We start from the raw sequence: 115,343 nt of genomic DNA, 5'->3' as shown, positions 1-115,343 counted from the left end.
ATCGTGAACCTCACTTGAGCAGCATGTCATGGTAAAGCGTGAGACGTGTACTGGAAGGCTGGTCGCTGTTAACGACCAATCCAGTCACGTCTTTTCAATGGTCAGGAGTTAAATCATTTATCATATAATTGAGCAGTTCTGCGTACTCGATCGGCGATCTCTGCCCTTATGTGTTCAGGTTCCAATACGAGAACATTCGGCCCAAAACTTAGAATCGTATCATATAGCCAACTATCCTCCAGAAACTCCCCTTTAACTTGAAGCGAGCCGTCAGGTAAATGGGTGATCGATTCCGCTTGGAAGTAGTCCTGTACTCTCGTTCTTACCTGCGGCTGAAAATGTAACTCCAAATGAGTAACCGGACCGCGATCGTTCCATAAATCCTCGAAGTCTTCGATCGTTTTATCTCGGCGAACAAAGCTCTCTAAGGCAATCCGCAGGTTGTTTATTCGGGATAATCGAAAGATTCGATAATTGTTCCGAGTCGTACAATACCCGTACACGTACCAATGATAACCTTTCAATGCTATCGTCATCGGTTCTATTTTGCGAGCATGATATTCGCCAATCGTGTTTGGGTAATCAAATTCAACCATCAGGTTGTCCTTTATGGCTCCGCGCAATTGTTCTATCTTGTCTTGTTCCGATCGTCCGTGCCCCCACGGATTAAAGTCTACGATCATTTTCTGCTTATGCTCCTGCATTTGATCCCGTTCCGCTTTTACGATAAGAGCTTGTACCTTATCCATTAACAGTTGGATCTTCTGATCATCCAGTGAGGAGAGCATCCCGTTCAGGGCTGTCTCAATCACGAACAGTTCTTCAAAAGTCAGCAGTTGACGATCAAGTTTATAATGATCAATCAGTCCGTAACCCCCAGCGTTCCCTGTATAGGATACGATAGGGATACCTGCCTTATTGATTGCGTCGATATCTCGGCAGATCGTCCGGACCGATACCTCAAAACGTTCGGCGAGTTCCTTGCCGCTTATTCTATCGCGCCCCAACAGCAGCGTCACGATAGCAAGAAGCCTGTCGATTTTCAAGGCCCTTGTCCCCCATTTCCGCTTCATTCTTTAGTTCAATACACACTCATTAAAACACAAAACGTTCGCCTAAAAAACCCAAACTGTTCATGACATAATGATGTCGTAAACGGTATAGTACAATGTCACTGCACCTTAAACGAAAGGAGAGGCAAACATTGATGAATCTAATGATTACAGACAACAAGTATTATCACGCTCCGGATCACCCCGAACTGATCGAGCTTGAAAGCAACCTTTATCTTACCATTTCCGATCAGGGTGCCCCTGGTGGATCTGCCCACCTGGCTGCTATACAAGCACTTCACGCCTCTGCATACGGAGTCAAGTCACTGATGATGAAGGAAGGCAAAGATTTTATCGTGCCGGTTCTGGAGGGGCTCTGGTGGGTGGATGGCAATAAGCCTGTTCGGGAAGTGCCAATGGAGCAATGGTATTGGAAACTGCTCATACGAGTTCCCGACTACGTGACAGAGAACCATTGGGAGAGGACCAAAATAAATGCGAGCATGGACAATCCGCTCATTCAGTCTATCGTCCTAGAAACGATCAACGAGGGTAAATGCGTGCAAATGATGCATAACGGCCCCTATGATCGGGAGCAGGAAACCGTGGATTTGATTGAGGCATTTATGAAGGACCATAACCTGGTGCAAAACGGGCTTCATCATGAAATTTATATTTCCGATATCATGAGCACCCCTCCGGAGAAGGCAAGGACCATTTTACGACACCCGGTAAGAAAGGGCACAATCCTATAACCAGAAGGTGAGCCTTGTGATCGGATCACTTCGCTTGCCCGTAATTTGCCAAGGGAGGCGGCAACCGATTGGAAGTCAAAAATGGCGGCGCAGGGATAACCCCCTGCACCGCCATTTTATCAGTTCCATCCGAGCAAACTTACTGCGGGCGCTCAATCGTGAATATGTCCCCGATCCGCGCGTAATGGTTGCCGGCCAGCCGACTTACTGCTGCCAGACGCCGGGCGTCGATTCGGCCGTTCTCATACAGATCCTCCTGGATATGAAACTGAACGATTCGGCCGATAATGAAGTCGCATCCGTCAGAACCCGTTCCGCCCAGCTCAATCGCTTGTTCGAGCACACACTCCATCCGGATCTTGGCTTCGGCGATGCCCGGAACAGAAACTTTGGTGCTTTCGACTGGCGTCAACCCGGCTATTTCGATTTCGCTGTGGTCCGGAGGCAGCTTGGCTGCCGTTTCGTTCACTTGGCGAACATTCTGCTCATCCACAATATGAACGACAAACTCCTGGAGGTCGCGAATGTTTCTGGCCGTATCCTTAGGTTCGCCGCCTGACCGCTGAATGGACAGGGAAATCATCGGCGGGTTACTGGACACGATGTTAAAGTAGCTGAACGGCGCTCCGTTCAATACGCCATCCTGTGATTTCGTCGTTACAAACGCGATCGGCCTGGGAATGATGCTGCCAATCAGCAGCTTGTAGTTATCCCTTTCGCTCTGGGCTTTGGGATCGATGGATATCATGCGGGTTGCCCCTCCCTTCAATTAGTCCAGTGTTCTGACTTCAAACGGAAGCAGAACCCGTTCAAGCTCAGCGCGATGAGGTTCGTATTGCGCCGGCAGCATCAGCTGCTGTCCCATCGTTTCCAAAGACTCGTCGTGGGCAAATCCTGGAGGATCGGTGGCAATTTCAAACAAGATTTCCCCATGCTCTTTAAAGTAGACGGCATTGAAATAGTTGCGGTCACGCACATGCGTCACGTGATAGCCGTTGTCAGCAACATAGCTTTGCCAGTCCAACTGATCCTGATCGTCTTTGGCCCGCCAGGCAATATGGTGTACCGTTCCGACCCCCATCTGACCGCGGCCTGCCGAGGCCAGCTTCAGATCGATGACGTTGCCGATATCCGCAGTAGAGCGATACCGGGCCAAATCCCCTTCTTTGCCGATGAGTTCCAGACCCATCACGTTCTCCAGCAATTCCGCCGTCTGCTCCGGATGCGCAGAATACAGGGTCGCGCCTCCGAATCCTTTGATCGCAACGTCCGCAGTTACGCCGCCAAAGCTCCAGGCGTTAGGCTCGCCTTCCTCCCGCTCAACGATTTCCAGATGGAGTCCGTGCGGATCGTCAAACGTCAAGTACGTTTCGCCAAAGCGCTGCGTTTTTGTAAAAGGAACCTGAAACTGCTCCAGCCGTTTTTCCCAGAAGGACATCGCATCGGCAGGCACAACATAAGAGGTGACTCCAACCTGGCCGTCGCCGATTTTGCCCTGATACGCGTTTGCCCAAGGGAAGAATGTAATGATCGTCCCCGGTTTGCCGCCCTCATTGCCAAAGTACAAATGATAGGTACCCGGATCGTCAAAGTTGACCGTTTTCTTTACCAGACGAAGCCCCAATACGCCGGCATAAAAATCGACGTTTTCCTGCGGATGACCCACAATAGCTGTAATATGGTGAATTCCCATCGTTTTTTTACTCATTTTAAATTCCTCCCGTGATCTTCATTATTTTAGATAGGATGATTAAACCTGTACATGAAGCTGATGTTTGATTTTTCCGAGCAGCTGTACGAAGGTTCCCGACTCCTCTTCAGACAGCGATCCGAACAGCTGCTCCACCCGCTCCTGATGTCTCGGCATGATGGACTGCATGAACGCTTCCCCGTCGGGGGTAAGAACCAGATGGATCACCCGGCGGTCGTCAGGACACGGTACCCGTTTGAGCATGTTCTTGCGCTCCAGCTTATCGATCACATACGTCATGGATCCGCTTGACACCAAAATGCGCTGCGCCACTTCGTGGATCGTCTGCTTACCATGGAAGTAGAGGACTTCCAATACTGAAAATTCTGTAACGTGAAGGTCGGTTTTCGCCAGCTCGGCTCTAATGCATTCCTGGATTTCTTTAGAAGTCTGCATTAACGCCAGGTACGCTTTATTTTTGCATGTCGATTGCATCCGATTCCCACCCTTCAAAAACCTTAAATTCATTTGTCTTTAATTTGAGATATTTGATTATGAGACAATTCTATGCTTAAATGCGGTTGGTGTCAACCCCCTTTTTTTCGTCTTTCTGAATCCCCCCTTCCCTGCCTCCGTTAGCCGCTTCTAGAGGGTTTGTCCAGAGTTGACGATGTTTAAATCGACCTTGCATTTCACGGTAAGATGAGCATACTCTTCATACCAGTCAAGTTTCTTCCAAGACGCATAACTCATACTGTTGCGCACATAAGCACCAATCCCGACGCTGTCCACCTTGTTATCCTGCATAAACTTGATCATCTCATCCGCTCTGCTCTCCAGATGCCTGGCTGCCTGCTGCAATAATGTATTTCGGTCCGCATCACTGTGCAGCTTCAATTTCCCGATATACTCGAGCACCGATCCGGACGCCTTGATATGAATCATCACCACGGGTTTGCCGCTCTTGTCGCGAAGAACATCGATCTTCCGGTCACTCTTCAAATAGTTGAAGGTGATCAGCTCTTTGTGCTGTCCTTCCGAGGCCAGATGGATCGTCATATCCGCATGCCGCAGATTATGTCGTAACAAAGCCAATATGTGCAAATCATCCGGTTTGATTCTGGTAATATATCTGTCCCCTCTAAACAGTCCTACGCCGGAGACCGTAATCGTATCTCCCGCGTCTTTGATGATGGGAGCGATCGGATCGATTCCGTCATCGTAATAATCCCGTATGAATTCGTACAAGGTAGCCTCAGGCACCGTCTGATACGCCGCTTCCTTTTCCAGCAAAGTATAAATGTACCGGTCGGTTCGGGGGTGCTCCTTGTAATTTTTTTTCAGCAAATCATAGGCATCGCCATCAGCCAGAGTAATCTTGACTTTAGGCGGAATCGATGGATCTCGGCTCAGTGTATCCATTTGGTCCAAAAGACCGCCCTCGGCTAAAGGCAGGCTGAAGAGAAGGTTCCGCAGTTGTCCGTTAACCAGCAGCAGACTGGTTTGTCTGACCAATTTCGGTTGTGAGTCCTTGCTGCTGTGGGCGATGGCTTGCAGTACTTCCCTGTCCGTCTTGGAGTTCGGATCTGCCTTGGGTACGCTCAGTCCGATTTTAAAATTATGGTCCGGCAAAAGATCGTAGCTGATCGTGTGGCAAAATCCGGTTCTCTCCAATATGTGCTGATCGTCGCATCCCGTAAGCATGGCAAGGGTCAACAATAATCCGGGCCATCTTTTGTTCATGATTGTAATTCACCTCTGCTTCGTTGAATAAGCAACAACAGGATCAAAGCAATCGGGAAGCCGAAAGCAAGACCGGTTTCGACGTAAGCTGCGTAATTCAGCCACCTCTGGGCCTCCATCAGCACCTTCGGGATAAAGGAGATCACATAACCGAACAGCATGATCAAAAAACTTAATACGACGTTTTTTAATTTGGGGAACATCCTTTTCCCGACCTCAACGGCAGCCCAGCTGTTCATCACCGTCGTGATCATGGTCGTAAACAAGAGAAAACCGTAAAGCAGATTCTCAATGCGTTCAATGAGCGGAAGGTGAACATACGCAAACAAGACCAGAATCGGGTATTGCAGCACCTTCAGATAGCCCAAACCGAAAAAGCCAAAAGAGACGAAGGCAATGAACGCATACACGATGGTCGCCAGCCCACTGCTTATAAATGCCGACCGCATGAGATGCGTTTTTTTGTCCGCATATGGAAAAAGCAGTAGGGTCAGCTCGTATCCGAGAAAAGCTGGATACACATCGAAAAACCCTTTGATTTTGTCCGGATTTCCACCTTGAAAAATGAAAGGCGTGAGCCGGGTCCACTTAAAGTCATGATAGTAAAAAAAGAACAAAAAAAGGATCCACACCGTGATGATATAAAAAACGGTCGAAACTTTGGCAATATTGTAAATTCCCTTATTAATTAATAAATAGGCAAGCATACAAAAAATAAACATAAAGATCATCGGATGGGTCGAAGGAAAAGCGATAATTTGAAAGATAAATAGTACTCCTTCGCGGCCAAACAGCCGATCGTTACCCAGAAACAGCATATACAAAGGTAAATCGGGAACAGAACGATTTTGGGAATCGACCTTTCCAGCGTTTCAAAGACGGATTTCCCTTTGGACAGCCGATAAACAACAGCAATGATCGCGGTGTTTAGAAATACAAAGGCCGCCAAAATGAATATCGCAAGCCAACCGTTCGTTCCAAAATGCTGGGCAAGCATTCGGGGAAGGCTGAAACTGAATACGCCGACTTGGGTCATATAGATTAATATGGTGGCGTGAAACGCAGATAACTTCTCCTTCATGAGCCGTCACCTACCTTCTGGGCTTTTGTCTTATCCGGTTTGGAGTCTTGGTTTGCGTAGGTCTTTCATCCAGGATAAAAAATGGAGCCCGGATAAACGTATCTTTCCAATCCCTAAACTTAAACGGGGCAATGGGAGTTAAATATGACGTACCGAGGCTGAGCACTCCCCCAAGATGAATAATGATCGCGGTGAACCCGATCGCAATCCCAAAGTTCCCCCATATTCCTGCCAATACGATGATTCCGAAACGGATGATTCGAATCGAGCCGCTCATGGCATAACTGGGAATAACAAAGGAGGAGATCGCAGAGATCGCCACGGCGATAATTAAAATATTACTTGTCAGACCGGCCTGAACGGCTGCCTGTCCTATCACAATACCCCCGACGATACCGATGGTTTGCCCGATTTTCGTAGGCAGCCGTGCGCCGGCTTCCCTTAGCAGCTCGATCGTGGTTTCCATCAGCAGCGCTTCGTATAAAGGCGGAAAGGGAACCCTGCTTCTGGATTCTGTTAACGGGATCAGCAGATTTTCAGGAATCATCTCATAATGATACGTCGTGACGGACACGTAAAGGGCCGTGAAGGCTACCGTAATGATAAAGGCAACGAATCTAAGCAGGCGGATCCCGGTACCGACCATCCATCGTTGGTAGTAATCGTCCGAGGAAGAGAAAAATTCGAACACGGATGTAGGGGCGCTAAATGCTGAAGGACTCCCGTCGCAGAGCCCGACCACCCGCCCGGATACCAGCTTGGATGCAATCGCGTCCGGACGTTCCGACGTAATGAATTGGGGAAACACGGATTTCGGGCTGTCCTCTATGCATTGGATGAGCATCGAGGTGTCATACACGGCGTCCATTTCAATGGCTTTAATTCTGCTTATCGCCTCATGAACGTAATCCATGTTTGCAATTCCTTCTATATAAAGGATAAACACATCCGTTTTGGTGACTTCCCCCACAGACAACCGGATTACTTTCAGATGTGAGCTTCGAATTCGGCTGCGAATGAGCGCCAGATTCGTTCCCGCACGTTCTGTAAAAGCATCATGGGGGCCCGTAATGACCGTCTCCGTTTCGGATTGGGTAACAGCGCGCGATTCGGGGCCGAAAACATCCACTAAATAGGCGGATTGCCCGTAAAAGATAGCTGCCTGTCCGGAAAGAATCCCTTTAACGATTTGCTTACTGTCCTCATTTTTGGAAAATTGGCTTTGCTCCAACACGTCGGATACTTCAGCTTCACCCGCTTGCAGCAGCGGGGTTAATACGTCGCGAGTCAGCTTGTCCATATCCATCATGGGACTAAAGTACACGATATCCACTTGAAGTTTGGGGTACGTTCGATGCACCAGATCGGCGCAATTGTCAAATTGCTCCAGCGTATGTTGAAGAGAGGGACTTTCGTTGTTTTCAGGATATGCCTCGACAATGGCTTCCTGCGATTTAGATTCATCCTTGAGCATGGCCTTCCATAGTTGTTTGAAAAATGACATTTGTCGGTCCCCTTGCAGCACGGTTTATGAATCTTTCTCATCATTTTCGCCATTTCGCAGAGTCCATATACTTGAGAATCGTCGTGCATCGTATGCGTCCGAGGATTGCCAAATACGAAAACTCCTCTTCGGGACGTCTGCACAGACGCTGTGCAGCCGCGGGAAGAGGAGCAGATTCTGCCGTTATTTTAGGTCGATCTCAATCGAAATGATGTCCCGGTTCAAACTCGAACCGCTGTGCCGCTTCGTCAAGCTGGCCGTCAAACGGGAAACGTCATCCGCTATCCCTTAACAGATCAGCCTGCAGCGAAGAGTTACCTTTCATATGGTGGTTCGACAACTTGCCGTCACGAACTCAGTTCTTCCTGCCAAAGAAATCTCAATGATGCGGTACCTTCATCAGCCGTATCGGGCCAATCAACCCGGACGGGAAGGACTTGCCGTCGTAGCGGTTGGCCAGGCTGTTCGTGACGGACACACGCAGACGGTTCGTTCCGGGAAGCACCGCCGTTTCAGCAATATCAAAAACGTATGGCTTCCACATCCGGACCCCCGCCTCCCTGCCGTTCACCTCAAGCTGAACGAACTCATGGGCATCGCCAAGATCCAGCAGGAGTTCCGCCCACGCGAACGGGTCTGCGAGTTCAAGGCTCCGCTCGTAAACAACCGTTCCCGAGAAGCGGTCCATCCCTTCCCAATGAGTCCATGACGACAGCGAAGGGAGCTCCCCGGTCCATGGACCATCCACCACCTGCCAGCCTTCCGACAGGTCCTCCACCGATACGTCCCCATCCCTCTTGCTCTTCGCCGGCTCCGATCTGAAGCTCGCCCCCTGTTCATCCGAGGCCGGATCCACGGCAACGATGATGCATTCCCTGCGCTCTATACGTAAGTCAACGACTTGTCCATCCTCTGTTCGAAGCGTCTCTGCTGCTTCGCATTCCCCCGTCCAAGGCCGCCAATATTCCGCGTTACCGGTGTGGTTGATCCGCAAGGCACCTTCGTATCCTGCTTCACCCTCATTGACGATGACATAGAAACAAATGCCGTTTTTCGTAACCCGGCTGATCCGAATGCTTTTCGCAGCGGGTTCGAGCCTATGCTTCCAGCCCAGCCTGCGCTCCAGCGCTTCCGGAACCTCTTCGGCACGGTTTACCGCGATCTGGCCGATAGGTGCGCTATCCTTGCCTTCAGGACTCCATTCGATGATCACGCCACCCTGATCGGCAAACGTCCTTAGGAATGGCAGGCTGGAAGGCGCAAGCCGCAGGGAATCCTCAATCAGGAGTGCTTTATACCGGTAACCGGCGATCGCAATCGTCCCGTCCTCTAACTCGCAGAAAGTGTTCAGCAGCGATTCCTCCAAGTAATTGAACTCGATCTGCTGCTCATACAGCGGCTTGACGATTTGCCAAGGCAGATGCTTGGCCCCCGCCAGTACGGCAACCTCCGCTCCGTTCACGCCGCCTGTCATCATCCAGCTCATCCGCTTGATGTACCTTGCGAACCGGCCGTATTCCGGCCACCATATGTTATGAGGTCCGACATCCGGCGGACGCTCGTCCCTGCGCTCGTCGCGGATGGAATAATAAAAGGCATGCGGGCTGATCAGATTGACACCCCGGACGAACAGCCAGTCCAGGTACCATTTCATATTGTCGGCCGTCAGCGACCAGCCGCCTTCGATTCCGCAGACGCCGAAGCATTCGTTCAGGTTTCTTCGTCTTCCTCGGTGGCGGGCGGCATCCGATGAGCACTTGCCCATGGTGCTGTGCACGCCGGTGAGCGACTTGCCGTCTTCGGGAGCAATGTACCTCCAGACGACATCCTGCCCGGGAATATGAAAATGCTCCAGCAGCCCAATGTCGTCGCTTCCCGCCGGATGACCGGTAAGGCTGATGCCATGCGCTTCGCACCAATCGGCGATCTGCTTATAATACGTGCGGCCCAGCCGGTTCCGGACTGCCGTTTCGTAGGCTTCGCGGACAGAGGCGCCCGATTCTCCCGTCTCGAACCACAGCGCCGGCAAATCCTGCTCCCGAAAGCCCCCTTCGATAAGCTCGTTCAGGAAGCCGTTCGTCCATGGCTTCAGCCCCCTGATATGGCCGCGGCCGAGCAAATCCGGTTCGTCGGTGAAAAAGGCGAATACGGTCGTTCCAAAATAGCGATGCAGCCTTTGATAGTATCTTTCATGCGTTATCGTAATAAAGGTTCTCACCGCATCCGGATTCAGCAAATCGGCCGCTAATGGAGCGTCCGGCTCGCCATCGTCCTGTCCGGGATGAACGCCGCGGATCGTTCCCCGTGATGGAGTCTCGATGAACAATAAGACCGACCAGTTTCCTTCGGCCGGCGGTGTGAACGACACGCCGTCGTTCTCACATTCGAGCACGAGTGCCGTTCCCAATTGGGCCTCACCTGCAGACGGCTTGATAACAGCTTGGACCGACACCAGCGTCTCCCCAGGGGACAGCGAGATGGGAACCCTGACGGGGCCTGATCCTTTATCGCATGGGATCTCCTGAAGCCGCAACCCCCGGCTGGCAAATGCGGGATTCTGCTGCACGACGAGTCCGCAGGCGGAGCCGGAAGGATACATCCCTTCATCATACAGAATGACCCGCATCCCCAGATCGGCGGCTTCCGATACGGCGGTTTCAACCAAGTCCATGTATTTCTCCGACAAATAAGGAATCTCTCTGGGCATTCCCATCCGCGGGTGAATGACGAACCCTGCCACCTCTTTGGCATGAAAATCATGGATTTGGCGGATGATTTCCTCCTCCGTCAGGGCATCGTTCCAGAACCAAAAAGGAATAGGGCTGAATTCAGCAGGCGGATCGGCAAACTGCTGTTTAAGATTTTCGATTTCCGTCATGAACTGCACCTCATTTTCACGTTGATCAGCAATCCATACCTATAGAAATACGCATATGGAATTCTTTTTAGGAAGCGGTTTCAATTCAAACTACAACGATCTTACCGTCATGCAGTGGAAAGGACAATATTAAAATAGTGCGAAATCATATAATAATATGGACTTCAGGGCCGCGCCTCCCCAGAAAAACATAAAGCCGCCGCACCGGGCAGCATGTGCTCCAGTACGGCGGCACCTATGCCAATACCGTATTACTTGATGACCATATCCCCCGGCCCCCAGTATGCCTTCATCGAAGCGATGCTGCCTTGTTCGTCGAAGGTCATCACTTCAATAACCGGTATGGAAATGGTTTTCCCTTCAGCTGAGGTCGTAATTTGCAGCGCCATGGCTCCCGAATTGCTGTGAGATCCTCGTATGGGTCCCTCAAGCCGTATTCGGGTATTTCCATTAACCACCTTTTTGTAAAATTCAGCGATTGCGGATTTCCCTTCTACAGCCGGTGAACCGACCGGATCTTCCACGGTGGCTTCTTCCCCGAAAAGGGAAAGCACGCCTTCCACATCATCCTGATTGAAGCGGTCAATGTACTGTTTCATCACGGTTTTGATCACGTCTTCCTGCGGCATGGTTCCCCTCCTATGAACAGATTTTCATGGGTCATTTGCGATGCTCGTCCAAATGGTATTGTATACCTCCCTTCGTCCGTATGCCAATGGAGTGACCTTATTCATGAAAAGCTGAGATCGGCTCACCTGATAACAGGCGCCCTCTTTCCATCGTTTTTTCTTTTTTCGGACTATTTAGTCAAAATATTATTGACCATTTAGTCCGGAATTGTTATATTAGGTCCATACCTTTGGCGAATTGCTAAACAGGTCCAATCCACCGCAGAAAGCGAGGCATCTCAAATGGGCACGATTTCTTCCGCACAGGCAGAAACGATCATGCAATGGTTCACAGATCGTATTATGAACAAAGATTATGAAGGTTTTCTCGACTTGTTTGATGAGGATATCGTTTTTGAATTCCCTTACGCGCCTGAGGCGCTACCTCAATTTTTGAAGGGTAAAAGGGCTCTGAAGCAGCACCTGGATATGCTCGACACCCTGCTTGAGATTCGCTCTTTTACCAAACCGGTAATCCATGTTTCGGCGGAATCCCCGGTATTTACTACTGGAACCCCTTAGCACTTTGATCATCACTCAAACGATAAAAAAAGGAGCTGTTCTTATGCATACCGATTCATCCAATCGCATTCTAATCACAGGAGGACAAGGAAAAACTTCTTCCCGTCTCGCCCAGCTTTTGATCAACCAAGGCTACTCCATCCGGACAGCCGGACGAAGCCCGTCCAACATGGAGAATGCCCTGGCAGACCATGCACGCTTTGACTGGTACGACGATTCCACCCACGAAGCAGCCCTGCAAGGTGTTGGTGCGATTTATCTCGTCGCCCCGACGGGCATGCACCCGGATAAAGTCATGATCCCTTTGATCCGCAAAGCACTGGACGCCTCCGTCCGCCGCTTCGTCCTGCTCTCCAGCGCGTCGATAACGGAGCATGGGCCCGTCTTCGGCCCCGTCCATCAGTACCTGAAAGAGCACGCGCCCGAATGGGCCGTGCTGCGGCCATCCTATTTCATGCAAAATTTTACGGAAGCCGGACATGGGCATACCATCCGCCAGCAGGGTCAAATGTTCACGGCGACCGGGGATGGCAAAGTCGGCTTCGTGGATGCGGAAGATATTTCAGCCGTCGCCTTCCATGCGCTGACGGACAAGGAACCGCACAATACAGAGCATATCATTACGGGGCCCGAATCACTCAGCTATGATGAAGCCGCAGCGATAATCAGCCGGCTTACAGGCCTGGCCGTCAAGCACAGCCGCATTACGGAAGAGCAGCTGGCGCAGTCGCTTACAGCCGCCGGTATTCCGAATGACTACGCTGAATTCCTGGCTGATCTGGATCGCCGTATTCGGACGGAAGGCGTGGAAGATCAGGTTACGGACACGGTACTGCGAGTAACCGGGCGGAATCCGCGGTCGCTGGATGAATTTATTCGGGACAACCGGTGCTGGCTGGAGAAGACTTACGTCTGAGCAACGATGTATAGTTTCAGGCTGTTGATTAACCAATAAACGCTAGCAAAAGAATAGCTCCTTTATTACGGTCATGGAGCGGGTTTACGGCAAAGAACGATTGGATCATAAGCAGAAGAACAATCCTTTGTCATAAGTCCGTTCCTTTTCCGTAAGGGACCATCTTGTTTATGCAATAAAGATATTCAGAGAAGCAATCTCACCGCAAATAATAAATATAATAGAACGGGTAATCCTATTGCCGATAGTATTGTAATTGCAGTACGTACTTTTATCTTATCCCGTAATATACACATTAAAAACGTATACCCTAAAATACCGACGAATCCACCCAAACCATTTAAAAGGATGTCATCAATGTCTGATGCTCCAATGCCTAAAAGGCCCTGAATGATTTCAATAAATAAACTTGTCATTACTATGAATAGCAGATTGGTTGTTCTTTTATTGTTCTTAATTAACGACAAATAGGTGCCGAGAGGAATAAAGATAACGATATTGCCAACCACATTAGCAAAAGCGAATTTTTTTATCGTGGCAGAGCTGCTAAATATATAGTCCTTTATACTATGAAAAGGAATGAGATTGATCGACCTATCTATAGTCCTTTGACTATTAAACAAATCCACAAGCGAAACTCTTGACAAGAACAATAATTTACATAAAAAAAGGATGTAACAAATGAACACTGCATATAAAAAAGCTGTTTCCATTCTCCCTTGTTTATTCATCGTACTTCCATTTTTCATTGTTTCCCGCCTATTCTCCAGTGTTCAGTTTACAACATTCGCATCGGCTTTGACTTTAAGCCGACCTAAAGTGTAAAACCATTTTACCACGCCTGTAATAGCTTTTTTACTCTTTAAGCAACATGAAGAAAGGCTATCCCATGATCATGACCGATGACCACGGGATAGCCCTTTTTGCGCACCGCTTCTATTCCACATGACTACCACTTGGATTGACGACCGACAGCACGATCTTCATGATCCCCAACAGGTTCTGTTCGTCCATCCCCATCTTTGCCGCAACGACCAAGGATATCCGCTCATGCGCCAGAAACCGGGCCAACTCGCGGGTATTGGTTGCCGGATCGATCTCGCCCCGCTCCTTCCCTCGCTCCAGCATGCTGTAGAAAGCCTGCTCCACCTGTTCGGTGTTGGAGCGGATATAGGCGGCCAGCTCCTCGTCATGAGGCGCTTGCTCAATCGCGCTGCTGATGATAAAACACTCCAGGCGCAGCTCCGGGTCCGCCAGAGCGCTGATCATCGCCGTGAAAGCCAGCTTCACTTTATCAATAACCGCACCCGGCTGGTCCATCAATTCCAGCAAATCGCGATTTTTACGATCCATATAATATTTGACGGCCGTCACGAACAGGTCACGCTTCGTACCGTACGTGTCATACAAACTTTGGCGGGCGATGCCCAGCCCGGTTAACAGGTCCGGCAGCGTAGTGCCTTCATAGCCCCGGCTCCCGAAAACCTTCATCGCTTTATGCAGAACTTCATTCGTATCAAATGCTTTGGTTCTAGCCACGTTCAGCTCCCCTTTTCTCTCTCATCATAGGGCAAATTACGAGGAGCTGCAACGTCAGCGGCTGTTTTTGCTCAACTTAACGTCCCCGTGGTATCAGTATCGTCCGGTTTGGATGGAGCCATCCTGAAGATCGTGAGCCTACAGGATAGCCTTAAGCTCGGAAGGCGCGAGCTCAACCTGCGGATCAAAGTCTTCCGATCGTACATATTCGATCAGGCTGTGCAGGAACTGCTGGCCCTCCGGCGTATCAATCACCGCTTCCGTATTCAGCGGACAGACCAGAAGCCTGCCGGCGCCGACCCGGCACTCGAACAAGAGGCCCAGCTTATGGTTGCGCTCAAAATTGTCAATCGTCTGAACGATCGGCGACAAGGCTTGGGACAGATCGTCCAGAATGATCGGACGCGAGTGGGTCGCGATGCTCCACCAAGGATACGTCGAATGCGAGGCGCTTGGAAAATGCCGCAGTGCCGGATGCAAGTGATCGATCAGCAGTCCCATCGTACCGACAGGCACAGGCTTGTTCATGCTCTCCGATATCGACCGGAACATCGGGTAACACCAGAAATCGGTGCAGTACGTGCCGTCTACGGCGGATTTCAGCCGGTCTGGGTCCGGCGTAAGCAGCAGAGACTCCCCCTGCGCAAGACGCGCCAGGACGCCTGGGTCCAGTGCGGTTACCCATTGCTCGGCTGATACATCGACAGTCACTCCCGCCGGGTAGAGCCAGAGCGGGTAGGTTTTACGGATATCCGTCCCGGTGATCGCAAGTGACAAGGTGACCTGTGTCATACCCGCAGGTTCCGGAACTACGAAGGAGATATCCCCGAAATCGACGTAGTTATCGTCTTTGGATGCTTCTGCAGCCAGCGTTCCTTCGGCCAGGATCGTCCCGCCTTCTGCAACGTTCCAGACGACCTCAGCCGTGTTTAGCGGTATGCCGCGGAAATAAGCCAGTTCGACGTGCGCGCCGAAACGCTCCCCGGCTGTAAAATGATATTTGTCAAAACGAGCCAGCAGCACGGCGTCGGAGCAGAACGTCCGCCACTCCTCCGGAGTCACCAAGCCTTTGCTGTCCATAAAAGCATCCAGCACACCCACAAGCGCCGTCCCTTGGCCGCTGAAATCCTGGAGGTCCAACAGCTGGAACCCTGCCAGCCGGCGGGAGCGGAAAGCAGCTTCCAGTTCCTCCTTATAGCAGTCTACCGCCAGCTGCCCGGAGTTCCAAAAGTAAGCCTCCGCCAAATGGCCGAGCCCCTTATCCTCGAGCCGTTTCCGGAACGTTTCGAAATTGCGGGCTTTGAGGGGACCTGTGTATTTCTCGATCTCGGCAAAATTCGGGAAGGTGGCATACTGTCCGATCTCGTGCGAAACGACCGGAATGCGGGGGATCAATTGTTCTTCTACGGCCGACGCCTGCACGGTCTTCGTACCTGTGCCGTACTGGATCTGGATGCTGTTCCCGGATCCTTCTACCGATCCTTTACCCAAGATGGACGGCTGGATCTGCTCGTCATAATCTTTCCGGGTGCTTGGCATGTCCGTCTGCACGTGGCCCTGCGGCGCGTCGCACATGGCGTAGGAGCCGCGGAAGAGACGATTCCGCGAGAAGCGGACGCCGCAGAAGAAATCCTCCTCCGGGAGAATGTCCGGCACGAACTGGAAGTTGTTCGAGCCTTGCGTATACAAGGGGCGGTCATCGAACGCTTTGTAAGCGGCAAGGATCTCACTGAGGCGCGACTTGCTCCCCCACAACTCGTTCCCGAGCGACATCATGACAAAAGACGGATGATTGCCGAAGCTCTCCAGCATGGAGAACCCTTCCTGGATCAGGTATTCCTGTTCGGCGGCGTTATGATTCGGATCGGATTCGTCGGTGACGGTTCCCCAGAACGGCAGCTCCGGCTCCATATAGATCCCCAGCAGATCGGCCGCGGTAAAAGCAGCTTCCGGCGGACAGCAGGTATGGAAGCGATAATGGTTGATGCCGTACGATTTGGCAATGGTAAGCACCCGCAGCCATTCGTCAACGGTCGTCGGCGCATAGCCTGTCAACGGAAAAATGAGGCCGTCATGCTTCCCGCGCAGAAAAGTCCGGACCCCGTTAATCGTAAACTTATCGCCGTCAGCCTGAAATGCCCGCAGTCCGAATACGATTTCGGTCACGTCCAGCAGCGATCCTTCCTCGTCCACCAGACGAAGGTTCAGCTTGTACAGGTAGGGATCGAACTCGCTCCACAGTCTGGCGTCTTCACCGAGCGGGTATGTGATAACGACCTCGCGATCATCGGAAAGGCTGAACGTTTGCGCCTCCGGCCGGTGCTCGGAATCGCCGTTGAATCCGGATGCTGACACGACCAGCTTGTCTGCAGAAATGCCCACGCGGCGCGCCTTGACGGTGACCGACCGGCTTGCCGCATCCGGATAGACCTGGACATTTTGCAGGTAACGCTGGCCCGTAAATTGCAGCTCGATCCGTCCGGTGATGCCGTTCCAGTTCGTCTGGGTATCCGGGGATGTAAGATGGCCGCCTTTGGTGGGGTAGTTCGTGTTGTCGACGCGAATGAGCATCGTATGCGTCCCTGCCGTCAGTCCTCCGGAGATCTCGTACACGTGGGGGGTGCTCAGACTGTTACGGCTGCCCAATTCCTCACCGTCGATCCAAACGGTTGTCACACGCGTACGCTCCAGGTAAAGGAAGCAGGGTAACCCCACGAGTGATGCGTCCACTTCAAACGTCCGTGAAAACCAGGCATAGCCTTCAAAACGATACTCATCCGTCAGCGAGCCGATCTCTGCGGCTTCGTTCCGCTCCCCTTTTCGGGCATGCGATGTCGTGCCCGGGAGTGCCATCGTATCAGTGAACGGCGTTTGCAATCCGGACTTCTCTCCATCCAATTGGAGTTCCCAAATTCCGGCTAGATTTAATGTAGTAAGCAAATGATAACCTCCTTGAGATCGTTACGCTGCATGCAGCGCATACATAGTCATAGAAACAGAAGCTGTATAAGTTAAAAATTTGAAATGAACGATAGGGGCAAGTACGTAAAATGTCCCTACGATCACTCTTGTTTTCGGATTTCTTGATTTTATGAAATCCATCTGAGGCAGAAATCCGAAAGCCAAATGAGACCGCTTCGCTTCTTCGAAATCATTTTACTCCCTTGCTTGCATCGTTTTCTTTAGGTCAACTTATATCGTCATATGTAAGACAAACTCTCGTTTTCCTGCTCTTTCCGAGCTACGAAAACGTATTCTGAAAAATTGAATAAAGTATACCCCTAGACCTTGACGAAGGTCAATCGGCTTCTCAGTTACAGTACAAAAAAGCCTGAACTCCAAATGGAGTCAGGCTTCGGCATTGCGGGTCATGTGTTCCGCACTTTGGCTGCTTTGAACGTTTCAATCAGGCTGGTAAAGCTGTTCCCGGCATATCCTTGGTCCATTCCCCGCCTGAAAATCTGGAGCACGGCAGCCGGTAAAGCAGCATCAATCCCCGCATCTTCGGCTGTGTGCACGACATGCTGGACGCTCGCCACACCCATGGCCAGTCTGTCCACATCGCCGGGATGCAGCCCTTCGTCAAGGCGAGGCGTATAGAACGCGATGAAGCCCGGCAGCGACGACAGGGTCGCTGAAGCATACGGCAGAAGCTGTTCCGCCGAAATGCCGTTTGCGTCAGCCAGCGCAAGCGCATGCAGATAGCTGAGCATGGATGTCCAGAACATGTCCATTTGGATCTGGTAATACACCATGGAAAGTCCGGGATCCTCTCCCCTGTAATCGGTGCCGGTCAGCACCTCCAGCGTCTCCTTATAAACCTCAAACGCCTCCCTTGGCCCGCTGTAATACGTGTAGGACCCGGATTGGCCGATCCCTGAAGGTGGAACCTGCACGCCGCCTGTGACGAGACGGGCGCCGCGGTCCGCTAGCCACTCCGCCGCCTTACGGGCGTTCGCCGGCGTGTCCGAGCTCAAGTTGACGATCGTTTTGCCTGCCAATTGCTCTGAGGCCGGTTCGAAAATAGTGTACATGGCGCCGTAATCGGTGAGGCTGAGTATCGTGAGCTCATTCGCATCCAAAGCTCCGCCGACCGTCTCGGCCCGGACGGCACCTTGCCGGACAAGCTCTTCCACCTTGCCGGGGGTCCGGTTCCACAAGGTCACGGCATAGCCGCGATCCAGCAGTACGCGCGCCATCGCCTGTCCCATCGGGCCGAGTCCGATGAGGGTGACTGATTTGGAATGGCCGGCCGCATACGAATCGCCAGCTTGACGGTTGTCTTTTGTAAAGCCTGTACTCATAGGTAAAACTCCCTTCATCACGAGATTAAGCCCATCATAAAGGTTTACACTAGTGTCAATGTCAACATAAAAAAACCGGAGCATGCTTCCGGCGCTCCAGTGCTGTTTTGGCTATACGATGTTCTTTTTCCCGTTGGTGAAGGCGATTTGCCTTTCCAGTAATGTTTTCAGCCCGTGCAAGGCTTCGATCTGCTCATTTACCTGCTGCAGCTTTCCCTCATACGTGGCCAGCATCTCCTCGCAATATTCATAACCGTCAGGATCGGCCACTTCCGTTCTGAATAACGCTTTGATCTCTTCAACCGTCAATCCCAGCTTCAAGTACAGCTGGATCGCCTTGACCCGCCCGACGGCCGATTCAGGGAAATCCCGGTAATCGTTATCCAGTCTGTCGGCGATTAGGAGACCTTGATTTTCGTAATGACGGATCGAGCGGGCACTGACATGGGATAATTGCGACAATTCGCTGATTTTCACTCCGGGTCGCCCCTTTCCTAATCATCTTATCTTCATTATACAGTCAGGATGGTTACAGCCACAATCCATTGTCCCCGCCTGCTTACTCTCTGTTCCGGCCGCTTTACGCTCTTGGCGTTATTTATCTGCGCAGGAATACTTTGGATAACCTTGGTTCACAATAAGATGCGACTTTACGCTCAGAACGGAGGCTTCTTATGGATAACGTTATGCTGGCACTCGTCCATGGCGTTTCATATCATCTTTGCGACACTCGGGGTAGGCATCCCCTTCATGATCGTGATCGCGGAAATTTTGTACCAGGTGAAAAAGGACAAGGACTACGCCACGCTCGCCAAACGCTGGACCAAAGGCCTCGCCATTCTCCTTGGCGTCGCCATTCCGTCGGGAACCCTGGTCGGCGTGATGCTGTCCCTCTTGTGGCCCGGCTTTATGGAAATCGTCGGCCAAGTGATCGCGCTTCCCTTCCAGATTGAGATCTGGGCCTTTTTCCTCGAGGCGTTGTTCATGTCCATCTATGTCTACGCAGCGGATCGGCTTCCGGGAACACTGCGGATTCTGAGCGTCATCTTCGTTGCGATCGGATCCAGCATGTCCGCCGTGCTCATTACCGACGCTCACGCCTGGATGAACACGCCCAGCGGCTTCCGGATGGAAAACGGCCGGGTGTTTGACGTCCATCCATGGGCGGCCGTGTTCAACCCGAGCCTGCCGACGACGGCCATGCATGTCCTGCTGTCGGCCTATATGACCGGCGCATTTGCGGTCGCTTCGGTAGCCGCCTATAAGCTGCTAAAGCGCGGATCGTCGGACCGCGAGCGGGCTTATCACCAGAAGAGCCTGTTCCTTGGACTGCTTATCGGCGGCATCATTTCGCTCATGACGGCGCTTAGCGGCCACGAAACCGCACAAATGCTGCATGAGCATCAGCCCGAAAAGCTGGCGGCCGCCGAGGGGCTCTTTGAGACCCAAGCCTATGCGCCGCTCGCGATCGGCGGTGTCACCGATAAAGAAACCCGCAGTATTAAAGGCGCCATCGAAATTCCGTGGGCGCTCAGCTTTCTGGCGGGCAACCGGTTCGACACGGTGGTGAAGGGTCTGAACGATTTTCCGGAGGATCAGTGGCCTCCGCTGATCATTCATACGCTGTTCAACGTCATGGTCGGGATCGGCACGCTGCTGATCCTCGCATCGGCCTTTACGGTCGGTCTGCGGCTGCTGACCAAGCGTCCTTATCCGAGGTGGCTGCTGTCCGCCCTGCTGCTGGCCGGCCCGCTGTCCATGATCGGCATTGAAACGGGCTGGGTGTTCAGCTGTACGGGGCGTCAGCCGTGGACGATCTACCATATGCAGACGACGGCATCGGCCGCGACGAAGGCGCAGCATCTCGGTTCGCTGTTTGTCCTTTTCCTTGGCCTGTATGTTTTTCTGCTCATCGTCACGGCCGTGGTGATGTACTACTATTTCAAACGGCATCCGGTCACCTTCGACGGGGTGGAGGGCGTCAACGGAGAGGGGAGAAGCCTATGAGCGACACGCAGCTTGCGATCACCATTCTCTGGTGCTTTATTTTCATCTATTCCATCGCCGGTTCCATCGACTTCGGCGCCGGCTTCTGGTCTATGGTGTTCAGCAGACGGAATCCGCATGCGGCCGACATCGCGAATCGCTTCCTGTCCCCTTCCTGGGAAGTGACCAACGTCTTCCTCGTCCTGCTCGTGGTCGCGCTGGTCGGCTTTTTTCCCCGGGCCGCTTATGTCCTGGGCACGCTCCTGCTTGTGCCAGTGAGCCTGGTGCTCGTCCTGCTGCTGTTTCGGAGCGCGTTCATCGTCTATTCGTACTCTGTCCAGAAGCATGAACTGGCGCTCCGGATCGTATCCGGCGTCACCGGACTGCTGATCCCCGGTCTGCTCGTCAGCGTGCTGCCGATTTCGCTCGGCGGATTTATTCACATGAGCCAGGGGTTTCCCCAGCTCGAGTTCGGGAAGCTGCTGACCAGCGCCACGCTGTACGCCCACGTCGGCTTCGGCATTCTGACCGAGCTGTTCCTGTCCGCCTTGTTCCTGTCCGACTACGGCCGGGAAGCCGGCGACGAACAGGTCTCGCAGCACTACCGCTCCATTGCGGTCGTTCTGGGGCCGCTGGCGCTGGCGATGGCCGTCCTGGCGACGTTTACGATGGTCCCGGAAGCGTTATGGATCGTAGCCCGGATGCAGGAGCAGTCGATGTGGTTCTTGCTGTCGGTCGTCGCTTTTGCCATCGGGTACGGTGCACTGTGGATCCGCCGGAAAAACGGCAGAAAAGGCTGGCTGCGCCTGTCCGTCGTCGCCGTGATTCTGCAGTTTGCCCTGGCGAGCTACGCCTATGGGCGAGCGCATATGCCCTACATCGTACACCCTGACCTGACCGTGGAAGCCGGTTTTACGAACCACTCGATGTTCGTGTCGCTGCTCTGGGGCTACGGCTTCGGCACCGTCATTCTGCTGCCGGCGTTTATTTTGTTCTGGTGGTTATTCCTGAAGGACAAGCGGTACTTGCGGACAAAATAATACGATCTGAAGAAGCTGACCGTCGCCCATTGCCGGCCGGCTTCTTTTGCATGGCATACTACCGAAACATGGCGGCGTTTGAGCATAGGGAAATTGATGACAACTGTCATATCAAAGTCATGACAACCGTGAATACCGGGAGTTTCGGTCCTTTTGATATGATGAATCCAGTGAAGATCATATCCATTCGGAGGAGTTAACATTATGAAAAAACCATCTGGCACCATCCATAGTTCCGCCATACGCGGAACGGCAAGCGGCGTTTTTTTTATGGCCTTATTCGGTACGCTGTGGGCGTATACCGGCATCATGGGATTGCAGGAGTTCGCAGCTCCTTTGTGGTTAGCCGCAGCTGTCGCCATCGGGGTTGTGCTGTTCATCGGAGGTGCCTCGCTGATCCGCGGGTCGCGGAAGATCAAGGATCAAAGCTCAGTAACTGATGCAAGGCCCGGCAAACGGATCGCCATCCTTTTCAATATCGTCTTTGCGGCAGAAGGTGCCGCAATCGCCATTGCGGTTGCCGTCTGCAATGCCGCCGGCCGCACGGCGTTGATCCCCATCGTGACCGCTCTGATTGTCGGAATTCACTTTTTTCCGCTGGCCTTTTTGTTCCGGGTCAAGTTTTACCATCTAACCGGGGCATTACTGTGTCTGCTCGCGCTCGCAACACTGTTGTTCCTGCCTGTAGAGGCCAGCTTTGGTACGGCTCACATCAATGCTTATATGTCCGTAGTCGGCCTTGGGTCCGCCCTGATCCTGTGGGGCACCGGCACTGTCATATGGTTCATGGGAAAAAGATTGCTGACGGTAAGCAAACTGTAACATCTGTCTTTCATTCCGCCACTCGCCGCATTAGAAAAACGCCGATCGACGAATCTTCAAGGAAAGCAGGCTGCACTTAGCGGAAGCTTTCCTTACGATATCGGAAATCCAAGTCTTTAGATGCACATACTTATCCTTAATTCACGAACCGGCCAAATGCCGGTTCTTTTGTGTTACCGTCCTGCTTGAAACGTAGATAGTAAATATCGGGCGCAATATGGGCATACATAGAATGTATTCCAAAATAGAAACCGCTGCGAGGTTAATGATATGCCGGAAATTCATTTAGGGCCCGTAACCCTCAAACTAATCGTCGGATTTTTTTTATTGTTTGTGATCGTGAGATTTGCCGGAAGAAAAATCATCAAACAAATTACGCCCTTCACCTTTATCGCCTCCATCGTGTTTGGAGAGCTGCTCGGAAATGCCTTGTATGAACCGAAAGTCGGGCTGTCTTATATCATCTATTCCATCTGCCTGTGGGGAGTGCTGCTTGTCATTATCGAATACCTGGGGCAAAAATCGCTGTTTTTCCGGGGGATATTTGAGGGCAAGCCTTCTGCATTGATCAAAAACGGCGTCCTGGATCTTCAGGCGCTGAAGAAAAACCGGATGAACATAAACCAGCTGCAAAGCTTGCTCCGCCAGAGCGAAACCTTCTCGATTCGGGAGGTCGCCTTCTGCTATTTGGAGGCCGACGGCTCCCTCAGCATTTTAAAAAAGTCCCGGTATCAGAAAACGACCGGGGAGGACTTGAATCTGCCGGACAAACCGGTATACGTTCCCGTAACGATCATCCGTGACGGGAAAGTATTGTGGGACGAAATCAAGGATCTCGGATTTGACGAATCCTGGTTGAGAGCACAGCTGGAACCGTATCACATAACCGATTATAAAGACGTTCTGATCGCCGAATGGCAGGAAGGGGACGGTATTTACGTCCAGACCTATGACAAGGACGCTAGCGGCAGATAAGACCTGGGGTTCCATCATTCGATTTACCAACCTTCGGATCCTGTAGAGGATAGCAGAACGAGGAACTGCATAAAAATAGCCAGTCGCTGGATATCCTCCAACCACTGGCTCTGCATATCTGCCAAAGCTCTTGTTCGCTGACAGCTACATTCGTTAAACTGGCTTCGACTTTAGGGATAACAATATTCGCTTCGGTCGTCTTACTTCAATAGACCGTATAAGTTTGTCCGGTCTGGGCACCTTCCACACTTTTCCGGAACGCTAAGGCAGCTCTTCTAGCAGGTATAGGCTCAAAGCCCGGGAAATAAGGACCATAGGTATCCATGGACTCCTCCAGTACGTTCGGGCTGACATTGTTGATCCGGATTCCTCTTGGCATTTCAATGGCTGCCGACTGTACGAAGGCTTTGATGGCGCCGCCCGCCATCGCGGATGAGATTCCGCCCACAATGGGACTGTCCATAATAATACCGGTGGTCAGGGTAAAGCTCCCTTGATCATTTACATGATCCAACCCCAGCAGCACGAGGTTGATTTGTCCTTTCAGCTTCCCTAAGACCGCGATTTCATTACGTTCCGGTGTTAATTCCTCCAGCGGACCGAAGTAAGCTTGTCCAGCGGTGCAGATCACCGCATCGACCTTGCCGACAGCATCATACATGGCGATGATGCTATCAGGTACCGACATATCGACGGTGACGTTAGCCCCTTTGCGTCCGGCCGTAATGATCTCATGGCTCTGCTCCAATTCATGGCGAACCGCCGTTCCAAGCGTACCCGTTGCGCCGACGATCAATATTTTCATGTTCGAACCCTCCTACGCCAGCTTGCTGTTTGGCAAGCTCATATCATTGAACAAACACAAGAAATTTTAACACAATAGGAGAATTCCCATCAATGTGGGCTGATAACACTTCGCGGGAAGCCTGTACACATCGGGACGTGATCTCTTCGGACTATTAATTGATATTGTGATGATCGCTTCTGAGCAGAGACAAAAAAAGATCCGCCTTTGGCGGACCTTTTTGACCTGTTGATTATTTTTTAATCATAACAGGCCGAACCGTTTTCGTTGTCAGGACATCGAGCGCATCCCGAACGTCTCTTGCGAAAGTTAACGGTTTCGCATTTTTTTCGAAGTGAATATACCAAATATTAGGGTTCGTAAACAACCAGTGGTTATGCAGCGCGGTTACTTGATACCATGACTGCGAAGTCGGGAAATAAAAGGATTGATTTCTGCGGTTAAAATAACGGTTTCGCCAAGGCACAAGGCTTTCCCGTCACGGCCAATGTTTTCAAAGGAAAAAGCCTGCGGGATGGCCAGAAATGATTTGGTTCTCTTACCTAAAATCCTTGGCTTAATGTTGTTTCTGACCGATGAAGCCGTACAAACACCGTTAATAACCTGCGGAGTCGCCTTCAAAATGGAAGCGAATTGTTTACAAAGCGGACTAGGACTAACTGCCATCTGTTCATTCCCAATCTTGTAATATACCAACATACTATGAAGAGAAGAGAAAGAGAGGAAAGGCGAATATGAACGATTAAAAGACTATTTTTTAAATGCTGGATTGATTCCCCCTCCCATTGAACTGCTTATATGGGTTAATGCATGAACAGCGGTATGTCCTTGCAAGGACATAATCGGTGTTCACCACACAAAAAAAGCCCCCTAACGGGGGCTTAGCTTATTGGCATATGGGTTGAATATCGTTACCCAATCACATTCACGGGCGAGCCTTTCAGGTACGCATCGATCGCCTCGACGATGCCGCGGAAGTAGGCGCGGTAGGTCGCTTCGGTAACGTAACCGATATGCGGCGTGGCCAGCACGTTCGGCATCGTCCGGAGCGGGTCGTCTATAGGCAGCGGCTCCTGCTCGAATACGTCCAGGCCGGCACCGGCGATCTTACCGCTGCGCAAAGCATCGATCAAAGCCTCACGGTCAACGATCGGTGCCCGCGAGGTGTTGATGAGGTAAGCGGACGGACGCATGAGTCCAAGCTCCCGCGCGCCGATCAACCCTCTCGTGCGGTCACTGAGCACGACATGGATGGAGACGAAATCGCTGCTCTCCAGCAGCTCGTCCTTCGACGATGCGAGCTTCACCCCCGCGGCGGCGGCTTTGTCGGCGGTCAAGTTCTGGCTCCAGGCCATAACCTCCATGCCGAACGCCTGCCCGATGCGCGCGATGTTGCTTCCGATATGGCCGAGGCCGAGCAGCCCTAACCGCTTGCCGAGCAGGTCTACACCGATCGTGCTCTGCCAGGCTCCGCCGCTGCGCAGCGCTTCGTTCTCCTGTACCAGCCTTCTTGCGAGCCCGAGAATGAGCGCCCAGGTCAGCTCCGTCGTCCCCTCGCCGCCTCCTTGCGTCCCGCATACGACGACGCCTCGTTCCGCAGCCGCGGCCAGATCGACCGAGGCGTTGCGCATGCCTGTCGTCACCAGCAGCTTCAGGCGCGGCAGACGCCGGAACAGCGATTCCCGGAACGGCGTCCGCTCCCTCATGATGACGACGATCTCGCAATCTTCGATCGCAGCAGCCAGCTCCTCTTCGTCATCGAAATGATGATCGAATACACGGAGCTCGACGTGCTCCGCGACGGCCGACCAGTCCGTCATCGATAAGGCAACCCGTTGATAATCGTCCAGAATTGCACATTTCATTATCCGTTATTTCCCCTTCCCGATTTTGGTTAGTCCAAGCTCTGCTTACTCCACCCGGACAGCCTGAATATAGACGGATTCTCCGGAAAAGCTGGAAAGCCTGCCGTTTTCATCAGAAAATATCGAGAAAAACCGGCGTACATCTTCTGCAGACTGCAGCATCTTGTTCTCTAAAGCCTCTCTCTCCGCTTGCGGGAGTCCGGCCCGCTCGCACCAATCCTGAAACCGGAACGGTTTCGGGAAGCAGACGGCCATCTCGATACGGAAGCCGGTGCTTTCGAGCAGATGAATCCACTCCGATTTCTTCCATGCCCGGACATGGCTCGGGTCCCGTAACTTTTCGATATCATTATAAAATTGATCCAAAGGGTCCTGCTCGGGAGCTGCGTTGTCTATGAAGAGCAGTTTCCCTCCAGGTTTGGCAACCCGCAGAGCCTCGGCGGCAAACGCCGGTACATCTGTGAAATGATGCGCGGCGATCCGGCAGGTCACCAGATCGAAGGATTCATCTTCAAAAGGCAGCTGCTCCGCGTCTCCCGTTATGTAGCTAACGTTTGTGTGTCCATTTCCGCCGATAAAGCGTTCTGCTGCCGCCAGCATGTCACGGGTTAAATCACAGGTCGTTACATGCCGAACCAGCGGGGCAAGCGCATTGGCCACATGTCCTCCCCCTGTTGCGATATCAAGCACATTCATATTCGCATTGGCTTTGGCACATGACACGAGCCAGGCCAGATCCTCGCCTTTGGCATGGATTGCGCTCGTCACGTACTTATCCGCATTCCGGGAAAACTGCTGCTTTACCTGGTTTTTCCTCGACTCGTCCATCATAGTCCTCCCTTAATCCATCCTCAGTATCCAAATCGATTGTATAAAATAGCCACTAATATGTTTCACAGGATGAAACTAAATATCACTTGTCGATACAAAATTAAATTTAACACAGTACTTCCGTATTGTAAATGAACCAAGAGTCGCGTTTGAGCAGCGGTCACAAATGCCGGCCTTACCTCGTTATATGTGTAAACCCACGAAAGAAGGTTGATCCCATATGATCGCAACGGAGAATAAAAAAGAAGAAATTTTAAAGGCTTTTCAATTCAGACATGCTTGCCATGTATTTGATAGCAGCCAAAAAATCCCGGATGAAGACTTCCGCTTTATTTTGGAGGCAGGTAGATTGTCTCCGAGTTCGGTTGGCCTTGAGCCTTGGAAGTTTGTCGTGATTCAGGATGCGGCGCTCCGCGAAAAGTTAAAACCTGTCACGGGCGGTGCCCTGGGACAGCTGCCTACGGCGAGCCATTTTGTTGTGATTTTGGCCAGACAAGACTTAAGGCATGATTCGGCTCATGTCATTAAAATGCTGAAAGACATCCAGCATATGCCTGAAGAAGTGGTGCAGCGGGTTTCCGGGTTCTATAAAACCTTCATCGAAACGGAGCTCGAAAATAATGACCGTCTCCTGTTTGAATGGGCATGTAAACAAACGTATATTGCTCTGGCAAACATGATGACAGCCGCGGCTCAAATCGGCATTGATTCCAGTCCCATCGAAGGTTTTGATAAAAAGCAGGTGACCTCGATTTTACAAAACGAGGGTATCATCGGAGCTGGCGATTTCGGCGTATCCTGTATGGTTGCTTTCGGATACCGGCAAGAGGACCCCAAACGTCCAAAAGCAAGGCAGCGCCTCGATGAGATCGTCGAGTGGCGGTAAGGGTTGTGTAAAAGTCCTGATTCCTTTAAGGTGAAAATAGAAAATCAGCTGCGGAAGGAGCAAGTCGGATGCAGGATCTTTACAAGCAGTACAAGAAGCTGTTATTCAAGCTTGCTTATCAATTGACGGGTTCGGTTTCCGATGCGGAAGACGCCGTGCAGGATGTTTTTGTTAAGGTACATGATGTCCCACGGGAACGTTTAACGCAGCCCAAGGCTTTTTTGTGCAAAATGGTCACGAACCACTGTAAAGATATGATGAAATCGGCACGAAAACAAAGGGAGGAATATTATGGGGAATGGCTTCCCGAGCCTTTTCTCATGTTAAACGACGATTCAACGGAAGCATTGGAAAGAGATGATCTCCTCTCTTATGGAATGCTTGTTCTGCTGGAAAACCTGACGACCTCCGAGCGTGCCGTGTTCATCCTACGCGAAGCGCTGGGCTTCAATTACAACGAGATCGCCGAGCTTATGGAAAAAAGCGAAGTGAGCTGCCGGAAACTGTTCAGTCGTGCAAGCGCCAAGATGGGACGGATCTCCGATGAGCCCGTTCAGATCCACCCTGAGAGCCAGCAGTGGGTTCATGGATTTATGGGAGCGCTCAAGAAAGGGAACATGGATCAGCTTTTATCGCTGCTGGACCAAGATGTCGTGCTGGTTGCCGACGGTGGCGGCAAAGTGGTTGCAACAGTCCATCCGGTTGTCTCCCGGGAACGGGTCGGCCGCTACCTTCTCGGCGGTATGCGTAAAGCAGCCATGTTTGGAGAAGGAACGACTGTCGAAATGGGGGAAGTCAATGGAGAAGCTGCCATACTGCTGCGTTCGGAAGACAGCGCAGTCAATGGAGTGCTGCTCTTTCACTTCGAAGATGGGAAGATCCACAACATCTATATTGTTCGAAACCCCGACAAGCTGGGGCATATTTTCTAGCGTACGAACTCAGCACCGGTCATCCAAAAAAGTCATAGCCACGATCTGTGGTTATGACTTTTTCGCTTGAGTGAGAACGGGGTATTACTGTCCCTGCAGGCGCACAAATGTAATATAATCCACGTTGATCGGCTCCATGCCGGCTGTGCGAAGCTTCATGTTGATTTGCCCCCTGTGATACTGGCCATGCAGCGCAAGATGAGTCAAAATGTCTTGAACAGATGTCCGATACGACCTCCCGTACTGGTTGATGTAGGAAATCACATCGTCCAGACGTTCGTCGGTTAGCTCAGCGAGATATGCGCTGAAGGCTTCCCGCATCTCTTGCGCAAGACGTTTACAGTCATCCAGACTGTCGTTTGGCCAAAGCGGCAGGTGGTTGCTGTCCTGTCCCTGCAGCCGGGTGAACCACACCTGCTCCGCACGCAGAGTATGACTTAGCAGCCGGACCGCTTCGGCTTCGGATTCCCCATCCCCGCCAGCTTCCAGCGCATCCAGTATGCGCTTGTCGGCCCAATACAGCTGCTCGAACATGTTGCGAATCGTTTTCATTTCCTTAACGCCCCCTTCATACCATAATTTCCTTTATTAAAATTCAGGTTATCTGAGGAGTTCGCCAGCCTGGACCCATTTCCTTCTATGCTCAGTTCGCATGCCATAGTGATGATTATCTTAAGCCGTTCTTCTATGTATGGTAATAGAAACAACATCAGCATGTCTTGATACTTATAGCTAAAAAGCCGTTTATTCATTCGGGCCGGACGACAAGTGAACATCAAAAAACTCCAAGCTAGACAGCTTGGAGTTCCCTACGCTTAAAATACTATTGGCGAGGTACACAGATCGTTAATCTGCCTGAGGTTGTTCCTGAAGAAAAGACAATGTTGACACAACGTCTCCCGTCTTGAGCCGTAAAGAACGAGATGGAAGACGGTCTGGGGAGTCCTAGAATATTGCGGACGGCTTGTGCATTCCGCGTCCGTACGGCCGCTCTGAATGCATCCGTGTTTAAAGAAATGTTTTGGGAATACAACACATAGGCATCGGCAACGATCATCAAGTCGTCCCCTTGCTTTACCCGTGGTTTTTTCGGCATGGATCTCACCTCCTCGAAATCTATGATGTATTCTATTCGTAAAAATGATAGATTTCTTGGATGCTAACATATCCAAAGCAAAATACACTGATACACAAAAAAGACAATGAAATCCCCTCCCTCCAAGCCTTATGAAAATATTGCGAACGCATCAAAAAATGTTGCTTGCCTTGCATACAAGGCCCCATTTACCATCAATCATGCGGAGGGTGTCACCATGACTTACACCTATCAGATCGAATCGCAGTGAGGGGGTGACGGAAAGTTTGATTCGGAGAAAATGCTGACCAAAATTTGAAAGCGGTTTCTTAACTTGAGAAAAGGAGCTGAACTTGATGAGTTGGTATAAAAGATGGGCTGCGGTTGCCATGACTGCAGTCATGATGGTGTCGCTGGTTCCGGCGGCCCAAGCGAGCGAGCTGGTTCCGACGATGCAGGCAAAAGGGATTTCCCCGGCGGATGATCCCGCGTCGCCACCGGATGAGGAGCAGCCAAAGCTCCGTAATCTTGCCCTTGGACTTCCTTATGAATGGTCTGAAGCCCCGGATCCGTCACATCCTGATGCCGGGAATAAGCTTACAGATGGGAAATATGGACAATTAGATATGAATGACCCGGCCTTGGTAGGACATGTTCGGGGCAAAGCGCGCGAAGTCGTGTTCGATTTGGGTGAGGAGAAGTCGATCGGAAAAGTAACCGCCCATTTTTTTCAGGATTACCCTGCCAACTCCATCCTCGTGCCTCTCACGGTATCGATGTATGTCTCGGACGATAAGGAGAATTGGGGCCTTCTCTCCCATAACGCCACTCAACTGCTTTGGGGAGAAGGACCGCCAAGGGAGGAAATGTTTGCGTGGGACGGCAGCCGGGACGGAATCCAAGGCGGGAGTACGGACGGCAAGCTGGCTTATGCCCGCTATGTAAAAGTCATTTTCACGACGCATCCTACCCTATGGGAATACATTGACGAAATTGAAATTATGGGCACGGACGGAAAGATGGACGGAGCGGTAAAGGTTCCCGCTGAGCAGCCTCATTTTTTGGAGCCGGGCGAAGCTACGGGCGGGATCCGGAATCTGAATCTGCTGTATAACGGACAGTATGCGGATGGTTTGGGGGACTGGACCAAGGAACGGATCATCCCGAACATCAGTTACGTGGATCAGAACGGGGAACCTACCGATTGGCTTTTTGACGGTGTTTTATATCTCGGGCTTGCTTCCCCTGCCGGCCGGGATTTCGGTCTGGGGCAAACAAATCTGGGGGACTGGACCTGGTATTTGGACAAAACCTTTGCAGCTGCGGGAGATATGCAGCAGTTGAATGAGGCGACCAAGGAAGTCGGGTCCAAGCTGAACCAACCTGATTATAAAGAGAAGGTTGTGCTCATGATTCCGAATCCAGGGGAATCTTTAAACGATTTTGGCGATGTGGACGGGTCAGGGGAATCGTTAAGCTTTAATGCCTCTGTCGTCGGACAAGAGAAAGCCCTCGAAAACAGAAAAAAAGCGGTTCAGTGGTGGCTGGACCAGGTCCGGCAAAGATGGCAGGCCGCGAATTATTCCAATCTGGAGCTTGTCGGCATGTACTGGCTGGAAGAACAAATCAGCACAAGCGAAACGGGACCGGGCTTGATTAAAGCCGTGAGCGGCAAAATCCATGACATGAATCTGAAATTTTTCTGGATCCCCCACTCTTTGGCTTATAAAAGCTATATGTGGAAAGACGTAGGATTTGATGCCGCGGCCCTTCAACCGAACTATTTCTTTGGCGGCATGGATCAAGACCGGCTGGAAGATGCCGCAAATACTGCAAAGCGGTACGGAATGTCGAATGAAGTCGAATTTGATGACCGGATGCTTCAGGACGGCGTATTCCGTGAGCGTTATATCGATTACTTGAACAGCGGCGCCGCAACCGGCTTGATGCAAAAGGGATTCAGAGCTTATTACCAGGGAAATAATGCGGTTTATAGTTTGGCGGTGAGCAAAGATCCCGGCCTGCGTCTCATGTATGACTGGCTGTATCAATACTTGAACGGAACATACGACATTCATAACAGTACACCACCTGAAGCAGACGTATTTATCAACGGACAAAAGTTAAATGGCGATGTGGTTGTTCCCAATACTGAAACAGTTGCATTCACATGGGAAGTCCAAGACGATGACAGCGGTTTGACCCAGGTTACGGCCACTTTCGACGGCAAACCCTACGCCCCGGGAACGCCGATTGATCTGAAGGGAATGCCGGGTAAGCATCAACTGGCCATTACCGTGGCGGCTGCCAAATCCAAGACGACAGCTTACACGATCCGGGCGGCATCTACCGCTGACACCATGAAAGCTCACGTGAACCTCTTCGCCGAGCAAAAGCAGTTCACGACGCCCGGAGCTCCCCGCTCGTTGAACGCGCAGCTGGACCAGATGAAGCGTTTTGAAGGAAAGAATGCTGCGCAGTTTGATCTATTCCTCAAAGGTTTCAATGCAAAGCTGGATCAACTGTACGCGGATCGTATTGTTTCCGATACGGCTTATGCCTCGTTGAAAGAAGAGGTGTATGATCTTGCCGGTAACCTGGCGGAAAATAAAAGCGTAACCGCCTCTTCCGTCGAAGGCTCCGTTTCGACCTTGGCGCCGAAATATGCCGTCGATGGTTTTTCTTCGACAAGATGGGCGAGCAACTACGTGAATGACAGCTGGTTCCAGGTCGATCTAGGCGAAGCCAAAGCATTCGATACCGTCCGGATCGAGTGGGAATTCGCCCGCGCCAAAACTTACAAAATCCTTGTCTCCGACGACCAGCAGAACTGGAGCAGCGTGATCCAGGACAATGATGGCATCATTACGGCCCATGAAGGCAAAGAAACTGTCCAATTTGCCCCCGTTACAGCCAGGTACGTTAAATTTCAGGGGATTGAAAGAGCCACCGATTATGGATATTCCTTTTATGAGTTTGGGATCTATAACCTCTCGCAGTCAAGAGAGTAAGAACTTTGGTATAAGATAAATCTCCTCTTATCATCTATATAGTCCTTGTGAGAAGAAGACTGCCGTTGAACCGGCAGCCTTCTTTCTTGCTTGCTCGGCATCCGTATAATCCCCCTATTCCATATATCTGGACTTGGCTTTAAGCGAAGATTCTATTCATTTCATTTACATATGAACAAATGATCATGTATTATATAATCAACATTCATTTTACTTGGAGGAATTTCTATGCTGGATGTCTTGATTATTGGTACCGGACAGGCTGGTCTTGCAGCTGCCTACTTCTTAAAGCAAAAAGGAATACCATTGATGTTAATCGATAAAGCCAAAGCCTTAGGCGATTCCTGGCGCAACAGATACGATTCCTTACAATTATTCACACCCAGGAATTACAGCCGTTTACCTGGTCTTGATTTGCCTGGGGATCCGAATGGTCTCCCTACAAAAGATGAGGTTGCCGCATACTTATCGGAATACGCTTTAACCTTTGATTTTCCGATTCAGTTGGATACGGAAGTCAAATCGTTAACCTCCATTCCAAGGGGATTTGAAGTGGGGACTAGCAGAGGAACGATTCAATCCAAAAATGTAATCGTGGCTACAGGGCCTTTTCATAAACCGTATGTTCCAGCCATAAGCCAATCCATTTCAAATGATACGACTCAGCTTCATTCTTCCGTATACCGGAATCCCGGCCAGCTTACACCTGGAAGCGTGTTGGTTGTGGGAGCAGGAAATTCAGGTACACAAATTGCAGTAGAACTGTCAAATGACTTTGATGTCTATTTATCCGCATCAAACCAGCTCCATTTTAAACCTCTGTACATATTGGGAAAGAGCATTTTTTGGTATTACGACAAATTGGGTTTCTTACAGGCCGGAAATCACACCAAACGCGGGAAATGGTTACGCCAACAACCTGAGCAAATCTATGGATACCAATTAAAACAACGATTAAAAGGAGGGAAAATCAAGCTATTTCCGAGGGCAGCCAGCGCGGAGTCACGTACTGTGTTTTTTGCGGACGATCAACATATTGAGGCTGACAATATCATTTGGGCAACCGGGTTCCGCCCGGATTTCTCCTGGATCCAAATCAATCATCTCTTTAATGAACATCAAGAAATTACCCAGTTCAATGGTATTTCTAATATTCCAGGCCTATATTTCATCGGTCTTCCGTGGCTGTCCTGCAGAGGATCTGCACTTTTGGGGTGGGTACAGCATGATGCCAGACGTATCGCCGAATACATAAATAATGATTTAAAGTCAATGCAGCTGTTCTCGCCGGGAATTATCTAGGTTTAGCTCTTCTTTTTTTCGCTCGCAAACAAAAGTCTGAAACCAGCTTCCCGTGTACCGGCCACCCTCGACGTGTCAACCTTGCCTAGAAGTATGCGTAATTATTTCTCAGGAAACGATTTATGATATACTAAAAAAAATGAGTCGAGGAGCCAGCATGAACCATGGATACTGCAGATAAAAGCAAAGCCGCCATTCATGAATTTTTTATTCAGTTTCTTCAGCAAAAAGAAGAATATGAATCCCGAATATCCGCATCCTATCTCGAAGATATCCGGAAGCATATCGGTGCCGAATTCAGTTTGAACATGACAGAACTGCACACCATTGCGTGCATCGGGGAGCAGGAGCCGATCAATGTCACTTCCATCGCGGAAAAGATGAATTTGAGCAAAGGGAACACCTCCAAGATCGCGAGCAAGTTACTTAAAGCCGGTTGGGTTCGGAAAGCCCAGCTAAACGATAACAAAAAGGAAGTGTACTTTCGGCTAACTCCTGCCGGCAAAAAGCTGTTTGCTGCGCATGATGAGCTCCATACGTTGGAAAAGCAGAGAATGTACGAGTTTTTGGGAAGGTACAGCGATGCCGAGCTTGAATTGATCAAGCGCCTGTTTGCAGACATGGTTGACTTCTATCGCTGACACGTATCACCGGCAAACGAACCTCAAATCAAAAAGCAACCGGTAGCCGCCCGGCTGCTTTTTTTGTTACTCGTTGAAGTGAGCACAGCGCCGAGAGCGCTACATTGAAACGATTCATCTCACACGCTACATTTTCAAAGCCCCCTGCGTCATGCCCTGAATGTAATATTTCATGCCGAAAGAGAAAATCAAAATTAACGGAATCGAGGAAATGGCGTATGCCGAAAACTGCGTTCCCATATCGGTGATGCCGAACTGTTTCGTAAAGACGGTAAGGCCGACAGCAACCACCTGAAGACTGCTGTCCCTGATCGTAAGCAGCGGCCAAATGTAATCATTGTACACGCCAACAGCCTGCATGATGAACAAGGTGGCCAGGATCGGCAGCGACAATGGGATGACGATTTGAAAAAATACGCGAATCTCCGATGCCCCATCGATCCGGGCCGCTTCAAACAGCTCGCTGGGGATGCCGGACATAAAACTCCTGCACAAGAAGGTTCCGAAGATTTGCCCGCCGGCTGCACCGGCAATAATGATCACCCAAGGTGTATTCGTTAGTCCCAGATTATTATACAGGACGTACGAAGGAATCAGCGTTAACACGCCCGGAATCATCATCATGGCCAGCATCATCATAAACAGCAGTTCTTTGCCGGGAAAGCTTTTTTTGGCGAATATATATCCTGAAATGGAAGAGAGCAGAATGACACATGCACTGGCTCCGACCGCATACAAGATGGAATTCACCATATATCGCCAAATACTGGTGAACGCAGCGCCGTAATTATTCCATTTGGCCGGAGAAGGCAGGCCCCAGAAATTGCCGAGAATTTGCGCATTGCTTTTTAAGGAGCTGACGATCATGAACAGAATGGGCACCAGCATCAGAATGACCAGCACACACAGCAGCACGATGATGGTGATCTGGGGGAAACTGAGATATTTGATGAGCCCGCCTTCGTTTTTTCTGAGCTTTCTCACGGGGCTGACGCTTTCAGCGGCTGTATCCGTTTCGGTATACATCGATCCCTCTCCTCCTTCCTTAATCTTCTGTTTTAATAAGCTTCATGTTCACAACCGTAATCGCAAGGATCACCAGGAACATGCTTACACCGAGCGCCGAGGCATACCCGAGATCGTTGAACTTGGTGGCGGCATAATACATCTGCAGAGCGGGTACATAAGTCGAGTCCATGGGACCGCCGCCCGTAACGATCATGATGCCGTTAAAGTCCTGAATAATGCCTATGAGGGTTAAAATGATCAGAAACTTGAATTGACCGCCCAGCAGCGGCAAATGAATGGAACGGATAATCCGCCAAAGATTGGCCCCATCGATTTTTGCGGACTCGATCAGCTCGTTCGGAATGGACAGCAGCCCTGCGTAAAATACCAGCAGCTGCAGGATGCCAATAAACGGAAACCCGATAAAAATAATAGCCCACAAGGCGGTATTGGGGTCACCAAGCCAACCATGCGCCCAGGAACCAAGCCCGATCAGTTCTAAGACGTTATTGATCAGACCCACGTTAGGATCATACAGGTTTTGCCAAATCAACAATAGGGCCACACCCGGAATAACCATCGATGCGGTAAATGCCGTCCGAAAGCCGTATTGCAGACGTTTACTGCGTAGATGGAAGATGAGTTCAGCGGTAATGAGTGCAGGGATAATCGCTTTGATCAAACCGGTGATGATCAGAATGACCAGGTTGCCCATCCCCTTAATGACATAAGGATCATGAATCATTCGTTCAAAATTGGCCAAGCCGACAAAGGTGGTCCTGCCCCCTGGCTGCCAGTCATATAAGGAATGGAATAAGCCCGAAAAAGCCGGGTAATAGAGAAAGACGAACACCAGAATAAAGGTCGGTGCCAAGCCCAGGTAAATATATTTGCTTTTCCATATCTGGCGGAAAATAACCAGCCGGTTGCGCTTCTTCAAATAATTCAAGTACAGCATAACAAGGACGACCGCCAAGACACCGGCTGCAGCCCATAGCATAGCGTTTATTCGTGCCTTGCTTGCCGCTTTATCGATGACACTGCCTACATCGTACTTAAAAATCCTTCCGTCGTTGGTGCCCGAATACAGCGTCTTGCCCTCCCGGTCAAATTGAACGCCCCGGCCTTCCCCCGTGATCTTTGACTCCCACAGCTGCTTTCCGCGCCCGTCGAAAATATAGTAGTTACCGGATAAATCCGAAACGCCGATCCGTTCCCCATCGCTTGAAAAGGCGACATCGGTCACGATGTCCCGCGTGTTAATCGAACCGTTAACGTTCCCTTTCTGATCAAACAATTCCACCTTATTGGAAGCCGTACCCACTGCAGCCAGGCCATTGTCTGAAACGGCCACCGCCTGGATTTGATTATCCGCGCTGAATTTATACAGCAGGCTGCCATCCTTGTCCAGAAGATAGGCGAATTGGTCGCTTGTCGCGGCAACGATCCACTGTCCGCCGCCCGATACGCTCACTTCCTTCAACAGGGAACCGATGGGGATACTGCCTGTCTGTTCTCCTTTATTTTGATCCACAACGATGAGATCTTTGCTGCGCTGGGTAACAAGAACGATGGTGGACCCGTCCTGAGATGCGGCCAAGCTTTTGACCTGGCGCTTCAGATCCGAATCCCACAGCTGACCTCCTGTCTCGTCATATGCATACAGATGCCTGTCATCCGATGAAACCAGAAGCGTGCCGTTACTCAGAAGCGCTACCCCTGTAACGACATTTCCAGCCCCAACCTCATAGATGGGGTTGCCTTCGGAATCGTAGAGAAATGCCTTCGCATTATGACCCCCAACGGCCACACGGCTCCCATCCTCTGATACGGAGAGGGAGGTGATACTCCCCGCTCCTTCAATGGACCAATGGTCTTTGGCAAATGCTGCGCCCGGGACAAGCCCTAGAAGCAGGATCAGTGCAAGAAATATCCATGGGGCTTTCCTCATGATGAACCTCCCTTTTTATCCGTCATCCTTACGAATTGCCTGCTTCCCTCGGGTAATCATACGGGTCCGCACATGCAAATGCATGTGCAGACCCGTGTGAAAAAGTGATTAACGCTGCGGCGGACGCCGCTCGGGGTGATCCAAGTCGGAGAGTTCTTTCTTAGCTTCTTTCATGGCAGGTTCCATATATTTATCGATATTCGCCTGCAGCTGATCCAAATATTGATCCGTTGTCAGCTTACCGCTGAAGTACCGCTGTACGAGCCCTACCCAATCCTGCACAGACGGCTGGTAATCCCACATTCCACGAGCCAGATTGTTCGCGGCGCTGGTGTAGCCTTCGGTATTGCCAATCGGCTTGAAATCGGCGAATGCCGCCGCCATTTCATCCGGGAGCGTAATGCCTTTAATGGCCGGTGCGCCTGAGAGGGAGGCGTCGTCACTCTTCTGGATCGCATCCAAATATACGGCGTAACCTTCCGGACTCGTCAGGTACATCATGAAATCCACATTCAGCTCATTTTGCTTCGCATCTTTATTAACGAAACCATAGAATCCGATCGGAATCTGGATCGTTCGGGCCGGTGCCATCACCTCAGGTCCTTCCATGGAAGGCATGTTGAAGAATCCGTATTCGAAAGGCTTCACGCCGCCTGTGGCACCCGTTTTTTCCTCATCCGCGAAATCTTTAGGGAGCTGCCAGTAGGAGGCCGGCGTGCCTAACATTGTCGCCGCCTTTCCCGTCAGGAACAGATTGTAAGCCTGGTCCTCTTTCACTCCGAAAAATCCGTCAGGCACATAATCGAACAGTTTTTTCAGATTTTCCGAGTAAGCCTTCCACTGGGGATTGCCGGCAATTTTGAAGGGACCTTCTTTGTCTTTAACAGCTTTCCACAGCCGCATTTCGTTTTTGGTCACTTTACTGTTGGAATCGTTATACGGATCCGTCAGATCATATTTCCACTGCTCGTCGAGCTCTGGAACGTAAGTATAATCCTGTTCTTGGGACCGGATGATGTTAATATAATCGCGCATGTACTGATCGGCATAGATCCGCACCAGCCATCCCGCCTGGCCGCTCCACATCGATTTGGAGTCTCCGCCGAGCGCCAGCGGTGTATATCCGGCCTTTTTTATTTTATTGAAAGCGTCGATCATCTCGTTAAACGTTTTGGGAGCTTCGGTAATACCGACTTTCTGGAAAATCTCCTTGTTGTACACCCATACGATCTGCACGGATTCAAAGTTCAGGTTGTACAAATGATCTTCGGCTCCAATGCCTTCGAGGTTAATGCCCATCGCCTTCAGATCCAGGGTGTCCTGCCAAGGCTGGTTCGTATAAGGATTGACTTTATCGAAATAAGGGTAAAAGTCCATAAATTTTTTACTGTTAACTAGGCCACCGACTTCGTTATTCGTAACCAGGTCAACATCCGGCACACCTGCTGCAAATTGAGCCGTCAGCCATTCCTTGTAGCCTTCCGCCGGCTTGTTGTCGACTTTGACCTTCACTCCCGGATTTTTCTTCATATACGCTTCGGCAACCGCATTCCATACTGACGCCGATGCATTCGGCAAGGAAATGTTAATATTTCCTGTCAGCTGCGACGCGGCCGGATCCTTCCCTGCGTCTTCCTTACCCTGATCCTCACCCGTTGGATTGGATGCTGCGGTGCCTGGATTGTCTGGTGGTGTGGGAGCTGCTTTGGTGCATGCTGACAATAAAGCCAAGAGCATCACAATACTCAAGAGAACGATGAATCCCTTCCTTTTGTTCACATTGATCTCCCCTATTTTCGAATGGTCATGATCTAAAGCGCTTTCAATTGCAACAAACTTGAGCGAATACGCTTCAGCTGTAAGTATACGTTATAAATTTCGTATACTTTGATAAACAAAGTATACTGTAGGAGTTTGCCTATTGCAATAGTTTTTATTGCGAAACACGCTGAGGCTGCCGCGGATCGATGGGATAATTCGATTAAAGAAGAACATTCTCATGTTTTTCTTTATATATTTTGATATTGTCGACTTAGAGGGAAATTGACTTTTATCCCCCCCTATATGTAGATCATATTACCGCAAGGAGGCGTTTGTAATGAGAACGGCTTTTACTCCCGGGCAAACTATGGAGGGGCAGGACGCATAATTGCCCTTAAACTGCGGGCTCCCCTATTTGAAACGGGGAACAAAGTTGAAAAAATATGCTTTGCAGCAATTTGATTATCATGTATGGGCAAACCGGCAGGTTTGCGAGCATCTTCAGAAACTTTCTGATGAGGTATATCGAAAGCAAATCGTTAGCGTTTTTCCAACCATCTACGACACTATCGTCCATATTTATGTTATCGATCGAGGTTGGTTAACTTTCTTAACTGAAGGCGGCGTCTCCGAGTTGTCGGAGGAATACTTTGAGAACTTGAAGAACACTATAGAAATTATAGCGGCAGAAACCAACGGCAAACGTATTGAAGAACTGGGTCAAATGCAAGATGAACTGGCGGCTAGCTTCCGGTCATTCATCGAGCAACATGAGGATATCGAAGCAGTTTATCCGTCAGGAACATTTAATGCCATATGCGTAGACTATATCCAACATATGGTGAACCACGGAACTTATCATCGTGGTAACGTGACTGCGATGCTCAGGCAACTAGGGCATCCCGGAATACCAACAGACTATGCCTTTTATTTGTACAATTTAAGCCATTTGTAGGCAAAAAACAGCCTGGAACAGTGAATGTTCCAGGCTGTTTTTTAGTGCGCGCGAACGGGAACTGGCAAACGCCTACCGTTAGCCAAGAGCAAGAGCGTCTGCCGCTAGACGGAGTCTGGAGGAAGCTGGATGCAACCGCTCGGACTGAGGTAGAAAATATCCCTCCGTTAAGGAATAACCTGTGCCTGTTGTGCCTATAGTAGGCAAGCCTGCTTCGCTGAGTACCTGAATGTCACGATAGATGGTCCTTACACTGGTTTCAATCACCTATATCGAACAGTTTCTACTCGAATTCCTAAATCCGGAACACGTGCATTTATTTTTGTAGACTCTTTCCATACGCTTACGAATATTACTCGGATATTATGAAATAAAAATTCTTTTAGTGCAGCAGCGAACTCCTTCTGAACTTCTTGTTTCAAATCATGAAAGTTATCAAGTACAATGAAATTATTTGAACAATGAGACAGAAAGGACTGAACAGCAATGCCGTTTCAGACCTATTCCCCCCCGCCTCCTTTGTCTTCCTTCATCGCATACTTCTGGTCCTATACCGGAAAGAATCCGCCGCACTCGAGAAGACTTACCCTGCCGGACGGCTCGATCGATCTCGTCATTGATCTGTATGATCGTAAAACTCGTATACACAATCGATATGACAGCGAGATGACACTAGCGCCTTCCGTGATTAGTGGGCCTCACACTGATTATTATATAACGGATTCTTCAAGCGAGCGGTCCATGATTGGCGTACATATCAAGCCCGGCTGCGCTGGTCCCCTTCTAAAGCTGCCTTCTATTGCGTTAAAAGATACGCATGTCTCGTTGGATGATTTATGGGGGATAGCGGCTACTGATCTGCGCGATGAGCTGCTTTATTCCAACACGGTAGAAGATCGATTTCGTATCCTTGAAAAATACTTTCTGTTACGAAGTGATTGGTCAAGGCCATCGCATTCAGCCGTTCAGTTTGCGATTGCCTCGTTTCAGCAGTCGCATCACCCCGAATCCATTGCGAACATGGTTGAACAGGTTAACATGAGCGCCAAACGATTCATTCAAATTTTCAAGGATGAAGTAGGACTAACACCCAAGAGGTTTAGTCGTTTAATGCGCTTTCAAAAGGCGATACGTCTAATCAGAAAGAGCAATGATATTGATTGGGCCGATCTTGCCATGTCTTGCGAATATTATGATCAGTCCCATTTCATTAAAGAATTTCAGTCCTTTTCCGGCCTCACTCCGACCGAGTATCGCGCTATAGAAAGCCTGCACCCCAATCACATCCCTCTCACGAACTAGATCTCGGGAAAAAATATACAATACAGTGTCTTGTTGGCTCCCTTACAATGCAGAAAGCAGCTATTACATTCTGTATTGAAGGGGGAGATCAGTTATCGTTGCTCCATTCAAAATCAATGTTCCGCAATCGGATCTTGAAGACTTGAAAATGCGGCTGGATCATACGCGGTGGCCCGACGAAGCGGCTGGCGAAGGCTGGAATATGGGTGCAGATCTCGGTTATATGAAAGAATTAATCGATTATTGGCGAACGCAGTATGACTGGCGTATTCATGAAGCCAAATTAAATGCCTTACCGCAATACAAGACTGTTATAGAGGATACGCCCCTTCATTTCGTGCAGGTTAGAAGCGAAAATCCAAATGCGGTGCCGCTTTTGCTCGTTCATGGTTGGCCCGACAGCTTCTACCGATTTCACAAGATGATCCCTCTGTTATCCGACTCCTTCGATCTTGTCATGCCTTCGATTCCCGGTTTTGGATTTTCGGATCGAAAAACCACAACACCGAAACGAGTCGCCCACCTGTTTGCCAAACTGATGACAGAAACACTTGGATACGAGGGCTTCGCGACTTGCGGCGGGGATGTCGGCACTGAAATCGTGACCATGCTATCCACACATCACTCCGACGTTGTGAAAGCGATCTTGTTGACGGACGCTGGTTATCCAACCGGAAGTGAAGATATTACGGAGATGTCCCCTGCCGATCGGCAGTTTATGTTAGATACGCAGACCTGGGTTCAATCAGAAGGGGCCTATCTGAAGCTGCAAGCGACCAAACCGCAAACGCTTGCCTATTCACTTAACGATTCGCCGGTTGGCTTGGCATCTTGGATCGTCGGCATGATCCGTTCGGGAGCTGGCGACGAGACCGTAGATGATGCATTCGGCGGAAGGGACGAACTGCTCACGAATATCATGATCTATTGGCTGACCGGGACGGCCGGATCCGCCGCACGCATGTATCGGCTCATTGTAATGGCCAACCAAGCGAATGTAGATAGTGCTTCGCCGGTCAGAGCGACACGTAGAGTACCGGCAAGTATCGTGCTCTTCCCGCGCGAAATCCAGTTCCCCTCAAGTTGGGCTGAACGTTCGGTACATGTGTGCAGCTACAACAAAATGCCCTGTGGCGGTCATTTTGCAGCGCTGGAAAAACCCGAACTTCTGGCCAATGAACTGATACGATTTATCCCTTTACATTATTTCGGCTCGGGAGGAAGTTCATAATGGAAACCATGAGGGAACGAAGTCACTTTGGCACAGATCGGCGACAACATCTTTTCAACGGATAGAATCATGGATGAACAAGGAGGAACTGATGAAATACGCTTATGTTTATGTACTGGATACGATGGCGGACTGGGAACTTGGCTTTGTTACTGCAGAGCTCAACTCCGGTCAATATTTCAAAAACCGCGGGAGTCGCCTTCCCGTTCGAACCGTCGGAGCTTCCAAACGTCCTATCACGACGAAGGGCGGATTAACAATCGTGCCGGAACTGACAGTAGATGAGATCACGTATGAAACATCGGCTATATTGCTTTTGCCGGGTGCTGACAACTGGAAAGATCCAACGAATGGGCCAATCATCGAAAAAGCAAAACAACTGCTGAACGTCGGTGGCTATGTTGCAGCCATATGCGGGGCGACACTTGCGCTTGCGGATGCCGGGTTGCTGGATGAGCGTCAGCATACGAGCAATAGTCTGGAGTATTTAAGTTTATTTAGCCCCTCATACAAAGGCGCAGCTCGATATAAAAACGAGAAAGTCGTGGCCGATGGCAATCTGATCACAACCGGTTCGGCCGGCGCACTAGAATTAGCGCGCGAGGTTATTGCGCTGTTGGACCTGTTTGCGGAAGAGACTTTAGAAGCTTGGTATAACTACTTCACTTCAAGCGACCCTAAATATTTTTATGCGATGATGGAGACGCTCCAAGAGAGTAATTCATAACTTGCGAGGGTGACTAAGACGTTGGTCTTGGGTCACCCTATTTCTATTCTCGTAATGAGCTTACCGCGACGCATCGCGAGACGATAAAAAACTAAAAGCGCTGCGACAGGCTGCTTATGGCTAACCTGTCACAGCGCTCTGACCCCAGGCAGTTAACCTGAATCATCCCTTCGATGGAAGAGGCAAGCATACTTGCCGGGTTAGATTAATTCGGCACCCTGCAAATTAACTATTCCTGATGCGTTGCTTCGCCGATAAGGGGGCGGTGCTGTCGCGCAAGATCAGCGTCGGAACGATCTCGTCTTTTACCAGGGACGAATGATCCTCCTCCAGTTCAAACAGCAAAATTTCCGCCGCCCGCTGTCCCATCTTGCGAGTATTCTGATTCACCGTGGTGAGCCTCGGATAGGAATACTCGCCGAGTTTCACATCATCGTAACCGATAATGCTTATATCTTCGGGGATGTTCATCCCGGATTCTCTCGCCGCGTTCATTGCACCGAAAGCCTTATAGTCGCTTGTGGCGAATATCGCCGTTGGCGGTTCCGGCAGCTTCATCAGCCTTTTGAACCCTTCCTCCCCCATCTCCGCCCGTTCGTCTTCACCGTCGACAACGGTGATCAGGTCCGGATGGAAAGGAATATTATGCTGGGTCAGCGCCAGCTTGTAGCCTTGGAGGCGAAGGGAGAAATCCTGATTTAATTCCAAGAGCGAACTGCCTGTCAGGATAATCCCTATTCGCTGATGCCCCTGAGAGATCAGATGCTGGGTGGCCAGATATCCCCCTGTCAGATTATCCGCGATAACATAGGGAATGCCCAAATGCGGATAATAGAAATGCACCGTCACAATGCGCCGATTCTCTTCCTGCCAAGCCGTTAAACGTGAAAAGTCAAAATGCCCTTTCACCGTCAGGAGGATGATGCCGGCGCCGGGATCCTCGGGCAGCTCGTAGTTTTCCCCGATATCCCAAATGTGGAACGCGACGCCGTTATCATCACACACCTCTTTAATGCCTTCAAACATATCCGTAAAAAACGGGTGGTTCAGGATGCTAACTTCATGATTCTGATGGGCAAAATACAAGGTGCGCAGCCCTTTGGAATCGGCTTGAGCCGGATTCTCATGGACGAAGCTCCCCTTCCCCCGGATCCTGTACACGAATCCTTCCTGAACCAGATCCGACAGTGCCCGCCTGGACGTAATTTCACTGGTGTTATACTCTTTTGCCAGCTCAATCTGAGTGGGGAGCGGATCATGCGGCTTGAGTTCTCCGGAGGCGATCTTTCGTTTAATATCGTTCATTATATATTGATACATCGGAGTCTTGTCCGACTTTTCCATATCCATGAAGCCATCACTCCTTACCAAATTGAGTTAAGTATACTTTAAACACAGTCACTCCTGCAAGCAAAAGGGCAGTCTCTGATCCTGGCGGAAAGAGAGACTGCCTGTAGGCGGCGGAACAGTAAATATCATGTTGGACAGCGTCCGGAGACCGGATTCCTCCCGGCAACCCATGTTCCTGATCCGGCCATCCTTGCGATTGCCGATCGTCAATTAAGCAAAGTGTTAGCGGAGAGTAATGCGGCTCCTCCCCCTTTGGTGTCTCAGAGTATGCCGATTATTTATCATCATAAAGGAAATCTATCCGTTACGGATTTAGCCGAGCAGGCCCACTGCAGTGAACGGCATCTCAGAAGGGCCTTCAAACAGGAATTGGGTTTAAGCCCTAAGGAGATGCTGGGAATCATCCGATAACGGACCCGGACGGCAATTTGGTTAGTCGCGTCGCTTGATTCCTGATGGAGTGGAAAGGACTGGCCGAATAGTGCTTATTTGAGCTTGATGGAATTAGTAAAGGGCTGAAAAATTTCAGCCCTTTTCATCATGCTGCAGCTGCGCAGCTTTTCAAGTTGAATGGTGTTGTCTTCGTTACCCGCTGCAATCGACCAATGGTGTCCGCTTTGGTGCTGCCTCATGAACCGGAACCGTTCCTCGAACGTGGACACGATCCTGATCCGTAGACACGGATATGTCGCACAATCCTGGCGCCTTCCATGTCATTTGTGCGGGCAGGCGAGCCTCAAAGCGGTACATTCCGTCCACATCCCTTTTCCACTGGGCACTGATTTTTCCGTAACGGGTGACCACCGAACCTTCCGCCCACTCCACTTCCGCCTCTGCGCTGGGACGGAGCGTAACTTGCCCATGACCCGCCTTAGAAATATCAATCCCAAGCAGTTCCCTGTTCAATAAATACGTCGGTGATGCTCCCCAGCCATGGCATAGACTTACAGGGACAGCGTCCTCCAAATAGGTTGGCGTATGCCCAAGGTAGGGGCTTGGCGTAGTCGAAAAGGGGAGATTCGGATCAAAGGTTTCCCACCAGGTTGTCGCGCCCCGATCCAGCATATTGCCCCAATAATTTCGGATGATGCGTACGGCATCCGCTGCATAACCGTAACGGAAAAGAGTCTCAAGCACGATATGATAAAAGAACGCTCCACGAATTTGCGGAAGCCGTCCCTTCAAGTAATACTCCTGCAAGAACACGGATATTTCCTCCTCATCCATGATTCCCGACCAGGCGGCCGCAAAATTGGTCTGTGCCGTGATACTGGAGGAAAGACCATCTCCGTTCAAACAGTCTGCATAAATCGCCGTATTCGGTATCCGGAGCAGGTTCCGGACGGACTTGCGAAGCTCCGCCGCTTGATGCGTAAAGGAGTTCCCGCTCTCCTCTTCCCCCAGCTCAAACGCCAGCGTGGCGGCCGTATGCAAAAATTTATAATAAAAGCAAGAGACGGCGGTTACGCGATCCTCCCGGTGGATTTCGTCCGACCAGTCAATAAAGCACCACATGCCGTCCCGATCTGCGTTGGCAAACAATCCGGCGTCATCTTCTTGCTCCGTAAACCACGCGGCAAGCTTCACGATATGCGGCCATAATTCCTCTAAAAAAGCCCGATCCTTCGTATAATCGTAATATTCGGCTGCACCAAACAGCCAATGCGCGCAAAAATCGGGCAGCAAATAGGCGTTCCGCTGCGGTCCGGTGCCGGGTATGGAACCGTCGTCGTTTTGTATTTTTGCCGCCTGAAGCAATGACTTCCGGACGAGCCGGGGATCGTTGAACGTTTGATAGACCACTTTGGCCATGACAACCGAGTCGGCCACCCACAGCGCACCTTCGCGATAAGGGCAATCCTCAAAATGGTTCTGGCTGTTGACCATGGTTGTGTACCGGCCGACTTCCCAAATCCGGTTCAGCTTATCATCGCTGCTGCGGAAATGTCCCCCGTCCTTGTACGGATAATGAACAAAACGGACTCGAAGGTCACAAATACGCAACGGAACAGGCGTCGCCATGACCCCAACCTTAAGGTAGCGAAATGCACGCCTTCCGAACGGAGTGATCTTGTTTACGCCTTTGCGGAGGAGGTACGTATCCCTCAAATCCAATTCCAGCGACTCCCCATAAAACAGCTGTAGCACCCCGCCTTCACCGGCGATAACTTCAAGCTCCGGATAGCCGACGATCTCAGCACCGAAGTCATAGGTAATCTGGGGAAAAGAGCCGGGAATCGAAGCGTCCATGACCACCGGTCCCCTTCCTTCCGCCGTGTCAGCAGCTAATTGCGCTTCCGGGTTTTGGATGGACCCAAGTAACGATTCAGCCGATACCACCGTTACCGGGGATACCAAGTTCTCCTGCAGGTACGGGATGTCCCGCGCGACCAGGCGGGGCCAAGGGGAATTCTCCTGCTCAGCTGCTGCGATCACTTCCGCGGTCGGCCAGGAGGAATCGTCATAATCTTCGCATTCCCAGCCGTCTTCCCGGGACACATCCATCAATTCACGGTATCCACCCCACATATGGAGGCGGCTTACTCCTGTTTTCCACCGGGGGGACCGCCTGCATTTCCATTCGGAGCTGCTGGCAACCGTCAGCAGGTTTGCCCCTTGGTCGTCAGCGCTGTAAACGTCGAGCTGGCATATCAATCCGCCGGGCCCCTGCAGCTGCTCGGTAACGATTTTGTCTTTACCAAAATTGTGTGCGGCCACCGCAATGCAGTTCCGGCCGTTCCGGAGCAGTGCGGCAACGTCGTGCGTATCGAAAGACATCCATAACAAATCGGATGGCGCGGGGCCTCTGCCCGCTTCGATGCCGTTAATGTACAGCTTGTAGGATTGGTTGGCGGAAATCCGTACGAGCGCTTTTGTAAAGGGTACCGTCAGTTCAAAGGATTGGCGCGCTTCCACATATACGTTATTCTCATTCCCCGTTCCCTCTGCCCAAATCCATTCCGCTTTCCAGCTATCTCTATTCATCGCTTTACCTCCAGCTTATGCTGATCTCGAGTATCCAGAAAATGACTGCTTATGAATTATGATTCGTCGACCGCTCTGTACACAAAGTTCAATCGTCCTTCCGGCGCCGTGTCGCCGTGCAAATAAAAGTCTGCGATGTCCCCTTCGTTCTGCATATGGTCCACCCACTTGAACTCGATCCATATTCCTTTCGCCCGGTCTTTCGGAGCTTCATCGCCCCTTAGCAGTGCGAGCGGGATTTCAACATACATTTCATTCCCCGAAACGAAATAACGGATCTCTGCCGACGCTTTCCAGTTCCAACCCCCAGTGCTGTGTTCCAACAGCGCCTTGGAACGGTCTATGACTGTCCTGTTCACAATGTAATGGTACCCCTCCCATCCCGGGCTATCTCCCAACGGATCCGTGTCACACATAGGCGGCTCAACCTCCATTAACGAATATCACAAGCATTTATTTCTAGAATTAAGTATTCTTATTAATTATATAATATACTTTGTTTGAGTATTTTACAACTGAATATACATTGTTTGATTTGATCGCCAATAGGACAACTAAAAAAGACTGCGGCACTCCCTACCGAGCACCACAGTCATTTCTATATAAGTTGAGAAGCTTGAATGGATGATAGTCGCAAGTACGTAAAATGTCCCTACGATCGCTCCCACGCCAAAGGAAAAGTGAATTTACGGGAATCATAATCCAACGTCAATGCCAGATCCTGTTCATTCAACGGAGCATATCGGGTGATCTCCAAGGTGATGTTCTTGCTCATCCCTGTTCCAACGTCGCCAAGATCAATACTTTCCTGGGATGCCTGAACTCCTTGGGGGAACTCCACCCTCACCTTCTTGTTCAGCTTCTGGGATCCGAGATTGGTGACCGTGACGCTGAGCTTCGCCCCAACCTCAAGCTTGGGCGTCAGCTGCTGTACCGAAATCTTCAGGTTGGACGAATGAGGATCATATTTCACTTTTTCGGCAAAACGGGCTTCATCCACACGGAGTTCTCCTGTCAAAGGAGCTCCTCCCTCGGAGCGCACCCAGATTTTCACCCGGTCAACGGACTTTGCTCCCTTCCATTCCCCAAGCGGAAGCGAGACCAGCTGCCATTCCTTCGCTGCATCCAGCATGGCAGTTCCTTCGATCCGGTCAAATCCGCTGTACACAATAATCTTCGCCTCATATGCCTTTTCCGGATTCACATCGGCCAGCCGAAGCGCGGCTGTGAAATAGGGTGTTTTTCTGGCATCGACCGGCTCCGTGAACTGTTTCTGCACGCCGGCCCAATTTTTCGCGTACGGGCTGTTGAATCTGGCTGCCAGGTAGCCCGTTCCGATGAAGGCATCGCCGGAAGCTTTGCTCACTTCCTGCACCTCATCCGATGCGGCATAGCCGTCGGTGCCGGATTCAAAACCGCTTCCTTCCCTTGGTTTCTGCACGTCACGAATGTAATCAAGGCCGCCGATCGAGGGAATCGTCCGGTCCTGAAGCTGGCCGGGATCAAAATTCGGAATCACCTCCTGCCAATCCGAAATTCCGATGATCGGCTTGGCAAACTCAGTTACTTCCAGCGAGCGGGCCGTATCGATATATTTAAAGACATCATAAATATATTTCGGTTGATCCGGCGTCACGACGCTGTCCGGGGTATGGGTCCACAAGCCGAGATTAAGCCCGCCCTCCTGTCCATGGTCAACATGCCGGTGGAGGATGAAAGCGTCAATGCCGTCCAAAAACTTCACTTTATAATAAGCATAGGCATAAGCGGCCGCCTGAAGCTTCTGATGCTCTTCCGAATTGGTCAAGCTGTGGAAGCCTTGCTCCGACAGGATGATTCGCCGCATCTGCCCGTTATGGAGAAGCTCCGGCTGCTTCATATAATCCACAAGAACGCCCAGGTTTTTAAACGTAATGCGCTGGGTGTCAAACGAATCCGTTGCCGTGGCATCATTCCAGAAGCGCGGGTTGAACAAATCTTCCGGGTAAGGATGCGCAGCAATGTTCCAGGCGAAATCGCCTTCTTTACGCGATAATTCCGCCATTTTATCGACAATGACCTTGTTATCGTATTTCCAAAGAGAAGCATCGTCCAGCTTTTCATTCCAGAAATGGTCCAAAGATACATACGTTCTGGCGTTGGCGTACTCGCTTTTGACGATGGTGTCGATCAGCCGGAAGGTCTGGACATACTCCCGGACGTAGGCATCCACCTTTTTGGGCCCCATATTGTTCCAAACTTTGTTCTGGCCGACTTCATTGCCGACGATATAATTCACGGCTCTCCCGTATTGTTCGCTTGGCATCGAATAACGCTGCGCCATGAACCTGGTAGCCGCCTTCACGTATTTTACGCCCATGTCATTACTCGTATTGAGCGCATATACGGTCCCTCCGGGCTCGGAGTCCGGATGGATCAGGAACTCATTAGGTGAATCGGGATCCTTGATATCATACATGATCAAGATCAGGGAGACGATAATGCCGTTGTCGGACAAGCTTTTGATAGCGTTATCCATACGTTCGATCCGGTCTTTGCGGAAATAGAAGGTTTCTCCCTCGAGGTCGTAAGCTATCGTGTTCTCCGGATGGTTATCGGATTTGTACATCAGTTCGTTGTAGCTTACATTCAGAGCGGCATGGCTGATTCCAAGCTCCTGGGCATCACCTGTCATTTGTACCTGAAGCCCCTTGATGCTTTGCGCCTCCGGATAGGGCTCGGTATTGCGCGCAGTGGCTTCCGGATTGATGATATACTGTGGAGCGTCCATTGGAGTGTATGTGCCGTCTTCCGCACGATATGCAACGGCGAATTTGGAGTAGAGACGGCTCCGCTGCCCGTCATTCACAGCCGTTTCGAACCGGAACGACTCGCTCAGACCGGTCTTGGCAAGAGGCGTCTTGGCTGAGAGCACATCCTTCGCATCCTCGTAGGTTGCCAATTCAAACAGCTCCAGCTGGCCTTCGGGATGAGAAGCCACAAAATCGGGCCCAACCGTTCCTTCAACGATGATCCTGCCGTCCTGATCGATTCTCGCTTCCGCTTTGCCTGCATAAGGCTGCTCCATTTCCGGCAGCTGCCTGAAGCGAATCTGGTCCACCTTGATCGTACCGGCCGCTGCTTCCGGAATGATGCGGAATGCGGTGACGACGCCCTGCCATCCGGGATGATCCGAGAAGTTAAAATCCTGCGAGAAGGTGCCGCTGGCCGGAACGGTGAACGATTTCACCTGATCGTCAGACCACTCTCCCCCTTCGGTCCGCCACTGGATTTTCAGTTCCTGAGCGCCCGTGTCGTTCGTCATGTCGATCGTCATGCCGTTCCTCTGAGTCGTATCGATCTTGATTTCCGGTGATTCGATGTACCCGCCTTCGGCCTCCATGCGGTATACCAATGCCCCGTCTTGTGCCTGGACCGAGCCGTTCATGGCGGTGAAGGCTTCAGTTTCCCCTTCCTGATTAAACCCGAGATCAATCACGTTCGTCGCACAGATGTAATCGATCTGAAAGCGCCCATCCCAGGAATCGTATCCCGGCTGCCCCGGCTGCACATTTTCCAAATCGAAATTTTGCATAAAGGATATTTCCATCTTGGTGACGGCATGTTTGCCTCCCCAATCCCCCAGACGGATAAAGACCCGTTTCCATTGGTCCGGGCGGATATGGGCGATGCTCTCAAACTCGTCGTCTCCACTGAACAATTTCACCTTCAGCACATAGTCTGCAGAGACCTGCCAACCCCAGCTGTCTGCCGCAAAAGCCAGGAAACGGTAGGCAGACAAGTCCTTCGGCTGCTCGTATTCCGTATAGATCGTGCGCCATTCATACACTTTGACCGGGTTCGGGACCTGTTCCAGAGCACCGCTTCCTTCATACGGCGAGTTCGGGCCGTTTAGCATACTTGTCACATACTTGACCTCTTTGGTGTTGGTTCCCGCTTTCCAGGACGCTACATCTTCAGGTGTGTTGAAATCGTGGAGGACGAGGGCAGGAATCAAATCCTGGCCTGTGAGGACATGATCGGACTGCGGAAGATCCGGTATATACGGACCTGCGTGCACCTTGAATACCGGAACAAGCTGAATGAGCATGACCACGGACAAAATACCTGATAACAGTCGCAGACGCACTTTGTGAACCTCCTTTATCATTATATTCGGTATGTATTTTATATTTTAAGTATTCTTAATACAATCATTATTTTTCAATGTATACTTAAATAATTCTCCAGGCCTATTCGTTTCGATCCTTTTGACAGGATTCGCTTTATTCAAGCAATTCTCTGCGTTTTTTGCGAAAGTTTGCGATGTGAAATCAGTCATTAGAAAAATAAAAAAAGCTCACCACTGAAAAATCACAGTGATAAGCAATCCGTAAACCATTCTTCAATCCGGCTTAACATGTCGTCTTCCGTATCATGATCACAACGTATTAAGAAATTCTCTGGCTTGCTGCGGAGTCTTTAAATTGGCACTATGAAGATGAGCCACTTTTTGTCCGTTCCTGAAAACCAGCAGGCTTGGAATACCTCGTACGTCCTGCCCTTCGGCTACATCCACAAGTTCCTCCACGTTAACATCATAGAAATTAAAAGTCGGATATTCACTTATGATCTGTCCGAAGTGCTGGTCCAAGCGTTTGCAGTCCGGGCACCAATCCGCATAAAACTTGACAACCGCTGTTTGATCTCCCTGAATCTCACGTTCAAATTCCGAAGCAGAACTTAATTTTTTCATTTCCCTTCATCTCCCGTTATATATTTCAATGATTTTCTATCCCCGTTCCCTGCTACCAGCTAACTATATGGAAATGAACATTCTAAATATTCCGCAAACTTACCAAGGCAGCGAATCGTTCAAGTGAAAGAAGCCCCCAGTCGGCCCGTCTTCTTGGAGCGAAGCCAACAATACACTCGTCTCGCTGCCGCCTGCTTCATCCAGATCTGCATGTTCCCCGCCAAGCTGCGTACGGACCCACCCCGGATGTACAGAGTTCACTTTGATCGAAGTATCCTTGAGCTCATGTGCCAGATGAATGGTAAAAGCGTTCAGCGCCGCTTTCGAGGCATTATAACCAAAGGTTTTGATAGAATAAATCGGCGAGCCTGGATCTGCCTGCAGGGTTAATGAGCCTAAGATGCTGGACACGTTGACGATCCGGCCTGCTTCCGATTTGCGGATCAATGGAAGCAAAGTTTGGGTTAACTCAACTTGAGCAAAAAAGTTCACATCGAACGTATCGCGCAGCTCTTTTAATGGTATAGCACTCGTCTGGTTTTGCGTCGCGGCAGAAATGCTGGACTGCTCGAGGAGGACGCCGGCATTGTTCACCAAAATATCCAGCCTGCCATACGTTTCTTCAAGGTACTGATAGACAGCGGCATGATCTTGTTGATCGGTCACGTCAATTTGAATGCTTACAGCCTTTAGCCCTTCTTGATGTAATTGATACGCTGCTTCATTTCCTTTACGGATATCACGCGAGCCGAGAATGACCGTTGCCCCCAATCGGGCCAAGCCGCGGGCGGTTTCCAGTCCGATTCCTCGTGTTGCACCTGTGATCAATGCGATTTTTCCTTCTAAATTTGGTTTTGTCATACTTGTCGTCTCCTTTTATTTGAGAATGAACATTCTAAAATGATGAAAATAATGTTGTAAATCCCTGTTAGCTGATCGCGCTCAGCAACGGTGACGGATTTGTCAACCAGCGTACCGCCTCATCCCACTCGGTGAAGCTTTCCTGGCGATAAGGCAGCGTTCCGAGCCCCTCGACCGTTCTGTTCAGACTCAGCTTAGCAACGACGCTGTGCGGCTGCAGCAGAGCCAGGTATTGAAGTCCGCTTTCAAACGCCCGCCGGATGAAAAACTCCCCAATCCATACCTTGTCTTCAGCCTTAATCGCCGAGCCATTGCGGGTATCCATCAGGACTTTGCTGCCGTTCATTTGTTTCAACAGTTTGGCTCCCTCCATCAGGATCGTTTGAAACTCCTGTCCGTATGCAAATCCTTTCCATTCGATGACCACGCTCTGCAACTCATCATTCCAAGTGACCACGCCGTTTTTAGATTGAAAATGTGTCAAGTCGTCCAACTCCTTTATTCTATTTCCTGTTTGTGGTTTTATCCTAACATATTGAGAACGATTGGTAAAGAATTATTTTTACTGATCGTTCTCAAATTTTATTTTCTATAACTTTTTTAATCGAGCTCGATCAAAAAAAAGCAACGAATCATGTTTGATTCGTTGCTCTCCATCACGTTCTGTTACATGAACCTCATTCTATTCATCTCACAAAGCATCCACCGACTTGTGATCCACTCTCGCTTCATTTTTCTTGAGCTCCTCAATCACCGATGTCAGAAACGCGAGCGCCAGTCCTTGCCCCCAGCCCTGGGCCCATTTCCTGTCGATGCCGAGGTATCCGGAGATGTCATTCATGACAGCAGTGCCGCCCGATACGTTCAGCACGCGGCCGTTGCCGGCAATGTTCGCCAGCAGGCCGTCGAGCGCCTTCTGCACATATTTTGCATGCAAAGGATTGCCTTGGGTTACCATGGCCGCTCCGATGCCCGCTGTGGCCGATACCTCGCCGTAAGCTTCCGGGTAGTCCAGAACCGTTCCCCACAGACCGTCTTCCTGCTGGAGCTTCTTAATCGCGGCTAGCTGATCGCGCAATGAGCTCCAAATATGCATCATTGGGGGATACAGATACCCTTCCGGCAGAATACGTGCCGCGCGGGCCATCGTATAGGCAGCCCAAGCGTTCGCACGCGCCCAGTAAATGCCTGACATATGATCCTGTTTAATATGGTTGTAGCCGTGATACCACAGGGCGTCGTTGTCGTCCTGCAAGTAGTTGATATGCCAGAAAAATTGATGCAGGGCGTCGTTAATGAGGTGTTTTTTATCGAACAGAATGCCTGCACGCAGCATGAAGTATGCCGCCATGAACAGCGTATCCGCCCAACATTGCTCCGGAAAATCGTTCCCCGACGATACCGTATGCTGAAGCACCCGATCGCCGAAACGCAGCGCATCATTCTCCAGGTAATCGAGTTTGCTGTGAATAATCTCCGCGTACTTCTCATCTTTTGTCTGCTCGTATAGCGTGAGCAGCATGTGACCCATGGCGCACGTATTCACCGTCCAGTCCGGCAGGCCGGCTTCGATATATTCTTCCACCCATTCCTTCATCCGTTCAAGGTAGGCCTGCTCACCCGTTACTTCAAATGCTCTGCTGACGCCATAATAAGCGACGCCTCCCGGCCAATCCCAAGTCAGGTCCATGTCGAACGTGTAAGACGCCACTCGTCCGGCGATTTGCTCCAAGTCGCTTCGGTTTGCGTTTATTTTCATCTCGGTTCATCCCCTATTCTCGTAATAGAGCCACGCGGTAACCAGGAACCCTTGAGGTGTAACTCTGCCAACCTGATGAGCTAGCTTCCATGAGACGTTATGCTACCGATCGAGCTTGACAATCCATACATCATGTCCCATCAGTTCCGCCCTTCCGCCCAGGCAAACACATTGAGCGTCACGACGTTTATACCAGCCAACTTGAACATACGTAAATCTTCGTCCCAGACCGGCTTCTCCCATTGATCCGGGTTGTAATCTCCGCCATACCAAATTTTCGCCTTTTTCGTATTGATCAACTTGTCACACCTCAATGTATATGATAAAACTGCAATGGATAACCCTATCTTAATGGCTTATGATATCTGTAAAAAATATAAAATTCGGGATTTTATATATAAGAATATGGAGGTTTTTATAAGATGCGCCGAGTCGTTCCCGCATTCCCTTCGGAGCTGCTGCCCCTGCAGCTGGAGACCATTGGGATCAAACCCGACCAGGAGACCATAGCAAGGCCCTCGGGCTATCCCTATTTCCATTGGCTTCAGACATTACATGGAGAGGGAGAACTATCAATTAACGGGTACACGTGGAAAATGACGGAACGATCGGGCGTTCTTCTCGCCCCGGGGACGCCTCATCGATATGAGCCCAAAGGCGGCGGCTGGCAGACCGGTTATATCACTTTTCATGGAAGTATCGCCGCCAGTTTCGTCCGTTCCCTCGGCTGGAGTGCCGCCGAATGGTTTCAATGGGAAGCCGGCCATGATCCGATAACCGACCAGCTAAAAAGCATGCTGGCGTTCGCCGAGTCGGGCGGCGATCCGTCGGGATGGCGGTATTCCGCGGATTTATACCGATTTCTTACGCTGCTTCGTACGGACGCCCGCACGGACAAGCGGCCGTCCATCTCGAAGCGGCTGGACCGGGTTCAAGGCCTGCTGAACTGGCTGGAACACGAATTCGCCAACCCGGAGATCGGCTTGGCGGAGATGGCTGCGCAGCTCGGCATCGGTGAACGGCAGCTGAATGAAAGATTTCGCGATCTGTTCGGGATGACGGCTTATGCCTATCTCATTCAGCTAAGGCTCCGCAAGGCGAAGGAATGGCTGCCTTACCGGCCCGATTGGACCGTGCGCCGCATCGGAGAAGCGGTGGGGTTTCGCGACGCGAGTCACTTCGTGGCTACGTTTCGGCAGAAGGAAGGGATGACGCCGGAGACCTACCGAAAGCTGTACGGCCCGGGGTCTGATCTGGAACGTCGACTGGACAACTAGCCGTAGGCGGATCAAAGGTAGATACAAACCAAAAGAGCTCAGCGTTCAGCTGAGCTCTTAACCCTTCCCTCTACTGCAGATTCTAGCTGGAAACCCGCTGCTCCCGGCGGTACCACGGAAGCCTGGACAGAGGAGCATCAACTTCAATTTCACACGGGCCAGTTACACGCGACCCGTCATCCCCATACCAAGTCCCTGAAGGGAATGCGATTGTTCTGATCGCCGCCCCTTTCTGGAGAACCGGGGCGACCAGCATTTCATCACCAAGCATAAATTGATCGGTGATTTGCTCGAAGCCCCCTTCCGGGAAAACGTATGCCATATGACGCATGATCGGCTCACCCGTTTCGGCGGCATGACGGGCTAACGCAGCGATTTCGTCTCCCATCCGGCAGTGCAGCGCTGCAGCTTCGATACATAAGTTCAAATGCGCTTCATCCAGCACCCGCCATGGTGCTGTAGAAAATTGCATCATGGGAAACAAAGCGGAGCACTGCGCGTACCGGACAAAAAGCTCCGCATCCACCTTGAAATCCGGGCGAATTAAGTCCTCGTATTGGCCGCCTCCAACCATATCGGGGCAGTTGAAGGCATATCCGATCAGTCCTTGAGCAAGTCCATTCGGAATCAGACTGGCTAATCCATCGTTGCCCCAGCTGTGGTTCTTATCGCTCAACCGCTGAACCAGCGGCTGGCCGGCCAGCTTCCAGCATGCCCGGTATTCGTTAAAGGCATAGCGGAGTCCGAGACGCGCCCAAGCTTCGGTCTGCTCATTCGGCGTCACCCGCCGATAGCTGATGTCCTCCGGCTTGTAATACTGAGGATCTCCCGCGTCCAGCTTAAAGCCATCGATCCCGTACGTTTCAACCAACCGGTCCAGCTCACCCGTAAACCAGCTTACCGCCTCCGGATTTGTGCCGTCGAGAACGGCGCTGAACCCGTTCCACCATTCGCGAACAACCGGTTTCCCATCCGGATTTTTCAGCAAATATCCCCGCCTCTTCAAGTCGCGGTATACCTCGCCGTCCGGACTGAAGAACGGACATACCCACAGGAGCACGCGGAACCCAAGCTCGTGAAGCCGGTTCACCATCCCCTGGGGATCGGGAAACCGTTCCGCATGAAACTTGAGCGTACCGTAGTCTTCATGCCAATTGTCGTCAATCATGAGGATGCCTGGCGGCAGCCCATGGGACAATATGTTTTCAGCGTAGGCGATCACCTTGTCCTGCGTTGGATGGTAGCTCATCTCCATCCACGTATTGTATTGGGGCACGGTAAAAAACTGCAAATCCGGAGCACGGCCGGCAGGAGGAAAATACTTCTGTGAAGCAAGGCGGTACGCATCACGCAGGGTGCTACCGCCTTCCTCGACCTTTATGTTTTCATCCCTTCCATCAATAACAAGTACTCGACCGTCAAAAGAAAACCGGTACGGTTCCTCCGACCAAACCAGTCTCCCCTTATTGGAGAGAAGCAGCGGCGCTGCTTGGTTATAGGCTGCATCGCCATATAGATCACGTGAATAGGGCTCGCTGCCAAACGGCATGAAGGTTCCATCTTGGACAGCTCCACCCCACCAATATTCATCTTCCCTCAAATCTATCCTCAGCGTTGCGTTATACTTCTTGTCCTCCATAGGTTCACCCACTTTGTTCTTGATACCTCGATCTTATGCGTGATCAATGACGAAGACAATCTAAAAGTATTGCGCTATACTATAACAAAATTGACTTCATGAATTTGGAGGTCACGACATGGTAACCCCTTCATCCTATGCTTTTCGAAGCGACGATCATTCAATATTGACATTAGATTCGGTCGGTTGGCAGATCATCCAGAGCGCGGAGTACAGCTTTGCAGGCGAGGATCGTCCGGATTGCGGGCACGTCATTTTTCAATATACGCTTAGCGGCCAAGGCATCCTGGAGTATGAGCAGCAGCGCTTCACACTGGACCAGGGAACAGGATTTCTGGTCAAAGTTCCAAGCAGACACCGGTACTATTATGTGGACAATGGAACGCCCTGGGAGATTCTATGGCTTAACTTGAGAGGGGAGGAAGCAAACCGGATTTGGGATCTTGTTATTGGACAAGAAGGGCCCGTCATTCACAGAGATGCTGACTCTCCCTTAATTCTAGATCTGTGGAAGCTTCTAAGCATGATAGCTGAGGAGAACGTTATTGATAAATATCAGCTGTCCCGTACTGTCTATGAGTGGATGCTTACTCTAGTCAAGACGAGCAGAGAAATAAACAAAGACATCAACGAGAACTCCATCTCCATTATTCTGAAGGCTAAACGTTTCATGAAGGAGCATTATGCTTCCCCAATAACGCTGGACATGCTCTCCGAACACTGCGGAGTTAACAAGCACTACTTATGCAGGCTATTCCAGAAGTCGGAGCAGTCCCCACCCCTTTCTTATTTGCGAGACCGGAGGGTTGAAGCCGCAGTCACCTTACTTCGAACCACAGATCTGCCGATCCAGGATGTTGGCAAACAATGCGCCTTTGAGAGCCCCAGCTACTTCGGCAAGGTGTTTCGTGAATATATGTCCATGACACCCAGGGAATATCGAATGAAGAAGTTCGAGTTTCCTTATGATGCAATCTATTACCATGAATAGCAAAAGCCGCGGAGCAAATGCTCTCCGAGGCTTTCAGTTCCCCTTGGTATTGGCTTTATTGTTGGCTGGCCAGGTAGTTTGCAAGTTGCTCGAAGGTACCTTCGAACCCTTGTGCAACCATTGGCGCCATCGAGTCGAATGCTTCCTGCTCCTCCTTAGAGGCATTGAGCGGTCCACCTTGCAGCGTCAGCACCGTCTTCCCCTCATTTTCCTCAAGTGTCAGAATATTCAGAATTTCCAGCGGCCAGTTCGGATTGAACGGAGCGCGAACGGTGTTACCTTCTTCATCGGAAAAGGACTGAACCCATACCAGCTTCTCCGGCGCCTGCACTTCCTGGTAAACGAATTTGCCCCACATCGCCTGCTGTCCATCCGGCGACTTCTGGCAGCCGAGAAACATTCCGCCTGGCCGAACGTCCATCTTAGCCACTTCAAGCGAAAACCCCTTTGGTCCCCACCAGTTGCCAAAGTGCGCCGGATTGGTCCAGACCTCAAATACCAGCTCCCGGGGGGCGTCAAACTCACGTTTCAATAAAAGTCCTTGAGTATTCATTAGTTCTCCTCCTTGGAATTTAGGGATAATCTGATTTTTTTAATTGATTAAGATAATCGGATAAACGGTCAAAACGGTCTTCCCACATACTGCGAAACGTATGGAGCCATACATCCATTTCCATGAATGGCTCAGCGCGAAGCCGGTAGATTCGCCGGTTGGCGTCCGCCCGAACTTCGACAAGGTCGGCTTCACTCAAAACTTTTAAATGTTTTGACGCTTGGGGTTGCCGGAGGTGCAGCCGATCCGCAATTTCCCCGACCGTAAGCGGACCTTCGCGCAACAGTTCAATGATCTGCAATCGGTTGGGTTCCGCGAGCGCGTTCAAAGTTGTCGTTTTCATTGTCCCCCCCGATTTCCTGTTACAACGTGCTGGAAGCTTGCTTCAGCAGACCTGACAGCAGAGCCAGATCCGGCGTGTCGCCTTCCCGCAATTTGATCCACTTCCGTTCAGCAGGCCCGTCGAATCCCTTTGGAAAATCGATGCTGTCTGCGTTCATGATCATGAACGCAATAGAGTCCTTTGCTGGCGAGATCACCGCTGCATAATGGCCGTTTTTCAAAAAATGCGGTTTCTTGTACTGAATGCGTTCTTCGACTTCCGAAATCGTCTCATGAACCATATTCCGCAGGGTTGAACACATCTCTCCCTGCCATTTCGGCAAATTTTCGATGTAGGCTGTAACCTCCTGATTCATCCCATTTTTCCCTCCCATTTGAATAGTTCTAAGCTTATGGGAAAAATATACCACCATAGGAATATTCCCGTCAAGGAATATTTAAATTATTTTGTTTATTATCAAAAACATTAAAGCGTTATACCTAGACAGATGTTCATTACATTATGAAACGTCATTCTTAAGCCAGCGTAAAAGTAAGTATCTTTAATTCTATTGTAGAGATAAGACCGAACGCAGGATGCCCAAGTTGCATCAAGCCGGGGAGTTTATACAAAATGGAGGGAAATCATTTGTTCACCACAAACAAAGCATTGCGCTTTGGCATGCTTATCGTATTGCTGTTTTTGATTATTTTCTTAGGATCCAAAGTGAGTTTTGTATTTCGTCCGATCATTGCCTTAATCGAGGTGGTCGCCATTCCGCTGCTTCTCTCCGTATTTTTTTACTATTTGCTCAGGCCGCTGGTAAAGTTAATGGAAAAATATAAAGTTAACCGGACCTTGGCCATTTTGATTATTTACGTCATTTTCGCGCTTGCCATCGTTTGGTTCATTACTAGCAAATGGCCTGTGCTCTACGGGCAGTTGATAAGCTTTCTAGATAATATCCCAAGTCTCTTGAGTTCCGTAGGGGAACAGATCAATGAGCTTGAGAAGAACGGATTCCTCGCTTCCTTATTTCCGGCCAATGAAAGCAATGGACTCTCATCCATCACCAATTACTTAAACAAAGGCTTTTCTTTCATGTCGAATTATTTAGGCGGTTTGTTTTCGTTTGTGTCTAATTTTACGATTATCCTGTTCACCTTCCCTATCCTCCTGTTTTTCATGCTAAAAGAAGGAGAGAAGTTCGGAAATATACTTGTGCGCGCAACGCCAAATCGTTATCAAAACGATTCCCGTGAGATTGTCACAGGAATCGACCATATGTTAAGCGGATTTATCGTTGGAAGAGTGATCGTCAATCTTTCGCTGGGTGTCTTAATGTATATCGGCTTCCTGATTATTGGCTTACCCTATGCCTTCTTGCTTACGGTCATATCCGTCATTGCAAACTTTATTCCGTTTGTCGGAGCCATCCTGTCTGCGATTCCGATTGTCATCGTAGGGCTGACGCAATCGCCGGCGACGGCTATATGGTCGCTTGTCATCATACTGGTCGCTCAGCAAGTTCAAGATAACTTGATCGCTCCCTATGTATTCGGTAAAAAGCTGGATATTCACCCCCTTACAACCGTAATCCTTGTCCTGGCTGCCGGCAATATCGGGGGAATCATCGCGATGATTGTTATCATTCCTGTTTATATGATGCTGAAAATCATTGCGGTTCGCGTATTCTCTCTATTTTTCAAAGAGAAATGGATGAAACTGTAACATCAACCCAGTGATCTCAGCGGGCTTCTTTTTTGTTTGCTTCTAATCACCCAGAATCTAACAGAAAATAAATTGAAAAAAACTTTGAGCGCCGTCATAATGAAAAAAGAACCGGTAAATTTCAGCTACATATCATTCAAGTAAATTTATTGCATTTTTCTTGGTAAAGTAGGGGGATTGATTTGACGAAGTTATCCTTGATCTCGGAGTCTAAAAAGAGATGTGAAAAGCTAGGTATTGATCCACAGGGGATTCCCTCCTTTACTAACTTTTTCTCAGAAGGCGATTTGAATCTAAAACGGGCAGAATACGAGGAAATACTGTCCGTCATTGATTTCTTTGTTCATAAGTTGTTGGAGCTCATGAAAGGGCTCCCGCTGCTCATCCTGATTACCGATGAGAACGGCTGCATACTGGAAATGGCCGGGGATGAAGCGATCAAGACTGTGATTCAGCAATCGGGCATTAAAGTTGGCCTCGTGTTCAATGAACACGAAGCGGGAACCAACAGCATTAATTTGGTTTTGGATCATCGTGAGCCGATTCAACTTGTCGGGGACGAGCATTATTATGAATTTTTATGGTCCTCGGCCTGTTATACCGTACCCTTTCAATATACAGATATCTCCAATTTGCTCGGAACCATTACGATCATGACGACGATCGACCAGCACAACCCCTTTTTACTGGCAATGCTATGCACGGTTGTCGATTCGATCGAAAGAGAACTGCTATTGAAGAAGCAAAACAGACGATTGCACATACTGAATCAGGTGGTCATCGAAACGACAAGAAACGGCATTATTATTACGGATCGGGATGGAAACATTACGGAGTTCAACAAGTTTGCTGAAATTTTAACCGGTGCCAAAAAGCAGGATGTCATCAATAAACCTATTCCGAATGCCAAAACAAACGACTTCATTAAAGAGGTCCTTCAAACGGGGAAAGAGTATGAAGATATGGAATTCATGCTGCGTCCTAAGATGGGACAAGACGAGCGGGTCTGCCTGTTTGACGCCTTCCCTATTCGCGATGAGAATATGCAGATCATGGGCGCATTCGCACAGTTTCGGGACATCACGGAGCGTTATCATACGCAAAAGCAAATCAATTATTTAGCCTACCATGACGATTTAACCGGTTTGCCGAATCGAAGGTTTTTCACCGGCCATATTGGTGAATTGCTGAGACAAGGGGTGAACGAAAACCGCATCTTTGCCGTCATGTTCCTCGATCTGGACAGCTTCAAGAAGATTAACGATACGCTGGGCCATAACAACGGCGACGTGCTGTTGAAGATGGTGGCCGAGCGTCTGAAAGCTTGCTGCCATGCTTCGGACCAACTGGTATCCAGAATGGGCGGGGATGAATTCACGATCCTCTTGGAAGAGATTAAGGATCAGACGGAAGCCATTCAGGTTGCGGAAGAGATTATTAGAGCGTTCGAGAAACCATTTGCAGTGGACGGCTATGAATTATATATCACAGCCAGTATCGGTATTGCCTTCTATCCTCAAGATGGCAGGGATGTCGAGATGCTGATGAAGAACGCCGACATTGCCCTTTACCAGATGAAAGACGATGGAAAGAACAACTATAACATTTTCAAATCTATCCCGAGCGGCGGCGGTATTGAACGGCTTACGCTGGAGAATTCGATCCGTAAAGCGCTGCAGCTAGAGGAATTCGTGTTATATTACCAGCCCCAGATCGATTCAAAGACAGGGGAAATCATCGGTACCGAGGCGCTTGTTCGCTGGAATCACCCGACTCTTGGCTTGATCCCCCCGGCTAAGTTCATCCCGATCGCCGAAGAAACAGGACTTATTGTCCCCCTCGGAAAATGGGTGCTCAAAACCGCCTGCCTTCAGCATCAAAAGTGGAAGGAAAAAGGGTTTCCCCCTATGCGCGTGTCGGTGAATCTCTCTTCTCGCCAATTTTCAAAGCATGATTTGGTAGAGACCATCAAAGAGATTTTACTCGAAACCCACATCGATCCCTCTTATCTGGAGCTCGAAATCACAGAGTCGATGACGATGAATGTTGAAGTTGCTATCGAGATACTCGGAAAGCTGAAGGAACTAGGTATACTGATCTGCATCGACGACTTTGGGACAGGCTACAGCAATCTCTCCTATCTGAAACAGTTTGCGATTGACCGGCTGAAGATTGATCAATCCTTTGTCAGGGATATCATGACGGATTCGAATGACGCGGACATTGTAGCTACGGTAATCGCGATGGCCCATAAGCTTGGAATCGATGTGATCGCAGAAGGCGTAGAAACGAAGGATCAGTTGAATTTCCTGCGCAGTCAGAACTGCCATGAAGTACAAGGCTTTTATTATTACCCACCTATACCAGCAGAACAAATCGAACAGTTGTTGATGCAAACGACGACCATAAAAACCAATTTGCAGGGGTGATAAGATGAAACAAAGAGTGTATACAATATTAGTCGAGCATTTTAAAAAATGGGGAATTACCCACGTGTTCGGCATTCCCGGAAAGTCCATCTCTCCGCTGATGCTGGAACTCGAAAACTATGATATTCAATATGTGCTGGGTCGTCACGAAGCCGGCTGTGGGTTTGAAGCATCCGGTTATGCCCTGGCAGCAAAAACGATGGGGATCGCGATTGGCACTTCCGGGCCGGGAGGAACAAACCTGATTACAGCCGCAGCGCAGGCCAAAGAATTCCAGCTGCCTGTATTGTTCATTACCGGACAGCCTTCGATGCAAGAGACTGGGCGCGCTTTAAGCCAGGATTCAAGCCAGTTCGGGGCAGATTTGGTTAAAATGTTCGAACCTGTCACCTTGTTCAGTGCTCGCATCGAACGTGGGGACACGCTCTATCTCTACCTTAAACATGCCTTGGAAAAAGCCTACACCGGCGAAAAGGGACCCGTTCATCTGTGCATCCCATTTGATGTGCTGATGGAGGAAGTGGAGACCTTCTACCTGCCATTGCCGGATCATATTTCACCCGTTGTATCTCCCGACGTTGATAAGGCCATCACGTTGCTGGATGAGGCCAAGAAACCTGTCCTCTTCGTGGGCAAAGGGGCCGTCATGTCGGATACCTATGACCAATTGCAGACGATTGCAGAACATTGGGGAATTCCTGTAATGACCACCCCTGGCGGGAAAGGAGCCTTTCCTACCAATCATCCCTTATACTTGGGCGGGTATGGCCTCGGCGGTTCCAAGTATGCAACCGATTATATGAAATCCGGCGTTGACCTGATGATCGTCGTCGGCAGCAAATTGTGCGACATGTCTTTGTCCGGATTTACGGCCGATATGGAGCCGGACAAGGTCTTGCAATTTGAGTATGACATTACGTTTGCAGGCAAAACCATTCAGGCGCCGACGCAATTGATCCTTGGCGATATCCGCTCCAACTTGACTCAGCTCATTTTGCGGAGCGGGGCAACGTCCAAAGAGCATGAGATGCTGACACCGCGGGCACAAGCGGCAGCAGCTGCATCCTCCCAGTTGGAATCCACCACGTTGTCGGCGGGAGCGGCGTTCAGGAGCTTGCGGGCCGTGCTTCCGAAAGAGGCGGTACTCTTCGGAGACGCAGGAAGTCACTCCTTTCATGCCGTACAGCATTTCGAAATCATCGAGCCCGGTACGTTCTTTTTCGATGAGGTGTTCATCGCGATGGGGGCGGCGATCGGCTATTCGATCGGAGCGAAAATAGCTATGCAAGATCGCCCTGTCGTCTGTGTGACCGGCGACGGCTGCATCATGATGCACGGCACCGAGATATCGACAGCAGTGAACCACGGGATTCCGGTTATCTTCTTTGTGCTGAATAACGGTCGCTTAGATATGGTGGAAAAGGGAATGTCCTATAACACGGGACGCTCCGTCGGTGCTGTCTATGAGCGGCCGCTGGATATTAGCTTGTTTGCCCAATCCATGGGCGCAACGGCATTTCGCTGTGAGAATGAAACCGACATTAAGCAGGCGGTTCAGACAGCTTTGCAGTCGAATACAGTAGCGGTCATCGAGGTCATGGTGGACCCTCAAGAAATCCCGCCAATCCTCACAAGACTGCTTAGCTTAGATTAAAACTTACGGAGGACGTATATGGAATCGAATCGGTATGATAAAGGAATAGAAGTGTTACAACGGATGGTCAGTGAAGAAACACTGAACGCGACGGTTAAAAAAATGGAGAAATTCAGTCCTGACATGGCCAAGCTGATTGTCGAGTTCCCTTATGGCTCGCTGTATTCCCGTCCAGGTCTGGATTTAAAGCAGCGGAGCCTGCTTACCATAGGGGCTATGATTGCTTCAGGAGCGGCCGCTCAACTCGATTTCCATATTCAAGGGGCTCTGAATGCCGGGCTTACGCCCAATGAGATTGTAGAGGCGGTCATGCACTGTGTATCTTATGCGGGCTTTCCCAAGACGCTGGATGCGATGTTTGTCGTTATGAAGGTGTTTGATGAACAGGGAATTACATACGAAGAAGCATGACACTTAGCTGTCATGCTTTTTTTCTGCGCGCTTGATCGAACGAGGGAAAGAACGGCCCGTTATCCAATGAGAATGTGACCGGACTGAGGATCACTGTGGTTTGTTTCACGTTCGGAAGGACGAACGGTACCCGGATGGTAATGTCGCTTTGAGTCGTTACCGCGGGTTCCTCTACGGTTTCCCCAAGTTTAAGCCTCTCTAGGCTTTGACATAGTCGGGCTCCTCCTGCAGTGACCATTTTGTCGGTATGGGAAAATAAAAACTCGTCGAGGATTGACATGGGCGTATGAAGCGACGATGCAAACGACAGCCTTATGTCGGCATATCCGATAAATCTCATCCATAACGGCCTCCAGATCATCGACGTATTGCAGACTGTGGGAAGCCATTACAAAATCAACGGAGTTATCGGAGGGCAGACAAGATATGTTCGATCAACTCGGCTCCTTTGCGGATTAACGGAATGCTTTCGTTATAGGTCGGGAAGATTGCCTGATTTGGTTCCTACCCGGTATGACGTCGTAATGCCTTCGTAATTCAACATCATGCTCATACCCATCGAGGCGTGCTTGAGGTTGTGGCAATGTATCATCCAGAGCCCGGGATTGTCAGCTTCCAGGTACAGCTCATAGGTCTCGCCCTTCTTCGTCAGAAGTGTATCGAGATACACCGGGCTGCCTTGCAAGGCTTCGCCGTTCTTTCTCAAGACTCGGAACACGTGCCCATGAAGGTGGAAAGGATGATCGCCTCCGCCTTCGCTAGAGACAGTAATGATAACATGGTCGCCCTCTTTCACAGTCATCGGAGGAATATCATGAAAGGATTTTCCGTTAATTGACTTGGTAAAAAGGGTTTGGCCGAGCTTAAGCTCAAAATGCCGATCGGGCTTGGCTTGTAAGACGGGGTCGTCAGGCAATGGGGTACCGTAATCGAGAAACGAGAACAGCTGCCCCTCTTCATTATGCTATGGCTGGTTTCCGCTGCCTATCGTAATCGGTAACCCCTTAGCCGAGGGGCTGCTGACGACAACTTTACCCGCCCCCGGAACTTGGATAAGCAGATCATAACGCTGGCCCGCCCCTATCGGCACTATCGTCCTTTCCAGCAGGCCGGGCTCATGCAAATCGTGGCCATCCATTGCCAGAACCCGGAAGGGAGCCCCGTCGACGCCAAATTCCATCGTTTCATTGCCTGAATTGATCAGCCTTAGTCTGACCTGTTCGCCTGGCTTGGCAGGGATCGTCCGTCCTCTCTCGCTTCCGTTCACCAGCATGGAAGAACCTAGCTGTTGATAAAGAGCCGTTGCCTCTGATGTTGAAGTACCGGATTCAGAACCGTTTTTCGGCTCGATAATGAGCGCACCTAGAAGTCCTTTGCTTACCTGTATCGAGCTCATCTGATGAGAGTGATACCAATACGTGCCCGGAGTCGTCGCGATGAACGTGTATGTGAACTGTTCCCCAGGCGGAACGGCGTCCTGCGTTACTCCCGCAATCCCGTCCTGCGAGCACGGAACCGTAATTCCATGCCAATGAATCGTAACACCGTCCTCAATATCTTTGTTATGCAGAGTAACAACAATCTGGTCGCCCTCCGTGACGCGAAGTTCCGGTCCCGGAGATATGCCGTTGAAGGTCCAAGCATCGACGGTCTTACCGTTGTCCAACTTTAATGTCGTCCGGGCGGCCGTCAGATCGAACTTGCGAATCGGAGCCGATGACTCCGGTGTCGTGATTGAGGAACAAGACACCGCGCCTTCCTCGGAGGAGGGATTTCCCATGCCCCCCATATGCTCCATGTCACCCATATGCTCCTTGCCATCCATATCGGTCATGTTTATCATACTAGACATGCCAGCTGTCATCTGATGGTAAGCCATGTTGATCTCTTCCGGCTTCTGAAGCCGCATTTGCCAAAAATATGTGACGATCACCGCTCCGACCAAAACCACCAAAGTCAAAGGAAGGCCAAAGTAAATCAGACGTTTAACGATTTTTCTTTTATTCAAGATTATTTTCACCCCATCATATGATTGATTAAATCAATTACTCCTTCGCAGATGTCCGCTGCAAGCTCTCGGCCGTTGATTTGAGGGCGGCGAGCCAAGCATTCAGCGAAGCCGTGAGTGCAGCACGCATGCCATCGGGGTCAGCTGCTACGGGCGGACCGTCCCAGGACTCTGTGGTATGCACTAGGACTCCTTTAGGTGTGGGGGTGATGCTCCATACATGAACGCCGTCGATACCATGTGCTGGACCTCCCCATACAATACGTTTCATGGGGTCAATTTCAAGAATGGTAGAGACAATTTCTAACCCATGGGTCTCCCACCAAAACGTACTTCCTTTCGCGATTGGACCGGATAATTGTACTTGCGTGATATCCTTCTGCCAATTCGGCCACTGTTCGACGCCAGTCTGTATCCGCCATACGATCTCCTGCGAAGCTTCAATCTCGATGGACAGGTCGACGACAACCTGTGCATTTCGGTCAATATCGGCCATTCCTTCCCGTGTAAACCATTCTTTCGTGTTCTCCACTCCCGTCATGTTGGCTACCCCATTTACCATCGGCTTTTTCATTTTATTGACCTCATTTCATTGGATTTGAATTGATTGATTACTCAATTACATTTCATGTCACGCTTAATAAGAATTATTCAATAGCCACTATTGTGCTTTGCCATCAAGCTTTTTATCGTAGAGGCTATACCCTCTTTATAAGATGTTGGCGATACGCCGCTATACTCGGTGCCATATGTTCCAATATCCTCGCCGAGCCACTCATAACAATCCAACATATTCTTTGCCGTTGGCTCATACCACTGAAGTAGGCGCTGCTGCCACCCTCCGATCGGCTCAAACCGCGGCGCAGCTTGAACGACTGAACCCGTTAGGTCAAGAAGTTCCGCTTGCGAAATTAGGCCACTGCCGCGAAGGCGCCAATCGCTTCTGAACGCGGTCTCCATCGAAACCAGCTCGAGAACATAACGGGTAGCGTCGTCCACATATAGATAGTCTCTTCTAACGGATGGATCGATGAGCTGCTTAACGGGTTTCGCTTGAACGATTTTGCGAAGTGCGTAATGAATGATCGTGTTGGAAGCGCCCTCTCCGTACAACTCCGGACTAAAGATTCGCATGGAAGTTGCGCCAGGAACGTTCAAGTTAACCTGCTCCCTCCTATCGACGGGGAGATAAACCCCTTCGAGGGTAACCATCTTGGCTCCACTCACCACCGCGATGCTTCGAACGGCTTCTAGCATCCGCCGCACCTTCTCAGGGTTGTCATCGTAGGTTAAATCCCGCAGAAAATCACGTCAACGCCTTCTGCTGCTGCCAGCAGATCAGTCCGATTCCCGGCATCTCCTCTGACCGTTCGAAGAAGCGATGAGCATTCATTTTGTGATTGATTAGTCACTTACTTTGAAAGTCGGGGATGCCTTACAACCGCGAGGACCACAAATGCTCCGATAACCGCGAACGCGGCAGCTCCAAGGAACACCCAGGAAAATCCTCCGGTCAATGCTTGTGCTTCGGATACGCCGCGGTCCAACAAGCGATCGCTTCGGGCCGATGCCGCCGTTGTCAGCACTGCAAGTCCAATGGCTCCGCCGATCTGTTGGCTCGTATTGACCAAACCGCTGGCAAGCCCCGCTTCTTCGTCCGTTACACCGTGAACCGCAAGCTCTGTTCCTGAGACAAAGGCGCCCCCCAGACCGATTCCGATCAAAATGGACGGTCCTAACAAATTGGCAGCGAACGTAGCGTCACTAGGCGATAGAGATAACCAAATTAGCCCTGAGGCAAGAAGGATCAGCGATGTCGCCAGCGTCCTGCTTGGGCCGATTGCCTTAACCACCGCGGGAACAACTCCGGCAATGGCGACCAGCGCGCCGGCTAGCGGGAGCTGGGTGAGCCCTGCTTTTAACGCATCGTAATGTAGCACTTGCTGCATGTAAACCGAGAGTGCGAAGAACAGTCCCGTTGTCGCCCCTCCGATGAGGAACATCGCCAGATTGCCACCCGTAACCGATTTGTTACGGAAGATACCCAGCGGCATAAGCGGATTCGCAGTACGCTTCTCGAGGAAGATGAACGATGCGAGCAGCGCAACCGCCAAACCTGCCAGAATCAGCGTCTGTGGAGACGTCCAGCCGACCCGCTCTGTTCCGGAAAGCGCGGCCACAAGCGCTACGATGCCACCCGTTACCGCAACCGAGCCTGTCATATCCAGAGTTATGCGTTCGCCTAGAGAATCTTTGGCGATGAGGAAGGGAACCGCCGCCAGGACCAATGCCGCTACGGGAACATTTACATAGAACACTGCCGACCAGCCAAGCGAAGCCGTCAGAACGCCTCCCAGCAAAACGCCCGCCGCGCTGCCGATACCTACAACTGCACCCCAAATGCCGAGCGCCTTGGCCCTATCCTGAGGATCTGCGAACAGCTTGGTGACAAGAGCCAGCGCGGCCGGGGCGAGCATAGCGGCAGATGCGCCCTGAATCGCTCTGGCCGTGAGCAGCCAGGCTCCTGAGGCTGCCAGTCCGGCTGCGGCCGAAGCAAGCGCAAATCCCGCAACGCCGGTCATGAACAATCTTCGATGTCCGAATCGATCCGACAATCTTCCACCGAGAAGCAGCAAGCCCCCAAAGGGCAATACATAAGCCGTAATGACCCAACTCAGTGTATTTGTGCCTAAGTGAAGTTCTGAGCCGAGAGAGGGAAGCGCGATATTGACGATGGATGCATCGAGAACGACCAGGAATTGAGCTAAAGCCAGCGCGATTAGCGCCCACCACCGAAGTGGCATATGCCGAGAATTTGCGATTGCCGGTTGAACCATTGAACTCATACAATTTCCTCCTGTTATTGATTAATCAATTACATTTCATCAAAAAAATATTCGGCTTGCCAAGCCGCTTCAAAGTATTCGTTACAGCCCCTTTAACCCACTGTCGCCTAAGTCAGTGCCAATAGGTGGAGCATTCTTCGCCACCTCGCTTTTGTGAGTGATTGATCAATTACTAATTTGGTGATTTCACTATATCAAATCGTGATTCGTTGGTCAATAACAATTTTGGAACAAATTTCAGCGCCTCATTTACTCGAACCCACCTACGATATGTAAATCGGGAATGCATGCAGCTTTCGGGTTTTACTAATTTTAAAACCAGTATGAATAAGAACCAGTTGAAAAAATCCTGGCGTCTGTGATAATATCCTCATAATATCATTTGAAAAGCGATGAAGAGGAAAAAGTACCAAGGGCTCTTATGTCCAGAGAGCGAAGGGAATGCTGAAACCTTTGCCTTAACCCCTTGTATGATAGTCACCTCAGAGCTGTTGATCGAAAACCAAATTGGAGCGTTGATTTGGCGAGTAGTTCCAAACGGATGGGCACACGTTATCGTGCTGAAGTAAGGGATTCCTTACTTCATGAGGCCGGAATCGTGAGATTTCAGGCAAACCAGGGTGGTACCGCGAAAATAACCCCTTTTCGTCCCTATCGTTCGGCAGATCGCTGCCGAGCTTGGGAGGAGAGGGGTTTTTATGTATATAACAAACAAGCGATGAAGAGAAAAAAGTGTCAAGGGCTCTTATGTCCAGAGAGCGAAGGAAATGCTGAAACCTTTGCCTTAACCCCTAGCATGATGTCATCTCCGAGCTGTTGATCGAAAACCGGATCAAGCGCTTGATTCAGTGAGTAGTCTCAACCGGATGGGCACACGTTACCGTGCCGGAAGTAAGGAAACACTTTACTTCGTGAGGCCCAAAATCGTGAGATTTTAGGCAAACCAGGGTGGTACCGCGAAAATCAACCCCTTTCGCCCCTTTAGTACGGCAGTATGCTGCCGGCTTTTGGGATGAGAGGGGATTTTTTTATTGGAGGGATATCACATGGAAACGAAGAGAGACGAAGCTGAACTCATCACAGGATCCGAATGCCTTTTGCGCTGTTTATTGCTCGAGGGGGTTGAACATGTTTTTGGTTATCCCGGAGGCAACGCGCTGTACATTTATGACGCTATGGTCGACAATCCGGAGTTCAAACACATTCTGGCCCGGCACGAGCAGGGAGCGATACACGCAGCAGACGGTTATGCCCGGTCGACAGGGAAAGTCGGCGTCTGCATCGCCACATCTGGTCCGGGAGCGACAAATTTGATTACCGGGATTGCGACGGCTTATATGGATTCCACACCTCTCGTCATCATTACGGGCAACGTGTCGACTACGGTTATGGGCACGGATGCTTTTCAGGAAGCGGATATCGTCAGCATGACCCTGTCCATAACGAAACATAGTTACTCCGTTCGTCATGTGCAAGACCTGCCGCGCATCGTGCACGAAGCCTTCCATATTGCGAATACGGGCAGGAAAGGTCCTGTATTAATCGACATTCCTAAGGATGTATCCAATCACAAGCTGTATTACCAACCCGCGGGGGCAATTCATCTTCGAGGGTACGATTCCGATCCGAATTTGGATACAGACCCGATCGATACCTTGATTCAAGCGATTACCGAATCCGAAAGACCGGTCATAATCGCCGGAGGAGGAGTGGTATATTCAGGCGCATCCAATGAGCTGCTGGAGTTCGTGAATAAAACCAACATTCCGGTGGCGACCTCATTGCTTGGTTTGGGAGGTTTTCCAAGTGCTCACGACCTGTGGCTGGGCATGGCGGGCCATCATGGCGCATATGCAGCGAATATGGCCATCCAGCATGCCGATCTGATTATTTCCATGGGTTCGCGGTTTGATGACCGGGTGACCATGAGGGTGGATGGTTTCGCCCCCCATGCCAAACGGATTGCCCATATCGATATTGATCCGGCTGAAATTGGCAAAAACATCAAGGCGGATATTGCGTGCATCGGTGATATCAAAGCTGTACTGGACTATGCGAATACGAAAGCTGCCGCCTCCCCATCCGCTCGTTGGATCCAAGAAATTCAGGAATACAAACGGAATTTTCCTTTTCGGTATAAAGATTCGGATACGGAGCTTAAGCCCCAATTTGTCATTGAAATGATCCATGAAACCACACAAGGCGAGGCGATCATAACCACGGACGTTGGCCAGCACCAGATGTGGGCAGCTCAATTTTACAAGTTTAACCATCCCCGCTCGCTGATCACCTCAGGAGGTCTTGGAACGATGGGGTTCGGGTTACCGGCCGCCATTGGCGCACAGATCGGGAATCCAAATCGTCTTGTGGTTTCCGTAAACGGTGACGGTGGCATGCAAATGTGCGCGCAGGAGATGGCTATTTGTTCCATTCATCGGATTCCTGTCAAAATTGTCGTGATTAACAACCAAGTGTTGGGGATGGTTAAGCAGCAGCAGGAACTCAGTTATGCCAAGCGTTACAGCCAGATCGACCTTGCCGGCAGCCCCGATTTCGTAAAGCTGGCTGAAGCCTACGGCATCAAAGGGTTGAGAGCGAGTAATAAAGCAGATGCTATCCGTGTTTGGCAAGAGGCTCTAAATACACCTGGTCCCGTACTTGTGGAGTTTGTCGTACCGAAAGAAGAGAATGTATATCCTATGGTCCTTACAGGAACGGCGTTACATGAAATGATTCTGGGGGATATCGAATGATTTGTACGTTCCAACCCCGTGAGTAGGCTACTGCGTCGGACCGGTAGTCTGCAGCCGGCCGTTGGAAGGCAACACTGCATTTTACCGGATATCCGCCGCGATTTCGCATTTCATGTCCAGTCATCCCTAAATCTCGTCATATTCTATATAGTGAATATGACGAGTACCCATTTCACATATCCAAGCGGCTGATTACAGAAAAAGAACCTTGGTATCAAAGTCCAAAGAGTTTGGATCAAGGAGAATGAATGGACTAAAGTGAAAACATAACATCGTGTGCAACTTTATTCCCCGCTACCAATACTACCAACGCCCCGTTAAAGACAGACCGTTCATGGTACAGTCCCAAGCGGATTCATGATAGAGCTCATCGAGGGGAACCTGCAGCGTAGCGATGCCGTCTTGTCCCCAATCAATCTCTTGAATCGACTGCAACCCGGATACGGTCTGCATGAATAGTATTCTGCAGTTGCCCGGAGTCAACGAGGATACGACAGCATGAAGCTTGACGGCTTCCGCTTCCCCGATTTCTCCCCACCTGATGAACAGAACAGAACGACTGTGATCGAGCACATGTAAAAACCTTTGAATTCGACGAATAAGTCTCTCACTGTATGCGCCGTAGGTGGCCGTCCAATCCTGGTAGGGGATAACGGGGAAATCATGGACGGAAATAACATTATAGCGTGTATCTAGAATAAAATGAGCGTTATGATATGTCCCGTCTCCTTTCGGTACTGCGATTCCGTCTTCTAAATAGTCAGAAGTGCCTTCTATCTTCCGGAGCTGCCCGAGATCCATAAAACCTTCGAACCGATTCTCTAACAACCGGGTCACGTCCGTGACCGATTTCGAGATCATCCAGTCTAACGGCAAGGAGAAACGCCGCAGCTGACGTCGCCACAAAAAGATGGATGGCCCGCACCAGCTTCCCAAGCCGATTATAATGTCATAAGCACCTTTCACATTCTCTATCTTCATACTTGTCACCACTTTCAAGATGCTAGATTTGATATATTCTATGCACTCTAATGACAAGCCGTATAGACGTATGGAAGCGTAGATACATCAAGGCGTGTTTTCATATTTAATGAGAGGAGTTCCTTTAGTAAGCGCCGGATATAGCATACCTGGATTGAATATATTAATTCACCTATATACATCAATTTCGACTAGAACCAATAAATAGAAATGTTCCATCCACTTGCTCACTTACGGGCTAGTTACGTTGCATGTATGGAATTAAAATGATATAAGAATAGATAAGGGGGGTATACTATCCTAAAAGAAAGGTGAGTATTTAGTATGTCTCAATGGAAAAGATCATGGTATGCGAGTCAAACCCAATTTGATGATCGGTTTTTTGGTCATGCTTTCTCCCATGCTTCATTCGAGAACCAGACTGTACGCATGGTGATACATCCTCATGATTACGGATCGATATGGCGTATTAAATTTTCTAATCGTTACGGAGTTTACCCCTTAACACTTGACAGTGTCACGCTATCAAGCCACCGCAATAATGTAAATTTTGATGATCAAGATGTTGGCAATGTTACATTTAAAGGGTCATCCAAGGTTGTCATACCGGTTGGGAAAGAATTGTATAGTGATCCTGTCTCGTATCATGCTGATCCAAGCGCTGATTTAACCATTAGTCTCTATTTGCCCGTTTATACAAAGGTTTCAACTTGGCACTTTTCCCCTGCTCGTTCCACGTACATCGCGCAAGGAAACCAAACTAAGGTGAACGATGCCGATATATTTGATACTACGACACATTCGTATTATTGGTTAACCGCATTAGATGTAGAAATGATGTCTTCAGGGGTTGATCCTGGGGTTTTTGTTGTGATGGGAGACTCCATTACAGAAGGCTATGCTTCCAGTCTAAATGCTAACCAACGCTGGCCAGACTTATTGCTGAATCGAATCCGTCAAGTGAGTGATCAGCCGTTGCCCTCGATTCTAAACGCGGGACTAACCGGCAACATGATTTTAAGAGATGCAAGAGATGTTGAAGAAGGGGCAGCTCTTGGTTTAGCAAATGCCGGTGAACGAATGCTTGATCGTTTAGAGCGGGAAGGTTTTACCCAGCCAGGTCTAAAGGGAATCATATTTAATTGCGGCATCAATGATATTTTCGGTGATGCTACCTCGGAACAATTGATAAGAGGGTTGAATGAAATGATCGACCGAACAAAGAAACAACATCTCAAGGTAGTAATATGTACCGTGACCCCCTTTGGGAAATCACATTTTTTTACTGATGAGCGGGAAAAAGTACGTCAAGAAGTGAATCAATGGATCCGTTCTAACGCTCAAACTGATCTAATCATCGACTTGGATCGGACATTGGCGGATCCACGAGAGCCGACTGAGATGCTCCATATTTACGATTCAGGCGACAAAACCCACCCCAATGACGATGGGAATAAGGCTATAGCGGAAGCAGTACCATTATCATTTTTTTACGAGTCAAGCCAAAATTAGCAACCCATTTGGTCTAATATCCGTTGTACATTTTAGCAGATGCTCATCCCGCCTCTTGGCTGGCTCGAACTTGTTCCAGAAATACCAACCTCCAGCAAGTTGCAACGTAAAAGGGCTCTAACTTGAAATTCTGCAAGTTAGAGCCCTTTGAACCCTCCAAATCCTATTCATGCCAGTAATGCACTTATTTCTTTGAAATTTTCTGCAAACCCAATGAACACTTTATCGTCAATAAGGATGGTCGGAACAATTTGTTTACCCGTAAGATTTTTAACTTCTACTGCATATTCAGGGTTTTCTTCGCAGTTATATTCCATATAAGGAACGTTTTGCTCTTTGAAGTATCGCTTCGCATGATTGCAATCACTGCAGGTGGGGATCGTGTAGATTTTTACGTTGGCGGACATACTCTCACTTCCTTTTCCTGATATTAATTAGCGACCTCATACCCTTTACTCCGGATAACATCCTTAATATCTCCCAGGGTAAATTTTGATTCGTCGTACTTGACCTCAACGGTACCTTGATCAAAATGAACCTTTCCCTCCACACCGATGGAATTCAATGTTCCTTCAATTTTACTAATGCATGAACGGCAGCTCATTCCATGTACTTTGACGTTTGCATCTTGCATCCTATTCACCTCCTTTCGCTTGCTGTTGGCAATTTTATCGTTTCTGCTGCAATCGTTAGCTGCGTACTTTTACACGCTGCAGCCGAAGTGCGTTCAGTACAACGGATACGGAGCTCAGAGCCATCGCTGCTCCTGCTACCCAAGGTGCCAGCAGACCGATGGCTGCGATCGGAATGCCTAGAGTGTTATAACCAAGCGCCCAGAATAAATTCTGGCGAATATTACTCATCGTTTTACGGCTCATATAGATGGCGTCCGGGATACTCGTCAGATCGCCACGCATCAAGGTCACATCGGCCGCCTCCATGGCAACATCCGTTCCTGTCCCAATAGCCATTCCTATATCGGCTGTGGCTAATGCCGGAGCATCGTTAATGCCATCACCCACCATGGCTACGGTTTTTCCTTGGGCCTGCAGGGCTTTAACTTCTTCTGCTTTCCCTTCGGGCAACACTTCTGCACGTACATGATCAATGCCAACCTGGGCAGCGATCGCTTTGGCTGTACGCTCATTATCACCCGTGATCATGATCACCTGAATGCCCATTCCTTTTAAGCGCTGGACAGCTTCTTTAGAAGTCTCTTTAATGGTATCCGCCACCGCAACCATGCCGGCATATTGCTTATCGATCACTACGAGCATAGCTGTTTTTCCTGTTTCTTCGAGTCTGGACATCGTTTCGTAGGCATGCATAGCGTCTACATCGTACTTTTCCATCAATCTTCTAGTACCGATCAGCAGTTCTTTTCCTTCGACGACAGCCTGGATTCCGTAGCCTGGAATAGCTTCAAAAGCTTCTGTTCCAGGAAGGGAAATATTGCGCTCCTGAATGCCGGTCACAATCGCTTCGGCCAAAGGGTGTTCCGAATTTTTCTCCGCAGCGCCGACAAATCTAAGGAAGTCTACTTCGTCCATCTCTGTAAGCACATCCGTAAGTTCAGGTTTACCTTTCGTTACCGTTCCTGTTTTATCCAGAATTATGGCGTCAATCTTATGAGTCTGTTCAAGGTGTTCTCCGCCTTTGAACAAGATCCCGAGCTCTGCAGCACGACCCGACCCGGCCATAATCGATGTTGGAGTTGCCAACCCCAGCGCACATGGGCAGGCAATAACCAGGATGGCGATTGCTTTTTCCAAAGCCTCTGCAAACTCGCCAGGTGTGACCAAGAAATACCAGACCAGGAAAGCGACCACCGCAATACCTACCACAATGGGAACAAAAATACCGGAGATCACGTCTGCCACCCGCTGAATCGGGGCTTTGGAACCTTGGGCTTCTTCAACCACTTTAATAATCTGTGCCAGCGCAGTTTCCTTGCCGACTTTGGTTGCTTTAATACGGAGCATGCCATTTTTGTTGATGGTCGCTCCTATGACGGCATCACCGGCATTCTTTTCAACGGGTAAGCTTTCCCCGGTTAGCATGGATTCATCCACGGAGGATGTTCCTTCGAGCACCACACCATCAACCGGAACTTTGTCTCCGGGCCGTACAAGAACCATATCCCCGACAATCACTTCATCGACCGGAATCGTCATTTCCTGACCATCGCGTACAACCAATGCCGTCTTCGCCTGGAGTCCCATCAGGGACTTGATGGCTTCGGAAGTCCGGCCCTTGGCCAGCGATTCGAACAGCTTACCCATGATGACTAAAGTGATCAGGATCGCACTTGTTTCATAGTACAATGATGGACCGTGGTGGGCGTTCGCTCCGGCAGTGAACCAGTCAATCGTGAGGTACAGACTGTAGAAATAAGCAGCTGAAGTCCCTAGCGATACCAACACGTCCATATTGGCGCTGCCGTTTCGGAGTGCCTTATAGGCCCCCACATAGAATTGTTTTCCGACATAAAATTGGACCGGTGTTGCTAAAATGAGCTGAAACCACGGGTTCATCAAAATTTCTGGCATGTAGATCCATGATGTGAACGAAAAGTGTGCCACCATACTCCACAGCAGCGGAAGGGACAAGATTGCCGATAAAAGCAGCAATCGTTTCTGATGCTTAATTTCTTGTTTCCGGTGGTCGACCGTTTTCTTGTTCTCTTGCTTCGTTACCGCTTTATAACCGAGCTGCTTGACTTTATTCTGCATATCAGAAACGGTAATATCAGCTGGCGAATACTCAACTCTTGCCGTTTCCATCGCAAAGTTGACGGATGCGTTAGTAACCCCGGGAAGTTTGCTCAAGCCTTTTTCAATACGGTTAGCACACGCAGCACAGGTCATTCCTTCGAGGTTAAAATCAACGACTTCTTTCGCCGTATCATACCCCAGTTTTTTGATCGTTTCCTCCAACTTATCGACGCCTACCTTACCTGGATCATACGTTACACTTGCTTTTTCCAAGGCAAAGTTCACGTTGGCTGATGAAACACCTTCCAGTTTATTCAGTCCTTTTTCAATACGGTTGGCGCATGCAGCACAAGTCATTCCTGTAATTTGCAGCGTTGTCTGTTTGCTCTCTTTTCCGGCTACGGCTTCCATGTTCATCACTCCTAAAGGATAATGGCAAATGCATTCTCACAGTTTAAAACCTGCATGATATTACTTTTTTTCATGGGTTGTTATATTAAGGTGTTTATTTTGCCTTCCAACAACTTCCTTGAAATTAGTATACCCCCCTACCCTATAATTAGTCAACACTTTTACTAAATTTTTTTGTGTACCCCAGTACCCTATATGATGATTCAAAATAAAAAGCAGCGTGATCGCTGCCTTTTATTAAGGTCTTTATTTCATTAACTTATTCATGGTTTTCAATAGCTCATCTAAAACCTCAGTGTCACCTTCTTGGATCCGATCGATAACACAGCTCTTCATGTGATGCTCAAGTAATAGCTTACCTACCCCATTTAAGGCCGATTGCACCGAAGCAATCTGGTTTAAAACATCATCGCAGTAAGTGTCTTTTTCGATCAATCCTTTGATCCCCCGGATCTGCCCCTCTATTCGGTTCAACCTGGATATCATATTGGTTTTTTCTTTTTCGGAATGATGGCTCTTCCGACCCGGTTCCTCACTTGAGCAGCACCCTGCATTTTCTGCTAAAGTACTTTCTACCGTTTCCAGTTCAACACTCATTGTCCCTGCCTCCATTCCTGTATAAAGATCCTTACTAACGTATCGGTTTACTTCATATATCACGGCATGATTAATCTCTTGCACTCAATATATACCCCCCGCCCCTATAAAGTCAAGATGGTAACACCCATTAATGTCTCTGCCGCCAAATCACCTAAAATTAGCCGGAGTCAAAAAACTTCAGCCACAAGGTGACTGAAGTTAAAAAGATTACATCGATTTAGAGATGTCGGAGCCAACCTTTTTTGGTGAACGAATGAAGATCAATGCCAATAATGCGCCAATAAATGCAACGATACCCGACCACAAGAATGCAGCTTGAAATCCACTGTTCAGAGCTGCCGTTGGATCACCACCTGCTTGTGCCGAGTTCGTTGTTGCAGCAATGGCAACCATAATCGCCAAGCTGATCGCTGAACCAATCTGGTAGCTGGTATTGGCAAGCCCTGATGCAAGCCCTGCTTCCTCAGGTTTAGCTCCGTTCATGGCAGACATCATGGAAGGAATATAAGCCAGAGACATCCCGAGCGCACCTAAAAGTGAAGCCGGCAGCACATTCGCTAAGAAGGTTCCGTCTACAGGGGTGTTCGTGGAGAACAGGATCATCGAACCTCCTAAGGCAGTCAAACCTATTACGATATTCGCTTTTACGCCGATCTTGGCGATGAGCTTGCCCGTTATCGCAATCATGAAAATGGCGATGACAATGGTCATCGGCAGCAGCGCAACACCGCCGGTAAAAGCTGAAAATTTCAAAACCTGCTGCATGTATAGATTCAGGAAGTACCAAAGCGGGATCCATCCCCCTGATAACATTAACAGTGCGATATTACCTGCTGCTAGATTAGGTGCCTTAAAAATTCGAAGAGGTACAAGGGGTTCCTTTTTGACCGCCTGAACAATGAGGAAGAGGATAAATAGAGCTAAACCTAAGATCAGTGTCCATATCGTTGTAGGTGCTCCCCATCCGTTATGTTCTGCGGTGACAATCCCATACACTATTAAAACTAATGCAGCCGTAACAAATACGGATCCTACGATATCAATGCCGCCTTTTCTGCGTGTTCCTTTTGCTAAAAGCCCGGGAGACAATAGTAGGGCAAGAATTCCGACAGGGACGTTGATCAGAAATGTCCATTCCCAGCTTAACCATTCGGTAATGACACCGCCAAGAAACACCCCCGCGGAACCTCCTGCAGCAGCGGATGCCCCCCAGAATCCCAACGCCTTCCCTAATTCCTTGGGATTTCCGCTAAATAACATCATAACGATCGTTAACGCGGACGGTGCAATGAGTGCAGACCCAAAGCCTTGGAGCGCTCGGCCGATGTTGAGTACGGTGTCGTTCCATGCTAGCCCTGCAAGTAACGAAGCTGCAGTTAGAATAAGAAAACCCCACATGAACATGCGTTTTTGTCCAAACAGATCAGACAACCGGCCCCCCAGCAATAAAAAGCCGCCAAAGAAAATAACGTATGCATTAAACACCCACTGTAAGCTTTCCTGGGAATACCCCAGCGCTTCTTTAATGGCGGGCAAAGCTACCCCGATAATTGATGTATCCATAATCACCATAAAATTCGCAAGGCATAACAATGCGAGTGCCATCCAGCGCCTCGGATCAGCCTGGGAAAGACCTTGAGACTGAGTTGTCATTTCTATCATCCTCCTTTAGAGAAATAAAACCGGTCCTTCATCCCTTTCACGCTCGTGACGGCCGTCAGATGAACGAGGTGAAATACCATAAATTACCGGGCTTGATGTGAATATAGTATAGCCCCCTACCCTATATTGTCAAGCGATTTATTTTTTTGAAATAAACAGCGAATGTTGGGTTATTAGTTGGCTCCTATCAAAATAAAAAACGCCCCCGTAGGAGCGTCAGGATTGCAGCCATTATAATCCTCACCTTTGTATCGGTAATTGTACGTAAAATTGTGCACCATGATCACTTTCAGCCCATATCTGCCCACCGTGGCGCTCTACCAACGTTTTGGTAATGGCTAATCCAAGCCCACCGCCACCCATTTTACGGCTGCGTGATTTATCTACCCGATAAAAACGCTCAAAGATATGTGGAAGATCCGCTGATGGAATTCCTATGCCATTATCTGAGACGGTAATTTGGACCACACCTAACCGGACGGTACCCTTGACTTCAACGGTACCGCCTTCAGGTGTATATTTCAATGCATTAGACAACAGGTTTGTCCAGATTTGAATAAGCCGGCTTTCATCGGCAATTACGCAAACATTGGGTATATCTTTTTTCTCCAGGTTAACTCCCTTTTGTTGAAATGAAGGACGCATGAGGTCCATGACTTGATCCATAGACTTCTTTAAGGAGACTTGCTCAAGCATGAATTGAAAATCGATGGAATTAACGATTTGAAGCTCTTCCAAATCATGAACCAGCTGAATCAAACGGTGAATTTCTTCACGGCTGGACTGGATCCGTTCCGGAGTAGGCTCCCATATTCCGTCTTGAATAGCCGCGAGGTAACTATTCAATGTGGTTAAGGGTGTCCGCAACTCATGTGCAATATTTTCGGTCATAGCGATTCTCAATTTTTCTTGCTGCTCCAGCTGTTCAGCTAAGTGATTGATGGAAGCGGCCAGCTCCTCCAGTTCATCTCTGGGCAAACTCTTCAACGGGAGACGCACATCCCGTTTTCCTCGGGCCATGATTAATGTAAGATTTTTCATGCTGATTAATGGCGACGAAATCCGTTTGGCGATATACACACTTAACACAAATGAGACGATTAAAGCTCCCCCAATCGTTAAGCCAATGGATTGTATAATCGCTTGCTCCAAGTGAGAATTCAGTGAATCAGCTGAATGCTGCGCTTCGGACATTTCGCGTCCATACATTTGAAAATGGTAGTGGGTTGCATTGATCATAGCAATCGAAGCGATCACCAAAATAAAGCCGGTATATAAAATCAGAACCGTGCTTAAGCGAAAGGATAATGTACGTTTCATAAACTCCCCCCATTAAAGCGGTATCCTGCACCAAAAACAGTCCGGATGAATAAGGGGTTCTTGGGGTCCTCCTCTATTTTTTGACGCAAATTTTTGACATGCTGATCAATAATGCGCGAGTCTCCATCAAATTCAAAGCCCATAACGAGTTCAATCAATTCTTCCCGGGAAAACGTACGCTCCGAGTTTCTCGCCATAACTAGAAGCAATTTATATTCGGATGGGGTTAAACTGATGGGTTTATGTTGAACGAAAACCTGTTTGGCATGGCTATCAATCATCAGACGTCCTTCGCCATATTCTAATCGATCGGCCAGAAGTTCTTGCTGATTGGTTCGCCGCAGTACAGTGCGAATTCTGGCTATGAGTTCTTGAGGATCGAAAGGCTTCACCATATAATCGTCTGCCCCAACAGACAACCCATGAATACGATGTGAAACGGACGATTTAGCTGTCAGCATAATAATTGGTGTGGGATAAGCTGTTCGAATCTTCTGGCATAATTCCTCTCCGTTCATATCGGGAAGCATAAGATCCAATAAAACCAAATCAAAAGGTTGATTGGCTAATTCACTCCATGCACTCTCCCCTCCAGCCGCTTCGTGCGCTTCAAACCCTTCCTTTTTTAAATAAGCGACGATGACTTCCCTGATTTTCTCCTCGTCTTCAACAACTAAAATTCTACGCATGAATTCCCTCCAAACGTATAGGCGGATTTTTTTTCCTACGCCTCAACTTCCGTTCTCTGCAAGACTATATAATCAAACAGGTCATTTCTCACAACGAAATGACCTGTTATGCTTCTTCCCGATTTTTTTCATTTTGACGACATCAATGTCTTATATTAAGGGTTCACTCTTAAACAACATCATAACCCTGGTCCTCGATAGTCTCTTTAATTTTGCTTTCCGTAAGTTTGGTCTCATCGAATTGAACTTCAACAGAAGCATTGGACAAGTTAACCTTCCCCCCGGCCCCTATTTGCTTAAGAGCTCCTTCAATGGAATTCACGCAGTGTTGACAGCTCATTCCGTTTACGTTTAAAGTAATGGTTTTCAATTTCGACTCCTCCTCTCGATTTGTTATTAGTATACCCCCCTATAGTATAATATTCAAGCCTAAAGTTATACTACCCCAGCCATCTTCATCATTTCTATACATGTTTATTTTATGATGAATGAGACTTACATCAAAAGAATTAGAAAGGGGTTCTTCAAATGAAAGCAGCGATATTAAGAACAATAATCCTCGCTAGCTCGGTGGCCGTTTTTGCGGCTGGCTGCTCGAAAGTAAGCAATATGAACGGCATGGATCATTCAAAAATGAGTATGGGTTCAACCCCCACTTCCAACTCCAGTGAATCCGCTACATCCGCAAAACTGACAACAGCAACACCTGTTGTGGATGGTAAAGAGTTCACCATAACCGCACAGGAAAGTAATCTCGAAGTGGAGAAGGGAAAAACCATTCCCGTATGGACATTTAATAACTCGGTTCCCGGTCCACAAATCCGGGTTAAGGTTGGAGATACAGTCAAAGTAAACTTGAAAAATCAACTCAAGCAGCCTGTTTCCATCCATTGGCACGGCTATCCGGTTCCAAACAACATGGACGGAATTCCTGGAGTCACACAAGATGCTGTTGAACCCGGAAAGACCTTCACCTATGAATTTAAAGCTACCGTACCGGGTACTTATTGGTACCATTCACATCAAGACAGTGTGAATCAAGTGGACAAAGGCTTGTATGGTTCTCTTGTAGTCGAAGATCCCCAAGATACCGCTGACCGCGATTACACACTTGTGCTCGATGAATGGATGAGTTCTGGAGATATGGACATGGATAACGATGGGATGAATATGGCAGGACATGATATGAGTATGTATGACCTTTATACGATCAACGGAAAAACAGGTGATGCGATCGATAAGCTTACCGTTAAAGAGGGTGAAAAAGTAAAACTTCGGTTGATTAACGCCGGCTACATCACGCACCGGATGCATTTACACGGTCATTCCTTTAAGGTTGTTGCATCCGACGGGCAGCCCGTGAATGACCCGGCTGTGATCAAGGATCAATTCGTCTCGATTGCTCCCGGAGAACGATATGACATTGAATTTACCGCAGATCATCCCGGAAATTGGTTGCTGGAAGAACACGCAAAGGATAATCGAGCACAAAATATGAAAGCCATGATTCAATACGAAGGTTCTAATGCGAAGCCCGACCCTTCCGATGCCTTCGAAGAACTCCCCGATTTTGATTTGGAGAAGTACGGAACCATGTCTGCAACCGCATTTTCTTTGGATCAAAGCTTTGATGAAGACGTGACGATGAATCTGAATACCGAGATGAGAAATGGAGATATGGTTTACACGATCAATGGAAAGGTTTTTCCGGACACGGATACAATCAAAGTAAAAAAAGGAGATAAGGTAAAGGTGACCTTTGTAAATCAATCCAGAATGGACGATCACCCGATGCACCTGCACGGCCATTTCTTCCAAGTCTTGAGCAAGAATGGCAAGCCAGTTCAAGGATCTCCGATCATGAAAGACACGCTGAACGTCAAACCTGGCGAAACGTATGAAGTTGCTTTTGAAGCTGACAACCCTGGTGAATGGATGTTCCATTGCCACGATTTACACCACGCCTCCGCTGGAATGGTAACTGATGTGATGTATGATGATTATCAAAATAATTATACGCCTGATCCCAATGTGAACAACGTCCCTGAATAAACAACAAAACGCACCGGCTGACTTCAGCCGGTGCTTTCATTTTTGATTTAGGTAGATTATCCCGACTAGATCAAATTTCACTGATCATTTTCAGGTAACTTTGTTGACTCACGACGCGGCGTGCTGTAACATACCGATTTTTATAATATGAATCCGATAATTTGCTAATGGTAACGCCTTTACTGCTTGAAGAGTGTGCAAACTCATTATTGCCGATATAAATACCCGCGTGGGATATTCCCGTACCGTCCGTATTAAAGAATACCAGGTCTCCTGCTCTAAGGTTTTCACGATCTACTGGAGTTCCGACTTGAGCCTGTGTTTTAGATGTGCGGGGTAAATCTAAATTGAATTTATCGAATATGTATAAAATAAAACCGGAACAGTCAAAACCAGCCACTGATGTGCCGCCCCACTGATAAGGAGTGCCTACGACCTTATCCACCTCACTTTCGAGTTTAACGGAGCTGGCAAAGGAACTGGTTGCACTTGCTGAAAAAACAATGGCCGCACCTAACATTGACAGTATTACTTTCTTCACGATGTAGTTCTCCTTCCGATGCCTACGGAGTTAGCTAAGGGTTCGGTAGAAGGTTCCCTCTATTCTTCAATGAGAATATTTCACCCAAAAATGGTTCCCCCGTTTTCAGTATCAAGAAATTCGGCAATAATGATTAAAAAAATGTAACCCTACATAATGTAGTATACAATCAGTTTTTTTGTCAATGGCTAATTAATAGATTCCCGTTAATCGTAACTATTTTACTGATATTTGTTGAATTTTATGGAAGTTTCAGCGAAGCTGAGTAAAGTTTGTCGATTACTATTCCCGAAATCGAGGTACTTATCTTGGTAACGGAACATGTTAAGCAAGAAAAAATAACAATTTTGTAAAGGATTGATTCCGAGCAACAAAAAAACTAAGGCAAATCATCATATAGACGCCAAACAAAAAACCGATCTGGCATTGCCAGATCGGTTAATTTATCCGTCAGTACACAGTCGAACCATGATCTTCATTGAGCTTGTCGATAACACGTCATAACGCTGCCCATATCCAATATTTACAGTATCAGTCATATAACATACATAAGGAGAAAGGAACTCGCCGTCTTGTGCCACGCAGCATCACTCACCTGCTAAAAAATACTCTATTTAGAAAGCTCACTTTCGACTACCCATTGATGATTCTTAACGGGGTTTCCTCCTGTAGTTGGCGTGTAGTCAACCATGTACACCGTTGTTTTTTCAGCTGAGTCAATGGTGCCCTCTGCGCCTTTCATACCTTCCATGTGATCAGCCTCCATGGTCACCTTAGTTCCAGGTTGCAAGGGCTCACTACCCGCATCCTTTATTTCCTCCTGGATAATCCACTTGTGATTGGGGACGGGTTCACCTCCAGTGGTTGGAGTATACGTTACAGCATAAGCCACCGTGTCGTAGGCACCGACCACTTTAGCCTTAGCTCCATCCATGCCCTCCATATGCTTGGCATGGATCACAACCTCATCTCCAACTTTATATGTGGGATTTTGAGCTTCTTTTAACCCTGCAGGAACCTCACCAGAACCGGAATGATTCATGCTGCCCATATCCCCCATATTTGAATGGTCGCTGCCCATGTCCATGTTCGTATTATTGTTTGCGTTATCCTTGTTCCCACACGCACTTAGCACCAGGATTGCTGCAAGGCTAATAAAAATGAATACTTTTTTCACAGTTTGTCACACACCTTTGCATATTTCTATTTGGATTGAATCCTCATCTCCCAAACATTCTACCCAAAACTTATGAAGAACTTGTGAAGGTTTCCCTTCGTAAACGTGAGCTTATACCCCCCGATTATTGCTGTCATCCCCCTATGGGGGTTATAATTTGCAGAAGGGGGTTGGGACATGACTGAACATGATCATGGTAATGGTGGGGAGCACACTCACATTGTTACGCATACACATTCTCATACGCATAAAAATATGAAGGCCGTCGTTAATCGGCTTGCTCGGATCGAGGGACATGTTCGATCCATCAAAGAAATGGCTTCAAATGAACGTGATTGTTCCGAGATTTTACTGCAAATCGCAGCTGTTCGAAAAGCATTGGAAAGCACAGCAAAGGTGGTTTTGAAAGATCACTTAGAAACCTGCGTGATTGAAGCCGCATACCATGGAAATGAAGAGGAAGTTCTGCGCGACCTCAATAAAGCGCTGGATCACTTTATTAGATAATACACGAATAGCAAGAAGGGATTGTCCGGACTATCATTCTATCCCCAAGACAATTTAGAATAATGTTTACTCTAATTGTGGCCACCATGGTATACCGCTTCATCAAATCAGGAATAACGCTTAGACTTACTCCCCCCATCGCGAATAAGTAAGACAAATGAACATAAAACAAAAGGCAGACACTAAATGAATTTCATCTTATAAAAGGAAGTTAATACTCCCCTGAGATTGCCAATATCCACTGAAAAAATTATTCCCGTAAAAATTCCCTGTAGATAATCTACAGGGAATTTACGCTTGATCGCATCCCCCCTAGGGGGATATAATCAAGCGTAGATCATACCACCGGGTGCCTCACGAAAGCATTCATTAGTTTCCATAAAGAGGGGGTAGATAATTGTGTCCAAAGGAATTGAAATTAAAGACACGAGCAATAGGGAGAAAATTAAGATCATCTTGTCCTTAGGTTTACCTGCAATGATTGAAAATCTATTGCAAACGATCGTTGGTTTTGTTGATACACTATTTGTATCGAAACTGGGATTAAACGAGGTTACTGCGGTTGGCGTAACCAATGCTATTTTAGCTGTCTATCTTGCTGTATTTTTAGCCATGGGTATCGGCACCTCATCACTGATCGCCAAAAGTGTTGGTGCAGGTGATTTAGATAAAGCAAAGGCCATTGCTAGACAGTCGAGCCTTATTTCCGCCATACTGGGTATTATTTTTGGGGTCATTACGTTTTTCTTTGCCCAACCTTTACTGCAGATCATGGGTGCCGAGCCGAATGTGTTGGCCAGTGGAGTTGTTTACTTCCGCATCGTCGCTGTTCCTTCCATTTTCATATCCCTTATGACCATTTTTGGAAGTATCTTAAGAGCTGCAGGCGATACGAAAACGCCAATGAAAGTTGGACTATGGATTAACCTGCTCCATGTAATACTCGATTACATTTTAATTTTTGGTTTGGCAGGGTTGCCAGGGATGGGGATTGCTGGGGCTGCATGGGCTACCGTTCTGGTTCGTTTAGTTGGCTCCGTTGTATTGTTTATGTATATCCGTAAATCCAAGCTTTCTTTTCCTCTAAAAATGAGTGCTGGTCATCATACACTTCCTTTGTTACAGCTTTCTGCACCGGCAGTTGCAGAACGATTAATTATGCGCTTTGGACAAGTGCTATATTTCGGACTCATCGTTCGTGTAGGAACTGAAGTGTATGCAGCACATACGATTGCTGGAAATATTGAAATCTTCTCTTACATGCCCGGATATGGCTTGGCTGTTGCGGCCACTACCTTGGTAGGGCAATATTTGGGGGCAAATCGACGAAAGGATGCTTACCAATTCGGGCTTTTAACAACAGGTATTGCCGTTATATTTATGTCCTTCGTGGGTATTCTCCTTTTTGTTTTCTCTCCTGTGGCGGCGACTTGGTTTACCGATGAAACCAATGCAATACGTATGGTAACAACCGCTCTACGCATCGATGCCTTTGCGCAGCCCTTTTTGGCTATAGGTTTGGTACTAGCCGGCGCATTGCAAGGAGCGGGAGATACCAAGAGTCCCATGTACAGCACAGCTATCGGAATGTGGCTAATCAGGGTTGTTGGGGTATATGTCTTGAGTATACATTTCAATTTAGGAATTGCCGGAGTTTGGCTTTCAATCGCTATTGATCTCTTTGTTCGTGCTATTTATCTGTTTATTCAATTTAGAAGTAAGTTAACGAAAGGCTCTATGGAGCAAAAGAATAAGCACATTGCCTCATTGTAAATTTTAACTTGCCCATCGTTTCGTTGTAAGGATCTATATTAATGGTTCGAGACCTTATAATTCGTCCTTCTCCAATTTATCGATTAAGGTGGGAAAATCAATTCCAAGGAAGATTATTTCTTCTGGCTCACGAACAACCTCGATAGCTGGTTTATTAAACATCGGGAAGTTTTCCTCCCGTTGATAGTAGCTACCAATCCGCCTCTGGTACTTTGGTTTGCATTGCTTTCTAAGTCCCTCTGTAAAGAGTATCTTGGCGCTTAGGGCCTCAAAAGAGTATCCCCTTCTTAAACGATTAATGACTCGAATAAGGCTAATTAGAGATTCCGTATAAGCATCTGGAATGCGAATGCGATGGTCGAAATAAGCGAATATTTCTTCTTCCCAGTTCTTCATAGCGTTTGTCAGTGGTTCAAAAGCGGATTGCAGTTCGGTTGGTACTTTAGCTTTCCATTCGTTGTATTTTAGAAATGCCGTTTGTCTGTTATCACATTCCCAAATATCCAAATATGATTCCTTTAAGTCATAAGCAGTGACGAGAGACGGATGATTCTTTCTCCAAAGGTCTAGCGTAATCCGATCCTTCTCTGTAAGCTCTATATCCCGTTTTAAGAGGATAAAACGGCCTGGCATCAGCCCGCGGCGTTCTTTTGGCGATAATCCTTCAAGGATCTGCTTACGAATGGTTTCTAACGCATGGTTTGCCATACGGACAACGTGAAATTTATCTACGATGATAAGAGCTTTTGGCAATAAATCCCTTACAGCGTCCTTATACGGTTGCCACATATTCATAGTGACGTATCGGATTTGTCCTCTATTTGGAAGGCGTAAGAGGTAATCTGCAACGGTTTCCTTATTACGATTTGGCAAAACATCCAACAAAGTACATTCCTCAATGTTGGTTAAAACGCATCTTGGTTTAATGATGTGAATTTCATCAATCCCAAGCCAATTGGGAGTTTCATATCGATGCGTTTCTCTAAGACGGTTGATGTAATCTCGAAAGATGTTGCGTATTGTTTTTTCATGCAATCCAACATCCTCGGATATGCTAACAAACGTACGTTCAATGCTTTGCGTCTCTATATAAGACAATAATCGTTTGGTGCAGTTTCGCTTTTTGTCTATGGTGTGGTCTAAGTGTTCCCAAAAGGTTCGATTGCAGTCTCTACAGCAATATCTCTGACGCTTTATGAGAAGGCTTACACGCTTGCCGTGAAGAGGCAAGTCCATACAAATCTGTTCCCTGCTATCGTGTTTGTAGAGGTTGGCTATACATCCACAATGAGGGCAAGCCAAAGGTGGAGAGTTCGTCACCATTTGAATTAGAAATTCAAACTCATTCTCACATATACTCAGGATGTTAAATTTCGGAAAATTTAGAATATCCATATGAGTTTCTTGCATTTATGATGCAATCTCCTTCTTTGTTTTCGCTTGGCTGGTCAAAATACCGCTGAGTATGAAAGATAACAAGGAACCGGCAAAGCATATAGCCGCAAACATGCCAACGGCGGAAAAACCGTTAAAAGTCGCGTAAATGAGGCCAGCGATCCAAGACCCGAGCGTTGTCGCAGCATACATGATTGAATTGGCCAAGCTGGAAGTCGTGCCGCGGATGGTTGGATTTAATGAATTCAACATTCCCAATATGAGGGGAAAAGCGATCCCCATGTTAACGAATATGAAAAAGTAAACACTTTCGAAAGCCGCAACCGATGACAAGTGAGGCAAAACAATAAAACATACGATAGAGACAAGAAAGCCCACAACTAGCGTATTGAAACGGTTAAACGTTTTGATCACATAGGCACCGCCGAAGCTTCCGACTATATTCCCGAGACCAAGAAAAAACATCACGTACCCCGCTTGATCAATTGAAAGATAAAAGCGATCTGTCACCCATTTTCCAATGAAAGAAAAGGCGGCAAAGAATCCACACTGAAATAAGAAGTGAGCGAGGAAAGCCCTTCTCGCCATTCGGCTGTTCAATAAGGGGATGTATCTACTGAAAATCGGGGTCTTGGTTTGTTGGCCATGATTTGGTTTCATTTCGGGCAAAGCATAGAAGATGAATACCGCCACCAATAGTGCACATGCACCGATTGTAAAGAAAGGATAATACCAATGGGTTGAGGCAAGCAGACTTCCAATAGGGATGCCGAACGCTTGGGAAGCAGCTAAGCCTGCCATGACGATTCCTGATACTTTGGCTATTTTTGGTGTTGGAAACAGAGCAGGAATCGATGCCCAGACTTGAGGCGCCGTAAATGCTGCGCTGACTCCAGCTAAAAAACGGAATACGAACATCGACCAAAAACTTGTGGCAAAGCCGCATAATATGGTTGAAACCGAGAAGCAGACCATGCCAAAAAGCATTACTTTTTTGCGATCCCATCCATCGGAAAGCGGTCCAGCGATTAATGCGAAAATGGCATAACCTAAAGCATAAGCCCCAACCATCCAACCGGAATATTCCGTTGGGATATGAAATAAGTTCTGAAGCGTGGGGATGAGCGGAGAAATCAAAAACGTATCTGTACCGATAACAAACATGATGAGGAAAAATAAAGTAGTTAATTGGATCATTCTATTCACCCTCTATAGTTAGTTCTATTGTTCAATGATCATTGAACTAATAAATAAAAAAAGAGAATTTCTTTCTACAACGTATCCAGAAATCCGGGTAAGTAAGTTTGAAATGTCTCCAAATCGATGCTCATATACTTCGCTTGAGCTTCTTTTCGTACCTTGATCAATTTCGCCTCCTTTAAAGTACGCAAGTGATACGACGTATTTGATTTCGTAGTATCGCGAATGTGGCCGACCTCTCCACAATTCATCTCATTCTTGCTGATGTATAAAGCTCGAATGATGTCCAATCTTGTTTCATCAGCTAACGCCTTAAATATTTTGACTCTGAGCTCATCATTTATCACTTTTTGAGTTGTCATAAAACCATTGTACTAATTTACCGCTGCAAATCAAGTCTTTAGATAATTACCACCATATTCTCCGATTTTAAGAAATGTTGTTTTTGGAATCCTGATATTTGCGAAGGAGAACCGCCTAATGGCGGTTTTTTCGATTACCTTTGTATGCATATTTATATATACTCATGCACTTTCTCACTAATCGTGAAAATATTACTAATCGATTATGAAAAAATGTTGATGCATCAAGGTGTGTTTTCATAATTAATGAGAGGAGCTCCTTTAGTAAACGCCGGATATAATGCATATTTCAGTATTAGTGAGAATTAGCGCAAAACCGGGCATATTTATCAGGCCCCAGCTCGACTAGACCAATTGGGTCTCTTTTCGACAATAAGCCCTCGCGTTGTTTCAGCAACGATAGAAATCAGGTGGTTTGGGTTCAAATTGACAATATTCCGCTCCCTTGTCGAATCCAGGCCAAGAATGGTCCTACAGAAAAGAATGGCGTCCACAGAACGAACCTCCCGTGCCCATAATATTATTCTAATACTGAGGAGCGCCCCTTTTCTTAAGATTTGGATTAACTTAACATTAGACAGTCTTTGAAAATTTTCTTTATAATGGTTGAGCTTGTATGGCCATACATAGTTAAAAGGGATAATTGCGGAGGATGTTAAAGTGAATAAAATTAAAGGGATTGCCATAGTAATTTGCAGTCTAGTAGCAATTTTACTATTTGGGTTTTCACCTGATTCATCAAAAGATTTAAGTATGGAGATGGAAAAAAACAAAAATTTCCAAATGGAAAAAATGCCGACAAAACCCGAAGTAGTCAAAGAAAAATTTAATGTAGCTTCAAAGAATCTTGACTCAAGCAAATTGAAACTAAATCTTCATATAAAAAAGACTAAAGATGGTAAGGGACTGATCGTGGACGGTAATGGTGTCCTTAAGATCGATAATGATACTTATCCCTTTATAATTGAAGAGAACGGAGAAGGTGTATCATCTAGTATCGGGCAGGCTGAGGTTAACGGTCAGACTTACTATAAAGGAATCCTTCAGGGGCATATAAAAAATAAAAAAAGTAACGATATAATTTCAATCGTTTCCTATTTCACTGGAGATATGAAGCAACAAGTAAGTAATGTAATAGTTGGTACGATGGGGAACGATGTATACATGTCTTTTGGTGATAATTCTTTTCTTACAAAGCAATTAAATGAAGAAATCGAAAAGAAATTCCAGGAGGCAAATCAATGAAGAGAATAGGTAAGATCTTTTTTTCCACAATCACAGCTCTTTTTGTCATATACGGAATGAGTGCAACTGGGTATGCCGCAAACGAAAGTTCTACTACTAAAATGGTAACAAAAGGTTGGAATAAAACGACAGTCTCAAGTAGTGGAACTTCTTATGGGAATGATATTGCTGACGTAACTGTTAGTGCTCAATACGATTCAACATCTCAAATGGGTACAGTACGGGTTCGCGGTTTTTCTCATGTTGCTCCAGTAAAAGAATATTTTGAGCCACGTAATCCAGGCTATTTGGTTGTTGGTGGTGTTCGTAAAGTTGAACTTACGACGGGTGATGATACAGTTAATCACGATTCCTACTTTAATGTATACAATACTGACCCTGGACCATCTTCGACTTCAGGGGGAGCTTCTCAATGGTGGACGATAGCTTACGATATCATTAGTATGGCTGGTGTGCCAGATAATGTAATTTCTGCGATAGTTAATACTTTAAATGAAAATGGTCCGGGGGTAACAGTAAACCAATCCTCAGCATATTGGAGAAATGTAACCCAAAGTTCAGGGAATTTTTCAACAGACCATTTTCCGGATTCAAGGGTAGATCTTGGAGTTGAAAATCCCACAAAAAACCCCGACTACTATACGGAGAATTCTGTAAAGGGGATGCAAGCAAAATTTTGGTTCAACTTAGGGCGCAGTTCAACTTATTATCCGATGAGATCTTCTGCTTATATTACTTATCACGTTGCTACCGCGGATGAATACAACTATTACCAATGGGCACCTGTCGCTCAAGTAACGCAAAAGTGGCAAATAAATGCTCAATAGTTTTACTATGGATTAATATCAACTACTTTTAAGAAAGGAGAGAAATTTTGAGAAAATATATTAGTGCGATCCTCCTTATTTTATTAATTGTGTCAATTTTCTTTAATGTTTCAATGTTGTATCAAGATTACAAATCCACTCCAAATAATGGTGAAATTAAAGGTTCCTACGAGTTGTTTATGGTTGACATTCGTGCTGCGCAAACAAGTATAAATACCTATTTCGAGGAAACGGATGAAAAAAAGAAACAACTGGCGCTATACGACTTGTTAAGTTCCACTTACAAGATGGATTCGGATTTAAAACTACTAGATGTTAAAAGTAAATTGTTATACAAAAGGGGGTTATCCCCTCTTCCCAGCTTTACTTCAGATTTTGTAATAACTTCCTCACGATTATTTACTAGTTATACAATGGAAGGTAAAGATATAACTGATGATGCCAAAAAGTACAAATCCTACATTGATGATTTAAATAATGTGTTAAAGGATACAACCATGCAAGACAAGAAGTCCACCAAAGAAGTTTTCGACAAAGTAGATCATTACGCCAAAGAACATTTTCCAATGTATTAAATCTAAAATAGATATCATTTAAATCATGCCTCTTCTGCTATGGAAGTCTCACCCTTCCTTACAGAAGAGGTTTTTATAGGTCAAGTTGCTTACTCCTATACATAGTATGTTCGTCTTTTACTTTGACTAGAATACTTTAAACGTAATTCTTCATCCCTTTAACCAATTATATTATCAGGAGATCCGAATCAGGCAAAAGTACGCACTAACGATACCACCAACACCCTATTGACCTCTCCCCAATTCACGTCTATAATTAGTACCAGATACTAATACTTGATATCAACAAATTGGCCTTATTTTTTTAATTTCTTAATATACACCCCATCCCTTATACCCTAAAGAACTCATCTTTTACTAAAAGGAGCGATTGATCATGAACCTTACGGTTTCGACAGCCCGCATTACGGCTATTGGCAGCTATGTTCCAGAAAAAAAATTGACGAACGCGGATCTGGAGCAAATGGTGGATACGAGCGACGAGTGGATCGTCCAGCGGACCGGTATGCGTGAGCGGCGGATTGCCGGTGAGAACGAATACTCCTCCACAATGGCTTATAAAGCCGTGGAAGACTTGGTCAGCCGTTACGGTCAGGACTTGACCGACGTGGACTGCATCATCGTGTCGACGACGACGCCGGATTACGCTTTTCCGAGCGTGGCCTGCCAAATTCAAGGGTACTTTCACATCCCCAGCACTGCGGCATTTGACCTGAACGCCACCTGCGCTGGCTTCACCTATGCGCTGCATATGGCCAACGGCCTGATTACATCCGGTCTGCACCGGAAGGTCCTGGTAGTCGCGGCCGAGACTCTGTCCCGCGTAACGGATTATACGGATCGGTCGACCTGCATCCTGTTCGGCGATGGAGCCGCGGCCGTTCTGGTCGAGAAGGATGAGCAGCGCCCAAGCTTTATCGCGGCCCATCTGGGCACGAACGGCGAAGGCGGCATCCACGTCTATCGCACGAACCTTTCCAAAACGATGAATGGTGAGGATCTGCTAACGAGCGAGAAAATGGTCCAAAACGGACGGGAAGTCTACAAATGGGCGACGCGCACCGTGCCTCAGGGCGTAGAAACTTTGCTGGAGCAGGCGGGAATGACGGCCGGCGACGTGAATTGGTTCGTTCCGCACAGCGCCAATTTCCGCATGGTCGAATCCATCTGCGAAAAAGCCGGCATCCCCGTGGAAAAGACACTGACCAGCATGGAGTATTACGGCAACACGTCTTCGGTTTCGATCCCGTTGGCTCTCCAGCTGGGACTGAACGAAGGCAAGCTGCAGAACGGAGATACACTGCTGCTGTACGGATTCGGCGGCGGCTTGACCCACGCCGGACTGATCCTGAAATGGGATTTGGATGACCGCGGTTGATCAGCGGCAAAGCGTATGACGTAAATGTTTAAAGGGCTTCCGACCATGTCGGAGGCCCTTTTTTCCATAAATTCTTTAATGTTTTGAGCCTCACTCCTGCGACCTTTACGGCCAGCATTTTGCAAAGTACAATAAGAACAACTCATTGATCTGATGGATGCAACATTTCGACGCATCAAAAAAATCGATGATTAGGTCATAAACAGGTATACAACTACACTTAAATGCAATTTGAATACAATCCAACGACAAAGGTGGGAAAAGGATGAATCTGCACGCATTGCGCGTATTCGCGGAGGTGGCTAGTACGGGAAGCGTGACCCGGGCCGCCGGCAAGCTGCTGCTCAGCCAGCCTGCAGCCACCGCCCAGCTGCGGAATCTGGAGCAGGAGCTCGGGATGAAGCTGGTAACCTCCAAGGGGCGCTCCATCCAATTGACGCCAGCCGGCGAGCGGCTGGCTGCCCGGGCACGGCAGCTGTTTTCGCTGGAATACGAGATGGAGCGGGAAATGAACGCACTCAAAATCGGGCTCGAAGGCAGCCTCCGGATCTGCGCCACAGATCTGCCTGGCCGGACGGTGCTTCCCGCTTGGATCGTCCGCTTCAAGCAGCAGTATCCGAAGGTGCATGTCCAGTTGACCCGGGGCAGCTCCCGTATCGCAATGGAGCGGCTGCTCGACCATTCGGTGGACATCGCGCTCATCTGCGGTGAGGGTCATAAGAATTCCGGTTTGGAATACATCACACTCATGGAAGATGAGCTGATCTTCATCGCCCACCCGGACCACCCCTTAGCGGGTGCCGCCACTACGCTCCAAGAGCTGATGGCAACCGCCTTTATCCTCCGGGAAGAAGGCAGCTATACCCGCAGGAAGCTCTTCTCCCTCTGCGATGCCTACGAAGTACCGAAGCCGCGAACCGGGATCTGCATTGAAGGGATGCATGAAACGATTGAAGCCGTCAAATCGGGATACGGCGTTTCTTTTGTGCCCTCCCTTGCGGTAGCCCGGGAGCTCAGATCCGGCTAGCTGGCGGAGGTGCGCGTTCCCGGGATGCGCGTCAAGGACCCGATCCGGCTGTACACCCGGATTGGCGAAGAGCCTCTGGCGCCGGCGGCTAACTTTATGGCCATGGTTGCACCGCCGCTATCCCAGGTCGGATCATAAATCATCAATTATTTTGATGATACTGCTTGATATATATATTGGATTTATACTCAAAATCTCATTATGCTGAAAGCACAGCACGGTCATGAAACCGCTGTGGAGAAGGCATGGATGAGATTTTTGTTTTTCAGACCGATATCCCAAAGGAGGCACAACCTATGACATCAACACTGTTCACAACATATCAAAGCGCGGTCAAAACCCGACTGGAAGAAATGAAACGCACGGCCGAAGCTGCCATCGGGCAGCTCGAGGATTCTGCCCTTGCTTGGGCCCCGGAACCCGGTTCCAACAGCATCACCGTGATCGTCAAGCACATGAGCGGGAATATGATTTCCCGATGGACCGAACCGTTTACCACCGACGGGGAAAAACCGGACCGAAACCGCGATGCGGAGTTCATTCATGAAGAGCTCGACCGCGCAGCCCTGCTGGATCGCTGGGAACATGGCTGGAGCCTGTTCCTGGGACAAATCGCCGCGCTCCGGGAGGAGCAGCTGCTGACGGAAATCACGATCAAAGGCCGGTCCGTCACCGTCATCGAGGCCATTGAAAAAAGCCTGTACCATAACGCATACCACATCGGCCAAATCATTTATATCGCCAAGCAGTACCGCAAGGATCAATGGGTCAGTTTGTCGTGATCCGTGGGCGGCGGTGTCTTTCAAAACAGGGGCATGCTGGCATGCCTCCCTGTTCCTTTCCATACCGCACGAATTAAAGCAGCACATTCACTAGGTGGGCATACCCGAAACACTTACGGTTACGGCGGCGCTTCCCGCGCTGTTTGGCAATTTTTGCACCCTCAAAGTTCATGACAATAATTGTCACTATTAAGCGATACAATAGCAGCAAGAACACCCTCTCTAAAACCACGAAGAAGGAAAGGAGAAGTAAATATGAAACTTACTGCGTTGTTTTTTCTGATCATGTTTATGATAGGGACGGATACCTTCCTCATCTCCCCGATGATTCCAACGCTTCAGGACCTGTACAGCGTCCCCACGGGAATGTCCGGCTGGATGATGGGCTCCTACACGCTAGGCGCCGCGGTCTTCGCCTTGATTGCCGGCCCGCTCTCGGACGGTCTGGATCGGAAAAAGGTCATGCTGCTCGGACTGCTGGGCTTTGCGGTATCCACCGCGCTGTGCGGAATCGCCGCAGACTTCTGGATGATGTGCCTATTCCGGCTGCTCGCCGGGATCAGCGCAGCTTTTGCCGCACCGCAGGTGTGGGCATCCATCCAAACGCTGCTGCCCGCAGAGAAAAAGGGCAAGGCGATGGGGCTTGCCTATGCAGGTCTCGCGGTATCCCAAGCGTTCGGCGTTCCGATCGGCAGCTGGCTGGCCGCAGCCCGCTGGTCCCTCCCCTTTTTCGCGATCGGAGCCCTGTCCCTGCTGCTTGCCGGCGCCGCCTTTTTCATCCTGCCTTCCATGAAGCCGCAATCGAATGCCGTTTCATCGCGGCAGGCCTTCTGGCGCAGATATGCACCGCTTCTCGGAAGCGGCAGGGCTAGAGGCGCCTTCCTGGCTTATTTCCTGATCCATCTGGGCAGCAATGCCGCGTTTGCGTTTTTGGGCAAATGGTCCGCGGAACGCTTTCACCTTCCCGTTGACCAGATCGGGACGATCATGATTTTCCTCGGCGTGGGCAATTTGGCCGGCAGTCTCGTCAGCGGATATGTCAACAACTTGTGGACGCCGTCCAGGATTGTGGCCGCTGCGGTGCCGCTCCTGATGATCGGCTATGCCGCGCTCCCGCACCTGCCGTCTTTCATGGCTGCGTCGGTCATGTATTTCGCCATCTTTTTCATCCTGGGCATTCTTTTCCCGATGATTATGGGCGTCCTGAACAGCCTGAATCCGTCGCTGCGGGGGACGATTTCAAGCACGGCTACGGCGACGATGAACGCCGCCACGACGGTCGGCGCCTCCCTTGCGGGCCTGCTGTACGCCGGATCGGGCGGGTATGCGGCCGTCGGCCTGTTCTCGGCCTGCTGCTTCGCCGCATCCCTGCTTATCTTTGGCACGAGCCGCGTGCTGGCGAAAGAGCCGGTACCGCAGGTGTAAAAAGCTATCCACGCACATTCTAAACATCCATGCCCCTTTCAACGGAAGTTTTTCTTAAGTGACATAAGAAAATCCTTGTCTCTGAAGCTTATGCTCCCTTATATCTAAAAAAGCCCCGCCGACCCTGTCGGCGAGGCTTGCTTTCTTTTACAACGAAACCTAACAGCAAGGGTAAGAACAGGAAGAAGCAAGGGCATAAATGAACCAATCCGGTCGTCCTAAGCTCGATGCTATAGATCAACCCATACTACGCCCTAGCCTCACGCCCCGGACAATGCTGGACTCGGCTGCTGGACGGTCACCCGGTATATGCCGGATCCCAGCTCCAACTTCAGCGTTCCAGCGTCGTCTTCCTTGGCGCTCAGCACACCCGATGCCTGATCCGCCGGCTGCCCATTGACCTGCGTTGTAGCGATCGAGGCGCCCGGCAGTTCGGCCTCAGCGGTCGTGTTCGGCGGAATTTCGAATTCGTAGGACGCCAGCGGGCTGTCCCCGTCCCCGTCCACGTCCGTCAAGCTCCATTCGCTCCGGATCGTGCCGTACATCGAATCCAGCGCAGCTTTGGCATAAGACAGCGCCGAGTCCGTCCGCGGACGAAGCCGGATCCGCTTGTAACCCGGTCCTTCAGCTTCATTCAAATCCAGCCCCGCCACGGCCCGGTACAGCCAGTCGCCGATGGCGCCGAAGGCGTAGTGGTTATACGAGTTCATGTCATCGCTCCAGAACGAGCCGTCCGGCTTGATCCCGTCCCAATGCTCCCAGATCGTGGTCGCTCCCTGCTTGACCGAATACAGCCAGGACGGGTAATCCTCCTGCATCGCCAGCTTTACGGCCAGGTCGTGGTAGCCGTTCTCCGTCAGCACATGGCACAGATACGGCGTACCGACGAATCCGGTGGTCAAATGGTGGTTCTGTTCCTTGACGTACTCCGCCAGCGTAGCGGCCATCCGGCGCTGAACCTCCCCTTCCACCAGCCCGAACATCAGCGGAAGGATCATGGCGGTCTGCGTATGCGCGGCCAGCCTTCCGCCCGGTGTGACGAACTCGATCAGGAACGCCTCGGCCACCTTTTCGTACAGCTGGCGGTAAGCGGCGGCATCCTCGGTACGCCCGAGAACTTCGGCGGTCTTTACGAACAGGGAGGTCGAATATGCATAGAAGCAGGTGGCGATCAAATCCCTCGGCGTCGCCCCGACGTAGCTGCCTTCCTTCGCGTCAAGCGCCAGCCAGTCGCCGAAATGAAACCCGGTATTCCACAAATATTCGTTGTCTCCTTGGGCGCGGATATGGTCGACCCATGCCTTCATGCTGTCATATTGTTCCTCCAGAATCCGCTTGTCGCCATAACAAAGATAGATCGTCCAAGGGCAAATGACGGCGGCATCTCCCCACGCTGCGGACGAGCAGGCGTTATCGTCGAGAACCTGCGGTATGACATGCGGCACGCCGCCATCCTCCCGCTGGTCGGCCTTCAGGTCGTGCAGCCACTTGGAGAAAAACGGTGCCACGCCGAAATTAAACGCGGCGGTCCGCACAAACACCTGAGCGTCCCCGGTCCATCCCAGCCGCTCATCGCGCTGCGGGCAATCGGTCGGAATGTCCAGGAAGTTGCCCCGCTGGCCCCACTCGATGTTATGCTGCAGCTGGTTCAACAGCTCATGCGAGCACTCGAACCGCCCTGTCTGCGGCATATCCGTGTGCATGACACGGCCTGTAAACCGGTCCGGATTCAGCGGTTCGGCATCCGGCCAGCCCTCGACCTTCACATAACGGAAGCCCTGGAAGGAGAAATGAGGCTCATACGTTTCCTCACCGCCGCCTTTGCAGATATACGTTACGGACTGCTTGGCCTTGCGGAGATTGCCCGTGTAAAAATTCCCGCGGCTGTCCAGCACCTCTGCGTGCTTTAGCGTAATCGCCGTGCCGGCCGGCAGGTTCAGGCGCATATGCATGCAGCCCACCATGTTCTGTCCCATATCGAGTACGGTATCCCCTTCAGGCGTCCGCAGAACTGTAACCGGTTTCAAATCTTGGATGACCCGCACCGGTTCATTTTCCTGCATGACGAGGATGTCCTTGGCGTGATCCAGCTTCACCATCCCTGTCCAGTCTGCATCATCAAACCCGGGCTGGCTCCAGCCGCCCGCCTCCAGCCGCGCATCATACGTTTCGCCGTGGTAAATTTCCGACATGCGTACCGGACCGGTCGACGCTTTCCAGGAAGGATCGCTTCCGATGATTTCTGTACTGCCGTCCGCATATTCAAGATGCAGCTGAAGCAGCAGCGCCCGCTGGTCACCATACAGGTTGCGATGGTTCTCCCAAGCCAAATTGCCCTTATACCATCCGTTGGCCAGCGCCGCACCGACGGCATTGTCAGCCCGGGATCGGATCAGGTCGGTGACGTCATAGGCCTGAACCTGCAGCCGGTGCCGGTAGCTGGTCCAGCCCGGTGTGAATGCCCAGTCGCCCACCCGCTCGCCGTTCAGCTCCAGCTCATAGAAGCCAAGGCTTGTCGCGTATATTCGTGCCTTCCGGACGTCCTTACTCACATGGAACGCTTTGCGAAGAAGGAACTCTTCCTCTGCCTGGGGATCGATCATTCCCGGTTCGGGCGTAATCCAGTCCGCACTCCAGTCCGACGTCCGCAACAGCCCCATTTCAAAATAGGACGTGTCGCTCCATTCCGACTCCTGCCCCTGCTGGTCCCACACTTTGACGCGCCAGCTGCAGCGTTGTCCAGACTGAAGCGCGGCACCCGCATATTCGACAAGCACCGATTGGTCAGAGTCCACGACGCCCGTGTCCCAGATCAGATGATCCCCGGCAAAATCCCCTTCCTCTCCCGCCACCTGAAGATGATAAGCCGACTGCAGCACATGCATCCGGCCGGACGTGAGCTGCCAGCTGAAGCGGGGACGCTCCGTGCCGAGCCCAAGCGGCTCGCTGCGGTATTCGCAGGTCAATTTCGTAATGCCTAGCGTTGACATAGACTTCCCTCCCGTTTTTTGCGTTGGATGCTAACCAGGGTCTTTGGCCATGTGTTTCAAGAAAAACGTCAATCGACGTACCTTCACAGAAGACAGACCGCGTTTAAAGGTAATTTTTCTTGCAATATCAGGATGCAATGCCTCTGGCGTTTATACTTGCTGATATTATAAAAAAGGCTGCTTGGCGATACAGGCGGTGATCTGGACGAAAATATAGGCTGATCTGGACTTATCGCGAATGATCAACTAGGATAGGAGCAAAGGTTGATTTTCAGAAAATCCACCATCGAGGGGAGAAGGCAAGTGAGCATAAAACGAAGCCAGGCCTTGCTGCGGATGGACGCTTTTTTCGAGCCGGGGGTGCCCTTCTACGTCAACCGCGTGTCCGAATCGTTCGATATGCTGGAACACTCTCACGAGTTTGTGGAGCTGACCTATGTCAGTGAAGGGTCGGGTGTCCATTATATCGGCGGGGAAGCCTGGCCGGCCGAGCAGGGCAGCCTGTTTCTCATCCCGGTCGGACTCTCGCATGTATTCCGGCCGAAAACCCCGCGGAAGGACCGGCAGCTGGTCGTGTACAACTGCATCTTTCCGGCCGATTATCTCCGGGAGCTTGAAGCTGCTTTTCCGCGCGATCGGGAGGTGTTCGCCGCCTTTCTGGAACCCGATATGCCGTGGCTGGAAATCAAGGATCAGAGCGGCGAGTATCATGCCTTATTCCGTGAGCTTTACCGGGAATATGCCGGCCGAAGCCCCGGCTGGCTGCTGCTGCTGACCTCGCTGCTGGTCCGCGTGCTGACCGGCCTGTACCGGCACCGGCTGCAGCTGGATCCGCCAGCCGTCAGGCGCCAAGGCTCGTTGACGATCAACGAATCGATCGCTTATATGGAGCGTCACTTCGCCTCCGATTTGCGGCTGGGCGAGCTGGCGGCGCAGGCCAGCCTCAGCCCGAGGCATTTCAGCCGGCTGTTCACCCGCCAGACGGGAATGAGCTTCACCGCCTATTTGCAGGGCATCCGCATGGACGCCGCCTGCCGTATGCTGATCGAAAGCGACGGCAGCGTGAGCGAAATCGCCGCCCGGGCCGGGTACAGCGATTTGAAGTTTTTTCATCGGCTGTTCAAGCAAAAGACCGGTCTCACGCCCAGGCAGTACCGACAGCGGTGGAAGGGCTGAGAGACGGGTGTCAACTGGAATTCATTGAATAGTTAGCAGAGGCCCCGTACCTCCCTTTTCAAAGCGTTATTACCGTAACATTCCAGGGTACAAAAAAGCCTCCTCAAGAGAGGGGGCTGAAGTACTTCATTAACCTTTTACTTTTATTTTCCTCCGGTAACCCGAATCAATTCGCCGTTAATATTCCCGTTTGCCTCAGACCCGAGAAAGACGACCAGGTTCGCGATATCCTCAGGTGCGCTATGTTTGCGCGTAGGCACGTTCTCCCGCTCTTTCTCGATCATCTCCGCCGGAAAAATCGCTAGGGCTTTCTCCGTCATCGTCCAGCCCGGCATCACCACATTCGTCAGGATTCCGGCGGGTCCCAGCTCTTTGGACAACGTCGCCGTCAAACCGTGCAGACCGGCCTTGGCCGCTGTATACGCCCCGCCTCCAGCCATGCCGTCCTCAGCCAGCTCCGAAGAGATATTGATGATCCTTCCCCAGCCGGATGTCCGCATCAATGGCAGCACTTTCTGAATGGTATAGTAGTATCCCTCAAGATTTGCGCGTATGGTTTGTCTCCAACCGCTTGCATCCGTGTCTTCAAAGGCCAGGCCCATGACGCCGCGGTCTCCCCACAGAACAGCATTGTTAACGAGTACCTGAATACCTCCCCACGTCTCGGCAATCTGATGTACGGCTTGATCCATGGAACGATCGTCCGTTAAATCATAATGAACTGCAATGGCCTCTGCGCCATGGCTTCTGATTTTCTCTGCCGTACGTTCCGCCGCTTCCCGCCCGCTCGCATACGTAACGGCAACCTTGGCCCCTTCCAAACCGAATTTTTCAGCCGTCGCCGCTCCGATTCCGCTTGAGCTTCCAGTGATGACTACAACCTTGTCTCTAAGTCCCAGATCCATCCCGATCTCTCCTTTATAAATGAAAATGAATCATAAATTGAGCTCTATTTTATTTAGTTACTTAAATCTTTAGTTATCCTAAATATATATCCAAAAGAAAAACGTCACGAATCTCGATGCGTGCTTGCATCCCCGATTCTCCGACGCTTCCTGCCGGCTGTCCTTGATGGCAACCGCCAGGATACCTCTGATGCCTCCGCTGCTCTGCTACCTCTGTTATCCCCGCTACCTTCGCTCTCCGCTACCTCTGTTATCCCTGCTACCTTCGCTGCTCTGCTACCACTGTTATCCCTGCTACCTCCGCTATCTTCGATACCTTCGCTTATTCCGAATCATTCTCAATAAATAATGAATGCAAGTCTTTCCCTCGATCCTCTCCTCCTTCCATCACGCCGTTGTGGATCTTTCTCAGCCAAACAAGCATCAATGCGCTCTCCTCCGGGGTCAGCTGCTGTTGGATTCGTTCTTCGATGTCCTCCACGATACCGCCGCAAACCTGTTCTAACGACCGGCCGGCGTCCGTAAGAAATATACGCTTCACCCTGGCATCCTCTGCATCCTGTTTACGGATAACCCAGCCTCCCTTGACCAGCGGATCCAGCAGGTTGGTCAGCGAAGCTGGCCGAATGCGAAGCCGCTCATGCAGCTCTTTCTGGGTCAGCCCATCCCCGACGTTCCACAGTTGGACAAGGACCCCAACCTGCGAAGTGGTAATGCCATACTGGGCCAACCGCTGATCGTAAAGCCTGCTGGTCTCCCGGAAAATTAGTTTGATCCAGTACCCGATATTGTTTTGATATGAGTGCGACATTTATTTAGTCTCCCTAAAAATATATTAAACTCATCGTCGTCTGTCAATATTTCTTTAATACACCAACAGTTTAGCACAAACAGGCGGTTCAGACACAACCATGCAGGTCTCATTTCGCAGTGACGATCCTGCGCCTTTTTAAATGCCTCCCCAAACAATCCGATCCAGTTTCCTTAAAATGATATTACCGTTCATTCGCCCCGGACCCGCAAAAAACGACCTGGTTTCACGTGGCCATCTCCCTTCATTTCTCCCCTAACACCCGACTGTATTTTGGAAACGGAATGGTCTAGAATGGCATGTAGACTTACATTTCCGTGAACTATCGCTTATGGCTGTTCCACCCGCAGCTTAACACAGCATCTTCAGAGTTCACCCATCATTCCAAAGGAGAAACGCCTGCCATGACGATCCAATCCGTTTTCCGCCGGGCCAACCAAATCTGTAACCGCGAACTGACCCGGCTGGAGGAAGCCGGCCTGTCCATCGCCATTATGTACTGGGGGTTTATGCCCACGCACTATGACAATTCCATGCACCGCCACTCCTTCTTTGAAGCCTGTTACGTTGTGGACGGCGAAGGCGCATACATCGAACAAGGCAAAGAATACCCGCTGAAGAAAGGCACCGCATTCCTGTCGCTGCCAGGCGTCTGGCACCAGATCCAAAGCGAGACGGGTCTTACGCTCGTCTATGCCGCTTTTGAGGTGGATGAAAAGCATACCGGGAGCCCATACCTGGAGGCTTACCGGCACTTGGCCGAGCATGGGCAGCCGGTGGTGGACGGTGCGGACGAGCAGCCCGCCGGGCATTTGTGGGATGCGCTCATTTCTATGTTTTTGACTCCAAAACCGGCCCTCCAACCGGTACTCAGCCACGTCTCGATGTCGCTGATGCTGTCCATCCTCTCCCTGCACGGAACACAGCAGCAGGATACGCCGGACGCCGGTTCGGATGTGGCAGCCGCCGAAGAGAACTCACTGTTCCGGCAGGTCAAGCTGTTCATTGACGACAACCTGGGCGAAGAGCTCACACTCGCCTTGGTTGCCGGGCACCTGCATATTTCGTCACGCCATTTAACGAGGTTGTTTCAGGCCAACCTGAGCCAATCGTTCGTCCATTATATTCAGGAACGCCGGGTACGCCGGGCTTCCCAGCTGCTGCTTCAGAGCGACCTGCCCGTCAAGGACATCGCATCGCAGTGCGGCTTTCAGTCGGTCCATTATTTCACACGAATATTTACCCGCCGGCTCGGTGTATCCCCCGCGAAATTCAGACGTTCCCAGTTCACCGAAGGGCGTTCGGGCAAAGAACATTTCCCTCCGAACATGTCCTGATTGTACAAAAGCTGTTCTGGATCGTTTAAAGACGCTTCCTCTCCCTCGTCTTACAATGTTACACATAACGACAGACAAGAGGGAGGAAGCACCCATGACTGCATCAGTACCCCCATCCTTTAATCCGTTCCCCGTCAATTCCATTCCCGTTCACAGCCTCGAGGAACCTTCTCTTATTCTGGACGGCTTCTCTAAAGATTACGATACCTTAATGGGCCGGCTGACCGCCATGTACAAAAATCACGGCGGAGAGGCTTTTGTCGTCGCGATCGATGCGGCGAACGGAGCCCAGTATGGCCGCTGGGTGAACCGGCTCCGCACTTACTGCGAGGAAGATGACATTCCCTGGATCGGAATCGATACTGCCCGTTATATGAAGAAACCGGATGATCTTCTGCGGCAGTTTCATCCCTATCTGACCGATAACCGCGCGTTTGGCAGAATCGCCGCCGACGTTTCGGAAGACAGCTATTTTCAGGAAGGAGCCGGGAAAAAGTGGCTCCATGACGTTCAGCAGAAGCTGAGAATCTGCAGCGAAGCGGTCAAAGCCGGCGAAACTCCGATTCCGATGGTCGTGACCGCCGGTCCCGGGGCGCTCTTCCTCTGCCCCTCTCCGGATGTTTCCGTCTACTGCGACCTGTCCAGGGAATATCAGCAGAAGCTCCACCGGATGGGCATGGGCAGTCTCGGCCTAGGCGAAAGCGCCGATCCGGTGGAGACATACAAACAGGCCCTGTTCCTGGAATGGCCCGTGTGGGAGAACTATCGGAATCGGCATCTGTATGATTTCGATGTGTATATCGATATGAATCAGCCGGAATCTCCGGCCTGGGCTACCCTCCCGGCGCTCAGGGAGCTGCTGGCCGCCGCCGCCCGACGCCCGTTTCGGGTCAAGCCGTTCTTCGCGCCGGGCATATGGGGCGGGCAGTACCTGAAGGAGCTGTGCGGACTGCCTGAAGATTGGCGCAACTGCGCTTGGGCATTCGAGCCGATCGCCCCGGAGAATACGCTGTTGATCGAAGCAAACGGCTGCGTCATCGAAGTGCCGTTTCCGCTCCTGCTTACCTCCCACCCGGAGGAAATCATAGGAGGGCGCAACGTGGAGCTGTTCGGGGATTATTTTCCGATCCGCTTCGATTACCTGGATACGATCGACGGCGACAACCTGTCGCTGCAGGTCCATCCGCAGCAGGCATACATCGAGCGGACGTTCAACGAAACGATGACGCAGCAGGAATCCTATTACATTATGGAGCAAAAGCCGGGGTCCTCCCCCATCGTCGCCTTGGGCTTCCGGGAGGGAACGGGCGGCAGCGACCTGCTTCAGGCGGTGGATCAGGCCCATGAGACGCGGCAGCCGCTGGACATCGGTCAGTATGTTAACGTATGGGAATCCCGCAAAGGGGATCTTTTTCTGATCCCGCCGGGCGCCGTCCATTTTTCCGGCAGGGACAATCTCGTGCTCGAAATATCGTCCACCACCTGGTGGTTTACCTTTAAAATTTACGATCACCTCCGCCTTGACCAGGACGGCCTGCCCCGCCCGATCAACCGGGACCATGCGGAGCAGAACATGATCGACGCTTTCGACACCACGTATGTCCGTGAGCATCTGATCGCACAGCCGAAGATCAGCCGCGTGCAGGGAAACAGCACCGAGGAGCTGCTCGGCGAGCGGGACGACCTGCTGTTCCAGGTCAAGCGGCTGCGTCTGGACGGGCCGTGGGAGGATCATACCGAAGGCGGTTTTGTCATGTACAACCTGGTCGAGGGGCAGCGCGTCCGTCTGATTCCGGAACGCGACGAGGAAGCCGCCGTGGAATGGGGGTATGCAGAAGCCTACATCGTTCCCGCCTCGATCGGCGGCTACCGGCTCGAGCCGGTTGGCCCCGGGCCCTGCACCTTGATCCGCGCCCAGGTTTCGCCGGGCTGGAATACGCCGCTCCTTCCGCACCACTGGAAGCCCGGTGAGCGGGCATGAGCGGGACCCCCGGCAAAACGCCGGCTGGGACGGTCGTCACACTGGCCATCGACGCCGGCGGAACCTTCATGAAAGGCGGCGTGCTGGAGAACGGGATCCTTCTGGCCGAGCCGTATCTGGAGCAGCCTTCACGCTCCGAAGCGGATGCCGCAAGCTTCATCGCCCATTTCGCCAGCCTGATCATCCGGCTTGCCGGAGCATACATGAAGGGAAGCGGCACCCCGGAGCACGATGTGACGTTTCGCATCGGGACGGCTTTTCCGGGCCCCTTCGATTATGATCGCGGCATCAGCCGCATCCGGGGGCTTGGCAAATACGAGCAGCTGTACGGCGTGCCCGTAGGTGAGCTGCTCAAGAAGGAGCTTCGCCGCCGCGCCGGGCTGCCGGGCAGCGCCTTATGGATGCGGACACTCGCGGAAGCAGACATTGCCTTCGGCAACGATGCCGTCCTGTTCGGCATGGGCGCCGCCAAGCGCTACCCCGGCGAGCGGCTGCTCTGCCTGACCTTGGGCACCGGTCTCGGCTCGGTCTTCATGGACCGGGGACTGACGGTCAGCGGCTCAGACGGCGTGCCCGAGAGCGGCATGCTGTATGCCGAGACGTTCGAGGGCGCGCCGGTCGACGGCCAGTTTGGCAGGCGCGGCGTGCTGGCGCTGGCGGACGCGCTCCAGGCCCGGCGGCAAGGCGATGATGTCATCGACCTTGCCGCCGCGGCCGCCCGGGGCGAGGCTGCCGCCCTCCGGGTCTGGCGCACCTACGGCGAGCGGCTCGGACGGATGCTGCGCCCGTATGCCGCCAGCTTTAGGCCGGACCGCCTGATCCTGGGCGGCCAGATTGCCAAAAGCCTGCCGCTCTTCGGCGCTTCCCTTACGGACGCGCTGCTCCCGGTACGGCTGCCAGTGCTGTATGAAGACGATCTGCTGCGGCTGGTCTTTTACGGAGCCGACATGCTTTTTGACTAATACGGATCCTTTTTCCCTACATCGGCTTTCGCTGGAAGGCCAATACAACTCTCCCCTTAAGGAGGATATACGATGACACTAGAACAACAGTTAAAACAGGCCGACGCGCCGCTGCCCGCCCGTAAATGGACGATTTACGCCATTCACCATTCCCACACCGACCTCGGCTATACCGATCGTCAAGAGAAGATCGAGCAGTACCATGTCGATTTCATCCGCCAGGCGCTGCGGATCGCCAATGCCGCTCATACAGGTGCCAAACCCGAATGGAAAGGCTTCTGCTGGACGTGCGAAACGTTCTGGGCGGTGGAGCAGTTTCTGAAGGCGGCTTCGCCCGAGGAGCAAAAATCGTTTGCCGAAGCCGTCCTCCGCGGCGACCTCGAGCTGTCCGGCACCTATCTGAACATGACGGAGCTGCCGGACGAACAGCTGCTCAGCAGCCTTCACAGCAAAGCCCAAGCCTACGCCGCCTCCATTGGCAGCCGTGTGGACAGCGCCATGACCGCAGATATCAACGGGTACGGCTGGGGGTATGCCGACAGCCTGCTGAATCATGAAATCGAGCATTTGTTCAGCTGTATCCATACGCATCACGGCATGTACGCCCTTGGCCGCAAGCAGGCTCCTTTCTGGTGGGAAACGCGCGACGGCCGCCGCCTTCTCGTCTGGAACGGGGAGCATTATATGATCGGCAACGAGCTGGGCCTGTGCCCTGGAGCGCTCGGTAAATACATGATCCGCGACGAGTTCAATCACCAGCTGGTGGAACCGGAAGCGATCCATGACGGCATCGCCACGGTCCGCATCCGCCGGTACTTGGCGCAGCTGGAAGCCGAGCAGTACCCGTATGCGTTCGTGCCCGTCATGCTCTCGGGACTCGGTACCGACAACGGCGCGCCGAACAGCCGGATCATCGAATGGATCCAGGCCTGGAACGAGCAGCACGGCGATCGGATTACGATCGAAATGACCAGCCTCAGCGGCTTTTTTGCCCGCCTGAAGCAGGAAGAGCTGGACGAACTGCCTGTCCACCGGGGAGACTGGCCGGACTGGTGGACGGACGGCGTCAGCTCTACACCGATGCATACCCAGGTCTTCCGGGATGCCCAGCGGACGCTCCGCAAGGCGGTCAAGCTGGACCCTGAAGCAAGCGTATTGAGCCGGGCCGAGATCGATGAGACTGAGGAAGCGCTGGCGCTGTATGCCGAGCATACGTGGGGCTACCATTCCTCCATTTATGAACCGTGGCATAAAAACGTCCAGCTGCTGGAGGTCCGCAAGCTGGCGCACGCCGCCGAAGCAAGCCGCCGGGCCTACCGCGCCTTGGACAAGGTGCTGCTGCAGCAGGGCAGTGCCACGCTGTACCCGGATCGGCCGTACCGGTTCCGGGTCAGCAATCTGGCCGGGCGCGAAGTGACGGAGCTCGTCACCCTCCAGCTGGACGGCTGGGAGCCCGGCGCCCTGCGCGAAGGCGTCGAAGTCGTGCGGGAGGATACCGGCGAAGTGCTGCCGCAGCAGTCCGTCCATCCGCACACCATCGTCACCGAGCTCAAGCTGCAGGCGCAGGAAACCTGCTTCCTGCTTCTGCGCCCGCTGGCTCAGGGACGGCAGCAGGGCACGACGACGACCAACACCCGCCTGATCGGAGCAGACCAGGTATACGACATGGACGACATGTTCCAGGGGGCTTCCGGCGCTGCCGGCCATCCGCCGATCCGCATGACCCGGAACGGCCTGGAATCCCCGTTCGTCCGTCTGGCCTGGTCCGACAGCGGCATTCATTCCTGGTTCAACAAGGAACTGGACACCGAGATGCTGCGCAGCGGCAATCCGTACGGTGCGTTCACACCGATCTACGAAGTTACCCGGCCGGCGGATGAGACGGACGCCTCCCAGGTATGGAGCACCCGGGCACGGATGGGCCGCAACCGCAAGGGGCTCCACGCCGAGCGCTCCGCCGGGCGCATTACATCGGTGCGCACCGTGGAGAACGGACCGCTTTATGCAACGGTAGAAATCAAGTACCAGTTGAACGGCTTGTCCTACTTCGCCTTGTTCCTGCGGGTCCATGCCAACCGGAACCGGGTCGACGTGTCGGCCCGCTTCCATAAAGACAGCGTCTGGAGCCCGGAGAACGTCTACCTCTCGCTTCCTTTTACAAGCGGGGACACCTTGCGGGATACGCTGTATGCGGATAAACCGGGAGGCTTGGTGCGTCCGTGGAAGGACCAGATTCCGGGGACCTGCCTCGATTATGCCTGCGTCCAGGAAGGCATTGCATGGCAGGATGACCGAAGCTCGCTGCTGCTGGCTTCGCCGGATACGCCGCTCATGCAATGGGGCCCGCTGGAGTACGGCACAAGACGCCTCCACACCCAGCAAGCGGAGGACGAGAAGCCGGAATCGTACGCCTGGCTGATGACCAACTATTGGGAGACCAATTTTAAAGCGACGCTCGGCGGCTTTTACGAATTTCAATACCATGTCAGCTCGGAGCCGGCGCTGCCGGAGGATGAGCTTGCGGCAGCCCTCCGGGCGCTGCATGAGCCGTTTGTCGTGTGCCGGATGCGTCCGGAAGGCGTGTAAGCGCCCATATTTGAAGGACGTCCATCGACGCCAGATTCAAAGAAGACAGACCGTAATTAGCGGAGGTTTTTCTTCCATATAAGAAAGATCACTTTCTGGAGCTTATACCTTCTTATATCTACAAAAGGAGCTGTCCCTCATGGGACGGCTCCTTTCTTGTTTGTTCTTCTGCTCATGCCAAAATGTACACACCGCTCCGGCGGAACTGCGGCGAACCAGCGCTGCAACTTCGCCCTTCTTCTTCGCTCTTTAAGTCCGCGCCATCCCCTTCTTCCCTTTCTCTATGCACTTTAGCTCGTCACGAACAATCCCCTTTCTCCCCCACACTTATACAGCAAAATAATGCTATTCCCCGCCAACTCTCTTTAGCAGTATTTTCTTCTTTCTCCTTCAATATTTAATTTGTTATTATTTTGTTATATAAATAACACTAATTTTTATTGTGATTAGTATAATAGAAGACAATAAATAACAAATGAGTACATTTAAAAAACGCATTCAAAAAGCTATAATAGCAATGCAAACGCTAACATATTCGAAATGGGGAGAGTAGAAATGAAAAAGAAATCTGTTACGTTGTTAGGATTTGTTATGATCCTGATGCTTTCCATGTCCCTGTCCGCCTGCGGATCAAGCGGCGGCAGTGATGATTCGGCCAGCAGTGGAGGAGGCACGGATAGCACCGGCACTTCGTCCGGCGGATCTGCCGGAAGCGGAACCGAGCTGTCGGGCAAAATCACGTTTTTGACTAACCGCACCGACATGATCGGCAAAGAGTATGACGATTATGTAAAGCGCTTTAACGAGAAATACCCGAATATCAAAGTGGAATTCGAGGGTTCGCAAACCGATTATAACCAGCAGGCCAAAGTGAGAATGGCCGGCGATGAGCTTCCGGACGTCATGTTTATCCCGACGATTCCGAACTCCGACCTGCCGAAGTATTTTGCTCCGCTTGACGATCTCGGGCTGGATGACAAGATTACGTTTAAAGACTTCAGATCTTATGAAGGCAATGTATACGGGATCACAACAGGCAACTCCACTTCCGGTATCGTGTACAACAAAAAAGCGTTCGCCGATGCAGGCATTACGGAAATCCCGAAAACTTGGGACGAATTCCTGGCAGCTTGTGAAAAGCTGAAGCAAAAGGGCATCGTTCCGCTGGCTTCCAACTTTAAGGATAAGTGGCCGCTGAACAACTGGGTGTATGACCTGCCGCGGCTGATCGAGAACAATGCGGACTTCCCGAACGCGAAGCTGAACACGGACACGCCGTTTACGATGGACAACGGTTACGGCAAGGCGTTCAGCCTCATCCGTGAACTGAATGAAAAAGGCTACCTGGAGAAGGACATCAACTCCACCAACTGGGAGCAGTCCAAGAAAGATGTGGCGTCCGGCAAGTTCGCCATGTACTTCCTTGGCAACTGGGTCATCAATCAAGTCGTCGGTGCAGGAACGACTTCGGACAACATCGGCTTCTTCCCGCTGCCGTATGACAACTCCGGCACGCTGCGCGCCGCCCTTAGCCCTGACTTCTTCTACGCCGTATCTAAGAACAGCAAAAACGTTGATGCTGCCAAAGCTTTCGTAAAATGGATGATCGAAGATTCCGGTTACGAAGATTTCGCTGGATTCATCCCGCCGCTGAAAGACAAAGAGTCCAAGCTGGCCCAGCTGAAGGAATTCCAGGCTACCGGCGTGGAGCTTCAGGAAGGCACACCGGACGACGCGACGGTTACCGACATCCTCAATAAAGCCCAGATCGATTTGCCGGCCATGGTTCAGGAATTCGTCCTTGCCAAGGATCCGCAAAGCGTCCTGGATAAATGGAACAAGGCGTGGGCCAAAGCCAAGAAAGACCTCGGCAAGTAACGCCTGCTTACAGAAATAGCCCGGCAAAGTGGATTATCCGCCTTAGGAGGTAATCCGCTTTGCTGTCGGCTTGCATCCAAGAAACGCCTATAAGCTTGCAGAAAGAAGGTATAGCATGTTCGGAACGCTCTCGTACCGCAAACAGAAGACGATCATTATCGTCTCTTTTTTACTGATTCCATTAATTCTACTAGCCACCTTCACCTACTACCCGGCGATCAAGCTGATCTATTACAGCTTTACGAACTGGGACGGCTACAGCCCGGAGAAGCCTTGGGTCGGCCTGGACAATTACCGGGAAGTGTTCTCCAATTCGGATATTTTCAAAGTGTTTGAGCACAATTTCGCTTACTTTGCGATGGGGATCGTCCAGAATATCATCGCCATTTACTTTGCTGTCGTCCTGAACAGCCGGCTGCGCGGCCGGAACGTGTTCCGGATTCTGCTGTTTCTGCCTTACATCATGAACGGCGTGGCGGTCGCTTTTATGTTCGGATACG

General features: G+C 50.0%; 101 protein-coding genes, 3 pseudogenes and 1 riboswitch (2 of these 105 running past the window's edge). Of the genes and pseudogenes, 43 read left to right on the top strand and 61 right to left on the bottom strand.

Annotated features, from left to right (window positions below; all coding sequences use genetic code 11):
- A protein-coding gene (locus KI379_RS05950; RefSeq protein WP_212983050.1) for an acrylyl-CoA reductase family protein crosses the window boundary here: on the top strand, positions 1-18 show its 3' portion. The gene continues 978 nt to the left of window position 1, outside the view; only the last 18 of its 996 coding nucleotides appear in the window; its start codon lies off the left edge, out of view; the stop codon is at positions 16-18.
- 95 nt (positions 19-113) lie between these two features.
- On the opposite strand, the gene KI379_RS05945 is transcribed toward KI379_RS05950, so the two are convergent.
- Positions 114-1,046 carry a helix-turn-helix transcriptional regulator gene (locus KI379_RS05945; RefSeq protein ID WP_212983049.1) on the bottom strand — a complete coding sequence of 311 codons (933 nt, stop codon included), beginning with the start codon at positions 1,044-1,046 and terminating at the stop codon, positions 114-116.
- A 161-nt stretch (positions 1,047-1,207) separates the two neighbouring features.
- Between KI379_RS05945 and KI379_RS05940 the strand changes: the two genes are divergently transcribed.
- Positions 1,208-1,807 carry a GyrI-like domain-containing protein gene (locus KI379_RS05940; RefSeq protein ID WP_212983048.1) on the top strand — a complete coding sequence of 200 codons (600 nt, stop codon included), beginning with the start codon at positions 1,208-1,210 and terminating at the stop codon, positions 1,805-1,807.
- Between the two features lie 139 nt (positions 1,808-1,946).
- On the opposite strand, the gene KI379_RS05935 is transcribed toward KI379_RS05940, so the two are convergent.
- The 9 genes from KI379_RS05935 to KI379_RS05895 all read right to left on the bottom strand — a co-directional run bounded on the left by KI379_RS05935 (position 1,947) and on the right by KI379_RS05895 (position 11,332).
- A complete protein-coding gene (locus tag KI379_RS05935; protein ID WP_212983047.1) occupies positions 1,947-2,555 on the bottom strand; it encodes a flavin reductase family protein in 609 nt (202 codons plus the stop codon).
- A 21-nt stretch (positions 2,556-2,576) separates the two neighbouring features.
- The gene (locus KI379_RS05930; protein WP_076168904.1) at positions 2,577-3,515 is read right to left on the bottom strand and encodes a ring-cleaving dioxygenase; all 939 of its coding nucleotides are present in this window, start codon (positions 3,513-3,515) and stop codon (positions 2,577-2,579) included.
- 42 nt (positions 3,516-3,557) lie between these two features.
- Positions 3,558-3,992 (bottom strand): MarR family winged helix-turn-helix transcriptional regulator, encoded by a 435-nt coding sequence (locus KI379_RS05925; protein ID WP_089546314.1) that lies wholly within the window; start codon positions 3,990-3,992, stop codon positions 3,558-3,560.
- A 150-nt stretch (positions 3,993-4,142) separates the two neighbouring features.
- Positions 4,143-5,240 (bottom strand): Ger(x)C family spore germination protein, encoded by a 1,098-nt coding sequence (locus KI379_RS05920; RefSeq protein ID WP_212983046.1) that lies wholly within the window; start codon positions 5,238-5,240, stop codon positions 4,143-4,145.
- Complete coding sequence (locus KI379_RS05915; protein ID WP_280518773.1) at positions 5,237-5,947, bottom strand: GerAB/ArcD/ProY family transporter; 711 nt, start codon at positions 5,945-5,947, stop codon at positions 5,237-5,239. Before KI379_RS05915 ends, KI379_RS05920 begins: the two co-directional genes overlap by 4 nt.
- A 20-nt stretch (positions 5,948-5,967) precedes the next feature.
- Positions 5,968-6,276, bottom strand: a complete 309-nt coding sequence (locus KI379_RS34340; RefSeq protein ID WP_373309583.1) for a hypothetical protein — start codon at positions 6,274-6,276, stop codon at positions 5,968-5,970.
- Between the two features lie 55 nt (positions 6,277-6,331).
- Entirely contained in the window at positions 6,332-7,825 is a 1,494-nt protein-coding gene (locus KI379_RS05905; protein ID WP_244879204.1) for a spore germination protein, read from the bottom strand.
- Between the two features lie 379 nt (positions 7,826-8,204).
- Entirely contained in the window at positions 8,205-10,703 is a 2,499-nt protein-coding gene (locus KI379_RS05900; RefSeq protein ID WP_212983043.1) for a glycosylhydrolase-like jelly roll fold domain-containing protein, read from the bottom strand.
- A 251-nt stretch (positions 10,704-10,954) separates the two neighbouring features.
- Positions 10,955-11,332: a nuclear transport factor 2 family protein gene (locus tag KI379_RS05895; protein ID WP_089546311.1), complete on the bottom strand. Its 378-nt coding sequence runs from the start codon at positions 11,330-11,332 to the stop codon at positions 10,955-10,957.
- Between the two features lie 282 nt (positions 11,333-11,614).
- Here KI379_RS05895 and KI379_RS05890 point away from each other — a divergent pair, with 282 nt between their 5' ends.
- Positions 11,615-11,893, top strand: coding sequence for a nuclear transport factor 2 family protein (locus tag KI379_RS05890; protein ID WP_212983042.1), 279 nt, complete (start codon positions 11,615-11,617; stop codon positions 11,891-11,893).
- Between the two features lie 43 nt (positions 11,894-11,936).
- Entirely contained in the window at positions 11,937-12,809 is an 873-nt protein-coding gene (locus tag KI379_RS05885; protein WP_212983041.1) for an NmrA family NAD(P)-binding protein, read from the top strand.
- Between the two features lie 185 nt (positions 12,810-12,994).
- Here the strand turns inward: KI379_RS05885 and KI379_RS05880 are convergent, their stop codons facing one another.
- The 5 genes from KI379_RS05880 to KI379_RS05860 form a co-directional block, all read right to left on the bottom strand.
- Positions 12,995-13,558, bottom strand: a complete 564-nt coding sequence (locus KI379_RS05880; protein WP_212983040.1) for a VanZ family protein — start codon at positions 13,556-13,558, stop codon at positions 12,995-12,997.
- Between the two features lie 187 nt (positions 13,559-13,745).
- Entirely contained in the window at positions 13,746-14,348 is a 603-nt protein-coding gene (locus tag KI379_RS05875; RefSeq protein ID WP_212983039.1) for a TetR/AcrR family transcriptional regulator, read from the bottom strand.
- Positions 14,349-14,486: 138 nt separating this feature from the next.
- The gene (locus tag KI379_RS05870) at positions 14,487-17,288 is read right to left on the bottom strand and encodes a glycoside hydrolase family 2 TIM barrel-domain containing protein (RefSeq protein ID WP_244879203.1); all 2,802 of its coding nucleotides are present in this window, start codon (positions 17,286-17,288) and stop codon (positions 14,487-14,489) included.
- A 428-nt stretch (positions 17,289-17,716) separates the two neighbouring features.
- Positions 17,717-18,652 (bottom strand): NAD(P)-dependent oxidoreductase, encoded by a 936-nt coding sequence (locus tag KI379_RS05865; RefSeq protein ID WP_212983038.1) that lies wholly within the window; start codon positions 18,650-18,652, stop codon positions 17,717-17,719.
- Positions 18,653-18,763: 111 nt separating this feature from the next.
- The gene (locus tag KI379_RS05860) at positions 18,764-19,129 is read right to left on the bottom strand and encodes a MerR family transcriptional regulator (RefSeq protein ID WP_212983037.1); all 366 of its coding nucleotides are present in this window, start codon (positions 19,127-19,129) and stop codon (positions 18,764-18,766) included.
- A gap of 225 nt (positions 19,130-19,354) precedes the next feature.
- Between KI379_RS05860 and KI379_RS05855 the strand changes: the two genes are divergently transcribed.
- The 4 genes from KI379_RS05855 to KI379_RS05840 all read left to right on the top strand — a co-directional run bounded on the left by KI379_RS05855 (position 19,355) and on the right by KI379_RS05840 (position 23,475).
- On the top strand, positions 19,355-20,659 hold the full coding sequence (locus tag KI379_RS05855; RefSeq protein ID WP_280518748.1) for a cytochrome ubiquinol oxidase subunit I: 1,305 nt from the start codon (positions 19,355-19,357) through the stop codon (positions 20,657-20,659).
- The gene (locus KI379_RS05850; protein ID WP_192714949.1) at positions 20,656-21,678 is read left to right on the top strand and encodes a cytochrome d ubiquinol oxidase subunit II; all 1,023 of its coding nucleotides are present in this window, start codon (positions 20,656-20,658) and stop codon (positions 21,676-21,678) included. The genes KI379_RS05855 and KI379_RS05850 overlap by 4 nt, the downstream gene beginning before the upstream one ends.
- A 204-nt stretch (positions 21,679-21,882) precedes the next feature.
- On the top strand, positions 21,883-22,500 hold the full coding sequence (locus tag KI379_RS05845; RefSeq protein WP_212983035.1) for a hypothetical protein: 618 nt from the start codon (positions 21,883-21,885) through the stop codon (positions 22,498-22,500).
- Positions 22,501-22,770: 270 nt separating this feature from the next.
- Complete coding sequence (locus KI379_RS05840) at positions 22,771-23,475, top strand: DUF421 domain-containing protein (protein ID WP_076168942.1); 705 nt, start codon at positions 22,771-22,773, stop codon at positions 23,473-23,475.
- A gap of 205 nt (positions 23,476-23,680) precedes the next feature.
- Here the strand turns inward: KI379_RS05840 and KI379_RS05835 are convergent, their stop codons facing one another.
- The 4 genes and pseudogenes from KI379_RS05835 to KI379_RS05820 form a co-directional block, all read right to left on the bottom strand.
- The gene (locus KI379_RS05835) at positions 23,681-24,280 is read right to left on the bottom strand and encodes a short chain dehydrogenase (RefSeq protein ID WP_212983034.1); all 600 of its coding nucleotides are present in this window, start codon (positions 24,278-24,280) and stop codon (positions 23,681-23,683) included.
- Between the two features lie 232 nt (positions 24,281-24,512).
- A pseudogene (locus tag KI379_RS05830) lies at positions 24,513-24,946 on the bottom strand (DUF1259 domain-containing protein).
- Between the two features lie 245 nt (positions 24,947-25,191).
- Positions 25,192-26,145, bottom strand: a complete 954-nt coding sequence (locus tag KI379_RS05825; RefSeq protein WP_212983033.1) for a D-2-hydroxyacid dehydrogenase family protein — start codon at positions 26,143-26,145, stop codon at positions 25,192-25,194.
- A gap of 45 nt (positions 26,146-26,190) precedes the next feature.
- Positions 26,191-26,973, bottom strand: coding sequence for a class I SAM-dependent methyltransferase (locus tag KI379_RS05820; RefSeq protein ID WP_212984618.1), 783 nt, complete (start codon positions 26,971-26,973; stop codon positions 26,191-26,193).
- 223 nt (positions 26,974-27,196) lie between these two features.
- Here KI379_RS05820 and KI379_RS05815 point away from each other — a divergent pair, with 223 nt between their 5' ends.
- On the top strand, positions 27,197-27,862 hold the full coding sequence (locus KI379_RS05815) for an NAD(P)H-dependent oxidoreductase (RefSeq protein WP_212983032.1): 666 nt from the start codon (positions 27,197-27,199) through the stop codon (positions 27,860-27,862).
- Positions 27,863-27,930: 68 nt separating this feature from the next.
- A complete protein-coding gene (sigJ, locus tag KI379_RS05810) occupies positions 27,931-28,794 on the top strand; it encodes an RNA polymerase sigma factor SigJ (protein WP_212983031.1) in 864 nt (287 codons plus the stop codon).
- An 84-nt stretch (positions 28,795-28,878) separates the two neighbouring features.
- Here sigJ and KI379_RS05805 read toward each other — a convergent pair whose 3' ends face one another.
- Complete coding sequence (locus tag KI379_RS05805; RefSeq protein ID WP_212983030.1) at positions 28,879-29,346, bottom strand: DinB family protein; 468 nt, start codon at positions 29,344-29,346, stop codon at positions 28,879-28,881.
- A 271-nt stretch (positions 29,347-29,617) separates the two neighbouring features.
- Positions 29,618-29,890 (bottom strand): hypothetical protein, encoded by a 273-nt coding sequence (locus KI379_RS05800; protein WP_145022703.1) that lies wholly within the window; start codon positions 29,888-29,890, stop codon positions 29,618-29,620.
- A 335-nt stretch (positions 29,891-30,225) separates the two neighbouring features.
- Here KI379_RS05800 and KI379_RS05795 point away from each other — a divergent pair, with 335 nt between their 5' ends.
- The 3 genes from KI379_RS05795 to KI379_RS05785 all read left to right on the top strand — a co-directional run bounded on the left by KI379_RS05795 (position 30,226) and on the right by KI379_RS05785 (position 34,823).
- On the top strand, positions 30,226-32,880 hold the full coding sequence (locus tag KI379_RS05795) for a DUF4855 domain-containing protein (RefSeq protein ID WP_212983029.1): 2,655 nt from the start codon (positions 30,226-30,228) through the stop codon (positions 32,878-32,880).
- Positions 32,881-33,108: 228 nt separating this feature from the next.
- Entirely contained in the window at positions 33,109-34,182 is a 1,074-nt protein-coding gene (locus tag KI379_RS05790) for a flavin-containing monooxygenase (protein WP_212983028.1), read from the top strand.
- Positions 34,183-34,346: 164 nt separating this feature from the next.
- Entirely contained in the window at positions 34,347-34,823 is a 477-nt protein-coding gene (locus KI379_RS05785) for a MarR family transcriptional regulator (RefSeq protein ID WP_089546294.1), read from the top strand.
- Between the two features lie 126 nt (positions 34,824-34,949).
- Here KI379_RS05785 and KI379_RS05780 read toward each other — a convergent pair whose 3' ends face one another.
- The 3 genes from KI379_RS05780 to KI379_RS05770 form a co-directional block, all read right to left on the bottom strand.
- A complete protein-coding gene (locus tag KI379_RS05780; RefSeq protein WP_145135403.1) occupies positions 34,950-35,849 on the bottom strand; it encodes a carbohydrate ABC transporter permease in 900 nt (299 codons plus the stop codon).
- A gap of 19 nt (positions 35,850-35,868) precedes the next feature.
- The gene (locus KI379_RS05775; RefSeq protein ID WP_212983027.1) at positions 35,869-37,782 is read right to left on the bottom strand and encodes a DUF5711 family protein; all 1,914 of its coding nucleotides are present in this window, start codon (positions 37,780-37,782) and stop codon (positions 35,869-35,871) included.
- A 108-nt stretch (positions 37,783-37,890) separates the two neighbouring features.
- Positions 37,891-39,561, bottom strand: a complete 1,671-nt coding sequence (locus tag KI379_RS05770; protein WP_244879202.1) for an ABC transporter substrate-binding protein — start codon at positions 39,559-39,561, stop codon at positions 37,891-37,893.
- A gap of 415 nt (positions 39,562-39,976) precedes the next feature.
- Here KI379_RS05770 and KI379_RS05765 point away from each other — a divergent pair, with 415 nt between their 5' ends.
- Positions 39,977-40,498 carry a DinB family protein gene (locus tag KI379_RS05765; RefSeq protein WP_212983026.1) on the top strand — a complete coding sequence of 174 codons (522 nt, stop codon included), beginning with the start codon at positions 39,977-39,979 and terminating at the stop codon, positions 40,496-40,498.
- 147 nt (positions 40,499-40,645) lie between these two features.
- On the opposite strand, the pseudogene KI379_RS05760 reads toward KI379_RS05765, so the two are convergent.
- Positions 40,646-40,765, bottom strand: a pseudogene (locus KI379_RS05760) (HTH domain-containing protein); the annotation flags it as partial.
- Between the two features lie 219 nt (positions 40,766-40,984).
- Here KI379_RS05760 and KI379_RS05755 point away from each other — a divergent pair.
- From KI379_RS05755 to KI379_RS05745, 3 genes are all read left to right on the top strand, one after another.
- Positions 40,985-41,800 (top strand): helix-turn-helix domain-containing protein, encoded by an 816-nt coding sequence (locus KI379_RS05755; RefSeq protein WP_212983025.1) that lies wholly within the window; start codon positions 40,985-40,987, stop codon positions 41,798-41,800.
- A 94-nt stretch (positions 41,801-41,894) separates the two neighbouring features.
- On the top strand, positions 41,895-43,031 hold the full coding sequence (locus KI379_RS05750) for an epoxide hydrolase family protein (protein WP_306433685.1): 1,137 nt from the start codon (positions 41,895-41,897) through the stop codon (positions 43,029-43,031).
- Positions 43,032-43,122: 91 nt separating this feature from the next.
- Positions 43,123-43,758, top strand: coding sequence for a DJ-1/PfpI family protein (locus KI379_RS05745; protein WP_212983023.1), 636 nt, complete (start codon positions 43,123-43,125; stop codon positions 43,756-43,758).
- 225 nt (positions 43,759-43,983) lie between these two features.
- On the opposite strand, the gene KI379_RS05740 is transcribed toward KI379_RS05745, so the two are convergent.
- A complete protein-coding gene (locus KI379_RS05740; protein ID WP_145135413.1) occupies positions 43,984-45,108 on the bottom strand; it encodes a GntR family transcriptional regulator in 1,125 nt (374 codons plus the stop codon).
- Between the two features lie 267 nt (positions 45,109-45,375).
- Here KI379_RS05740 and KI379_RS34230 point away from each other — a divergent pair, with 267 nt between their 5' ends.
- Positions 45,376-45,519: an AraC family transcriptional regulator gene (locus KI379_RS34230; RefSeq protein ID WP_212983022.1), complete on the top strand. Its 144-nt coding sequence runs from the start codon at positions 45,376-45,378 to the stop codon at positions 45,517-45,519.
- A 174-nt stretch (positions 45,520-45,693) separates the two neighbouring features.
- Here the strand turns inward: KI379_RS34230 and KI379_RS05730 are convergent, their stop codons facing one another.
- From KI379_RS05730 to KI379_RS05695, 8 genes and pseudogenes are all read right to left on the bottom strand, one after another.
- On the bottom strand, positions 45,694-48,093 hold the full coding sequence (locus KI379_RS05730) for an alpha-L-rhamnosidase-related protein (protein WP_212983021.1): 2,400 nt from the start codon (positions 48,091-48,093) through the stop codon (positions 45,694-45,696).
- 56 nt (positions 48,094-48,149) lie between these two features.
- Positions 48,150-48,452: a hypothetical protein gene (locus KI379_RS05725; protein WP_212983020.1), complete on the bottom strand. Its 303-nt coding sequence runs from the start codon at positions 48,450-48,452 to the stop codon at positions 48,150-48,152.
- Positions 48,453-48,745: 293 nt separating this feature from the next.
- Positions 48,746-52,222: a DUF5722 domain-containing protein gene (locus KI379_RS05720; protein ID WP_212983019.1), complete on the bottom strand. Its 3,477-nt coding sequence runs from the start codon at positions 52,220-52,222 to the stop codon at positions 48,746-48,748.
- A 291-nt stretch (positions 52,223-52,513) separates the two neighbouring features.
- Positions 52,514-52,828 carry a thioredoxin family protein gene (locus KI379_RS05715; RefSeq protein WP_089546286.1) on the bottom strand — a complete coding sequence of 105 codons (315 nt, stop codon included), beginning with the start codon at positions 52,826-52,828 and terminating at the stop codon, positions 52,514-52,516.
- Positions 52,829-52,927: 99 nt separating this feature from the next.
- Positions 52,928-53,689 (bottom strand): SDR family oxidoreductase, encoded by a 762-nt coding sequence (locus tag KI379_RS05710; protein ID WP_212983018.1) that lies wholly within the window; start codon positions 53,687-53,689, stop codon positions 52,928-52,930.
- Between the two features lie 67 nt (positions 53,690-53,756).
- The gene (locus KI379_RS05705) at positions 53,757-54,173 is read right to left on the bottom strand and encodes a hypothetical protein (protein WP_212983017.1); all 417 of its coding nucleotides are present in this window, start codon (positions 54,171-54,173) and stop codon (positions 53,757-53,759) included.
- 207 nt (positions 54,174-54,380) lie between these two features.
- Positions 54,381-55,448 carry a glycoside hydrolase family 88/105 protein gene (locus tag KI379_RS05700; RefSeq protein ID WP_212983016.1) on the bottom strand — a complete coding sequence of 356 codons (1,068 nt, stop codon included), beginning with the start codon at positions 55,446-55,448 and terminating at the stop codon, positions 54,381-54,383.
- 155 nt (positions 55,449-55,603) lie between these two features.
- Positions 55,604-55,747: pseudogene (locus KI379_RS05695) on the bottom strand (beta-galactosidase); the annotation flags it as partial.
- 123 nt (positions 55,748-55,870) lie between these two features.
- Between KI379_RS05695 and KI379_RS05690 the strand changes: the two are divergent.
- The gene (locus KI379_RS05690) at positions 55,871-56,725 is read left to right on the top strand and encodes an AraC family transcriptional regulator (protein WP_212983015.1); all 855 of its coding nucleotides are present in this window, start codon (positions 55,871-55,873) and stop codon (positions 56,723-56,725) included.
- Positions 56,726-56,807: 82 nt separating this feature from the next.
- Here KI379_RS05690 and KI379_RS05685 read toward each other — a convergent pair whose 3' ends face one another.
- Positions 56,808-58,364, bottom strand: a complete 1,557-nt coding sequence (locus tag KI379_RS05685; RefSeq protein WP_212983014.1) for a glycoside hydrolase family 31 protein — start codon at positions 58,362-58,364, stop codon at positions 56,808-56,810.
- Between the two features lie 118 nt (positions 58,365-58,482).
- Between KI379_RS05685 and KI379_RS05680 the strand changes: the two genes are divergently transcribed.
- A complete protein-coding gene (locus KI379_RS05680) occupies positions 58,483-59,355 on the top strand; it encodes an AraC family transcriptional regulator (protein ID WP_212983013.1) in 873 nt (290 codons plus the stop codon).
- Between the two features lie 55 nt (positions 59,356-59,410).
- Here the strand turns inward: KI379_RS05680 and KI379_RS05675 are convergent, their stop codons facing one another.
- Genes KI379_RS05675 through KI379_RS05665 form a run of 3 tightly spaced genes read right to left on the bottom strand, consistent with a single transcriptional unit; the run spans position 59,411 to position 60,606 of the window.
- Complete coding sequence (locus tag KI379_RS05675) at positions 59,411-59,908, bottom strand: SRPBCC family protein (protein WP_145022745.1); 498 nt, start codon at positions 59,906-59,908, stop codon at positions 59,411-59,413.
- A 19-nt stretch (positions 59,909-59,927) separates the two neighbouring features.
- Complete coding sequence (locus tag KI379_RS05670; protein ID WP_212983012.1) at positions 59,928-60,251, bottom strand: ArsR/SmtB family transcription factor; 324 nt, start codon at positions 60,249-60,251, stop codon at positions 59,928-59,930.
- Between the two features lie 19 nt (positions 60,252-60,270).
- Entirely contained in the window at positions 60,271-60,606 is a 336-nt protein-coding gene (locus tag KI379_RS05665; RefSeq protein ID WP_212983011.1) for a DUF1801 domain-containing protein, read from the bottom strand.
- A gap of 257 nt (positions 60,607-60,863) precedes the next feature.
- Here KI379_RS05665 and KI379_RS05660 point away from each other — a divergent pair, with 257 nt between their 5' ends.
- The 4 genes from KI379_RS05660 (at position 60,864) to KI379_RS05645 (ending at position 66,455) form a co-directional block, all read left to right on the top strand.
- Positions 60,864-61,961 (top strand): AI-2E family transporter, encoded by a 1,098-nt coding sequence (locus KI379_RS05660; RefSeq protein WP_076169009.1) that lies wholly within the window; start codon positions 60,864-60,866, stop codon positions 61,959-61,961.
- Positions 61,962-62,248: 287 nt separating this feature from the next.
- Positions 62,249-64,390 carry an EAL domain-containing protein gene (locus KI379_RS05655; protein WP_244879201.1) on the top strand — a complete coding sequence of 714 codons (2,142 nt, stop codon included), beginning with the start codon at positions 62,249-62,251 and terminating at the stop codon, positions 64,388-64,390.
- 4 nt (positions 64,391-64,394) lie between these two features.
- Positions 64,395-66,044 (top strand): thiamine pyrophosphate-binding protein, encoded by a 1,650-nt coding sequence (locus KI379_RS05650; protein ID WP_212983009.1) that lies wholly within the window; start codon positions 64,395-64,397, stop codon positions 66,042-66,044.
- Between the two features lie 18 nt (positions 66,045-66,062).
- Positions 66,063-66,455, top strand: a complete 393-nt coding sequence (locus KI379_RS05645) for a carboxymuconolactone decarboxylase family protein (RefSeq protein ID WP_076169017.1) — start codon at positions 66,063-66,065, stop codon at positions 66,453-66,455.
- A gap of 10 nt (positions 66,456-66,465) precedes the next feature.
- Here the strand turns inward: KI379_RS05645 and KI379_RS34020 are convergent, their stop codons facing one another.
- From KI379_RS34020 to KI379_RS05620, 6 genes are all read right to left on the bottom strand, one after another.
- A complete protein-coding gene (locus tag KI379_RS34020; RefSeq protein WP_244879391.1) occupies positions 66,466-66,795 on the bottom strand; it encodes a hypothetical protein in 330 nt (109 codons plus the stop codon).
- A 132-nt stretch (positions 66,796-66,927) separates the two neighbouring features.
- Complete coding sequence (locus KI379_RS34010; protein WP_244879200.1) at positions 66,928-67,371, bottom strand: multicopper oxidase domain-containing protein; 444 nt, start codon at positions 67,369-67,371, stop codon at positions 66,928-66,930.
- A gap of 48 nt (positions 67,372-67,419) precedes the next feature.
- Positions 67,420-68,463: a multicopper oxidase family protein gene (locus KI379_RS34005; protein WP_244879199.1), complete on the bottom strand. Its 1,044-nt coding sequence runs from the start codon at positions 68,461-68,463 to the stop codon at positions 67,420-67,422.
- Between the two features lie 37 nt (positions 68,464-68,500).
- Positions 68,501-69,025, bottom strand: coding sequence for an SRPBCC family protein (locus KI379_RS05630; protein ID WP_212983007.1), 525 nt, complete (start codon positions 69,023-69,025; stop codon positions 68,501-68,503).
- Positions 69,026-69,114: 89 nt separating this feature from the next.
- Positions 69,115-69,720, bottom strand: a complete 606-nt coding sequence (locus tag KI379_RS05625) for an NAD-dependent epimerase/dehydratase family protein (protein WP_212983006.1) — start codon at positions 69,718-69,720, stop codon at positions 69,115-69,117.
- Between the two features lie 155 nt (positions 69,721-69,875).
- Positions 69,876-71,309: an MFS transporter gene (locus tag KI379_RS05620; protein WP_212983005.1), complete on the bottom strand. Its 1,434-nt coding sequence runs from the start codon at positions 71,307-71,309 to the stop codon at positions 69,876-69,878.
- 1,046 nt (positions 71,310-72,355) lie between these two features.
- On the opposite strand from KI379_RS05620, the gene ilvB reads away from it, so the two are divergent.
- Entirely contained in the window at positions 72,356-74,062 is a 1,707-nt protein-coding gene (ilvB, locus tag KI379_RS05615; RefSeq protein WP_212983004.1) for a biosynthetic-type acetolactate synthase large subunit, read from the top strand.
- A gap of 303 nt (positions 74,063-74,365) precedes the next feature.
- Here the strand turns inward: ilvB and KI379_RS05610 are convergent, their stop codons facing one another.
- Entirely contained in the window at positions 74,366-75,043 is a 678-nt protein-coding gene (locus KI379_RS05610; protein WP_076169028.1) for a DUF1796 family putative cysteine peptidase, read from the bottom strand.
- A 324-nt stretch (positions 75,044-75,367) separates the two neighbouring features.
- On the opposite strand from KI379_RS05610, the gene KI379_RS05605 reads away from it, so the two are divergent.
- Entirely contained in the window at positions 75,368-76,555 is a 1,188-nt protein-coding gene (locus tag KI379_RS05605; RefSeq protein ID WP_089546272.1) for a GDSL-type esterase/lipase family protein, read from the top strand.
- 167 nt (positions 76,556-76,722) lie between these two features.
- Here the strand turns inward: KI379_RS05605 and KI379_RS05600 are convergent, their stop codons facing one another.
- From KI379_RS05600 to KI379_RS05565, 8 genes are all read right to left on the bottom strand, one after another.
- Positions 76,723-76,962, bottom strand: a complete 240-nt coding sequence (locus tag KI379_RS05600) for a glutaredoxin family protein (protein WP_089546271.1) — start codon at positions 76,960-76,962, stop codon at positions 76,723-76,725.
- A 23-nt stretch (positions 76,963-76,985) separates the two neighbouring features.
- Positions 76,986-77,189, bottom strand: a complete 204-nt coding sequence (locus KI379_RS05595; protein ID WP_076169034.1) for a heavy-metal-associated domain-containing protein — start codon at positions 77,187-77,189, stop codon at positions 76,986-76,988.
- 55 nt (positions 77,190-77,244) lie between these two features.
- Positions 77,245-79,680 (bottom strand): heavy metal translocating P-type ATPase, encoded by a 2,436-nt coding sequence (locus KI379_RS05590; RefSeq protein ID WP_089546270.1) that lies wholly within the window; start codon positions 79,678-79,680, stop codon positions 77,245-77,247.
- Positions 79,681-79,926: 246 nt separating this feature from the next.
- Positions 79,927-80,277, bottom strand: a complete 351-nt coding sequence (locus KI379_RS05585) for a metal-sensitive transcriptional regulator (protein ID WP_089546269.1) — start codon at positions 80,275-80,277, stop codon at positions 79,927-79,929.
- A gap of 210 nt (positions 80,278-80,487) precedes the next feature.
- On the bottom strand, positions 80,488-81,933 hold the full coding sequence (locus KI379_RS05580) for an MFS transporter (RefSeq protein ID WP_089546268.1): 1,446 nt from the start codon (positions 81,931-81,933) through the stop codon (positions 80,488-80,490).
- A 249-nt stretch (positions 81,934-82,182) separates the two neighbouring features.
- Positions 82,183-83,262 carry a sensor histidine kinase gene (locus tag KI379_RS05575; protein ID WP_076169041.1) on the bottom strand — a complete coding sequence of 360 codons (1,080 nt, stop codon included), beginning with the start codon at positions 83,260-83,262 and terminating at the stop codon, positions 82,183-82,185.
- The gene (locus tag KI379_RS05570) at positions 83,259-83,951 is read right to left on the bottom strand and encodes a response regulator transcription factor (RefSeq protein WP_089546267.1); all 693 of its coding nucleotides are present in this window, start codon (positions 83,949-83,951) and stop codon (positions 83,259-83,261) included. Before KI379_RS05570 ends, KI379_RS05575 begins: the two co-directional genes overlap by 4 nt.
- A 169-nt stretch (positions 83,952-84,120) precedes the next feature.
- Positions 84,121-84,321 carry a copper ion binding protein gene (locus tag KI379_RS05565; protein WP_076169045.1) on the bottom strand — a complete coding sequence of 67 codons (201 nt, stop codon included), beginning with the start codon at positions 84,319-84,321 and terminating at the stop codon, positions 84,121-84,123.
- A gap of 158 nt (positions 84,322-84,479) precedes the next feature.
- On the opposite strand from KI379_RS05565, the gene KI379_RS05560 reads away from it, so the two are divergent.
- On the top strand, positions 84,480-86,003 hold the full coding sequence (locus KI379_RS05560) for a multicopper oxidase family protein (protein WP_212983003.1): 1,524 nt from the start codon (positions 84,480-84,482) through the stop codon (positions 86,001-86,003).
- A 70-nt stretch (positions 86,004-86,073) separates the two neighbouring features.
- On the opposite strand, the gene KI379_RS05555 is transcribed toward KI379_RS05560, so the two are convergent.
- Both KI379_RS05555 and KI379_RS05550 read right to left on the bottom strand, forming a co-directional pair.
- Positions 86,074-86,544, bottom strand: coding sequence for a C40 family peptidase (locus KI379_RS05555; RefSeq protein ID WP_145156482.1), 471 nt, complete (start codon positions 86,542-86,544; stop codon positions 86,074-86,076).
- 4 nt (positions 86,545-86,548) lie between these two features.
- Positions 86,549-86,680, bottom strand: a riboswitch (cyclic di-AMP (ydaO/yuaA leader).
- 474 nt (positions 86,681-87,154) lie between these two features.
- Entirely contained in the window at positions 87,155-87,721 is a 567-nt protein-coding gene (locus tag KI379_RS05550; protein ID WP_076169052.1) for a YdhK family protein, read from the bottom strand.
- 177 nt (positions 87,722-87,898) lie between these two features.
- Between KI379_RS05550 and KI379_RS05545 the strand changes: the two genes are divergently transcribed.
- Both KI379_RS05545 and KI379_RS05540 read left to right on the top strand, forming a co-directional pair.
- Positions 87,899-88,228 carry a metal-sensing transcriptional repressor gene (locus KI379_RS05545; protein WP_076169054.1) on the top strand — a complete coding sequence of 110 codons (330 nt, stop codon included), beginning with the start codon at positions 87,899-87,901 and terminating at the stop codon, positions 88,226-88,228.
- Between the two features lie 399 nt (positions 88,229-88,627).
- A complete protein-coding gene (locus KI379_RS05540) occupies positions 88,628-90,001 on the top strand; it encodes an MATE family efflux transporter (RefSeq protein WP_306433643.1) in 1,374 nt (457 codons plus the stop codon).
- 54 nt (positions 90,002-90,055) lie between these two features.
- Here KI379_RS05540 and KI379_RS05535 read toward each other — a convergent pair whose 3' ends face one another.
- The 3 genes from KI379_RS05535 to KI379_RS05525 all read right to left on the bottom strand — a co-directional run bounded on the left by KI379_RS05535 (position 90,056) and on the right by KI379_RS05525 (position 92,958).
- Complete coding sequence (locus KI379_RS05535) at positions 90,056-91,396, bottom strand: ISL3 family transposase (RefSeq protein ID WP_212984615.1); 1,341 nt, start codon at positions 91,394-91,396, stop codon at positions 90,056-90,058.
- Positions 91,397-91,411: 15 nt separating this feature from the next.
- Positions 91,412-92,593 carry an MFS transporter gene (locus KI379_RS05530; protein ID WP_212983002.1) on the bottom strand — a complete coding sequence of 394 codons (1,182 nt, stop codon included), beginning with the start codon at positions 92,591-92,593 and terminating at the stop codon, positions 91,412-91,414.
- Positions 92,594-92,667: 74 nt separating this feature from the next.
- The gene (locus tag KI379_RS05525; RefSeq protein WP_089546265.1) at positions 92,668-92,958 is read right to left on the bottom strand and encodes an ArsR/SmtB family transcription factor; all 291 of its coding nucleotides are present in this window, start codon (positions 92,956-92,958) and stop codon (positions 92,668-92,670) included.
- A 660-nt stretch (positions 92,959-93,618) separates the two neighbouring features.
- On the opposite strand from KI379_RS05525, the gene KI379_RS05520 reads away from it, so the two are divergent.
- The 7 genes from KI379_RS05520 (at position 93,619) to KI379_RS05490 (ending at position 100,217) form a co-directional block, all read left to right on the top strand.
- Positions 93,619-94,203 carry a hypothetical protein gene (locus KI379_RS05520; protein WP_212983001.1) on the top strand — a complete coding sequence of 195 codons (585 nt, stop codon included), beginning with the start codon at positions 93,619-93,621 and terminating at the stop codon, positions 94,201-94,203.
- Complete coding sequence (locus KI379_RS05515) at positions 94,200-95,030, top strand: hypothetical protein (protein WP_212983000.1); 831 nt, start codon at positions 94,200-94,202, stop codon at positions 95,028-95,030. The genes KI379_RS05520 and KI379_RS05515 overlap by 4 nt, the downstream gene beginning before the upstream one ends.
- Positions 95,031-95,077: 47 nt before the next feature.
- Positions 95,078-95,605 (top strand): hypothetical protein, encoded by a 528-nt coding sequence (locus KI379_RS05510; protein WP_089546246.1) that lies wholly within the window; start codon positions 95,078-95,080, stop codon positions 95,603-95,605.
- Positions 95,606-95,981: 376 nt separating this feature from the next.
- Positions 95,982-96,983 carry a ketoacyl-ACP synthase III gene (locus tag KI379_RS05505; protein ID WP_212982999.1) on the top strand — a complete coding sequence of 334 codons (1,002 nt, stop codon included), beginning with the start codon at positions 95,982-95,984 and terminating at the stop codon, positions 96,981-96,983.
- A gap of 265 nt (positions 96,984-97,248) precedes the next feature.
- Positions 97,249-98,010 (top strand): LysR family transcriptional regulator, encoded by a 762-nt coding sequence (locus KI379_RS05500; RefSeq protein WP_212982998.1) that lies wholly within the window; start codon positions 97,249-97,251, stop codon positions 98,008-98,010.
- 296 nt (positions 98,011-98,306) lie between these two features.
- Positions 98,307-98,792, top strand: coding sequence for a DUF1572 family protein (locus tag KI379_RS05495; RefSeq protein ID WP_076169118.1), 486 nt, complete (start codon positions 98,307-98,309; stop codon positions 98,790-98,792).
- A 255-nt stretch (positions 98,793-99,047) separates the two neighbouring features.
- Positions 99,048-100,217, top strand: a complete 1,170-nt coding sequence (locus KI379_RS05490; RefSeq protein WP_212982997.1) for an MFS transporter — start codon at positions 99,048-99,050, stop codon at positions 100,215-100,217.
- Positions 100,218-100,477: 260 nt separating this feature from the next.
- Here KI379_RS05490 and KI379_RS05485 read toward each other — a convergent pair whose 3' ends face one another.
- Positions 100,478-103,207 carry an alpha-L-rhamnosidase gene (locus tag KI379_RS05485; protein WP_212982996.1) on the bottom strand — a complete coding sequence of 910 codons (2,730 nt, stop codon included), beginning with the start codon at positions 103,205-103,207 and terminating at the stop codon, positions 100,478-100,480.
- Positions 103,208-103,510: 303 nt separating this feature from the next.
- Here KI379_RS05485 and KI379_RS05480 point away from each other — a divergent pair, with 303 nt between their 5' ends.
- Positions 103,511-104,383 (top strand): AraC family transcriptional regulator, encoded by an 873-nt coding sequence (locus KI379_RS05480; RefSeq protein WP_212982995.1) that lies wholly within the window; start codon positions 103,511-103,513, stop codon positions 104,381-104,383.
- Positions 104,384-104,526: 143 nt separating this feature from the next.
- Here KI379_RS05480 and KI379_RS05475 read toward each other — a convergent pair whose 3' ends face one another.
- Both KI379_RS05475 and KI379_RS05470 read right to left on the bottom strand, forming a co-directional pair.
- Positions 104,527-105,288, bottom strand: a complete 762-nt coding sequence (locus KI379_RS05475) for an SDR family NAD(P)-dependent oxidoreductase (RefSeq protein WP_212982994.1) — start codon at positions 105,286-105,288, stop codon at positions 104,527-104,529.
- Between the two features lie 322 nt (positions 105,289-105,610).
- A complete protein-coding gene (locus KI379_RS05470) occupies positions 105,611-106,099 on the bottom strand; it encodes a MarR family winged helix-turn-helix transcriptional regulator (protein ID WP_076169129.1) in 489 nt (162 codons plus the stop codon).
- Between the two features lie 404 nt (positions 106,100-106,503).
- Here KI379_RS05470 and KI379_RS05465 point away from each other — a divergent pair, with 404 nt between their 5' ends.
- The 6 genes from KI379_RS05465 to KI379_RS05440 all read left to right on the top strand — a co-directional run.
- A complete protein-coding gene (locus KI379_RS05465) occupies positions 106,504-107,436 on the top strand; it encodes an AraC family transcriptional regulator (RefSeq protein ID WP_076169131.1) in 933 nt (310 codons plus the stop codon).
- A 94-nt stretch (positions 107,437-107,530) separates the two neighbouring features.
- A complete protein-coding gene (locus KI379_RS05460) occupies positions 107,531-109,417 on the top strand; it encodes a class I mannose-6-phosphate isomerase (protein WP_212982993.1) in 1,887 nt (628 codons plus the stop codon).
- Entirely contained in the window at positions 109,414-110,379 is a 966-nt protein-coding gene (locus tag KI379_RS05455; RefSeq protein WP_212982992.1) for an ROK family protein, read from the top strand. Before KI379_RS05460 ends, KI379_RS05455 begins: the two co-directional genes overlap by 4 nt.
- Positions 110,380-110,451: 72 nt before the next feature.
- Entirely contained in the window at positions 110,452-112,965 is a 2,514-nt protein-coding gene (locus KI379_RS05450; RefSeq protein ID WP_212982991.1) for a glycoside hydrolase family 38 C-terminal domain-containing protein, read from the top strand.
- A 555-nt stretch (positions 112,966-113,520) separates the two neighbouring features.
- Positions 113,521-114,843, top strand: coding sequence for an ABC transporter substrate-binding protein (locus tag KI379_RS05445; protein WP_212982990.1), 1,323 nt, complete (start codon positions 113,521-113,523; stop codon positions 114,841-114,843).
- 115 nt (positions 114,844-114,958) lie between these two features.
- Positions 114,959-115,343, top strand: partial view of a carbohydrate ABC transporter permease gene (locus KI379_RS05440; protein WP_076169143.1) — the 5' end (the start) only. 509 nt of this gene lie beyond the right edge of the window; the window shows 385 of its 894 coding nt (coding positions 1-385); the start codon lies at positions 114,959-114,961; its stop codon lies off the right edge, out of view.

This window comes from Paenibacillus cineris (assembly GCF_018333335.1).
Classification (GTDB): Bacteria; Bacillota; Bacilli; order Paenibacillales; family Paenibacillaceae; genus Paenibacillus_AQ; species Paenibacillus_AQ favisporus.
Note: the sequence above shows the minus strand (reverse complement) of the source record. Positions and strands in the feature narration are given on the sequence as shown.

What these genes read in the sequence shown, in the direction of transcription:
- KI379_RS05940 (WP_212983048.1), top strand. Translation starts at nt 1,208, where the DNA reads ATGAATCTAATGATTACAGACAACAAGTATTATCACGCTCCGGATCAC.
- KI379_RS05935 (WP_212983047.1), bottom strand. Translation starts at nt 2,555, where the DNA reads ATGATATCCATCGATCCCAAAGCCCAGAGCGAAAGGGATAACTACAAG.
- KI379_RS05930 (WP_076168904.1), bottom strand. Translation starts at nt 3,515, where the DNA reads ATGAGTAAAAAAACGATGGGAATTCACCATATTACAGCTATTGTGGGT.
- KI379_RS05925 (WP_089546314.1), bottom strand. Translation starts at nt 3,992, where the DNA reads ATGCAATCGACATGCAAAAATAAAGCGTACCTGGCGTTAATGCAGACT.
- KI379_RS05920 (WP_212983046.1), bottom strand. Translation starts at nt 5,240, where the DNA reads ATGAACAAAAGATGGCCCGGATTATTGTTGACCCTTGCCATGCTTACG.
- KI379_RS05915 (WP_280518773.1), bottom strand. Translation starts at nt 5,947, where the DNA reads ATGCTTGCCTATTTATTAATTAATAAGGGAATTTACAATATTGCCAAA.
- KI379_RS34340 (WP_373309583.1), bottom strand. Translation starts at nt 6,276, where the DNA reads ATGACCCAAGTCGGCGTATTCAGTTTCAGCCTTCCCCGAATGCTTGCC.
- KI379_RS05905 (WP_244879204.1), bottom strand. Translation starts at nt 7,825, where the DNA reads ATGTCATTTTTCAAACAACTATGGAAGGCCATGCTCAAGGATGAATCT.
- KI379_RS05900 (WP_212983043.1), bottom strand. Translation starts at nt 10,703, where the DNA reads ATGACGGAAATCGAAAATCTTAAACAGCAGTTTGCCGATCCGCCTGCT.
- KI379_RS05895 (WP_089546311.1), bottom strand. Translation starts at nt 11,332, where the DNA reads ATGCCGCAGGAAGACGTGATCAAAACCGTGATGAAACAGTACATTGAC.
- KI379_RS05890 (WP_212983042.1), top strand. Translation starts at nt 11,615, where the DNA reads ATGGGCACGATTTCTTCCGCACAGGCAGAAACGATCATGCAATGGTTC.
- KI379_RS05885 (WP_212983041.1), top strand. Translation starts at nt 11,937, where the DNA reads ATGCATACCGATTCATCCAATCGCATTCTAATCACAGGAGGACAAGGA.
- KI379_RS05880 (WP_212983040.1), bottom strand. Translation starts at nt 13,558, where the DNA reads ATGAAAAATGGAAGTACGATGAATAAACAAGGGAGAATGGAAACAGCT.
- KI379_RS05865 (WP_212983038.1), bottom strand. Translation starts at nt 18,652, where the DNA reads ATGAGTACAGGCTTTACAAAAGACAACCGTCAAGCTGGCGATTCGTAT.
- KI379_RS05855 (WP_280518748.1), top strand. Translation starts at nt 19,355, where the DNA reads ATGGCGTTTCATATCATCTTTGCGACACTCGGGGTAGGCATCCCCTTC.
- KI379_RS05850 (WP_192714949.1), top strand. Translation starts at nt 20,656, where the DNA reads ATGAGCGACACGCAGCTTGCGATCACCATTCTCTGGTGCTTTATTTTC.
- KI379_RS05845 (WP_212983035.1), top strand. Translation starts at nt 21,883, where the DNA reads ATGAAAAAACCATCTGGCACCATCCATAGTTCCGCCATACGCGGAACG.
- KI379_RS05840 (WP_076168942.1), top strand. Translation starts at nt 22,771, where the DNA reads ATGCCGGAAATTCATTTAGGGCCCGTAACCCTCAAACTAATCGTCGGA.
- KI379_RS05835 (WP_212983034.1), bottom strand. Translation starts at nt 24,280, where the DNA reads ATGAAAATATTGATCGTCGGCGCAACGGGTACGCTTGGAACGGCGGTT.
- KI379_RS05825 (WP_212983033.1), bottom strand. Translation starts at nt 26,145, where the DNA reads ATGAAATGTGCAATTCTGGACGATTATCAACGGGTTGCCTTATCGATG.
- KI379_RS05820 (WP_212984618.1), bottom strand. Translation starts at nt 26,973, where the DNA reads ATGGACGAGTCGAGGAAAAACCAGGTAAAGCAGCAGTTTTCCCGGAAT.
- KI379_RS05815 (WP_212983032.1), top strand. Translation starts at nt 27,197, where the DNA reads ATGATCGCAACGGAGAATAAAAAAGAAGAAATTTTAAAGGCTTTTCAA.
- sigJ (WP_212983031.1), top strand. Translation starts at nt 27,931, where the DNA reads ATGCAGGATCTTTACAAGCAGTACAAGAAGCTGTTATTCAAGCTTGCT.
- KI379_RS05805 (WP_212983030.1), bottom strand. Translation starts at nt 29,346, where the DNA reads ATGAAAACGATTCGCAACATGTTCGAGCAGCTGTATTGGGCCGACAAG.
- KI379_RS05800 (WP_145022703.1), bottom strand. Translation starts at nt 29,890, where the DNA reads ATGCCGAAAAAACCACGGGTAAAGCAAGGGGACGACTTGATGATCGTT.
- KI379_RS05795 (WP_212983029.1), top strand. Translation starts at nt 30,226, where the DNA reads ATGAGTTGGTATAAAAGATGGGCTGCGGTTGCCATGACTGCAGTCATG.
- KI379_RS05790 (WP_212983028.1), top strand. Translation starts at nt 33,109, where the DNA reads ATGCTGGATGTCTTGATTATTGGTACCGGACAGGCTGGTCTTGCAGCT.
- KI379_RS05785 (WP_089546294.1), top strand. Translation starts at nt 34,347, where the DNA reads ATGGATACTGCAGATAAAAGCAAAGCCGCCATTCATGAATTTTTTATT.
- KI379_RS05780 (WP_145135403.1), bottom strand. Translation starts at nt 35,849, where the DNA reads ATGTATACCGAAACGGATACAGCCGCTGAAAGCGTCAGCCCCGTGAGA.
- KI379_RS05775 (WP_212983027.1), bottom strand. Translation starts at nt 37,782, where the DNA reads ATGAGGAAAGCCCCATGGATATTTCTTGCACTGATCCTGCTTCTAGGG.
- KI379_RS05755 (WP_212983025.1), top strand. Translation starts at nt 40,985, where the DNA reads ATGCCGTTTCAGACCTATTCCCCCCCGCCTCCTTTGTCTTCCTTCATC.
- KI379_RS05745 (WP_212983023.1), top strand. Translation starts at nt 43,123, where the DNA reads ATGAAATACGCTTATGTTTATGTACTGGATACGATGGCGGACTGGGAA.
- KI379_RS05740 (WP_145135413.1), bottom strand. Translation starts at nt 45,108, where the DNA reads ATGGATATGGAAAAGTCGGACAAGACTCCGATGTATCAATATATAATG.
- KI379_RS34230 (WP_212983022.1), top strand. Translation starts at nt 45,376, where the DNA reads ATGCCGATTATTTATCATCATAAAGGAAATCTATCCGTTACGGATTTA.
- KI379_RS05730 (WP_212983021.1), bottom strand. Translation starts at nt 48,093, where the DNA reads ATGAATAGAGATAGCTGGAAAGCGGAATGGATTTGGGCAGAGGGAACG.
- KI379_RS05715 (WP_089546286.1), bottom strand. Translation starts at nt 52,828, where the DNA reads ATGAAAAAATTAAGTTCTGCTTCGGAATTTGAACGTGAGATTCAGGGA.
- KI379_RS05710 (WP_212983018.1), bottom strand. Translation starts at nt 53,689, where the DNA reads ATGACAAAACCAAATTTAGAAGGAAAAATCGCATTGATCACAGGTGCA.
- KI379_RS05700 (WP_212983016.1), bottom strand. Translation starts at nt 55,448, where the DNA reads ATGAAAATAAACGCAAACCGAAGCGACTTGGAGCAAATCGCCGGACGA.
- KI379_RS05690 (WP_212983015.1), top strand. Translation starts at nt 55,871, where the DNA reads ATGCGCCGAGTCGTTCCCGCATTCCCTTCGGAGCTGCTGCCCCTGCAG.
- KI379_RS05685 (WP_212983014.1), bottom strand. Translation starts at nt 58,364, where the DNA reads ATGGAGGACAAGAAGTATAACGCAACGCTGAGGATAGATTTGAGGGAA.
- KI379_RS05680 (WP_212983013.1), top strand. Translation starts at nt 58,483, where the DNA reads ATGGTAACCCCTTCATCCTATGCTTTTCGAAGCGACGATCATTCAATA.
- KI379_RS05675 (WP_145022745.1), bottom strand. Translation starts at nt 59,908, where the DNA reads ATGAATACTCAAGGACTTTTATTGAAACGTGAGTTTGACGCCCCCCGG.
- KI379_RS05670 (WP_212983012.1), bottom strand. Translation starts at nt 60,251, where the DNA reads ATGAAAACGACAACTTTGAACGCGCTCGCGGAACCCAACCGATTGCAG.
- KI379_RS05665 (WP_212983011.1), bottom strand. Translation starts at nt 60,606, where the DNA reads ATGAATCAGGAGGTTACAGCCTACATCGAAAATTTGCCGAAATGGCAG.
- KI379_RS05660 (WP_076169009.1), top strand. Translation starts at nt 60,864, where the DNA reads ATGGAGGGAAATCATTTGTTCACCACAAACAAAGCATTGCGCTTTGGC.
- KI379_RS05650 (WP_212983009.1), top strand. Translation starts at nt 64,395, where the DNA reads ATGAAACAAAGAGTGTATACAATATTAGTCGAGCATTTTAAAAAATGG.
- KI379_RS05645 (WP_076169017.1), top strand. Translation starts at nt 66,063, where the DNA reads ATGGAATCGAATCGGTATGATAAAGGAATAGAAGTGTTACAACGGATG.
- KI379_RS34020 (WP_244879391.1), bottom strand. Translation starts at nt 66,795, where the DNA reads ATGAGATTTATCGGATATGCCGACATAAGGCTGTCGTTTGCATCGTCG.
- KI379_RS05630 (WP_212983007.1), bottom strand. Translation starts at nt 69,025, where the DNA reads ATGGTAAATGGGGTAGCCAACATGACGGGAGTGGAGAACACGAAAGAA.
- KI379_RS05625 (WP_212983006.1), bottom strand. Translation starts at nt 69,720, where the DNA reads ATGCTAGAAGCCGTTCGAAGCATCGCGGTGGTGAGTGGAGCCAAGATG.
- KI379_RS05620 (WP_212983005.1), bottom strand. Translation starts at nt 71,309, where the DNA reads ATGAGTTCAATGGTTCAACCGGCAATCGCAAATTCTCGGCATATGCCA.
- ilvB (WP_212983004.1), top strand. Translation starts at nt 72,356, where the DNA reads ATGGAAACGAAGAGAGACGAAGCTGAACTCATCACAGGATCCGAATGC.
- KI379_RS05610 (WP_076169028.1), bottom strand. Translation starts at nt 75,043, where the DNA reads ATGAAGATAGAGAATGTGAAAGGTGCTTATGACATTATAATCGGCTTG.
- KI379_RS05605 (WP_089546272.1), top strand. Translation starts at nt 75,368, where the DNA reads ATGTCTCAATGGAAAAGATCATGGTATGCGAGTCAAACCCAATTTGAT.
- KI379_RS05600 (WP_089546271.1), bottom strand. Translation starts at nt 76,962, where the DNA reads ATGTCCGCCAACGTAAAAATCTACACGATCCCCACCTGCAGTGATTGC.
- KI379_RS05595 (WP_076169034.1), bottom strand. Translation starts at nt 77,189, where the DNA reads ATGCAAGATGCAAACGTCAAAGTACATGGAATGAGCTGCCGTTCATGC.
- KI379_RS05590 (WP_089546270.1), bottom strand. Translation starts at nt 79,680, where the DNA reads ATGGAAGCCGTAGCCGGAAAAGAGAGCAAACAGACAACGCTGCAAATT.
- KI379_RS05585 (WP_089546269.1), bottom strand. Translation starts at nt 80,277, where the DNA reads ATGAGTGTTGAACTGGAAACGGTAGAAAGTACTTTAGCAGAAAATGCA.
- KI379_RS05580 (WP_089546268.1), bottom strand. Translation starts at nt 81,933, where the DNA reads ATGACAACTCAGTCTCAAGGTCTTTCCCAGGCTGATCCGAGGCGCTGG.
- KI379_RS05575 (WP_076169041.1), bottom strand. Translation starts at nt 83,262, where the DNA reads ATGAAACGTACATTATCCTTTCGCTTAAGCACGGTTCTGATTTTATAT.
- KI379_RS05570 (WP_089546267.1), bottom strand. Translation starts at nt 83,951, where the DNA reads ATGCGTAGAATTTTAGTTGTTGAAGACGAGGAGAAAATCAGGGAAGTC.
- KI379_RS05560 (WP_212983003.1), top strand. Translation starts at nt 84,480, where the DNA reads ATGAAAGCAGCGATATTAAGAACAATAATCCTCGCTAGCTCGGTGGCC.
- KI379_RS05545 (WP_076169054.1), top strand. Translation starts at nt 87,899, where the DNA reads ATGACTGAACATGATCATGGTAATGGTGGGGAGCACACTCACATTGTT.
- KI379_RS05535 (WP_212984615.1), bottom strand. Translation starts at nt 91,396, where the DNA reads ATGGATATTCTAAATTTTCCGAAATTTAACATCCTGAGTATATGTGAG.
- KI379_RS05530 (WP_212983002.1), bottom strand. Translation starts at nt 92,593, where the DNA reads ATGATCCAATTAACTACTTTATTTTTCCTCATCATGTTTGTTATCGGT.
- KI379_RS05525 (WP_089546265.1), bottom strand. Translation starts at nt 92,958, where the DNA reads ATGACAACTCAAAAAGTGATAAATGATGAGCTCAGAGTCAAAATATTT.
- KI379_RS05515 (WP_212983000.1), top strand. Translation starts at nt 94,200, where the DNA reads ATGAAGAGAATAGGTAAGATCTTTTTTTCCACAATCACAGCTCTTTTT.
- KI379_RS05505 (WP_212982999.1), top strand. Translation starts at nt 95,982, where the DNA reads ATGAACCTTACGGTTTCGACAGCCCGCATTACGGCTATTGGCAGCTAT.
- KI379_RS05500 (WP_212982998.1), top strand. Translation starts at nt 97,249, where the DNA reads ATGAATCTGCACGCATTGCGCGTATTCGCGGAGGTGGCTAGTACGGGA.
- KI379_RS05495 (WP_076169118.1), top strand. Translation starts at nt 98,307, where the DNA reads ATGACATCAACACTGTTCACAACATATCAAAGCGCGGTCAAAACCCGA.
- KI379_RS05490 (WP_212982997.1), top strand. Translation starts at nt 99,048, where the DNA reads ATGAAACTTACTGCGTTGTTTTTTCTGATCATGTTTATGATAGGGACG.
- KI379_RS05485 (WP_212982996.1), bottom strand. Translation starts at nt 103,207, where the DNA reads ATGTCAACGCTAGGCATTACGAAATTGACCTGCGAATACCGCAGCGAG.
- KI379_RS05475 (WP_212982994.1), bottom strand. Translation starts at nt 105,288, where the DNA reads ATGGATCTGGGACTTAGAGACAAGGTTGTAGTCATCACTGGAAGCTCA.
- KI379_RS05470 (WP_076169129.1), bottom strand. Translation starts at nt 106,099, where the DNA reads ATGTCGCACTCATATCAAAACAATATCGGGTACTGGATCAAACTAATT.
- KI379_RS05465 (WP_076169131.1), top strand. Translation starts at nt 106,504, where the DNA reads ATGACGATCCAATCCGTTTTCCGCCGGGCCAACCAAATCTGTAACCGC.
- KI379_RS05460 (WP_212982993.1), top strand. Translation starts at nt 107,531, where the DNA reads ATGACTGCATCAGTACCCCCATCCTTTAATCCGTTCCCCGTCAATTCC.
- KI379_RS05455 (WP_212982992.1), top strand. Translation starts at nt 109,414, where the DNA reads ATGAGCGGGACCCCCGGCAAAACGCCGGCTGGGACGGTCGTCACACTG.
- KI379_RS05450 (WP_212982991.1), top strand. Translation starts at nt 110,452, where the DNA reads ATGACACTAGAACAACAGTTAAAACAGGCCGACGCGCCGCTGCCCGCC.
- KI379_RS05445 (WP_212982990.1), top strand. Translation starts at nt 113,521, where the DNA reads ATGAAAAAGAAATCTGTTACGTTGTTAGGATTTGTTATGATCCTGATG.